84 protein-coding genes and 3 tRNA genes are annotated in these 96459 nt (G+C 38.2%); 34 read left to right on the top strand and 53 right to left on the bottom strand.

Annotated features, from left to right (window positions below):
• From Q0M21_RS04625 to Q0M21_RS04555, 16 genes are all read right to left on the bottom strand, one after another.
• The coding region (locus tag Q0M21_RS04625; protein ID WP_295335154.1) for an endonuclease/exonuclease/phosphatase family protein at nucleotides 1–764 on the bottom strand (764 nt) is incomplete at its 3' end.
• A complete protein-coding gene (locus Q0M21_RS04620; protein ID WP_295335152.1) occupies nucleotides 765–1409 on the bottom strand; it encodes a hypothetical protein in 645 nt (214 codons plus the stop codon). It abuts the gene before it with no gap.
• 4 nt (nucleotides 1410–1413) lie between these two features.
• Nucleotides 1414–1707 carry a DUF6804 family protein gene (locus Q0M21_RS04615; RefSeq protein WP_295335150.1) on the bottom strand — a complete coding sequence of 98 codons (294 nt, stop codon included), beginning with the start codon at nucleotides 1705–1707 and terminating at the stop codon, nucleotides 1414–1416.
• Between the two features lie 4 nt (nucleotides 1708–1711).
• On the bottom strand, nucleotides 1712–2221 hold the full coding sequence (locus Q0M21_RS04610) for a hypothetical protein (protein WP_295335149.1): 510 nt from the start codon (nucleotides 2219–2221) through the stop codon (nucleotides 1712–1714).
• 1 nt (nucleotide 2222) lies between these two features.
• A complete protein-coding gene (locus tag Q0M21_RS04605) occupies nucleotides 2223–3968 on the bottom strand; it encodes an energy-coupling factor transporter transmembrane component T (protein ID WP_295335147.1) in 1746 nt (581 codons plus the stop codon).
• Complete coding sequence (locus Q0M21_RS04600) at nucleotides 3969–5516, bottom strand: DUF4407 domain-containing protein (RefSeq protein WP_295335145.1); 1548 nt, start codon at nucleotides 5514–5516, stop codon at nucleotides 3969–3971.
• Nucleotides 5516–6745, bottom strand: a complete 1230-nt coding sequence (locus tag Q0M21_RS04595; RefSeq protein WP_295335143.1) for a DUF4407 domain-containing protein — start codon at nucleotides 6743–6745, stop codon at nucleotides 5516–5518. Before Q0M21_RS04595 ends, Q0M21_RS04600 begins: the two co-directional genes overlap by 1 nt.
• 532 nt (nucleotides 6746–7277) lie before the next feature.
• Nucleotides 7278–7868 (bottom strand): SH3 domain-containing protein, encoded by a 591-nt coding sequence (locus Q0M21_RS04590; protein ID WP_295335141.1) that lies wholly within the window; start codon nucleotides 7866–7868, stop codon nucleotides 7278–7280.
• 177 nt (nucleotides 7869–8045) lie between these two features.
• Nucleotides 8046–8348: an HNH endonuclease signature motif containing protein gene (locus tag Q0M21_RS04585; protein ID WP_295335139.1), complete on the bottom strand. Its 303-nt coding sequence runs from the start codon at nucleotides 8346–8348 to the stop codon at nucleotides 8046–8048.
• 3 nt (nucleotides 8349–8351) lie between these two features.
• Entirely contained in the window at nucleotides 8352–9152 is an 801-nt protein-coding gene (locus tag Q0M21_RS04580) for a hypothetical protein (protein WP_295335137.1), read from the bottom strand.
• Between the two features lie 120 nt (nucleotides 9153–9272).
• Nucleotides 9273–10304 carry a PorP/SprF family type IX secretion system membrane protein gene (locus Q0M21_RS04575; RefSeq protein WP_295335135.1) on the bottom strand — a complete coding sequence of 344 codons (1032 nt, stop codon included), beginning with the start codon at nucleotides 10302–10304 and terminating at the stop codon, nucleotides 9273–9275.
• 12 nt (nucleotides 10305–10316) lie between these two features.
• Nucleotides 10317–16970, bottom strand: coding sequence for a PKD-like domain-containing protein (locus Q0M21_RS04570; RefSeq protein WP_295335133.1), 6654 nt, complete (start codon nucleotides 16968–16970; stop codon nucleotides 10317–10319).
• 108 nt (nucleotides 16971–17078) lie between these two features.
• On the bottom strand, nucleotides 17079–17294 hold the full coding sequence (locus Q0M21_RS12350) for an HTH domain-containing protein (protein ID WP_367273707.1): 216 nt from the start codon (nucleotides 17292–17294) through the stop codon (nucleotides 17079–17081).
• A 116-nt stretch (nucleotides 17295–17410) separates the two neighbouring features.
• Nucleotides 17411–18079 carry a response regulator gene (locus Q0M21_RS04565; RefSeq protein ID WP_295335131.1) on the bottom strand — a complete coding sequence of 223 codons (669 nt, stop codon included), beginning with the start codon at nucleotides 18077–18079 and terminating at the stop codon, nucleotides 17411–17413.
• Nucleotides 18080–18082: 3 nt separating this feature from the next.
• Nucleotides 18083–19651 carry a hypothetical protein gene (locus tag Q0M21_RS04560; protein ID WP_295335129.1) on the bottom strand — a complete coding sequence of 523 codons (1569 nt, stop codon included), beginning with the start codon at nucleotides 19649–19651 and terminating at the stop codon, nucleotides 18083–18085.
• Nucleotides 19652–19778: 127 nt separating this feature from the next.
• Nucleotides 19779–19940 carry a hypothetical protein gene (locus Q0M21_RS04555; protein ID WP_295335127.1) on the bottom strand — a complete coding sequence of 54 codons (162 nt, stop codon included), beginning with the start codon at nucleotides 19938–19940 and terminating at the stop codon, nucleotides 19779–19781.
• A gap of 336 nt (nucleotides 19941–20276) precedes the next feature.
• Here Q0M21_RS04555 and Q0M21_RS04550 point away from each other — a divergent pair, with 336 nt between their 5' ends.
• From Q0M21_RS04550 to Q0M21_RS04525, 6 genes are all read left to right on the top strand, one after another.
• Complete coding sequence (locus Q0M21_RS04550; protein ID WP_295335125.1) at nucleotides 20277–21113, top strand: hypothetical protein; 837 nt, start codon at nucleotides 20277–20279, stop codon at nucleotides 21111–21113.
• 526 nt (nucleotides 21114–21639) lie between these two features.
• On the top strand, nucleotides 21640–22689 hold the full coding sequence (locus tag Q0M21_RS04545) for an endonuclease (protein WP_295335123.1): 1050 nt from the start codon (nucleotides 21640–21642) through the stop codon (nucleotides 22687–22689).
• Between the two features lie 204 nt (nucleotides 22690–22893).
• A complete protein-coding gene (locus tag Q0M21_RS04540) occupies nucleotides 22894–23640 on the top strand; it encodes a LytTR family transcriptional regulator DNA-binding domain-containing protein (protein WP_295335121.1) in 747 nt (248 codons plus the stop codon).
• A 112-nt stretch (nucleotides 23641–23752) separates the two neighbouring features.
• Nucleotides 23753–24631, top strand: a complete 879-nt coding sequence (locus tag Q0M21_RS04535; RefSeq protein ID WP_295335118.1) for a viperin family antiviral radical SAM protein — start codon at nucleotides 23753–23755, stop codon at nucleotides 24629–24631.
• A 51-nt stretch (nucleotides 24632–24682) separates the two neighbouring features.
• Complete coding sequence (locus tag Q0M21_RS04530) at nucleotides 24683–24826, top strand: hypothetical protein (protein WP_295335116.1); 144 nt, start codon at nucleotides 24683–24685, stop codon at nucleotides 24824–24826.
• Nucleotides 24827–24846: 20 nt separating this feature from the next.
• Complete coding sequence (locus Q0M21_RS04525) at nucleotides 24847–25533, top strand: hypothetical protein (protein ID WP_295335114.1); 687 nt, start codon at nucleotides 24847–24849, stop codon at nucleotides 25531–25533.
• A gap of 76 nt (nucleotides 25534–25609) precedes the next feature.
• Here the strand turns inward: Q0M21_RS04525 and Q0M21_RS04520 are convergent, their stop codons facing one another.
• From Q0M21_RS04520 to Q0M21_RS04505, 4 genes are read right to left on the bottom strand one after another with little or no spacing between them, the layout of a single operon-like run.
• The gene (locus tag Q0M21_RS04520; RefSeq protein WP_295335112.1) at nucleotides 25610–27052 is read right to left on the bottom strand and encodes an efflux transporter outer membrane subunit; all 1443 of its coding nucleotides are present in this window, start codon (nucleotides 27050–27052) and stop codon (nucleotides 25610–25612) included.
• Nucleotides 27036–30155 carry an efflux RND transporter permease subunit gene (locus Q0M21_RS04515; RefSeq protein ID WP_295335110.1) on the bottom strand — a complete coding sequence of 1040 codons (3120 nt, stop codon included), beginning with the start codon at nucleotides 30153–30155 and terminating at the stop codon, nucleotides 27036–27038. Before Q0M21_RS04515 ends, Q0M21_RS04520 begins: the two co-directional genes overlap by 17 nt.
• A gap of 5 nt (nucleotides 30156–30160) precedes the next feature.
• On the bottom strand, nucleotides 30161–31258 hold the full coding sequence (locus tag Q0M21_RS04510; protein ID WP_295335108.1) for an efflux RND transporter periplasmic adaptor subunit: 1098 nt from the start codon (nucleotides 31256–31258) through the stop codon (nucleotides 30161–30163).
• Nucleotides 31259–31311: 53 nt separating this feature from the next.
• Nucleotides 31312–31611 (bottom strand): hypothetical protein, encoded by a 300-nt coding sequence (locus Q0M21_RS04505; RefSeq protein ID WP_295335106.1) that lies wholly within the window; start codon nucleotides 31609–31611, stop codon nucleotides 31312–31314.
• Nucleotides 31612–31765: 154 nt separating this feature from the next.
• Here Q0M21_RS04505 and Q0M21_RS04500 point away from each other — a divergent pair, with 154 nt between their 5' ends.
• Together Q0M21_RS04500 and Q0M21_RS04495 are read left to right on the top strand one after the other, a co-directional pair.
• The gene (locus tag Q0M21_RS04500; RefSeq protein ID WP_295335104.1) at nucleotides 31766–32329 is read left to right on the top strand and encodes a hypothetical protein; all 564 of its coding nucleotides are present in this window, start codon (nucleotides 31766–31768) and stop codon (nucleotides 32327–32329) included.
• A gap of 284 nt (nucleotides 32330–32613) precedes the next feature.
• On the top strand, nucleotides 32614–33231 hold the full coding sequence (locus Q0M21_RS04495) for a WG repeat-containing protein (protein WP_295335103.1): 618 nt from the start codon (nucleotides 32614–32616) through the stop codon (nucleotides 33229–33231).
• Between the two features lie 472 nt (nucleotides 33232–33703).
• Here the strand turns inward: Q0M21_RS04495 and Q0M21_RS04490 are convergent, their stop codons facing one another.
• Nucleotides 33704–36178, bottom strand: a complete 2475-nt coding sequence (locus Q0M21_RS04490; protein ID WP_295335101.1) for a cation-translocating P-type ATPase — start codon at nucleotides 36176–36178, stop codon at nucleotides 33704–33706.
• Between the two features lie 612 nt (nucleotides 36179–36790).
• Here Q0M21_RS04490 and Q0M21_RS04485 point away from each other — a divergent pair.
• From Q0M21_RS04485 to uraH, 9 genes are all read left to right on the top strand, one after another.
• Nucleotides 36791–37336 carry an inorganic diphosphatase gene (locus tag Q0M21_RS04485; RefSeq protein ID WP_295335099.1) on the top strand — a complete coding sequence of 182 codons (546 nt, stop codon included), beginning with the start codon at nucleotides 36791–36793 and terminating at the stop codon, nucleotides 37334–37336.
• Between the two features lie 250 nt (nucleotides 37337–37586).
• On the top strand, nucleotides 37587–38171 hold the full coding sequence (locus tag Q0M21_RS04480) for a cytochrome b/b6 domain-containing protein (protein ID WP_295335096.1): 585 nt from the start codon (nucleotides 37587–37589) through the stop codon (nucleotides 38169–38171).
• Nucleotides 38172–38238: 67 nt separating this feature from the next.
• Entirely contained in the window at nucleotides 38239–38868 is a 630-nt protein-coding gene (locus Q0M21_RS04475) for a T9SS type A sorting domain-containing protein (RefSeq protein WP_295335094.1), read from the top strand.
• A gap of 143 nt (nucleotides 38869–39011) precedes the next feature.
• Nucleotides 39012–39656, top strand: coding sequence for a hypothetical protein (locus Q0M21_RS04470; RefSeq protein ID WP_295335092.1), 645 nt, complete (start codon nucleotides 39012–39014; stop codon nucleotides 39654–39656).
• A gap of 120 nt (nucleotides 39657–39776) precedes the next feature.
• Complete coding sequence (locus Q0M21_RS04465) at nucleotides 39777–40928, top strand: hypothetical protein (RefSeq protein ID WP_295335090.1); 1152 nt, start codon at nucleotides 39777–39779, stop codon at nucleotides 40926–40928.
• 4 nt (nucleotides 40929–40932) lie between these two features.
• A complete protein-coding gene (locus tag Q0M21_RS04460; RefSeq protein ID WP_295335088.1) occupies nucleotides 40933–42051 on the top strand; it encodes a hypothetical protein in 1119 nt (372 codons plus the stop codon).
• 104 nt (nucleotides 42052–42155) lie between these two features.
• Nucleotides 42156–42725 (top strand): Crp/Fnr family transcriptional regulator, encoded by a 570-nt coding sequence (locus Q0M21_RS04455; RefSeq protein WP_295335086.1) that lies wholly within the window; start codon nucleotides 42156–42158, stop codon nucleotides 42723–42725.
• Between the two features lie 62 nt (nucleotides 42726–42787).
• Entirely contained in the window at nucleotides 42788–43300 is a 513-nt protein-coding gene (locus tag Q0M21_RS04450; protein WP_295335084.1) for a heme-binding protein, read from the top strand.
• A 15-nt stretch (nucleotides 43301–43315) separates the two neighbouring features.
• Entirely contained in the window at nucleotides 43316–43723 is a 408-nt protein-coding gene (uraH, locus tag Q0M21_RS04445) for a hydroxyisourate hydrolase (protein ID WP_295335082.1), read from the top strand.
• A 52-nt stretch (nucleotides 43724–43775) separates the two neighbouring features.
• Here the strand turns inward: uraH and Q0M21_RS04440 are convergent, their stop codons facing one another.
• Genes Q0M21_RS04440 through Q0M21_RS04425 form a run of 4 tightly spaced genes read right to left on the bottom strand, consistent with a single transcriptional unit; the run spans nucleotide 43776 to nucleotide 50929 of the window.
• Nucleotides 43776–44165, bottom strand: a complete 390-nt coding sequence (locus tag Q0M21_RS04440; protein ID WP_295335080.1) for a response regulator — start codon at nucleotides 44163–44165, stop codon at nucleotides 43776–43778.
• A gap of 4 nt (nucleotides 44166–44169) precedes the next feature.
• On the bottom strand, nucleotides 44170–45174 hold the full coding sequence (locus tag Q0M21_RS04435) for a response regulator (RefSeq protein ID WP_295335078.1): 1005 nt from the start codon (nucleotides 45172–45174) through the stop codon (nucleotides 44170–44172).
• 59 nt (nucleotides 45175–45233) lie between these two features.
• Entirely contained in the window at nucleotides 45234–45671 is a 438-nt protein-coding gene (locus tag Q0M21_RS04430; protein WP_295335076.1) for a response regulator, read from the bottom strand.
• Nucleotides 45672–45676: 5 nt separating this feature from the next.
• Nucleotides 45677–50929, bottom strand: a complete 5253-nt coding sequence (locus Q0M21_RS04425) for a PAS domain S-box protein (RefSeq protein ID WP_295335074.1) — start codon at nucleotides 50927–50929, stop codon at nucleotides 45677–45679.
• Between the two features lie 554 nt (nucleotides 50930–51483).
• Between Q0M21_RS04425 and Q0M21_RS04420 the strand changes: the two genes are divergently transcribed.
• Nucleotides 51484–52344, top strand: coding sequence for a GNAT family N-acetyltransferase (locus Q0M21_RS04420; RefSeq protein ID WP_295335073.1), 861 nt, complete (start codon nucleotides 51484–51486; stop codon nucleotides 52342–52344).
• Here the strand turns inward: Q0M21_RS04420 and ribB are convergent.
• From ribB to tpx, 6 genes are read right to left on the bottom strand one after another with little or no spacing between them, the layout of a single operon-like run.
• Nucleotides 52322–53458 (bottom strand): 3,4-dihydroxy-2-butanone-4-phosphate synthase, encoded by a 1137-nt coding sequence (gene ribB / locus Q0M21_RS04415; RefSeq protein WP_295335072.1) that lies wholly within the window; start codon nucleotides 53456–53458, stop codon nucleotides 52322–52324. The genes Q0M21_RS04420 and ribB overlap by 23 nt on opposite strands.
• A 7-nt stretch (nucleotides 53459–53465) precedes the next feature.
• A complete protein-coding gene (locus tag Q0M21_RS04410) occupies nucleotides 53466–55322 on the bottom strand; it encodes an LptF/LptG family permease (protein ID WP_367273706.1) in 1857 nt (618 codons plus the stop codon).
• A gap of 6 nt (nucleotides 55323–55328) precedes the next feature.
• Nucleotides 55329–55970 (bottom strand): outer membrane lipoprotein carrier protein LolA, encoded by a 642-nt coding sequence (locus tag Q0M21_RS04405; RefSeq protein WP_295335071.1) that lies wholly within the window; start codon nucleotides 55968–55970, stop codon nucleotides 55329–55331.
• 1 nt (nucleotide 55971) lies between these two features.
• The gene (locus tag Q0M21_RS04400) at nucleotides 55972–58458 is read right to left on the bottom strand and encodes a DNA translocase FtsK (RefSeq protein WP_295335069.1); all 2487 of its coding nucleotides are present in this window, start codon (nucleotides 58456–58458) and stop codon (nucleotides 55972–55974) included.
• A gap of 43 nt (nucleotides 58459–58501) precedes the next feature.
• Nucleotides 58502–58876, bottom strand: coding sequence for a diacylglycerol kinase (locus Q0M21_RS04395; protein ID WP_295335067.1), 375 nt, complete (start codon nucleotides 58874–58876; stop codon nucleotides 58502–58504).
• Nucleotide 58877: 1 nt separating this feature from the next.
• The gene (gene tpx, locus Q0M21_RS04390) at nucleotides 58878–59375 is read right to left on the bottom strand and encodes a thiol peroxidase (protein ID WP_295335064.1); all 498 of its coding nucleotides are present in this window, start codon (nucleotides 59373–59375) and stop codon (nucleotides 58878–58880) included.
• Between the two features lie 166 nt (nucleotides 59376–59541).
• Here tpx and Q0M21_RS04385 point away from each other — a divergent pair, with 166 nt between their 5' ends.
• The 6 genes from Q0M21_RS04385 (at nucleotide 59542) to Q0M21_RS04360 (ending at nucleotide 63682) form a co-directional block, all read left to right on the top strand.
• Nucleotides 59542–59865 carry a helix-turn-helix transcriptional regulator gene (locus tag Q0M21_RS04385; RefSeq protein ID WP_295335062.1) on the top strand — a complete coding sequence of 108 codons (324 nt, stop codon included), beginning with the start codon at nucleotides 59542–59544 and terminating at the stop codon, nucleotides 59863–59865.
• A 74-nt stretch (nucleotides 59866–59939) separates the two neighbouring features.
• Nucleotides 59940–60416 carry a DUF6428 family protein gene (locus tag Q0M21_RS04380; RefSeq protein WP_295335061.1) on the top strand — a complete coding sequence of 159 codons (477 nt, stop codon included), beginning with the start codon at nucleotides 59940–59942 and terminating at the stop codon, nucleotides 60414–60416.
• 27 nt (nucleotides 60417–60443) lie between these two features.
• Nucleotides 60444–61571: a chromate efflux transporter gene (gene chrA, locus Q0M21_RS04375; RefSeq protein WP_295335059.1), complete on the top strand. Its 1128-nt coding sequence runs from the start codon at nucleotides 60444–60446 to the stop codon at nucleotides 61569–61571.
• Between the two features lie 27 nt (nucleotides 61572–61598).
• Complete coding sequence (arsB, locus tag Q0M21_RS04370; RefSeq protein ID WP_295335057.1) at nucleotides 61599–62639, top strand: ACR3 family arsenite efflux transporter; 1041 nt, start codon at nucleotides 61599–61601, stop codon at nucleotides 62637–62639.
• A 5-nt stretch (nucleotides 62640–62644) separates the two neighbouring features.
• Nucleotides 62645–63256: a trans-aconitate 2-methyltransferase gene (locus Q0M21_RS04365; RefSeq protein ID WP_295335055.1), complete on the top strand. Its 612-nt coding sequence runs from the start codon at nucleotides 62645–62647 to the stop codon at nucleotides 63254–63256.
• Between the two features lie 3 nt (nucleotides 63257–63259).
• Complete coding sequence (locus tag Q0M21_RS04360; protein ID WP_295335053.1) at nucleotides 63260–63682, top strand: arsenate reductase ArsC; 423 nt, start codon at nucleotides 63260–63262, stop codon at nucleotides 63680–63682.
• A 62-nt stretch (nucleotides 63683–63744) separates the two neighbouring features.
• Here Q0M21_RS04360 and lpdA read toward each other — a convergent pair whose 3' ends face one another.
• Both lpdA and Q0M21_RS04350 read right to left on the bottom strand, forming a co-directional pair.
• Complete coding sequence (lpdA, locus tag Q0M21_RS04355) at nucleotides 63745–65148, bottom strand: dihydrolipoyl dehydrogenase (RefSeq protein WP_295335156.1); 1404 nt, start codon at nucleotides 65146–65148, stop codon at nucleotides 63745–63747.
• Nucleotides 65149–65248: 100 nt separating this feature from the next.
• The gene (locus Q0M21_RS04350; protein WP_295335051.1) at nucleotides 65249–65701 is read right to left on the bottom strand and encodes an Lrp/AsnC family transcriptional regulator; all 453 of its coding nucleotides are present in this window, start codon (nucleotides 65699–65701) and stop codon (nucleotides 65249–65251) included.
• A gap of 173 nt (nucleotides 65702–65874) precedes the next feature.
• On the opposite strand from Q0M21_RS04350, the gene Q0M21_RS04345 reads away from it, so the two are divergent.
• The 3 genes from Q0M21_RS04345 (at nucleotide 65875) to Q0M21_RS04335 (ending at nucleotide 69772) form a co-directional block, all read left to right on the top strand.
• A complete protein-coding gene (locus Q0M21_RS04345; protein ID WP_295335049.1) occupies nucleotides 65875–67125 on the top strand; it encodes an aminotransferase class I/II-fold pyridoxal phosphate-dependent enzyme in 1251 nt (416 codons plus the stop codon).
• A 119-nt stretch (nucleotides 67126–67244) separates the two neighbouring features.
• The gene (locus Q0M21_RS04340; RefSeq protein ID WP_295335047.1) at nucleotides 67245–68417 is read left to right on the top strand and encodes a T9SS type A sorting domain-containing protein; all 1173 of its coding nucleotides are present in this window, start codon (nucleotides 67245–67247) and stop codon (nucleotides 68415–68417) included.
• A gap of 5 nt (nucleotides 68418–68422) precedes the next feature.
• Complete coding sequence (locus tag Q0M21_RS04335) at nucleotides 68423–69772, top strand: M28 family metallopeptidase (RefSeq protein WP_295335045.1); 1350 nt, start codon at nucleotides 68423–68425, stop codon at nucleotides 69770–69772.
• Here Q0M21_RS04335 and Q0M21_RS04330 read toward each other — a convergent pair whose 3' ends face one another.
• Nucleotides 69773–70801: a hypothetical protein gene (locus tag Q0M21_RS04330; RefSeq protein ID WP_295335044.1), complete on the bottom strand. Its 1029-nt coding sequence runs from the start codon at nucleotides 70799–70801 to the stop codon at nucleotides 69773–69775.
• A 228-nt stretch (nucleotides 70802–71029) separates the two neighbouring features.
• On the opposite strand from Q0M21_RS04330, the gene Q0M21_RS04325 reads away from it, so the two are divergent.
• The gene (locus Q0M21_RS04325) at nucleotides 71030–71302 is read left to right on the top strand and encodes a DUF4242 domain-containing protein (RefSeq protein ID WP_295335043.1); all 273 of its coding nucleotides are present in this window, start codon (nucleotides 71030–71032) and stop codon (nucleotides 71300–71302) included.
• Nucleotides 71303–71418: 116 nt separating this feature from the next.
• A complete protein-coding gene (locus Q0M21_RS04320; RefSeq protein WP_295335042.1) occupies nucleotides 71419–72519 on the top strand; it encodes a VIT1/CCC1 transporter family protein in 1101 nt (366 codons plus the stop codon).
• A 185-nt stretch (nucleotides 72520–72704) separates the two neighbouring features.
• Here Q0M21_RS04320 and Q0M21_RS04315 read toward each other — a convergent pair whose 3' ends face one another.
• From Q0M21_RS04315 to Q0M21_RS04250, 14 genes are all read right to left on the bottom strand, one after another.
• Nucleotides 72705–73454, bottom strand: a complete 750-nt coding sequence (locus Q0M21_RS04315) for an Asp/Glu racemase (protein ID WP_295335040.1) — start codon at nucleotides 73452–73454, stop codon at nucleotides 72705–72707.
• Between the two features lie 264 nt (nucleotides 73455–73718).
• On the bottom strand, nucleotides 73719–74633 hold the full coding sequence (locus Q0M21_RS04310) for a fumarylacetoacetate hydrolase family protein (protein WP_295335038.1): 915 nt from the start codon (nucleotides 74631–74633) through the stop codon (nucleotides 73719–73721).
• A gap of 95 nt (nucleotides 74634–74728) precedes the next feature.
• On the bottom strand, nucleotides 74729–75841 hold the full coding sequence (locus Q0M21_RS04305; protein ID WP_295335036.1) for a cupin domain-containing protein: 1113 nt from the start codon (nucleotides 75839–75841) through the stop codon (nucleotides 74729–74731).
• Between the two features lies 1 nt (nucleotide 75842).
• Nucleotides 75843–76823 carry a carbon-nitrogen hydrolase family protein gene (locus Q0M21_RS04300; RefSeq protein ID WP_295335034.1) on the bottom strand — a complete coding sequence of 327 codons (981 nt, stop codon included), beginning with the start codon at nucleotides 76821–76823 and terminating at the stop codon, nucleotides 75843–75845.
• 31 nt (nucleotides 76824–76854) lie between these two features.
• Nucleotides 76855–77280: a thioesterase family protein gene (locus Q0M21_RS04295; RefSeq protein ID WP_295335032.1), complete on the bottom strand. Its 426-nt coding sequence runs from the start codon at nucleotides 77278–77280 to the stop codon at nucleotides 76855–76857.
• 242 nt (nucleotides 77281–77522) lie between these two features.
• On the bottom strand, nucleotides 77523–79103 hold the full coding sequence (locus Q0M21_RS04290) for a glutamate synthase-related protein (RefSeq protein ID WP_295335030.1): 1581 nt from the start codon (nucleotides 79101–79103) through the stop codon (nucleotides 77523–77525).
• 1 nt (nucleotide 79104) lies between these two features.
• A complete protein-coding gene (locus Q0M21_RS04285; protein ID WP_295335028.1) occupies nucleotides 79105–80694 on the bottom strand; it encodes an AMP-binding protein in 1590 nt (529 codons plus the stop codon).
• A gap of 42 nt (nucleotides 80695–80736) precedes the next feature.
• A complete protein-coding gene (locus Q0M21_RS04280) occupies nucleotides 80737–83055 on the bottom strand; it encodes a bifunctional salicylyl-CoA 5-hydroxylase/oxidoreductase (RefSeq protein ID WP_295335026.1) in 2319 nt (772 codons plus the stop codon).
• Between the two features lie 50 nt (nucleotides 83056–83105).
• The gene (locus Q0M21_RS04275; protein WP_295335024.1) at nucleotides 83106–83663 is read right to left on the bottom strand and encodes a flavin reductase family protein; all 558 of its coding nucleotides are present in this window, start codon (nucleotides 83661–83663) and stop codon (nucleotides 83106–83108) included.
• 219 nt (nucleotides 83664–83882) lie between these two features.
• Entirely contained in the window at nucleotides 83883–84539 is a 657-nt protein-coding gene (locus Q0M21_RS04270) for a DUF2238 domain-containing protein (RefSeq protein ID WP_295335022.1), read from the bottom strand.
• Nucleotides 84540–84657: 118 nt separating this feature from the next.
• The gene (locus tag Q0M21_RS04265) at nucleotides 84658–85749 is read right to left on the bottom strand and encodes a PAS domain-containing sensor histidine kinase (RefSeq protein ID WP_295335020.1); all 1092 of its coding nucleotides are present in this window, start codon (nucleotides 85747–85749) and stop codon (nucleotides 84658–84660) included.
• Between the two features lie 191 nt (nucleotides 85750–85940).
• Entirely contained in the window at nucleotides 85941–86360 is a 420-nt protein-coding gene (locus Q0M21_RS04260) for a nucleoside-diphosphate kinase (RefSeq protein ID WP_295335018.1), read from the bottom strand.
• 65 nt (nucleotides 86361–86425) lie between these two features.
• Complete coding sequence (gene bshC, locus Q0M21_RS04255; protein ID WP_295335016.1) at nucleotides 86426–88018, bottom strand: bacillithiol biosynthesis cysteine-adding enzyme BshC; 1593 nt, start codon at nucleotides 88016–88018, stop codon at nucleotides 86426–86428.
• A 60-nt stretch (nucleotides 88019–88078) separates the two neighbouring features.
• Nucleotides 88079–89029 carry a hypothetical protein gene (locus Q0M21_RS04250; RefSeq protein ID WP_295335015.1) on the bottom strand — a complete coding sequence of 317 codons (951 nt, stop codon included), beginning with the start codon at nucleotides 89027–89029 and terminating at the stop codon, nucleotides 88079–88081.
• A 90-nt stretch (nucleotides 89030–89119) separates the two neighbouring features.
• Here Q0M21_RS04250 and Q0M21_RS04245 point away from each other — a divergent pair, with 90 nt between their 5' ends.
• Both Q0M21_RS04245 and Q0M21_RS04240 read left to right on the top strand, forming a co-directional pair.
• A complete protein-coding gene (locus tag Q0M21_RS04245) occupies nucleotides 89120–90241 on the top strand; it encodes a cysteine desulfurase family protein (protein ID WP_295335013.1) in 1122 nt (373 codons plus the stop codon).
• Nucleotides 90242–90282: 41 nt separating this feature from the next.
• A complete protein-coding gene (locus Q0M21_RS04240; protein WP_295335011.1) occupies nucleotides 90283–90900 on the top strand; it encodes a porin family protein in 618 nt (205 codons plus the stop codon).
• A 52-nt stretch (nucleotides 90901–90952) separates the two neighbouring features.
• Here the strand turns inward: Q0M21_RS04240 and Q0M21_RS04235 are convergent, their stop codons facing one another.
• The 5 genes from Q0M21_RS04235 to Q0M21_RS04215 form a co-directional block, all read right to left on the bottom strand.
• Nucleotides 90953–91936 carry an MlaD family protein gene (locus tag Q0M21_RS04235; RefSeq protein ID WP_295335010.1) on the bottom strand — a complete coding sequence of 328 codons (984 nt, stop codon included), beginning with the start codon at nucleotides 91934–91936 and terminating at the stop codon, nucleotides 90953–90955.
• A gap of 9 nt (nucleotides 91937–91945) precedes the next feature.
• Complete coding sequence (locus Q0M21_RS04230) at nucleotides 91946–92683, bottom strand: ABC transporter ATP-binding protein (RefSeq protein ID WP_295335008.1); 738 nt, start codon at nucleotides 92681–92683, stop codon at nucleotides 91946–91948.
• 3 nt (nucleotides 92684–92686) lie between these two features.
• Entirely contained in the window at nucleotides 92687–93466 is a 780-nt protein-coding gene (locus Q0M21_RS04225; RefSeq protein ID WP_295335007.1) for an ABC transporter permease, read from the bottom strand.
• Nucleotides 93467–93567: 101 nt separating this feature from the next.
• Complete coding sequence (locus Q0M21_RS04220; RefSeq protein WP_295335005.1) at nucleotides 93568–94329, bottom strand: C40 family peptidase; 762 nt, start codon at nucleotides 94327–94329, stop codon at nucleotides 93568–93570.
• 73 nt (nucleotides 94330–94402) lie between these two features.
• Complete coding sequence (locus Q0M21_RS04215; RefSeq protein WP_295335003.1) at nucleotides 94403–95581, bottom strand: acetyl-CoA C-acyltransferase; 1179 nt, start codon at nucleotides 95579–95581, stop codon at nucleotides 94403–94405.
• Nucleotides 95582–95903: 322 nt separating this feature from the next.
• Here Q0M21_RS04215 and Q0M21_RS04210 point away from each other — a divergent pair.
• The 3 genes from Q0M21_RS04210 to Q0M21_RS04200 all read left to right on the top strand — a co-directional run bounded on the left by Q0M21_RS04210 (nucleotide 95904) and on the right by Q0M21_RS04200 (nucleotide 96210).
• Nucleotides 95904–95987 (top strand) — tRNA-Ser (locus Q0M21_RS04210).
• Nucleotides 95988–95991: 4 nt separating this feature from the next.
• Nucleotides 95992–96066: transfer RNA gene (locus Q0M21_RS04205), tRNA-Pro, on the top strand.
• Between the two features lie 67 nt (nucleotides 96067–96133).
• A tRNA-Arg gene (locus Q0M21_RS04200) sits at nucleotides 96134–96210 on the top strand.
• Nucleotides 96211–96459 lie beyond the last annotated feature (249 nt).

Here is a 96459-nt window from a genome sequence, read left to right as displayed (position 1 = left end):
GATACTTCTTTGGCTTTGGCAAAATCCTCAAAATCTTGGTAGAATAAAATCGCATCGGGACTGGTTATGATAAATTTATAGCTATCAAACCATATATTATCAAATTCATTGGAAAGGCAATTGTTTTCTAAACAAGTCTTTTTAAGCGATGTTTTTTGATTGATAAAAGCCGGTTTGTATCCCATTTTTTTCAGAGGATTAAAAACAGTATGGGTTTGCGGACAATTAAAATCACCCAAAAAGATAAGGTTTAAGTTTGGATATTCTCCGGGTAGGTTTTTGAAATGTTTTATCTCGGTTTCAGGCTGTTTGCTTTTGGTGATGGCGTGGAAGTTGGCCAGGGTGAATTGCTTTTTATTGTATTCAAACGTGGCGTAATACGGTTCTCTATCAATTAATAATCCGTACTTCTTCTCCAACCAAGGTTTATTGACCAATCTGACTCTGGCGGTTTTCCAAAGGAAAGCATAACGCTCCGTTTTGTAAGCGGAACTACTGGTTGGATCGCTGATGACATAGTCCCATTGGGCTCCTTTGCGGTTGAGTTGGTCTGCTAGTTTTGCAACTGCTTGTGCGCCTCCATCACCGGCAACTACTTCTTGCAGGGCTACTATATCATAGGCTTTGACTGTGTTAGCTATGTAGGTGATGATGCTGTCTGATTTTGAGTTACCAAGGTTTTCGACGTTCCAGGTTAGGATTTTGACTTGGGCGGTTCCAATTGAGAAAATTAGAAAAACAATAAAAGTTGAAAGTAGTTTCATTTAGTTGTCTGTACTATCATAATTTTCCTTTCGTCTCATAAGTTCTGAAAAAACAAAAACAGGGTCATCTCCGGTTTCTATTAATTTGGTAAAGGACCATAAACAATCTTTTGTAATGGCAAAATGGGTATCAGTATCGGATCTTATTTCTCCGGAAAATAAGGAATAGGTTAATAAATCTCTGGTATATATAAACTCAACATAATTATATTTAACACTTACTTTAACAACTCCAAAATTTAGCAAAGCATTAAAATGTGAAGCAAGTACCATTATATCATTAGTACGTTCTTCCTCAAAGTTTTGAAGTATAATCGATCTAAATATTAAACTATGATTGTTAACCAAATAATTAAAGTTCAAAAAACTATTTTCTTCGATTTCAAAAGTGCATTCGATTAACTTATCTGCTTCAAATTGTCCAAATTTCCATCCTGACGCTTTGTGGAATTTAATCAAATCCTTCCATACATAATGTGAGCACCTTCTAAAATTAATAAGTCTGTAGATTCTTTTGATTAGAAATTTTGTTTTAATAGGTACCTTTTTTAACTCTTTGATAAAGTTGAGAGTTTTTAAGTGCGAGATGAGCATTTGAAACACAACCAGCATGAAAATGAATACTATTAATTTAATTATAATCACCGGGTTAATTTTGATTTTTTGAACTTACTAGAGATAGTATAAGACCAATGCCAACAATAACATCTACTATATTCCAAATAGTTCTTCCTAAAGCTACCTTAATGAAAGGTTGAAATAGTAAAGCAAGTCCAATGTAAATTAACATTTCTGTCTGTTTTCCTTGTTGTCTTGAGTTATTTGCTAAAATTGCAAAGCCGATTAGTCCGGCTAATCGCACGAATTGGTAATATCCGTAGGGCATGTTGGCTAGGCAAATAAAAAGTAATAATGATAATGATAACTTTATTAAATTTTCCATACATCTAATGAAAGAATGGCGTGTTAACAACTGGTGCAAACCATCGAAGAAAATGTTCAAATATTGTGATCAAAGAAAATACTAAAAGTAATAAAATGGATCCTTTCATAATAAAATACCCTTTATTTTCTCTTTCAATCTCAATACTATCAACTTTGTTTCCAAAAGTAATTTTGGTTATTGCATTCACCACATAATATGATAAGAATGTAAAAAAGAATGTAAAACCAATGAAAATAACAATCTTTTGCATAACTTCAATAAAAGTATTATCTATGGTTTTAGAATAAATGATTACCTCTATTGCATTTTCAGTTTGCTCTAATGCAACTTTCAAAAACATAAAAAAAGTAATAAAAATAGAAGTTGACCAAATAGCATAGGATGTATTTATTTTGTCTTCAACTTCAGGTTTAATATTTAGTTTTTTAGTTAAAAACTGTAATGCCATTATCATTAACGCAATGGCTACAATCGCTACCAAACTGGTAAAAAACAAGCTTTGTTTATTCATTTTATTTTGATTTTAAGGATATTCTCCAGTTATTTATATTTGACATTCCATCAGATATTTTACCAGGTTTTGCATTTTTCTCAGTAGTCTCCCAAAGTACATATCTTTGGTTATCGTATGTGTATGCAAAACCATTTAAAGGTAAGTTAATACCTAAAATAGAATGACCATAATATTCACTACTTAATAATGCTACGTCATAATTGTAATGTGAAAATATTGTATACAATAACAATGTACGTGTATCACAATCCCCATTTAAATTAGCTAAAAATTCTACAGGAGTATTTATGCCAAATTTTTGATTCCCATCACATTTTGAATTTGGATTAGATAAGTATTTCCTTGTGAAGCTATCATTGTAAAGATTTGGATTACAGTCATTGTCTAATATCAATACATACGGTATATCTTGTACAAAAGATACAATCATTTCTGCAAATTTTATTTTATCAAGTTTATTGACTTTAGCAATACTATCAAATAAAGGATAGACTCTGTCCAATTTGTTTTTGTCAAATTCCTTAATTCTATATACAACTTCGTCGTAAGCATTATAATTATTAGAACTAATAATCAAACTATTTTTATAAATAGCTGATTTATCCCAGTCACTCTTTTTTAGTTCATAATATCCCTCATAAATTTTACCATTATAATCTTTCCAAACTCTATATCTCTTTATCCAGGAATCATTATGATCAGTATCAACTGGATTTACTACATTGTTTGAGTTGCTATCAACAATTGGTGTAACAACAGTTGATGATTCTCTATTAGTGTCTTGAAAAGGAATTGGATCAAAATGACTTTTACTGTTACATGTTTTAAACAATGACCCAATAAATAAAACCAACAATATCAACCCTAATGCTCTGAATATCCATTTAAAATATGGGCCTAAGAGACCAATTAAATAAAGTATTACTAAGAGACCAATTAAATAAAGTAATCCAGGTAAAACCGCAATCAAAAATGCTATGAATAGCACTAAACCAATTATAGCTAATAATTCACTTAAGCAACCTTTCGATTCGATGTAATCTTTAGAACCGGTTACTTTTTGCCAAGGTCCCCAAACGGTATCAGAATGATGCTTACAAAAGTATTCATATTTAATGTAACCTTTCTTCTCTAAAAATCCCCCTGTTTTTATACCATTAGATTTACATAAATTTTGTAGAGGTGAATCCTTTACTATTACATCACCTGTGTGTGATTCTACCTCAACTATTTCTTCAATTTCTTCTCTTTCATAATCAAATACATAGCCTGTTAGATAAGCTTTGAAAGTCCCGAAAACTTCATCACCTTCAATTTGATGCTCTTTTCTATTTATTTTGAACTCGAATAATTGTGGCTCTAACACGTTAATCCCAAACGTTTTGTCATCTGTTGAAATTAGTACGGGTAAAGTTTGTGGAAGCTTTTCTTTTGGAAAAATGGATCCTTTAATTTTATTACAATTGGTAATATTTTTAAAATCATGTGGAAAAGTAAATGGTTTATTCTTACAGAAATCATCGACCGAATTACATATCACTTCTGCCTCATAGATTTCGAAATCAAATAAGACAGATTTATCACTTTCATCAGGTATTTTATCACCGCGGTATTTGCCAGAGATTATTCCTTTTAAATAAGTTTTTCTTGGCGTCAAGATTTCTTTGGTAACTCTTATATAGTCCAAATCATCTTCACCGACAAAAGGTTCCTCTTTAATGATATTTACAATTTTTTCTGTCATTTAGTTTTCCTCTGTCAGTTCCTTTTTATCTCTATTATATACAAAATCAAGAAGCCCGACTTCAGTGTTTTTTATTTTAACCGTCTGTGCTTTTTTGGTTCGAAAAGGCATATCTAACCAATGCTCATATTTTACTATTACTTCATCTTTTAATTCATTATCTATCAATTCCAGATATTCATTGTAACGCTTAGGATTTACTGTACTCAGTTTATGTAATAAGGGATTTAGCCTAGTTCTTATAGTCTTATTATATCGCTTAACATTATCAGTAAGTATTTTGGAGAATTGATGTTTTGTTTGTTTGTATTCTAGAATGATAGTCTTGTGTTCAATTATCATCCTCATGAAGTAATAATCTGAGGTTTTAATTTGATTGACATTAATTAACATTATTTTGCTTTCAAGCCAATTGAAATCAGTAGTGTGTATTAGTTCATTTCTTAATTTCACTATCTCTGGTTTATGATTTTCCAATTGAAATATCTCTGTGGAAATATCCCGAGCTTTATATTTAAAATAGATTGGAAACAAAAAAACCAAACAAACCAAAATTGTCATAAACCATGACATGGGATTTTCCACTAATAAAATTTGAATAGTCTTTATATAGAAGTTACTTTTATCAAGCAAATCGTTTAGCTTATTATAGTTTTCCTTTTTTTGATTAATTAATGATGACATACTCGACTTAAAGTTGTCATAATCGCTTTTAAAATATCCAGAAACTACAATTGAGTTAAGATCGTTTATAAAATAGTAATCAGAAGCTAATTCAATATTTAATTCTTTATTTAAATGACTGATAATGTTTTCTTTTTCTAATTTTTCAGAATCTGATAAAAATATGTGATTTTCAATTTTGTCTAATTTCACCAACTTTTTGGAGGCATCAATTATAAATAGTGAATCTCTAGTAATTTTATTATTAATTAAATGTAATTGTACTTTGATTTGTAAAATATCATTTGGATTGAGTTTATTAAGAATCTTTTGATTTAGTTCTTTTTGATTTTCTAATTCCGACTGGATTAAATGTTTATTAGTTATAGCATAAAGTTTAACTCTTTCATGAGTTTTGTGTAGTTCTATCTCAGTATCTACAGATTCTCCTAGAAATCCATAATTTAAAGGCTGAGCTATAATTATTGCTAGAAGCATCATAAAACCAATACGTAAAAACATAGAAAAAGATAAAAACCGATTTTGTTTTTCGATGTTTTCAACTTCCTTGTTATTTTTCTTCTTCTTTCTTGAGACAGCTGAAATAATTGGTGGTGAAATGGTATGTAATAAAAGTAAATACATATTTATTACCATTGCTCCCCAAAAGACCCCAACAAAAAGACTTATAAATGATGCATCTTGAAATAATGAAACAAAAAATAATGTAGCACTCAAAAAACAACCTGCGAAAATTAATAACACAAAGAAGCCTATTAGTGCAAACCGTTTTTGAATGCCCCAATTACATCTTTTTAAGATATAGTTATCTTCGCCTGAACAAGTAAAAAGAAAAAGGCGTATGTCACTCAGCGCTTTGTTCATTATCCGTCAAGACCTTTAATGTAGTCATCCAAGTTATCATCAATTCTTTTCTTCTCCCTATCTTTATATTTTGTAATAGCATATTTGGTTAGTTCCTTTTGAATATTGGTAACCATTTTCTTTTCAAAAATGATTCGCTCAGCTTCATGGTTTATGGTTAGATGCCTTTCAATTCCTTCTTTATCTTTGTATTTGTCATATTGGACCTCAATTCCATAGTCAGCTTTTAATAATTCATCTCTATTTTCAGCTAAATAATCATAAGTTGTTTTTGTGAGCATTAGTTTGAAAAATATTGGAGTTAACTCAATCGCCATAAATAGAAGAGTAATAAAAAGAGAAATCCAAAAGCCCGCTACTTCATGAGCTATTTTTATTCTTTCTAACAAACCGTCTAAACCATTTGCAATTTTTTCATTGTTCCCTCTTTCACTTTCTTTAGCGATACGTAACTGATCTTTTCTTTTATTCAATTCAACTAAATCTTTTCCATTTTGCTCATCAAAATCATCTAATTGTCGTTCTAAATCCCCTAATTGAGATTTTAAAGCTTTTGATAATGGTCCATTTCCACCAGGAATCCCGTTAGCCTTACCCATCAAATTATCGGTGTAAGCTTGTTCAGCAGCTTTAATTCTACTAATTAATTCCTTCCTTTGTTCAGCTATCGAACCAAATTCTTTATCTAGCAATTTTTCTCTATCTGCAAAAGTTTTATCAACTTTCGCTTGATACTCTGCCTGTTGTTCTAACTGCTTTTCCCTTAATTTAATATCAATCTCTGTTTTAAACATTCTTATTTCAACAGGTTTAGATATAGTAAGTGCTATTATCATTCCCATCAAAATTCTTGGCAATGCACTTTTCAATTCTCCGACTGTTATGGCCTCAGTTCCATCTCCTTTTCCCGTACTTGTTACGATAAACCGGTCAATATTAAAAATCATCAGCCCCCAGATGATACCAAACAAAAGTGCCATGAAAACAGTTCCTAAATCAATAGGGTTATCAATAGCTGACCCCCTTTTTTCAAAAATTGTGTAAAAAGCATATCCTCCTGCAAGACCCGCCATTGCTCCAGTTGCAAATACTATCCCTCCAAGACACATGTATTTAATTTGATCTGAATAGGTTGCACGTTCTAATAAATATCTATCTCCTCCGGCGCATTTCCATAAAAACCGCATTATGCCGCTGGATTTTGGTAATTTGTAATAATCTCGTGTCATATAAATTCGTTTTGATTAAAAGTTTTGTTTGATATTTTTATGTTTGGTTGTATTACTGTTATACTTTTAGTTGTAAGCATAGGTGTCTTTATATTACATTGAATGTTGGAATGAACTAGTTTAGGAATACTCCATTCTTCTAATTTCAAATTCAAATTTGAAATAGATGTTTTAAACCTTGAATTGTCAAGTGTTAGATCTGGTTCAAATCTTAATTTGTAGCTTTTTTTACGAAATAATCCATGAACCACAAAATCGATCTCTTTATCACAGTTTTTAATGTCAAAAACTTTAATATGCTTTTCTAATGTTTTGGAAACACCAAACTGATAGTAAAGAGCATTTCTGTATCGATAATTTATTATGATATAACTATTTTCAAAGAGATGTTCTGTTCTATAATTAAGAAATAATTGCTCAATCTCTTTTTTGCGTCTAAATAGAATTTTAAAAAAACGCGCAATGACCACTAGTATGAAGTGAAACTTGTCAAGAAAGTATGTAAGTTGGTTGGTAAACAATGTAAATACTTTTATCTGTAACTTGTTCTAATAAAAAATTGCCATGAATAAGCTTGACCGCTTCTCAAACTTTCATTTCCGATATAAGGAATTACACCAGGAGCTGAAGCTCTAAAATCATACTCACCCGGACTAATTGAAATGTTTTTTGTTTCATATGGAGAAAAATAAAACAACTTTGAATTCATTTTTAAAGTCAGTGTTTTACTGGTATTATTGAATATTTTCAATTCTGATTCATAAGAGGATGTACTTCCGTTTGGAGTAAAAATACTTTGATTACTTCTTGTAACTAACTTTCCAACTTTAACATAAGACTTATGAACGTATCCCTCTTCATTTGTAGCAATATTTATTATGCTGTAAAAGTCATTTTCTGTTTCTAAAGATGAAATGAAAATTTGTGTTCCTGGTTTTAATGGACTAATTATTTGATAGCTACTTCCTGGTCCTTCTCTGAAATTTACTTGTTTTGTAATTGTACCAATGTAGGATTGGCTAAAAATAGAATTTGAAACTAAAAAAAGTAAAATGAGTAGTTTTTTACTTTTATTTTCCAACTCCTCATATAATAGCGTTAAATATTTTGAACTTGTACCCATATGAAAATTATTGACTGATAGTTAAATAGTTAAATGAATAACTAAACAATTTTAACATTCCTCTCTGCAACCAAATTGCAGTGTTTTTGTTTTTATTAACAAACCTTAACCTCAAGCATTTGCAACCGAAGTAGTCGTATGCATAACTACTCCGGCGCAAATACCACCACAATTATATTATTTGGGACAGTTCCATGTTAGGCTGTCACCTTTTTGGGCATTGTTTTTCCAATTGAGCGGTTGGAGGTTTCTTGGGTTATCATTGCCGCCTTTAGCCACCGGATAAATATGATCGATTTCCCAGCCGTACATGGAGTCTCTATTTCCAAAATCGGTATATCGGATGGCAAATCCGCAACAATCTCTTCTCCACAAGTTAGATGGACGCCCCGAAATAGGTTGGGCTTTGTACCAAATTTCCAGTTTAGTTATTTCCGTCCATTCGGAACCATTGGCATCAGTATTGTGTTTTCTCGGCATTATTTAGTATTTCCAGGTGTCTGCTTGTGTTTTGGTATAAATTATATAAAACTTGTTTGGGGCAATTTCTTTGAAAACATCAATTGTTCCGCCGCCTTTTTGATTACAGAAAGCATTTTTTTCCTGTTTAAACGCATCACTTGAAGCTATGTTTGTTATACCTGATACATAAAAGTCATTTTTTACTTTGTTGATTTTATCTCCAATTTTATAGGATATGGAATTGTAAAATTTCAAGGGAGAGTTTTCTTTATTAAAAGATTTTTGGCTGACTTGTTTAGACGATGGAAATCTTAATAAATCACAATCTCTGAATATGGTTTCGTTAATATTGAATTCGGAAATCGATTTGGTAGTTTTTGATGGAATGGCAATTACTTTAGCTTCAGTTATTTCTAAACCCTTTGATTGATGAGAAGTAACAGTTTTTGAATTTAATGAAGTATAAGAAAGCCTTCCCAATAAAGAATATCCTGAAGTATTTGAGCTTACAGTAGCGGAATTCGATGAGCTTATGAATACTCTGTTTTGATAATAATCATAGGCATTGCCGTTGATTACATAAAAGCTTTGGTCAAGTTGAAGGTAAATTACTTCTTCGGTTTTATTGTAAAATGAAAATCCTGCATTTCCATTTTCTGACCATAAATTGTAACTGATTATACAGTTAGCATCTTCAAAGAAAATTGAATTCCCTGATGATTTGACTGTTTCTGACTCAGTGTTGTAAACCTGATAATACGTCTTAACTGTATTACAGGAACATAATAAAGCTAAGACACAAATTGAAATTGCTTTTTTCATTGGTTTTGGTTTTTGAATTAATATTCAAACTTACTTTCAATGAAAATGTAATCCTTACGGAAAACCGTAAAGGCATAAAAAAAACACCTGTATGAGGTGTTTTTTATAGGGGAGGAGAGGTTACATTTTTTGATATCCTGCTTCACCGTTTCGTTTTAATTTAACTTTATAGTTGTCGCAACGATCACAGCGGTAACTGGATTGCCAAGTAAGGGATAATTCATGCACGCCTTGTGTTCTGCCTATCTTAGAAGTATTCCAATCGTAGGAATATCCAAAAGTAAACTCGCTGGATTTGAATGTTAACACCGGATTGATGGAAGTTAAAAAATGACTATTGGGCGCACGTCTTTCCGGGTTAGTGGCCGCTACTAACCCAAAACTAAATCGGCTGTAGTCCATTACTGCTCCAATATCCAAACGGTTGTATTGGCCTTGGCGCATGTAGTTGGCGGTTAGCATTAGGTTGGTTCCTTCCGGTATTAGACTCGTTGGTGAGTTCAAAAACTCGAAAAAATATCCTCCATGCACTGTTAGAAATAAATCCAGAGGAACATTAGCATTTTCACGGAAAGAAATATCGGGTCTGTTTAAGTGCTTAACAGCAACTCCAAACCAAGCATTTTCTTGGTCGAGTACGAACCCGGCTGCAAAGTCTAGGAAGTTGATTTTATTGCTATAGTCTAAAACTCCGGGGTCAACACTACCCGGACTGATAGCACCGGTATTGCTGTTGATTTGGTCTTCCAACAATAAGTTGTTGAAATTAAAATCTTTTCTACCTAAACCTGCTTCGAGTCCTAAACGGAGTCGCCAATCGTAATCCAAATCAACCCGATAGGCAAAAGCCCCATTAAACTTAAAATAGTTGTATCCTGTAAAGACCTCGCTGTGGTTTAATACTGTAACACCCACACCAATTTCATCGCTGATTAAATTATTGGCAAAGCCGAATTGGGTATCCATTTTGCGATTCCCGTCCGGCCATTGTCGCCTGTGCATCAATCCGGCATTCCATGTATTGGATATACCGGTAAAAGCAGGATTCAAGGTCTCGGGGACCAAATAAAACTGAGTGAATATAGGGTCTTGAGCACTACTAATAGTGGTTACCAAGGTAAATGCAGCTATAAAAAGGAATTTAATTTTCATCGATAACAACATTTACTTGATTAATACAAAAGTTTGATTTTCATTGACTATAGTGCCGTAAAAAGTTTCAGCAGTGACTTTGCTGTAATAGTTTCCGTTTTCGGCATTAAACCCTTTGATTTTGCCATCCCATCCAAGCAGTACATCTCCGGTCTCAGTGTAAACTAAAGAACCCCAGGTATCATAGATGTCCAACCTAATATTTTTCAATCGTTTAGAAACCGGTCTGTAGGTATCGTTTAGCGAATCATTATTTGGCGTAAAAGCAGTTGGAACTACTAATAAATAGCCTTTTTCTACTACTAAAGTTATGGTGTGCACATAAACGCATCCAAAAGGATAAGTAACCGTTTGGGTAATCACATAATCTCGTGGAATTAAATAAGTGTGGATTGGATTGAGTTCGGTTGAAAAAGTACCATCTCCGAAATCCCATGATACAGAAACGTAATCACCGGTGATGTCGCTTGTGAATTGAATTGGATCTCCAATCGAGTATATACCATAAGTTGAATAGCCAAACGAAGTTGTGTCAAACGATGAATAACCAATTACCGGGTTGTCTACATCAACGGTGTAAGTAGCAGTACATCCTACGCCATCAGTTACAGTGAGTATTACTGTGCCGTTAACATCAGAACTCATGATTTCACCGTTTACCCCAGTCACATTGCCGCTTGACCATTGGTACTGGTAAGGCGGAACACCTCCGGAGGCTTGGGCAACAAAACTTTGTGTCACCTCATGGGCTGCACAATCAAAATCGGTTTGTGTAGTAACATTAATTTGAATTGGAGCCGGTCGGGTTAAACTGTATTGGCCGGTAACGGAACAATTGTTAGCATCGGTAACCGTAACACTGTAATTACCGACAACAAGATTATTCAAATCCTCAGTGGTAGCACCATTTGACCAACTATAAGTAAACGGAGGTGTACCACCTGAAACTATCAAGTTAATTGCTCCGTTATTGGTAATTGTACAGTCTAATGGATTTGTAGTGTTAGCCGAAATTACCAAGGGTTGAGGTTGAATTATAGTAAAGGTTCTTACAATGTAACAAGGCGTACCATCAGAAATAGTTGCTGTGTAAGTTCCCGGCGGCAGATTGTTTCTGATTAAGCCGGAAGTACTGCCATCACTCCAAGTTAGCGTCACCGGAGCTATTCCGCCTGTTAAATTTAAATTGATACTACCGTTGTTGGCACCAAAACATGATACATTAGAAACTATAGGGTTAATGGTAAATACCGGTGCCTCAGGGATGACTATGTTTTCTGTTTTTATACAGCCTACATTATCTGTAACGGTTATGATATAAGTCCCAGCCGACAAATTGGTTTGGGTTAAGCTGGTAGCTAAATTATTCCATTGGTATTGGTATGGCCCATTGCCTCCGGATATGGTAGCGGTTAGAGAAGCATTATTAGCGCCATAACAAGTTATTGGTGTGGTAGTGTAATTAATTACTATTTCAGTAGATTGCGTAATGGTTACTGAAAGATTTTTAACGCATCCTTGATTGTCGGTTACCGCTAAATCATAAACTCCCGCGAACAAATTATTCAAATTTTGAGCGGTACTGGTAAATCCGTTTGGACCTGTCCATGAATAAGTATAGTCTGCCGAAATTGGATTTGGCGTACCACCTGAAACATTTACTGTTATGGCTCCTGTTGCGGCTCCGTAACACAAAACGTTAGTTTGACCGGCTAAGCTCACCACTAAAAGTGGAGGCTGGGTTATAGTGAACGTTGCTGTTTTAGGACCACAATTATTGGCATCAGTAACTGTTACTACATAAGTACCCGGACTTAGGTTTGCAATATCTTCGGCAGTGGAGTGAAAGCCACCGTTTCGAGTCCAATTGTACGAGTAATTTCCTGTTCCGCCTGTTACTGTAATGTTGATGCTACCATTATCCGCATTAAAACAAGTAATATCATTTTCACTATCTATAGTAATGACAATATCAGTAGGTTCGGTTATAGTGTATGAACCTGAAAACGGACAACCGCCTGCATCATTTATGGTTACTTGATATGAACCGGGTTCTATGTTTGCAATGGATGAGTTGGTTGAGTTAAAACCGTTTGGTCCTGTCCAGTTTAATTGGTAAGGAGTGCCACTTGAAAATGGTATTCCACCGGTTATATTGGTGGTAATTGAGGCTGTGTTTACTCCAAAACAGGCATTGTTATTAACCACAACATTCGGATTAATAGCCGGATTAACAGTTACTGTTACCGTAAAACTGTTACCAACACAAATACCGGAAGTAGGCGTTACTGTATAAATAACAGTAGCCGGACTGGTAGTCGTGTTGATTAAATTTTGACCTATAACAGTTTGTGGTGTAATTTCAGCAGTAGCTCCAGTTATGGCTCCTGCCGGTGTAATAGAAGGAGCGGACCAAGTGTAAGTTGTTCCCGGTGGAATTATATTGCCTCCTGATGTTGTGGGTGCAATTGTAAAATTGTTACCACTACAAATCGTTACACTTTCAGGGGCGATAACCGGATTAGGATTAATGATTACTTCAGTGGTATTGGTTGTAATAATTGAGCAGCCTCCGGTAATTGCCGGAAATGAAACCACACAATAATAGTAGGTTGTTCCCGGGGTATTAGATGGTGGCGTATAGGTAGCTGTTGTAGCACCACTGATTGCTGTTCCTCCGGTAGCCGAATTAACCGTATTGGAATACCATTGGTAATTAGGCGTGCCTACACCATTTACTACAGTAAAAGTTAATAGTGTTGGTGTTTGGCCTAAACAGATATTACTTCCTGTTGGTTGTGTGGTAAAATCAGGTGCCAGATTAACAATTACAGTAGCTACTGAACTAGTTGCATTACATCCGTTACCTGAATTTTGCGTTACGATACAATAGTAATAAAATGTACCGGCTGCATTAGTTGGAGGTGTAAATGTGTTGTTGGTTTCCCCAACGATAACAGTACCTGCGGTATTACTGTTTGTTGTTGACACATACCATTGATAAGAATAAGCTGTTCCAATTCCACCACTTGCTTGCACTTCTAAAGCGGTAGCCGGTGTGTTTTGACAAACGGTTTGTTGGGTCAAGGGCTGAGTTGTTAAAGTCGGGTCGGGGACTACTATAACTTCGGCGACATTACTTGTTATATTGCCACAACCAGCACCATTCAAAGTTATGGTTACATAATAGTAAAATGTTCCACTGGCATTGAAGGCTGGAGGAGTGTAATTCGCAGCATTAGTACCAACAGGTGTGCCACCTATGGTTGTATTGTTAGTATTGCTATACCATTGGTAAGTTGGTGTTCCAACACCTCCTGTATAAGAAACCGTTAAAGCCGGTATTGTACCGCCTACACAAATACTTTGAGTACTCAAAGGCTGACTATCAATTGTTGGTAAAGGGTTAATGGTAATAACAGCAGAGTTTGATGTTATATTGGTACATCCTCCTGATGAAAAGGTGATTACACAATAATAGCTGTTGGAGGAAGTGTTACTTGGTGTATAAGTTGCCGATGTGGCGCCTGATATAGGTCCGTTTGAGTCAAACCATTGGTAAGTAGCTGTTCCGGTACCGTTTGTATAAGCCACTGTTAATGGCGATACTGTTGAACCCTCGCACACAGTTGCTGATTGAGGCTGTGTAGTTATAGACGGAGCAGGAACTACAGTTACTGCAGCTGTTGCGCTGGTTACACTACATCCAACACCTGATTGGCTTACAACACAATAATAATAAGTTGTTCCGGTTGAAGTTGTTGAAGGGACAAAAGAGTTGCCAATTTGTGCCGGAATTAAAACACCGTTTGTATTACTGTTGGTTGTATTGCTGAACCATTGATAAGTGTATGTACCTATTCCACCACTAGCTGTAACTGTTAAAGCAGTAGCCGGTGTATTTTGACACTGTGTTTGCGTTGCTAATGGTTGAGCCGTAATTATCGGATCGGCAACCACAATTACTTCAGCAGTATTACTGTTTAGGGTACCACAGTCATTTCCGTTTAGGGTAATTACAACATAATAATAGTAGGAACCTATGGTATTGAAAACGGGAGGTGTGTAAGATGCTGCTGTTGCACCGGCAATTGGGGTACCGCCGGTATTGCTGTTAGTGGTGTTACTAAACCATTGATAATTTGGAGTACCTGTACCTCCGGCAAAGGATACCGACAACGGATTTATCGTGGCACCAACACAAACATTTTGAGAGGGTAAAGGTTGGGTGTTGATGGTTGGTAACGGATTAACAGTAACGGATGCAACCGCAGATGTCAAACCGGAACATCCTCCTGATGCTAAACTGATGACAGCATAATAATAAATAGTACCAACGGTACTTGTCGGCGGTGAGTAACTTGAATTGGTAGCTCCCGGAATCAGCGTTCCGCCCGTATTACTATTAGAGCTATTTGAGTACCATTGGTAAGTTGGCGTAACGGCTGAACTATTTAAGCTTACGGTCATGGTAGTAGCTGTACCTCCCAAACAAACTGAACTGGATGCCGGTTGCGTTGTTATGGATGGAGCAGGATTGACATTGATTATATAATTGAATGGGCTACCGACACAGCCGTTAAACGTTGGTGTAATCACATAAGTAACTGTACCCGGATTTGTATTGGTTGTAACAATAGTTTGCGCCGGAATTGTTGCACTTGAACCAGAAGCTGCAAAACCGGTTATGCCGGCGGTTGCGGTTGCGGTCCAAGTGAAAGTTGTTCCGGTAGGATTGGCTGTTAAGTTAACCGGAGTAGTTTGTGAGCCCGAACAAATAGTTTGACTTGTCACGGTATTGGTAATTACCGGGGCAACATTCACCGTAAAGCTTTGATTGGCGGTATTGGAAACACCACATTCGTTTGTAGCTGTAAAAGAGACAGTGTAAGGTCCTCCGGTGGGATAACTAACAGTACCCGGATTTAAAGCAGTAGACGACGATGGTGTTCCGCCGGGGAAACTCCAAGCATAAGTTAAAGTCCCACCTGTTGGGGCACAATTCGTAACGGTTCCGACGGGTGTAATATTAGCACTTCCACAGGCATTATTTATTGGCGCAACAGCTACTGTCGGTGGTTTTTTGACGGTTACCGTTTGAGTGGTATTGGTGGTTCCGCAAGCATTAGTTACAGATAATTTTATGGTGTAGGTTCCGGATTGAGTAAAATTAAATGTAGCATTGGCAGTAGTTTGGTTAGGTATCGGAGTTATACTAGTACCACAAAACGCGGGAGAGTATGTTACTTCCCACAGGTAGGTTGGTGTTGAACATTGATTGGCTAAATTGGTTGAATTGGTTGCGTTTACCGTTAAAGGGGCACAGCCAGCGGTGGTATTTAGGGTGAATTGGGGAGTTAAGGTTGATTGTACACAGATAGTTTTTGTCTCAGTATCAATTCCACATTTATTACCTGTTTTGATTGTTATAGTGTATGTTCCAGGTGTAGTGAATGTAATACAAAGATTATCAGATCCGGAAAGCCACAAACTAAAATCGTTTGATGAAAAATCGTTACCTAATGAACTGCCTGCTGCAATATTAAAACCTGTCGAAGGTGTAATCGACCAAACAATAGATGGAGTAGAACATATGTTACTTATAACCTGGTTTCCTTGTGATGTGTTGGTAAGGCAGACTTGGTTATTAACACATGCTGTTTGAGGAGAATTAAAATTTGCTTGTGGGTTCGCTGATACATATATAGGTACCACACCAACAGACGAGGTACTACATGGATTTGTTGCGACAATATTCGCTGAAAATGAATTTGGATAAGAGTTACTTCCATCAGAGCTTGTCGTACCACAAGAAGAAGTAGTAAATGTATGTGTTACACTTGAAGGTGGAGGATGATTAAAAACTTGCGGAGCGGATCCATCGTTGAATGATACAGTATATGTAGTTCCAGGCGGATTATTAGAAGTTCCAGTAATTGGAAAGGTTAGAGAGTTTGCATTACAAATATCTGTATTACCTGGATTTCCTAATGATACTGCAGGGTTTGACCCTACAAAAACAACAAAAGTTCTAGAAATTGAACAACCGTTATTTCCATTGATAGTGTAAGTCAAATACCAAAGTCCAATTTGATAAGTATGCGTTAAACTTGTCCATGAATTACCAGTAAAATTAGGAGTTGAATCCCCCCAGTCAATGGTGTAGCTTGTATTAGTACTGGTTGTCGTTGAGGTATTAGTAAATGTAAATTGAGACGAAGTATTACTACAAACTCTAAATGCTGCAAAACCTCCAAAAGTTGAACCAGACCCTGTTCCACCCATATTAGCATTGGGTTGAGGATTAACCGTTATTGTCACACTTCCCGATACATTGACTGGATTGGGTGGTGCTTGAGAATCTTCAACACTCACAAGAGTATAGGTAAATACACCCGCAACGCTTGTATTTGCCGATACGTTAACGGAGTTGTTATTTCCATTTGTAGTAACAGTTAAATCAGCTCCATTGTTAATTTTATAAGTAAACGTATAAGGCGCCGTTCCACCACTACCCGTAAAAGTGATCACCGGACTGGCTGAATTTTGACAAACAGTAGTTGTTCCTGAAATGGTAGCTGAAGGAGCCAGCAATTTTGTTTTCTCTGTTGCAAACCCAAACTGACAAAGAATAAATAAGATAGAGACAATGTAATTTTGTTTCATAAATTTTATGAGTATTCGTTTTTTAAAAGCTTTGGGGGAGCAATATTAGATAGTGAACTGGTTTTAATACAACTAGTTGGACAAAAATAATCAAATTTTCCTATCGGATTATCCTTTGAAATTTAATTCACAAGTTCTTTCGTATCCATATTTTTTCCTTTGATGATTGTAGCCGATTGGTGCGTTTAATTCTGTTTTCATAAAGGTTAAATAGTTGTAGACTGTTCGAACAGATATCCCTAATTTAAGAGCAATCTCTTTGGAATTTCCGGCACGATTCGATTCTAGAAGCTCGTGTATTTTTATGATTATTCTGATATCCACATTACAATTTTAAGAAGTCGGGCTGCAACCTGAATGCAGACTAGATATTTCTCAAAATTAGAGGTCACGAAAATGGATTCCTTACGGAAAACCGTAAAGCAATGAAAATTCTTTGGCTAAGCAATTCCCATATCCTTAGCTATGGCAATTAAATGAACAGTATTATTGGCTCTGAAGTGGTCTTTGAGTTTGCTCAATCGTTTTTCGATGGCACTTTTACTGTTGGGGGTAATGCCTAACTCTTTGAAGCGTTGTTCCAATGCGTCTTGGGTAACGCCGATGGACAATTGTTTAATGAGCTCTACATCAAAATCATCTATCTCTCGAGTCGATTTGTCTCTTAAAACATGTTTTACAGTAGGGGATAAGTAAACCTCATTACTTTGACTAAGTTGCAGTATGGCTTCATTGAGTTGTGTTATGCTGTTTCGTCCTTTTTGCACATAAGCATTAACTTTATATTTCTCCAATAAAGTTTTGATTTTAAAACCTTTGTCTTCAATAGAATAAACGATAATTTTTAACTCCGGTTGTAATGATCGAATGTGACTGATGGCTTCATCGCCTGAGGTAAGGATGACTTCTCGATGATCGGGTTCAAAAGACAAATCGGTTATAAATAGGTCATACGGTTCGCCCGAATTCAAAGCCTTTTTAATTTTCAATAGGGCATCATCACAATATTTGACATGGTCTATGTGTGCGACTTTCAAATGATTCATTGCTTGAATCACAGCGATATTAATACTGTCAATATCCTCGGCGACTAATACTTTTTTAAACATGCTTTACTTAGGAATTTGAATAATGACTTTAAAACCTTTATCGGTTTCATTATCAAAAGTAAGAGTTCCTTTTAAGGCAAGAATACGGTTTTCCGCATTTTGCAATCCTTTTTTAGTGAAATCATTGCTTGCGATTCCTTTTCCGTTGTCGGAATACTTGATTTCAATTCCTTTGGAGGAGCTCGAAAAGGCTAATAACACTAAGTTGGCATCGCTGTGTTTTTTCATGTTCACCATTAATTCTTGCAACACCCTGTAGATGGCATTCTTGGCTGAAGCATTGACTTTATTCCAATCCAGCGGCGGGCTGTTCTTGAGGATAATGTTAACCGTTTCACTATTAAAACTATTGATTAAATCCTGAAGAATACTCTCAAATCTTTCATCGGTAGGTATGGCACTGTTGCTTCGGGAAATGTCTCTGGCTTTACCATAGATAGCATCTAAATTTTCCAATAGCTCCTCTTTTTTCCCAGGTTTTTCTAAGTCTTGCGTTTCGGCAAACGTCATGGTTTTAAAAACATCGTTTGCCAATTCATCGTGAATTTTTTTGGCAATACGGTTTTCCGTGTCTTGTACGGAATGCCGGAGTCGTTTTTGATTTCGCTTTCGAATCAATATAATTAACATCATAAATACCAGCACCAGTAATATAGCAATAGTCAAAGTCCATTCTTTTTGTCTTTTGTATCGTTCTTTTTCTTCCAGTGCTTTTTGGGAGTCGTATTTGATTTTGGCGAATTGATTCTTGGCCGTTTGTCTGGCTTTTTTCAGACTGTCTGATAAGGTGATTTGTTGCAATGCCAAACTTTTAATTTCTTGAGGTTTGCCACTTGAAATCATAAACTTTAGCGCTTCCAAACGATCGTCCGGACTTTTAACGGATTTTGCAACCTCGTAAGCTTTTTGCGCATAATCAAAAGATAGCTTGGCATCAGAGTTTTGATAGTATTCAGAGAGATGCATGTAGGATGCGGTTAAGTCTCGAGGATTATTTAAACTATCTCTCAAGACAAGCGCTTGGTTTAAGTATTTTAAGGCGTTGCTATTATCGGATTTAAAATAGGCGTAACCCAAATTATCCAATACTCGGGCATAATGGTTTACTTCTTTTTGCAGTACATTATTGTTGGCTATTTCGGATAATATTTCAATAGCTTTTTTGAAATCGTTTTTAACCAAATGAACTACCGCAATGTTATTTTTTATAATGCTTTTGTCAATTTCATTTAAAGTATCACTATAGCATTTATTGTAGTATTTAATGGCCTCGTCATAATTGTATAGTTCTTGGTATACTATGCCTAATGTATTATAGATATGCGGTAAATATTTAGGTGTGTCACAATTCTTATAGGCTTCAGTGGCAGTGGCTTCAGCTCCCGAAAAATCACAAAAAACTCTTTGGATTTCTGCCATCTGATAAAGTGCATATACTTTTTGCTCCTTACTTGAAGCTACTCGATTGGCTTTCTCATAGTAGTAAAATGCACTGTCATACTTCTGCCCATTCAAATAATCATAGGCCTTATGAGTATAACCAGCATAATCCTCACTATTGTTGTCATTCATTTGATTTCCTTGATTACAAGAAAACAACATCAGACAAAATAGAAATATCGGGGAAATAAACCTTTTGAGTATCATTCCCCGAAATTATCAATTTAATTCAGATGTTTAGAACTTCTGCAAAAAAAAATTAAGGTTTTGGCGGTGGAGGAGGAGTTAATCCACTGGTTTGTCCACCGGTATCATTTGCATTGATTTCAGTTGCATTTTGGTCTGTAATCGGGTCAGTAGTACATGATGTCACAGCAAATGATGACAACATAAAAAGAGAGAATATGAATAACTTTTTCATGATTTAAAAATTTAAAAATTGGACATAGGTGTGGCTGTTCGGGTACTGCCCGAAGCTGTTGCAAAGACAAAAGCCATTGCGAAATCGTAGTATTTGGAATACTGTTTTGGGAAGTGAAGTGCGCTGCTACAGTACCGTCTGTTTATACTTCCCGAATAAATTTTCGGAACTGCATAGCGTCACTTTGTAAGAACTAGTTTTGTACATTTGTTCTTATCGCGAAATAGAACAAGAACTAATTCTAAGGCAAAGGAATGGGGTTTTTGTTGCAGTGTTTATAAGGAATTCCGGTATTTCCGGTATTTCCTGATGTTTCCTGAAAAATCCTGACCCAATATGAAACAAGATGACTTTGAAGATTACAAAAAGGCTGTAAAGCAATATTATGAAAAGGAAAAGGAAGGCAACTTTTCTAGTTTTTTATTGCAACCCAGTAGGGCTAATTTGAGAAAGTTATGTGTCGAGCGTTTTAAAGAAAATACCAATTCGGATGACTTGAATACTTTCGCAATTTTTATGGGATTTGAGTTTAAACCGGAACACAGAAACAGGCTTAAAGAAAGTACCGATCGATTTAGAACCATTGAAAATTTTTTAAAAGGAACTACTGATAGTAACGATCTCGAAACTATAAATTTGACCGCTATTTTAGTTGATTTTCCATCCAGACCTTTTTTAAAATTTGTAAAGCATCAAAACGGTCAAAAATATGTTCCAACTGATTTTAAATTAGGAGAGGAAGTAAATAAGCATGAGACAATACAACCAAAACAGATAGAAAAGCGGGCTAGTAAAAGAAATAAATTGATTTTAGGGCTATTGGGTTTTATAGCCTTGTTTTCAATAGGGTATACCGCGAAGAGTTTAGTGCTGCCTCATAAAGAATGTATGCAATGGCAGGAGGATAGGTATGTTGAAGTAGATTGTCAAAGTGAAACGTCTAATTTGTATTCGTCATCCTCTGTAATTCCTTATGACGATAACATCTCAAAGTTGAAAAAATTGACAGTAACGGACACCACAACTTTTTTTAATGGCGATAAAGCGATAATCTGGTACAGTAAAGTAAATGGTTATCCTGAGTTTTTCAATGGTCCGGGATTTCATCCTGCAACCGGTAAAGGCCTGAGACCTGTGACGGATTATATTATAGATAAGTATGTAAAAAAGTAGATTCTTATTCTGCTGATTTCCGCATTCGTTTAATAGTTCAAAACATGAAACAAAATAATGTTTCATATGTTTTGTTTTTAAAAACAATTCCCAAGAAAGTTATAATTATTTTATTCTTGCATTATATCGTTTTTAATCTCCAAAAAACCTCTTTTTGGCGAGATTGATTTTTAAAAAAACAACTCTTATTAAAAAAACAAGGTTTATTGAAAACACAATCATTATTAAAAACATCGCAACAAAAATTTAAATTCTGCTATTAATTTTCGTGTGTTTACATTGTATATTTGGTTGTGTTAAAACCTGAGTGACCTATAGTTTTACCCAAGAAAATGCTTGCACTGTCAACTCTTGTAAATACTGATATTCTATAAAGGGTTCACAAACCTCTATTTCGTTGAAAAAAAACTTCAAGGAAACTTGAAGGTTTTTTTATTCCTCACAGTGCAATTAATGTTTTCTCTCTTAAATTTTATCCCACATCAAGAAGCATTTCATTACTTTTACATTTCTAATGGTTACTCTCATGAAAAGATTGTTGCTACTGCTATTGCTTCTTCCGTACCTCAGTCCGGCACAAATACCCGAATACTATTCCTCCATTGATTTTACCCAAACCGGAAACAACCTAAAGAACCAATTAACAACTTTAATCACTAATACTCATACAACTTTTTTACCCTATACAGCATCAGGAACTATAGATACTTGGGACGCCTTATCGCTTACAGATTTAAACCCAAACAATACTAATAATGTCCTGTTAATATATGGTTGGAATGACTCCGATACCGATCTGACAAACGATTATTCTCGTGATAAAAACTTATCCTGTCACAACTCTTCTTGCAGTGGCTTGTGGTCAAGAGAACATGTGTTTCCCCGTTCATTGGGCACTCCGAATTTAGGCTTTGAATTCGCAGGTTCTGATGCTCACAACCTTAGGGCAATAGATGCATATAGAAACGAGACAAGAAGTAATCTTATGTACGAGGCAGCACCAAGCAATGTTATGTCCTATGTAACGCCATACGGCAATTGGTACCCCGGTGATGAGTGGCGTGGCGATGTAGCACGAATAATAATGTATATGTATGTTCGTTATACAACACAATGTGCACCCAATGTTGTTGGAGCAGGGATTAATACCTATTCTACAGATATGCCGGACGTGTTTTTGCTTTGGAACAGTCAAGATCCGGTATCGCAATATGAAATCAACCGAAACAATATTCTAAATGACTTACAAGGGAACCGAAATCCTTTTATAGATAATCCTTATTTGGCTACCATTATTTGGAATGGTCCGCAAGCGACAAATACCTGGGAAGAACTTTCTATTAATAACAATACGTTTTCAAACCTTGTTTTATACCCTACAGTTACACAAGGCATAATTCACCTCTCAAGTAACAATCCCAATTACACTTACCAAGTATATAATACCGTTGGTCAATTGGTAAAGTCTAGTAACACTTCTGAAACCATAGACATTTCAAACAATCCAAAAGGAGTATACTTTATCAAGGTTCAAGCTGACGACCTCAGTAAAACCTATAAGATTATCTTGAATTAGTAGTCGGCTATTGTATTAATCGTTCAAGAAACTGCGTTTTAAGAAGGTTTTAAATGTTTTAATTTAATCAACAGCTTTCTAATTCATCATGGGATTAGATAAGGAGAGATTTCTTTTTTTTATTCAGATAGTATTATCTTAGACGTTTTAATTGGAGATAAAACAGTAAATTGGTTTTAAAATTAATACGCTTTATTTAATAGCATGAAAATCGCCCTTTTAGACGACAACCTCGAACAATTAGAAAAAAATCAAAAGTTTTTGCAGACTCTGCCTGTAGAAATTGTGACGGCGTCAACCACGGCTAAAGGATTTTTACAAGAAGTGAGAGCCTCTAAACCTGATGTATTGGTATTGGATTTGAATTTAGGTGATTCGTACATGACCGGAATGGAGGTGGCTTTTGAGTTAAAATTGCCGGTACTCTTTGCCAGTAGTAACACTCCCGAATATGTTAGGGATATGGAACGTTTGAAGCGTGAGGAACTGTTGTGTGTAGATCATATTACCAAGCCTTTTACGGAAATTGAGTTTCAAAAGACTTTTGCCCGTTTTTTGCAAGAGATAAAGTTCTTTGGGAATCAAAATCATGTAATGCTTGATTTAGGGCAGCAGAAACGCTCCAAAATAGCTGTTGATTCGATAGTGTTTTTAGCCGCTGACAAGGCCAGTGGTGCCGAATCGAACAACAAACAAATTTATTTTAACAACAGAAAATCGGAGATTTTAATTGATTTTTCTTTTACTAAAATGGAAGAGAAAGGTTTGTTGAAATCTCATTTTATTACCATTCACAAATCGTTTAGGGTGAATGTTAATCATATTAAACACTACAATAAAAAAGAAGAGCATGTTGAGGTAGATGTATATCATGCATCCGGTAAAACCGAAACTAAAAGGTTGCCGGTTTCTGAAAATTACCAGTCGGTTTTAAAATCGTTGATTAAATAACCGCTCTTATTGCTCAAAATACCGCTTTTGTTCTTACCAATTAGCTGATATGATTCCGGATTATATCAGCTTTTTTTTTCTCTTGACTTTTGGTTTGTAATTTAAAAATCAAATGATACCAACAGTCAATTTTCACTTATGGGAACCGTGTAACATGCGTTGCCACTTTTGTTTCGCCACTTTTCAGGACGTTAAACAAACTATTTTACCAAAAGGGCACCTGCCCAAAGAACAAGCTATTGCAGTAGTTGTTGCTCTTGCCCAATCCGGTTTTAAAAAAATCACTTTTGCCGGTGGAGAACCCACTCTTTGTCCGTGGCTTTTTGATTTACTAGTTACGGCTAAAAAGGCCGGAATGACGACCATGATTGTGACTAACGGTACCAATCTTACTGATGCTTTTCTCGAAATTAACAAACCGTACTTGGATTGGATAACGTTGAGTATTGACAGTTTGAATACTGCAACTAATATAAAAACCGGACGAGCTAAATCGGGTAAAAAAGCGATTGAATCCACAGCATATTATGAGCTTGTTGACAAGATTAAGGCTTATGGTTATCGATTAAAAATCAATACTGTAGTAAGCGCTGAAAATAGCCGTGAAATACTGATTGATTTTATTGAATACGCGCAACCAAGTCGTTGGAAAATCTTTCAGGTATTGCCTATAGTCGGACAAAATGATATAAAAGTTGATGCGTTTCTGATTTCATCAGACGACTTTAATCAATTTCTCGAGAATAACCGCACTAAGACGGATAACAAAATAGTGTCGGTCCCTGAGACAAATTCTCAAATGAAGGGCAGTTATGTTATGGTTGACCCGGCGGGTAGATTTTTTAATAACGCAACAGGAAAGCATTATTACAGTCATCCTATTCTTGAAGTCGGTTGTAAAAATGCTTTGGAACAAATGTCGTATGATGCCTTAAAATTTGAAGAACGTGGTGGTTTTTATGATTGGGAGACCAACCCAAAAGTAGCATAAAACGCGGAAGCCGAAAAGCGAACAGAGTAGGTAAATTAAAACTAACAAAAAATGAGTAAATCAAAATCAAATTTGGGAGCCAACAAAGGAAGCAGCTCCAAACCAAGTAGTGCTTCAAGTCCAAAATCTAATCCTAATTATCCCAGTACAACGGGTAACAAGTCAGGTAAGGGAAGAGGCAATACACCTAAGTAATTATTAATTCATCAACCTCAATGGTTTTTGCTGTTGAGATTATAAAAAACTACATTATGAACAAACTTAATATTAAAGCTTTCCGTGTTGAAGGCAAAAGCAAAGAAGCAATTATTAACCTTGTTTCTCAATTTCCCTTCTATGCAGCTGACAAAGAGGTGAATTGCAATAAAAGAAAACGTTGGGTTATAAATCCGGAACAATTATCGGGTGAGCATATCTCCAAACTATTTATCCATGATGAAATGATAGTTGGGTTTGAATTTAGCGACTCTTTTGGTAAAGACTTGCAATTGCATTTTATAACGCGGGAATTGCAATTGGTGGAGGTTTATGAATTTCCGCTTTTAGCAAGTCATAAAACAATACCTTTTATGAAGAAAATAATTAACAAAGAACCTTTGCAGTTTCATTGGAAAAATACCATTCAATTGCACCATAAGTTCGCTCATCCTTTTTTTAGAAATGTGTTGGGATTTAGAAACACTGATTTTTTGATTCGTCCGGAAGATGTAGGATTGACTTTTCCGTATCAACATCCTGAATTTCTCAAGGTTAAGGAACCCGTGTTATTGATTGAAAACTTGTATTTCAAAGGAAGCGATTTGATTGCGTACAAAGTATTTAATCCGATAGCCTATGAATATAAAATGGTTTGGTCTATGGCATTTTATGAGTATTTAAAGAATTTAAAAACAATACATTAAACCGTAATATTTTTAGAATGCATTCAAATACGATAGATTACACGAGTAATAAAAAAGGAGCCTCGGGCTCCTTTTCTTATTCTACCATCCCACCAAGGGCTTTAAACAACAATATGTTATTTCTTGTGTTTTCTTCTTTAAAACGCAAGAAGTCTAAATCGGCTTGGATTTTGTTTTTCCGGGCGTTGATTAATTCAAGGTAATTGGCGTATCCTGTAGCATACAAATCGTTGGATACTTCCACCGCTTTGGTCAAGTGGTTTACTTCTTCACGTTTTAATTGCATCACGCGTTCGTAGATTTCGATTTGTTTGAGCACCGCTTGCAATTCGTTAAAGGCTGTAGTTATTGTTTTTTGGTAATTTAAAAATGCAATTTCCTGTTCCCCATTGGCTATGGCAAACTCTTGTTTTAGTTGTCCTTTATTGAATACAGGCAGTATCAATCCGCCGAGTAATTGTGACGCTAACGACCCGGGCTTGAACAAGGTTTCCGAAGAAAAGGCATTGTAGCCCATGAAGCCATCGATTTGTAATCTTGGATAAAAGGCTGCCTTTGCTGCTTTTGCATCGGCTCTGGAGGCTTCTAACTCGTAATAGTAAGCCATGACATCGGGTCTGGAATTGATAATTTCAGTCGCCGGGATATTTGTATTTAAGATATCGAAGTTGCTGTTTAACAACTCTTTTCCTCTTACGATGTCGCCTTCATAATTGCCGATAAGGGTGCGAAGCGCTTTTTCCACCTCAATAATGTCCACTTTTAAGTGTTCCACTTCGGCTTCGATGTTTTTGTTTTGCGCTTTTAGTTGTTGCACGGCCAACTCGGTCGCTTTTCCTACGGTACGTTGAGCGGCAATAATTTCGTAGGCGCGCAATTGTAAGCGGTAATTTTCTTGATAAATGATTAAGTTGTTGTCTAACTTTACCAATTCGTAATACAACATCGCAATGTTGGTAAACAGCTCTATTTTTAAGAGTTTCACACCTTCGTTAGACGCTAAAAAGCGTTTTTGAGCGGCTATGGATTGGTTTTTCAATCGGCCCCACACGTCGGCTTCCCAACTGCTACGGGCGCCTATCCAATAGTTGGGGGTGAAGCTACGGTTTATTTTTTGGTCTTGGGTAATGTTCTGCGACAGATTCGTGTCGAAGTTCCCCACACCTTCCATGGTATAATCTCCGTAACGAGTACCCGATGCAATAGCGCCTAGTTCCAGTGAAGGTAAGCGGTTTCTTTTGGCACGTTTCAGGATGCTATTGGCCATTTCTACTCGTTGTTGGGCAATCAGATAGTCGGGGTTGGCGGCAACGGCTTGGTCAAACAGCGCTAACAAATGCGGATCGTTGAAATAGGTGCGCAATTGCAGTTTTTGGAATTCCGTTTTATTTTCAGTCGTTACGTTGTTGATTTCCGGGATCGGTTTGGCTTGTTTTAAGTCGGCCACTCTCGGCGTAACGCAAGATACCGCCAGCAATGCCAAAAGCGGCAATACCGTATATTTAGTTATTCGTTTCATTTGATTTTTTGTTTTCTAATTTGGCAAAAAAGATATATAGTCCCGGAATGATGACCAATCCGAAAACCGTACCGATTAACATACCTCCGGCAGCGGCATATCCGATGGATTGGTTACCTACGGCACCCGCACCTGAAGCCAAACACAGCGGAATCAATCCGGCAATGAAGGCAAACGATGTCATTAAGATAGGACGTAAACGCTGTTTGGCTCCTTCGATAGCTGCGGGGATAATCTCAAATCCTTCTTTGTTTCGGGCGATAGCAAATTCTACAATCAGAATGGCATTCTTGGCGAGCAATCCGATGAGCATTACTAAGGCTACTTGGGCGTAAATGTTGTTGGCTAAGCCTACCAAAACGAGGGTAATGTACGAACCGAAAATTCCCGTTGGTAAACTCAATAATACCGGCATTGGTAACAAGAAACTCTCGTATTGTGCGGCTAATAACAAGTAGACGAACAGCAAACACACTAGGAAAATAATGGTGGTTTGATTCCCCGAAAGGATTTCTTCCCGCGTCATACCCGACCATTCTATGTCGAAACCACGAGGAAGGGTTTCCTGTGCTACGCGTTCTACTGCTGCAATGGCGTCTCCCGAACTGTAGCCTTCTGCAGGCTCGCCGTTAATCATGGCCGACATGTACATGTTATAACGCGTCAGTACTTCCGGACCATAGACACGCTCTATGCGGATGAAGGTAGAAAAGGGCACCATTTCGCCGTTCTCGCTCTTGGCGTATAAGTTTAAGATGCTTTCCGGCGTATCGCGGTGTTCCGGACTCGCTTGTACCATTACTTTGTACATCTGACTAAAGCGTATGAAGTTAGTGGCATAATACGACCCTAACATCGTTTGCAATGTCGACATTGCATTGTCTACCGAAACCCCTTTCTTCGCCGCTAAATCGTAATCGATATGGATGAGGTATTGCGGGAAGGTCGCATCAAAACTGGTAAAGTTGTTTTGAAGTTCGGGTGCTTTGTTCAGTTTATCGATAAACGCTTTGGTGATTTTATCGGTGTTTTCGATTTTACCGCCGGTACGGTCTAACAAACGCAATTCGTAACCACTCGTATTTCCGAATCCGGGTACTGTAGGCGGTGCAAACACTTCGATTTGGGCATCAGCAATTTCATTGGTTTTCTCGGTTAATTCGGCTATTAAATCGTCTACCGATTTTGAACGCTCCGACCAGTCGCTCATGTTAATCATCGCCATACCGTAGGACGAACCGGCAATTTCGGTCACGATACTGTAACCCGCCAGCGTGGTTACGTTTTCTACGCCTTCGATTTTTTGTGCCATAGCGGTGATTTCATCCAATACTTTTTCGGTACGCTCTACGGTCGCACCTTGTGGCGTGGTTACACTCACGTATACCATTCCTTGGTCTTCCATTGGGATGAATCCGGTAGGTAATATTCTCGTGGTTAAGAACGTTAGTACGATAAACGCAAATAAAATACCGAAAGTCACTATAGTTTTGGTGGCGAATTTCGATAGGATGCCGGTGTAGCCATTGGTTAACTTCTCAAATCCGTTATTGAATTTACGAAAGAAATTGTCTAAAGCTCCTTTCTTTTTGTGATGATTGTGAGGCTTTAAGATAATGGCACATAAAGCAGGTGTTAAGGTTAAGGCATTAATACCCGAGATGACAATACTAATCGCCAAGGTTAAAGAAAACTGACGGTAGAATACGCCCACAGGTCCACTCAGGAACGCTACCGGAATAAACACGGCCGACATTACAATGGTAATGGCGACTACTGCTCCTGCAATCTCTTTAGTCGCTTCGATGGTGGCTTGAAGGGGAGGGGTACCGTCTTCCATTTTAACATGGACGGCTTCTACCACTACGATGGCATTATCCACCACAATCCCAATGGCTAATACTAAAGCGAATAAGGTTAATAAGTTGATGGAGAAGCCTAACATTTGCATGAAGGCAAACGTACCTACCAAAGCCACAGGTACAGCCAGTACCGGAATGATGGTCGATCGCCAATCCTGGAGGAACAAAAACACTACCAATCCAACCAGAATAAAGGCTTCAAGTAAGGTCATTAAAACTGCACTGATGGAAGCATCTAAGAAACGCGATACATCGTACGCCAAGCTGTAATCCATACCCGGAGGGAAAGAAGTTCCTTTGAGTTCCGCCATTTTGGCTTTTACCTTTTCGATTACTTCCGAAGCATTTGAACCCGGACGTTGTTTCATCATGATGGAGGCCGATGGCTTACCGTTGGTTTTAGAAACCATTCCGTAGTTCATGGCGCCAAATTCTACTTTTGCAATGTCTTTTAAGCGCAGTATGGTTCCTTTTGCATCGGATTTGATGGCAATATCTTCATATTGTTTTGGGTTGAAGAATTTACCGGTGTACTTGATAACGTATTGTAATTGGCTAGACGTTTTGCCCGATGTTTCTCCAACCTTTCCGGGCGCTGCCGAGATGTTTTGTTTTTGGAGGGCTTGGATTACCTCGTCTGCCGAGACGTTGTACGAATGCATGCGTTGTGGATCCAACCAAACACGCATAGAATATTCTTTTTGGCCCATGATTTCAGCACGGCCTACACCATCGATACGCTTTAATTCTTGAAGAATGTTGATATCGGTAAAGTTATAGATGAACTGCTCGTCTTGACTTTCTTCGGTACTGGTGATGTTTAAGTACATCAACATACTGTTTACCTCTTTTTCGGTGGTCACTCCCGCGCGAATTACTTCTTCGGGAAGCTCGTCTAAGATGGTAGTTACCCTGTTTTGCACGTTTACGGCTGCCAAATCGGGATCAGTTCCGACTTCAAAAAAGACTTGGATAAGGGTCAATCCGTCGTTGGACGTTACGGTTGACATGTAAGTCATGCCCGGAACTCCGTTGATGGCACGCTCTAAGGGTAAGGCTACCGCATTGGCAGATACTTCGGCATTGGCACCCGTATATTTAGCAGTTACTGTTACGGATGGTGGTACAATATCCGGGAATTGCGTAATCGGCATTTGGAATACCGCCATCAATCCCAATAACACGAAAAAGATAGAGATCACCAACGAAAGTACCTTTCGTTTTATAAACATTTCTACCATGATGATTAGCGTATTTTGGAGGTTGATTTTACTTTGATAACATCGCCATCACGCAACGATTGAGTGCCTTCTAGCACAATAACATCCCCTAGTTTTAAACCAGAAGTTACAATGTAGGATTCGCGTAGGGTAGAGCCGATTTGAATGTTGGTCATTTTTACTTTTTGGTCTTGACCTACCACAAAGACATAGGTTTTATCTTGGATGGAGAAGGTGGCTTTTTGCGGAATGATAATCGCATTTTCTTCTCTTTCAGAAATGACCAGCTTACCGGAAGTACCGTGTTTGATAAGACGGTCCGGGTTGGGAAACATTACTTTGTAGCGGATAGAACCCGTAGCCGGATCGATTTCACCTTCGGCTGTTTTTAATGTCCCTCTAAAATCGTAGTGTTCTTGGTTGGGCAAAATTAACTCGATTTTTTGGTGCTTGCCTATTTTTTCCTCTGCAATCAACTCGAAATACAAATTCTCCGGAATGGAGAAGTAGGCATATACTTCGTTTAGTTGTGATAGGGTGGTTAATAAGGCGCCGTTTTCGACCAAACTTCCCTCTTTTAAAGGAATCACGTCGATTACTCCATCAAAAGGGGCAACAATGTTGGTAAAGGATATTTTTTGTTGCACGGCTCTTAATTCGGCATCTACATAGGCACGTTTCGCTTTGGCAGACGCTAATTTTGCTTTCGCCATATCCAACTCGTTACTTGCCACGAAATCTTTGGCAAACAAAGCTTTGAGCTGATTTACTTCAATTTCAGCGATGCGAATATCGGCATCGGCTTGTTGTAAACTGGCCATGACTTTGTTTAGTTCCATGCGCAGTTCGGCATCGTTCGTTTTGAACAAACGCTGTCCTTTTTTTACAAATTGTCCTTCGTTGACGAAAATTTGTTCGATAATCCCTGCAGCTCTTGAGCGGATTTCGATGTTCTTTTTGGCTTGAATATCCGCTACAAAGCTGTTTTGGATTAAGGTGTCTTTGTGTTTTATGGTAATGACAGGAACGTTTTTCCCCTGTTTTTCTTTTTTATTTGAGTTGTCGCTACACGACGCGGTTAGTCCCAGCACTATAAGTGCTACAACCTGGTATATCTTTTTCATGTGATAAGAGTTAGTAAAATTTTAAAAAATAAACGCCTTAAAAAGGTTATTTTCTAAAACAATTGCAGCAGGTGCAAGTAGGATTTACGCTTACACGTAAAAGAGAATGATGGTTGCGGTTTTTGCTCATTTCCAACTAGGAATCTTTTTATTGGAATAGCGGTTGAAAGACTCTCGTTTTTAACGACACCTTTGAAGAAGTAGTATTCTTTAACATCGCCACGGGCCACTGCAGAGACATCTTCAAATTTGTCCAATACATTTTTAAAGGAATGATCGGAGCAATCCAAAAGAAGGGATGCAGTAATTAAAAAAGCCAATAATAGGACAAACCTTGACCTTAAAGTTTTCATTAGGGGCGTGCAATTTTGTGGCAAATCTAGTCCGAAGGATTATGTTTCACAACAATACTTAGAAAATTTTAACAGATGTTATTTGTTTTTGAATTGGCGGGCGACCGCTGAAAAAAATCCTTATATTTGAGCAACCCTGTAAATCTACTTTCCCTTGAACAAACTCAAAATAAACTTTTTAGGTACCGGCATAGAAATCAAACGGATTCTATTGCCTGAGGACGTTTTGGAGCAATGGAAAGGGATTTTAAAATCTAAAAGAACAATTACCGAAGCGTTGTTGGATCCTTTCTTTTTTTACGAGTTAAAGGATAAAAAATACATCAGCTTGGAAGATTTACCCGCGGAGCAATGTAACGGTATCATCAACTTGCCTAGAAGCCAGATTGAATTTTGGTTGAATAGGAGAAAAGTGTTTAAAATGAATACGCATGAACTTTTTAACGAGAATTTGTTGTTCCCGCTTTTCAACATTGAACGAATCCCAACATTTACAGAAGCCAAAGGTATTTATGTCTTGCAACACGAAATAGGTACGGTTGGTAATTATGAATTGACTATTGACAAAGAAAAGCTCAATATTGATGATTTTACTTTTGAAATTGGCTCCTGCATACAGTCGACTTTTATCAAAAGTATCAAGTTCCAAAACCAAGATTTCGAGTTGGTGAAAAAGGATACAATGATTACCTATCAGACTGGTTTTGAGGTTTACTGATTGAAAAACAACTTTTCTTCAATCAGGATCCAAAACGCCAAGTACTCTTGGACCGAAAATAGTGATGGAACCGAAGAGCATTGTTATGAATTCAAAAAATAGATTTGTTTGAAGCACCGGCTTTGAGAGTTCAGCTGGCTGCAAAACGTTAATCGACGCGCTTTTATTTTTAGGTTTTCAATTTGTTTTAAGAAAATATTTTATCTTATCGGTAATAAGCGGTTTGACGGTTTCGCATAAAGCACTAGCCCGAAACGTTTGTTGTAATACCAAAAACTTGAGAGATGAGACTTTTATATTTAATTGTATCTATACTTTTTTTTAACTGCTTGTATGCGCAAACCAAATTCAAGGTTAGACAGGATGAAACTGAAACATGGAGAAGTATTTATTCTCTAATCGATGAAAAAGGGAAACAGCTTCGGGTATTGGATTCGTCCAAATACACAATGTCTTTTACCATTGATCATTATGGTTATTTTGCTGTTTTTGGAAAGAAAGGATTTTCCGGATGGGTTGCGATTGATGCCAATGAAAATATACTTTTCGAAGTGTACAATACCAGTCACGGTGAACCAAGTCCTGATTATTTAATTGAAAACAAAATCCGGATAATTGATGCCAATGCAAAAATTGGTTTCGCGAATGAAAAAGGCGAAGTAGTCATCAAACCGCAGTTTGAAATTGTTACATCGTTTCATAATGGGAAAGCAATTATTGGGGAGAAATGCAGAAAAGTTCCTTGGAATGCTCACGCAAATGAAGGTGATTGTCAACATTTCTCAATTGTTTGTGAGCGCTACGGCTACATCAATGACAAAGGCGAAATTTTAAAAATTGGAAATTACTCTTTCGAATATATAATGAATGAAATAGGTTGGAAGCCACACGTTCCCTACTAAAGTACTACAGTCAATTGAGGCAACAAGCATTGCAGGGTTTTATGTTCTTTAGAAAATACTCAGTCCGTTAAAATTCTCTTTTGCTTTGATTTTTCCAGTAAATTGACTTAAAAAAGCGTGTAGTGGCCAAACTTTGTGATAAATATTGCAATGAGGATGAAAAGTGAAATTAAATAAAAAGAAATGAAATTTTCAAGTATACTACAAACTAGTGGCGTAATAATTGGAGTTACAAGCACGGTCTTATTTCTTGTTACAAACGCAATAGAAAATGAATTCCTGTCAAAATTCAACAGTTTATCCAAAGCAATGATGATGTTGGGATTATTGTTTTATCTGACAGGGTTTTATTTTAAGAAAATAACAAAGAATTAGAGCCTATCACAACTTATGTTGTCTTTTATGGGTGTTTTTTATCCTATTACTTTGAGGATTACTAAAAAATCTCTCAAATGCTTTACCAATTAAATTCCTATTTATTTTTTACAACTTGCCTAAAGTATTTTGCCAATTCCAATAACAGCAACATAATTACGGCTCCTACTACTGAAGGAATAAAGTGTGCGAACCCCGGAAACTCAAAGGCAAAAATGTCTTTAAAAAACGGAATGGTGATGGTTAACAGTAATATGACAAAAGCGATTGTTGAAATGACGATTACCGCTATGTTTTTTTCCAATAACACTGAAACAAAATTTCGGGTATCTGATAGCGAGGAGAGGATTAAAAACACATTGCCAATGATTAAAGAAGAAAAAGCAATCGCTCTAATTTCGCCATCGGTGTGGCCTTCCTGAATGGAAATGGCGTAAACGTCTATCACCATGACCAATAACAATACTCCTTTAAACAAGCTGAACAATATTTTCGACCAACCAAAGAAGAGTTCATCTGACTTTCGTGGCGGTCGGTTCATGATTTTCTTTTCCTCTTGTTCTGATTCAAAAGCCACGGCACAAACCGGATCGATAATCAATTCCAGAAAAACAATATGAAGCGGCATAAGTAATATCGGCAACCACGAGAAAAAGGCCGGCATTAAAACCAAGCCGATAATAGGAATGTGGATGGCAATGATGTAGGACATCGCTTTTTGCAAATTGTCGAATATTCTTCGGCCCGAACGGATGGCATGAATGATGGACGTAAAATTATCATCTAACAAAACCAAAGCTGAGGCTTCGCGCGCTACATCGGTTCCCTTTAAGCCCATGGCTACCCCAATGTCAGCAGCTTTCAAGGCCGGAGCGTCGTTGACTCCGTCACCGGTCATGGCTACAATTTCACCATTGGCTTTGAGTGCTTTGACGATTTGTAATTTTTGTTCCGGAACTATGCGGGCAAAAATGTTGGTGTGCTTGATTTTTTGTTTCAATTCGTCCTCACTCATGTTTTGCAAATCGGTTCCGGTTAGGACATTTTCGTCATGCTTTAACCCGATTTGATTCGCAATACTTTTAGCCGTCGCGGGATAATCTCCGGTAATCATAATTACGTTGATTCCGGCCTCGTAACATTCTTTTAAAGCTTGAGGAACTTCGGGTCTGATAGGATCTTCAAAAGCCACAAAACCGGCGAAAGTAAAGTTGAAACCGCTTTGTTGTTCCGGAAGTGAATGGTTAGGGTTACTAGTAGCTGCAGCCAAGACTCTAAACCCTTTTTCGGCCAATTCCAATACTGTTTTAGTGTGAGTTTTGATTTCGGCTTCAGACAATTTACACAACTGATAAATGGCTTCAGGTGCGCCTTTGCAATATGCGGTTAGGGAATTGTCAACTCCTGATTGGAATACACGGGTCATGGCGAATAACTCTTTGCTCAACGGATATTCCTTAACCGGTTTTAAATGGGTTTGGGTTGCGTTTCCTTTTTCGTATTCGGTAGCAATTGCCTTTTCCATCGGGTCAATGGAATTATTAGCCGAGGCAAAGTGCAAGGCTTTTAGCAATTCGTTGGTATCCTTATTGTTGGTGTCGAATTCGCTTCGGAAATAAGTCGTATTGTTCACAAATAGGGCTGTCACTTCCATTTTATTTTGCGTGATGGTTCCGGTTTTGTCGCTACACAACACGGTGGCAGAGCCTAGTGTTTCAATGGCAGAAGTCTTGCGGGTCAACACTTTGTTTTTAGACAAACGCCAAGCGCCTAAGGCTAAGAAAATGGTGAGTACTACCGGAAATTCTTCGGGCAAAAGTGCCATTGCTGTGGCTAATCCGTTTAATAATGCTTTTAAAATATCACCTCTGGTGAAATAGAAAGCCGCTACAACTCCGGAACTGATGATGGCGCCTCCGATGAACAGATTGCGAATGAGTTTTTTCATTTCGCGTTGCAGGCGAGTGCTGTCCTCTTCGATGGCTTGTAGGGATGTACCGATTTTGCCAAATTGCGTTTTTATTCCGGTATGCAACACTTTGGCTAATCCTTTTCCTTGCACTACTAAGGTGCCGCTGTAGGCTTTGTTTTCGGTATTTTCATTTTTCAGCACCGGAACTGACTCACCGGTAAGTAATGATTCATCGATGGTAAGATGATTGCTTTCAAAAATAGCTACATCTGCCGGTACCCGGTCGCCTTCGTTTAAAATAATTACATCCTCGGGCACGACTTCTCTTCCTGAGATTCGGGTTTCTATGCCGTCACGAATAACCAATGCTCTCGGAGCGGAAAGTTGTCTTAAAGCTTCCAAAGATTTCTCCGTTTTTCTGTGCTGATAGAACGTAATGAAGATGATGACGAATACCCAACACAATAAAATGATTCCTTCGGTATAATCGCCCAAAACCAAATAGACTAAACCACAACCCAAGAGTAAGATGAACATAGGTTCTTTGATGACTTCCAAAGCAATTTGCCAAACGCTTTTGGGTTTTGCAGAGGGTAATTCGTTGTAACCGAAAGTTTTTAATTGCTCCGCCGCTTTGGCACTGGTTAATCCGTTTTTCATAGGTAAGGAAAGACTATAATGGAAAGGCGTTTTCAAATTATCGGTGTTATGCCGGTTGATTCAAATGTAGTCATAATTTTTGAACCGGTTTAATTGGAATCATGTTCCGGCTGTAGTTTAATTGTTGAAAAAGGTTTATTTGATTGTTAGTGAAATAGTAAGAATTAAAATATAAATCCAATAATGCTTCTGAAGATTATTTAAAGTATGGTGCCCGATTGTTTTTCTCGCAATCTTATAATGGTAATATAATTGTTTTTATCGAATTTACTACATTGAAGAGTGGGGTATCGGAAATGGAAATTTTTCATATTGAAGAGACTTCACCTGAGAAAATTAGAAGAATATATAAAAAATAGGCTAGCGAATTTTTTAGAAGAAATTACTAAGAGGGAACAATCTTCAAGTTCAAGTAATCCCATAGGATATAAATAAAAACTGCTGATAAACAGCCGTAACCGCTTTAGTCGGAATTTCGGGGTTTCAAGACTATTTTTCACTTAAAAACTTTACCTTTGTCGACTGTTAGCTGTTGGACAGCTTGGCTATAGCTTGATAGCTGTAAAAACGTTAGAACAACCTTATCTGAAAAAAGATTCAATACAAAATAGTATGAAAAATAAATTTAATCCATGGCATGACGTTTCACCAGGAGACAATTTACCTGAAATTGTTAATGGCATAATTGAAATCCCGAAAGGAACAAGAGCAAAATATGAACTTGACAAAGAGAGCGGCCTTTTACTTCTTGACAGAGTACTTTACTCTTCTGTTTACTATCCGGCTAACTATGGATTTATTCCGCAGACTTATTGTGATGACAAAGATCCGCTGGACATTCTTATTTTATCGCAAATTGACGTAGTTCCGATGTGTATTGTTCCCGCTAAAGTAATAGGGGTAATGCGAATGCTTGACAACGGAGAAGCAGACGACAAAATAATTGCTGTGGCTGCAGGTGACCCGAGTGTGAGTCACATCAATGACATTTCAGAACTTCCCTCTCATTTTATTTCGGAGATGAGAAGTTTTTTTGAAGATTATAAAAAACTGGAGAAAAAAACAGTTGTTGTTGAAGATTTTTTAGATAGGGAAACTGCCATTAAAATTCTGAAAGAAAGTTTTACTATGTATAAAGAAAATATGCTAAAATTTTAAATTCGGTACCAACAGAATATAAGCAAATTGAAGGCTATGTCTGGTTTGCCGGGAACCGATATCAATAAAATGACAAATACTAAGATTGGTTATCGGCTACAGCTTGATTTTCTTAAATTCAACTCTATTTTTCGCGTAAAAACTTTACCTTAGCGTTATGTAAGCAGTTCGCCGGTATCCGATATTCGGTAAGCAGCGAAACGTTAAACTTTGTATTGTCATTGATAGTAAAAATATAATAGACTGAATTATGGAACATAAAAGCTACTCCGGAATTTACCGAATCATGCATTGGGCGATTGCCATCAACATGTTGCTATTGCTCGTTACCATCTTTTTAAGATTGACTTGGATGAATAAGGACAATGTAGCTGACATCATTCAAAACTACTTGGCCACAAAAGACCAAACCTTATCACGAGATGAGCTTATTGTTCTAGCCAAACAAATCAGAAAGCCCATGTGGGATTGGCATATCTATCTTGGTTATGTTTTAACCGGATTGTTTTTCTTAAGGCTGATGCTTCCATTTTTTGGATCGATGAAGTTTTCTAATCCTTTCAACAACCAATTGTCAACCAAGGTTAAGTTTCAATATTGGGTTTATTTGGTTTTTTATTTTTGTTTTGCCATATCTTTAATTACCGGTTTGATCATTAAATTTGGTCCGAAAGACATGAAGGATTTCATGGAGGAAATACATGAGTTGTCGCTTTATTACCTCATTCCATTTATTCTTATTCACTTAGCCGGTGTCTTTTATGCTGAATTCACGTCTCAACAAGGACTCATCTCAAAAATTATCAGCGGCAAAAAGAGTCCGAAAGAGCAGTAAGATGCTATACGCCTGTTATCTTCAAAAAAACAAAACGGAAAGTGACATTTGTTAATTTTAAAATATCATGAAAAAACTATTAATCATTATAGTCACTTTTGGTTCGATTTTATTTTCATACAGCCAGAACATTTTGATTACGCAATTAAACGCTACTGCTGTGGTTGGAGGCGTTAATGTAAATGTTAAAGCTATATCAGGAACAGGTTCGGGTTATTTAAGTAACACTTATACTGTGACAGGAAATGTAATCGATTTGACTGTTTGTTATTGGTTCGACAATACGTTGCCAATTCTGAATTTTGACAACAATTTTCTAATTCCACTAACAACAGCAGGCGAGTATACTGTGAATGTTACCATAATGCTCTCCACGTCGCAAACAGCGTGTGATTATTTTGCAACAACAGATAACAAAACCACTACCGTATCCTATTTGACAAACCAAAATTTTGAAAATAACAAAGGGGATTACTTTTTGTATCCAAATCCAACCAAAGGAATACTTGAATACAACGGAAGTCCTTTACCAATAGATCAAATAGATATTTTTGACCAAACCGGTAGGTTAGTTAATCACATCAAAGAAGTAGCCACAAATACCTTGAATTTAGAGGCATTAAATGAAGGGATTTATTTTGTAAGAATTCAAACAGCAACCGGAAACTTAAACCAGAAAATAGTTATAAAAAGATAACTGTTGTAAGTTCTGAACTGTTACAGTCTGATATTCTTACCTCAATCCATTTGACGAAAAACTATTATCTTAGCCTAAATACTCAATTCGCTGCATTCGTTATCATAGGTTTTCGAAGAGGCGTGAGCACCAACACCTAAAATATGACTGGCATTAAACCGCTGTTACTAAGTATTATTTTTTTGACCTTCAGCAAGTATGCTTCTGTAGTTTTTGATTATGAAGCCAAGTATTTGGTAGATAAAAAAACAACGTTGTGGAGTATTTCAACAAAGTATCCCGAAATTATATTTGTTGATAACATCCAAATGAAAAGGAATTTTCTTTACTACAAGGGTAAAATAGCCAATATCGAGTCAAACAAGGCGGTAATTGAATATCAGAATCTCGAGTTTCGTGATGATAAAGGCAAATCAAGAACGAAAATTGAAATTACCAAAGCAGATAAAATGGCGGTAATTGAGGGCTTCAAATGTTCAAAATATCATATTGATTCGAATGGACGAAAGTTTGAGGTTTATATCACTAAAAAAGGGAGAATCAACAACACGGATTACATCAATAGTCTGGTTGGTAATGAAAATGGAAAAGCGATTTCAGCCGGTTTAGTTGTGAGAGTAAATATTTATAATTCTACACAAAAACAATTTAATCCTTTTATGATTTTACAAGAAATAGCAAAAGCCGATAAGAAAGTTGAGGTCGATTTTGGCAAGTTGAATTTGATGCTTGAAAAATCAGCAATGAATAGACAAGATACTAATCATGTAATTGAAGAAAACAAATGATACTAAGCGAGCGTTATTGCGCTTTTATGATTGTTTTAAATCAGTTAAGTGAGGTAAAATCAGTAAGAATTCCAACCTTTTCCCAAAAAAAATGACTCTTAATTGTATAAAGAAATTGTTATGAAAAAAATATTGCTACTATTTCTATTACTCTCGTATAGCTGTTTTGGGCAAAAACAGGTTCATTATCCCGGATTTAACTCGGCCACAAACAACCATGAGATTACCGATTTCCAAGGCAGTTGGAAAATAAACCAACTAATCGTAAATGATAAGATAGACGAGTACATTCTTTATCCTCAAAACATCGGTGAAAATCGTTTTAATTATGGCAATAACATCTCCATAAACCCAGACGGAACCTTTAGAAGTGCTTATTCCGCTCCCTGTGGAAATGATTGTTTTACCAGTTCTACGGGGAAATATAAAATGATTGACAAAAATTACATTTGTTTCTACTTGGAGAAAGTGACTCAAAGTGGCAATTGCTCCGGGAATTCAACACCGAATATAGATTTAGGATTGTATCGGATTTATCAGGAAGAAAGCAAAATAGTACTTCAAAGAAGCAACGGCGACCCACAACAAGACCAAAAAAATCTTCAGTACATCGACATGCTGACCGCAAAGTACAATGAATTTTCGACTTGCTTTAACCTGCAATCATTTCTTAAATGGTCTACTACAAAACAGTTTACAGAAGCCAGTGAGATTGCAGCGTTTTGTATGGCTCAGAACCAAATCGAGGATTATGAAGTTTTGTATGACAGGAGTTTTCAAAGGACTAATTTGATTTTACTGAAAATTGAAAATAAATTCCGCTACGTTTTATACGAAGGTGAAATACGGTATGGGATTAGAGTCGCCTTGTTAGACGATGATTTTTTTGAAAATGCAGACAGCTTGGTTCTCAAAATTGACCAAGACAAATTACTGAAGCCCACAACCATCAAAGATGATTACGATTACTGGAGAAATCCATTGTCTAAAAACACCCTTATCGTTTACAAGAAAAAGGACCAAATTCAAAAAATCATTTACAACATCTACAATCGCGAAAACAAATACTTCAAAGAAACTTTTTATTTCAAAGATAATCAGCCCAACATCATTAAAATTGAACCTCCAACGGGAGAGCACTTTTCTTATTATGTTTTTGATTGGAAAAACATGAGCGGTGCGGTGATGAAGCCAACGGTTCAAAATTGGAGTTTTTCCGGAGTAATGCAATACTATCACCAATTCATGAAACTGGTTGAAAAAATAAAGTAACCGAATGAAAAAACTATTGTATCAGGCCGTTTTATTAATCTCAACTTTCTGTTCGGGACAAATTAATGACCCTACGCCTAATTTTGATTTAGAAAATTCCTTTCAAAATACTGAAAATCCGGGAGATAGATGGTTTTTTTCGAAAAAGCCTTTCAAACAAATCACCAAACGCGGTGATGGCAATCCGACCGTTGATAAATTTGATTCGATAGGGAGACACATTGAGAGAACTGTTTATTGGAATGATTTTACCATAAGTACGATTACTAAATACAAAGGAGATAAGATAGTTGAGTTTACCAGAAAAAAAACGTATAAGCATACTCAGAGCGGAAATACCAAGCTACCCGATGAAATAACATCTACCAAATTGACTCTTGACAGTAAGGGAAACATCTTAAAAGGAATCTCCTATAAATTAGAAAAAGACAGCACCTTAAGGGTAACCGGAAATCAGTATTATGACAAAAAAAACAGATTGGTTTCTACTACAGATGTTACCGGAGCTTACGTCAACCATTTTTACTATTCCGGTGAGAATTTAGTTCGAAATGAACAAATTAGTCAAGCAGATACAAAGACAAAAGTAGTTATTGAGAGGATTTATAAGTACAACAAGGATAACCAAATTGTTTTTTCAGAATCTACTAAAAGCATCTTTGAAAACAATGTGTTGAAAGAGAAAAAATCATATAAATGGGTTGAGCTAGAGTATAAAAACAGACTGTTGATAAAAAAGGTTTTAAAAGACAATAATGAAACCATTGAAAGGAGTTATGCCTACGATAAAGACAAAAATTTAATTACTTTCATTGAAATTAAAAAGAACAATTCCGATGGTATGGTAACCTCTCAAACCAAACGCACTAAAAAATATGAAAACAATCTCTTAAAATATTCTGAGATCCAAGAGGGCTTGAGTAGGCAACAGGGTAATTTTAGTTTTACCTACTATTTTCATTCGGAAAATGATTCGTTGGCAAAAACAGAAACAACAGATGAGAAAGGGAATTTGCAAACGGAATACATTTATAATGAGTATGACCATTTGATCAAGACCATTACAACCTATTCAGGAAAATCGAAACAGAGAGAAGTGGTTTATGAGATTGAGTATTATTAAGATACTATGTCAATAACAAAATTTTAAAATTCTAGTGATGTTCTTTTTATGCCCAAAAAGTGAATATGGTTTTTTACTTTTGTTTTTCAAGTAATTCATAACTGATGTATAAAGTCTTATGGCAATTTATTTTAAGCAAAGCACCAATAGATTCTGTAAGATTAGAAGCTATAGTGTCTCGCTTTACTAAAATCCAAACCAAACGCAATCAAATCCTGATTCAATATGATGATGTGGCTGCCTATTACTATTTTGTAAACAAAGGCGCGGTTAGGTTATTTACCATTACTCCGGATGGGCAGGAGTTGTCTCGTTATTTTGCCTTTGAAAACACTTTTGTTACTGCCTTGCCGAGTTTTATAGATCAGCAACCGGCAAAGGAATACTTGCAAACCCTTGAGCCCTCCGAACTGCTTTGCATAAAAAGGGAAGATTTCTACCATTTGGTTCAAACAGAACCTGCATTTAGTCGCATATACACTGAAATCTTAGAATTAGGATTTATAGTCGCTCAGGAGCGTATATACGGCTTTCAAGGGTATGACGCGCTAAGCAAAGTGCGCTGGGTAATTAAAAACCAGCCTAAATTATTACTTAGAGTTTCCAATAAAATTGCCGCTTCATACCTGGGTATGTCACCTTCCACCCTGAGTAGGATAAAGGCAAAACTGTGAAAACGTTGATATAGATCAACGCTTGTTTTCTCTCGAGGCAATATCTTTGCTTCAAAAAACAGATGAAAAAGATACTCTTCTTATTTTTAAGCGGTACTACTTTATTGATGGCACAAATCGGGCATCAGGGGAGTCAATCCAAATCGGCAACTCCCAGTTACTTAACTCCCAGTAGTAGTTTGAATCAGAAAGGTGCGCTGGCCTTATTATTGAGAGCTAATACGTTAGCCGAGGAATCCGATAAAAAAATAGCTGTGGCTGTTCTGGATTCGGCAGGGAATGTTATACTACTAACATCCGGTGATGGAGTAGGGCCGCACAATGTAAAAGCGGCTCAAAGAAAAGCTTTTACAGCTTTATCCACTAAAACTGCTACGCTGCAATTGTCTCGCAATGTGGCTACTAATCCGGATACATCTTATTTGAGTACTGTATCAGAACTGCTTTTATTGGGAGGAGGAGTACCCATTGTAATCAATAATAATTTAGTGGGGAGTATTGGTATAGCCGGTGGCGGCGGTCCGGAACAGGATGATTTATTAGCCAAACAAACCCTTTCAGTATTAAATAATTAAAATAAATATGTTGTTATGAAAAAGATGCTATTATTTCTTCTTTTGGCCTTAATGTCAAAAAATGTAGTTGCTCAAAAAGGCGAATATCAATTGTCCAGTCACATTCTTGATGTGAGTAAAGGGATGCCGGCTAGCGGTGTTACCATTACTTTGGAGAAAATGGATGAAAAAACAAAGTTATGGCACCAAGTAGATCAGAAAGTAACCGACCAAAATGGGAGAATAACGGATTTTTTGAAACACTCAACATCGAACTTAGGTGTTTACAAACTGAGGTATTTTACCAAAGCCTATTTCGAAAAGAATAAGACTCAAAGTTTTTATCCCTTTATCGAAGTTGTTTTTGAAATTTCAGATGATAGTCACTACCATGTTCCCATAACATTGTCTGCTTACGGCTATGCCACTTATCGGGGAAATTAGTGTATAAGAAACAGCTATTGTAAGAGGTCGCCATTTCTTTTTGTGCATAGTGTTATGAATTTCCGTTTAAGATTTTGTCAAATTTACTAACGGCTACCGGTTTAGATAAAAATTCTTTGATAAACAGTATGTTTTGAGCTTTAGTGATATCAATTTGATCTGTAGATGAGGAAATGATGTAAATGTCGATGTTGCTATTGTGGTGGAAGTTAAGTTTTTCAAACTCATGAATGAATTCCCAGCCGTCAAGGACGGGCATATTCAAATCTAAGAGAAGCACAAAACGTTCCTGCTCAGTATATTTTTGCAACAAAGTTTCAAGACCGATTTTGCCATTCAAACAAGGAAAAACCTCAAGTTTGTTATCCAGTTTTTTTAAGGTTTTACTGGTTATTACTTGATAAATAGTATCGTCATCTATGATTAATACTTTGGTAGTCATTTTGTCATTCCTTAAAATTGATTAGCTGACTTTCGTTCACAATTTCGCGAACTATGGTGTCCATTTCATCGGTTGAAACGCGAAGCTGATGGAGCAAGAATGGCATTTCTTTCGAATCATAAGAGAGCATTTCAATGAGGTTTAAAATACCCAATATTCTGGATATGGGTGCTCTTACGATATGCGATTGTGTCCAAGCAATTTTTTTGAGTTTCATGTTTTGCCCTTCGATGGTTTGCAAGTGATTGAGTTTGTCGGTGATGTCGTTAGACAATACAATTCGTGCTTTTCGACCATTGTACTCCATATCACCACTGTATATTTCTACCTTTATGGTATCTCCAGATTTGAGTTGGTGTGTATAGATACCGGCAAACGCTTGCTCTTTTTCCGCTACAGGCTTTGCTAGTTGTTGGTTTAGGGTATCAATCTCGATTTGGGGTCTGATGTCTTTGATGGTCATTTTTAAAAACTCCTCACGGCTGTAGCCGTATTTGCGCACTGCTGCTTCGTTTACATCCAAAAATGTCAGACATTCGGCATCATACAGCCAGAGTGGCTGCGGCGTAAAATTGAATAGATGTTGGTAGATTTCTTTGGATTTGGTTTGTTCGTACACGAATTTTTTTCTTTCCAAAGCATAAACAATTGATTTGTATAAAATTTCGGCATTAATTTCGTCCTTGATCAGAAAATCAGAAACCCCTTTGGCCAAACTTTCTCTGGCCATTTTGATATCACTGTAACCGGTTAATATGATGATGGGCGCATCTTGCGCTAAGTTTTGTACGTTATCTACCAAATGAATTCCCTCTAAGTCGGGCAAGTTAAAATCGAGTAGTATGATGGAATAAGCGGCATTGGATTTGAACTTATCCAGAACCGACTGATAATCGGTACAATGATCAATGGTAGCATTTTCAAATTTTTCGTGCAGATTTTCTTCAATTAATAAGTAATCTCCGGGATTATCTTCAACAACAAGAATATGTATTTTTAAGTTTTCCATAAGGGTATGACAGGATAAAGTTCAGCGTAACCGGATGTATTTCACACTTCCGGTAATATTTATTTAACATTGTTATTGGGTAGTTTGCATAACTGAAGCCAAAACTCCTCAATTTTCAATATGGTTTTTAAAAAATCATCCATTTCTATTGGTTTTGTAACATAACTGTTAGTGTAGTTTTGATAAGCTTTATCAATATCTTTTTGGTTGCTTGAAGTGGTGAGCATGATCACAGGTATGGTTTTCAAAATGTCATCGCTCTTAATTATTTTTAAGACATCATGGCCGCTGAAAATTGGGATGTTTATGTCCATCAATATCAGGTCCGGTGTTTCCGCGGCATTAAATGCGGCTCTTTTGAATAGGAAATCTAAAGCGTCTTGACCGTTTTTGACTACACTGATATTTGTTTTTACCTTGCTTTCTTCAAAAGCCTCCAAGGTTAAGATAATATCCCCTTCATTGTCTTCTACCAATAGTATGTGAACTGCTTTCATATTAGTTATTTTTTTAAGGTAAAGTAAAATGTACTGCCTTGGTCTAATTGAGATTCTACCCAAATTTTACCACCCCACATTTCAACGTGTTTTTTCGCTATGGCCAATCCGATGCCCGTACCGTCGTATTGGTTTCTGTTGTGGAGTCTTTGAAATATAATAAAAATTTTTTCAAAAAACCTTTCGTCAATTCCGATACCGTTATCTTTGACTTCAAAAATCCATTCGGCTTCGTTTTCATGTACTGCGAAGTTGATTTCAGGTGTAGTTTCCTGTTTGGCATACTTAATTGCATTGTCTAAAAGGGAATGAATGGTTTGGATTAAAGGCGTTTTTTCGGCCATTACTACCGGTAAGTCTCCAAATTTGAATATGGCTTTGGATTCTTGAATGACTTTGCGTCTTAATCTTAAATATTCTTGAAATACTTCGTTCAAATCGACGGACTCTGAAACTTCCGCATAGCGTCCGGCTCTTGAATATTCCAGTAAATCAATGATTATTTTTTTCATTCTCTTGGCACCGTCTGTAGCAAAATAGATGTACTGATGTGCTTTTTCATCGAGTTGGTCTCCGTATTTTCGTTTGAGTAAATCCATAAAACTGGAAATCATTCTCAGCGGTTCCTGTAAGTCGTGAGAGGCCGTAAAAGCAAATTGATCCAATTCTTCGTTGGCTATTTCCAGTTCCTGAGCATATTTTTTTAACGAAATATTCAGTTCAAAGAGTTCTAATTCATAGCGTTTGCGATAAGTAATATCAGTTAAGGCACCAATCATTCGAATGGCGTTGCCTTGTCCATCTCTGATAATTAATCCTTTGTCGATAACATATGCGTAATCACCATTGGCTTTTTTCAGCTGGTATTCCATACCCCATTTTTGGATGTTTTTATCCGTCACTGATTGGTTTATGGAGTCAATAACAGCCTCATAATCCTCAGGGTGTACTAGTGATTCCCACAAATCGATAGTAGGTACCAAATTATCCATATCATAACCAAACAATTTTTTAAAACCTTCTCCCCAATACAAAGTGTTTTCGGAGATGTTCCAATCCCAGATTGCGTCGTTGGTAGCTTCCGATATTTTTTCGAAGCGCTCGTTGGCTTCCAGAATTTTGATATCGGTTTGTTTTCTCAAGGTTATATCTTTGAAATACACCGATAATCCCTCTGCGCTGGGATAGGTTGTAACTTCAAACCATTTATTCAATGTAGTATAAAACTCTTCAAAAGTTACACTTTCACCCGTAATAGCAGCTTTTTGTTGATTGTGATAAAAATTGGTATCAACGGCGTCGGAGTATACTTCCCATAGATTTTTGTTAAGCATTTCCTCTTTTCTTCTCCCTGTTATGTGTTCAGCTTCTTTGTTCCAATAGGTTACTATCCAATTGTTATCAACAGCAAAAAAGGCGTCTCCGATACTCTCCAAAATTTTGTTTTTTTCCTCGTAAGCTTTTTGTAATCGATAGTCAGCCTCTTTTCTCAGGGTAATATCTCTGAAAAAGACGGTGATTCCCTCTCTAGATGGGTAAGCATTTACCTCTAGCCATACGCCGTAAAAATCTTCAAAGGTTATGGGCTCTTTGGTCTCCAGTACTTTGTGGTAATTTACATAAGAAGGTAAATCAACCGCTTCCGGAAAAACAGTCCATAAGTTTTTGCCTACCAAGTTCTCTCTTTTTATTCCCAAAAGTTTTTCAGCGGTATTGTTCCAATAGGTTACGATGAAATCGTTGGTCATGGTGAAAAAGGCATCACCGATACTTTCAATGATATTGATTTTTTCCTCGAAGGCGATTTTTAAATCTTCAGCTGCCTTTTTGCGTTCGTCTATGTTTTTAAAATAAGAGGAAACCCCTCCGTTGGATGGATACGTATTAATTTCATACCATGAATTATTGGCAGGATACCAGTATTCAAAACTTTCCGATACACCTGATTTGGCAACACGTTTGTAAATTTTTTCCAATTCGGTATTTCTGGCCGCTTCGAATTCCTGCCAGATATTTTTCCCGAGCACGTCGTCGCTTTTTTTCTCCAAAAGTTTTTCGGCTTCTTTGTTGAAGAACGTAAAATTCCAATTTTTGTCCACTGCATAAAAGGCATCCGAGATACTGCTGATGATTTCTTGAATTAATAGCGTGTTGGTTTTCATGGAATGGATGTCTTGAATACTGCCGTAGATTTTGGTACAAATACCCTCAAATCTCTCACTTTTGCCAATACACCGCACCCATTTTTCTTTACCGGTTTGGGTCACAACGAGTAATTCTAAGTCGTATTCCGTGCCGTCTTGCATTAACTTTTCGTCGGCATTTTGAATGATAGTTTTATTTTCGTCTTTGTAAAACTCATAACCACCGGTTAATGAGGGATTGTAGTCTTCTTTTACCTCAAGTATTTCTCTTAAGATGGTGGACCAATACATTGTATCGCCATCGGGTTGCTTGATTAGGTCTATTTCCCAACTACCAATTCGAGCCATCTTGGAGACTTCTCTATACAAATTAATTGCTCGTCTTTCTTCGGTAATGTCAAACACCATGGAATTGAATACGATGGTATTATCGGCTAGTCGATAAGGTGTTCCAAATCCTTCGTGCCATCTCACTTCGCCGTCTGGCAGAATGTTTCGCCATTGTGTATGCCATTGACTGAGATGCTCTTTAGCATATTGAATACTTTGCACTACATCATCGTAATCCCCTCCGCGTTTGACTTGATCCCAAATGAGGTTGATATTTTCTTCGCATTCTTGCGGGGACAAATTCCAAATTTTGTGAGAGGCTTTAGACACGGTAAAGATTTGATCTTTTCCATCAGGATATAGATAATACTGGAATGCCACACCCGGGAGATCATCGGTGATGGATTGTAATCGGTGTTCTGTTTTTTTCAAGCTGGAGATGTCTTGAAAACTTCCAAAAAGACGGACACATTTACCGTTATGCATTTCTGATTGTCCAATGGTTCTAACCCATTTTTCTTTTCCTTCAGCACTAATTAATGGGGCATCAAAATCAAAGGATTCTCCGGTTTCCATAGAAGATTCAACGATTTTTTTTACCATTTTTCTGTAATCTTCCTTGTAAAAATTTATTCCGGATTCCAGTTCCGGAATATACTCATCAGGATTGGTATCGTGAATTTTATGGACCTCGTCAGACCAAATCAACTTTCCGTTAATCAAATCTATTTCCCAACCTCCGATATTGGCTAAGTTAGTGGCATCATTTAAAAGTTCTTTGAGCTTTCTTTCGTTGGTTATGTTTTTGGCGGTAGCATAAACAATACCTTCATCAACTAAAGAATTGCTGTGCCAGCTGAGCCAAATAATGTCGCCGGTCTTGGAGATGTACCTATTTTCGAATTTAAAAACAGTTTTTCCCTTTTGAAGGTTTAACATTTGGTCGCTTGTAATATGCTTGTCTGCCGGATGTAAAAGATTATAAAAAGGGGTGCCAATTAATTCGGCTTCAGTGTATCCCAAAAGGTCACAGCCCGCTTTATTTACCTTGATGAATCGACCTTCAAAATCGGTCAAACAAATTAAGTCGGGTAGGGCTTCAAACAGATGGGAAAGTTCTCCTTCCAATCGTTTTCGGTTAATTTCCGAACCGATAAAGGTTTCTAACTTAGAAAGAATAGGATGATGCTGTTTTATGGATGTTATGTTTTCGATAGTGCCAACTACTAAAACCCCCACAACATTATTTTGATGTTTTAAAGGTATGCCCAGTACCGATTTTATTCCGGAGGCTTCAGCTCCTTTTTTTCGCAGAAAAGAAGAGTTTGCTTCAATATCTCCCCAGGCCATTGATTTCTTTTCTTGCCATACTTTACCCGGTAGCCCTTCGTTAATGGGCATTTCAACTAAATTCCCTTCTATGTCATAAAAATTTTGTGCTTCAGGACTACCGAAGTATTTAGAAAATAAACGAATGGTATTTTGATGTGTTGACGGTAACCAAATTTCACATAAACTGAAGTTACCGTAATCAACAATAAGTTTACATAAATGGTGTAATGACGTTTTTAAATCGACACCTTCGTTGAATACATTGCTGATTTTTGCCAGAAGTTCTTTTTGAATTTGTTCCACTTTGACGGTTGTAACTTCTCGTTCAACGGCAACCCAATGGGTATACCTCCCTTTGTCATCGGCTACGGGAGAAACCGAAAAGTTGATCCAAAAAGGCTCTCCGTTTTTCCGGTAGTTAATAGTGGTTATTTCACATGGTTGCCATTCTCGCAAGGCTTTGCCTAAGCGGGCCAACTCTTCTTTATCGGATTTTGGACCTTGTAAAATTCGTGGTGATTTTCCTATCACTTCTTCCGCCTCATAGCCCGTCATTTTTGTAAAAGCATCGTTAACATACAGTATGCGCGGACCGGGCTCATTGAAAGGTTCCGCCTCGGTTATCATGATGGCATCATTGGTATTGGTAACTACGCTTTCCAATAATTTAAGACGTTGTTCTTCTTCTTTTTGTGAAGTAATATCTTGTACGGTTCCTTCAAAAGCTTCCGGTTCACCATTTTTATTAAGCACCAATCTACCACGTTCGTGAACCCATTTGATTTGGCCGTCAGGTAAGATAATTCGATGGATAATATTATGTGTTTTTTCTCCTAAAAAGGATTGATTTTGCTCTTGTTGGAATTCTTTTTTGTCTTCAGGATGAACGGTTTCAATAAAACTCTCGTAGGTGAGGTTAAATGTATTACGGTCTATTCCCCAAATTTTATACACTTCATCAGACCATGTCAGGGTTTTACCGTCTGTTTCAAGTCGCCAATACCCTAAATTGGCAATGGAAGCAGCTGTTTTTAATTTGGCTTCGGAAGCTTTTAACTCTATCAGCTGTTGTTCTCTTTCAGTCACATTGATGGCTGAAACCATTATAGCATTATGACCTTTGAAATTGACTTTATGACCAAAGATATCCACCAGGATAAGATCTCCGTTTTTTTTCTTGTGTTTAAAAAGACCAAAATTGATATTTCCCTCGAGATCTTCAATTTTTTCATGTGCTTTAATCACTTTTGAAATTTCACTTTTTTCTCTTAAATCGAGTATGGTTAAGGCTAAAAATTCCTCTTTGCTGTATCCGTAAAGTGTTATGGCAGATTGATTGACATCGAGTATTTTGTAATTCTCCATGTCATATACCCAATTAGGAATGGGATTGTATAGAAAAAGGGTGCTAAAATCCGCTTCTGTTGGCACTTTGTTGTTATTTAGATTCATACTTAACCATTTAAAATTAAAAGTCAGCTTATTAAATGATTTAAAATCAAAAGCTTACTTAATTGAAATTGTTTATCAAGCTTATTTTAAGTATGCTTAATATGTTGTTTTTGATTATCAAATGAATCATACATCAAAATTGTTATGATTAAAATATTGAATACAGGATTGTTAAAATTGTGACAATCTATAGGTAAATCTATTAACTTTTAAACAAAAAACCTCTAATCTCAAAGATAGCAAACAAAAATTAATTTGTAAGTAAAAAATTCGATTTCTATTCAATTAAGACTCATTTAAAATTGTAAGATAACGGTAGAGCAATTAATTGATTGTTGGTAATGACCCACTTCCGGAATCTTAATCAGTGCTGATTATTAAAAAGTCTACTTTATTTTAAGGCTGTTTTTTTAATCTTACACAATACATTTGCGTACAGTTAAAAGTAAGTTGGAGCAAAAGCTTAATTAAGTTCTAAATATACTGTTTAAACAACATTTAGGATAAAGTGTTTTTTTAAATTTGAAGTCTACTATAGGCTAAAGAAAATTGACATGATTACATTCAAAACCCTCGAGAATACTAATAGTGAAATTATCAGACAAGCCATTAATTTGGGGTTTTCTGATTACAGTATACCATTGCAATTTAGTCCGGAGCATTGGGAGCAAAAGCTACTGGCGGAAAACATTGAATGGAAATTATCCGTCGGGGCTTTTGACGGTGATGTTTTGGTTGGAGTGATTATGCACGGTGAAAAGAGAACCGCAAGCGAGCATTTGATTTATAATGGTGGTACTGCTGTGATACCTTCGCATCGGGGGCATCAAATTACCAGAAAGATGTATGATTTCATTTTGCCAAAACTCAAAGGAAGTACCGCCGATAAACTAATTTTAGAAGTTATTGAGGATAATTTTCCGGCCATAATTTCTTATGAAGCTAGTGGTTTTATAACCAAAAGACATTTAGAGAGTTATAAAGGGCTATTGTCTGATGTTGTGACTAACGAGGCCTACGAAGTAAAACCGCTACTATCCTATGACTGGGCATTACTACAGTCGTTTTGGGATGTTAAGCCTACTTGGCAAAACGATTTTGAGGCGGTTGAGTTGAGTCAAATGTACTTAAACAGCTTGGGGATTTTCAGCGAAAACCGGTTGTTGGGTTACATCATTTATAATCCTAACACTAACAGAATACTCCAATTGGCTGTTTCCAAGCTACACAGAAGACAAAAAATAGCCTCAACCTTACTTAGTAAAGCAATTCAGCATAAAGAAACACCTATAGTAGTAACAAACATAGACAACGCTAAGCATGATACTATTGCTTTTATAAAATCAATAGGTATTCCTAATTTTGTGAATCTTTTTGAAATGGAGTTGCCTATCAATAAGCCACATATTCTGTGATTTCCAGACCATAACCAATCATCCCTACACGTTTGGTTTGCATGGTATTGGAGATTAAGCGGATTTTGGAAATATCAATATCATGCAAAATTTGTGCGCCAATGCCGAAATCTTTAGCATCCATTTTTATTTGTGGTGTTTTCATGATGCCTTCGGCTTGCATTAATTTCAGTTCTGATAAACGGTTGAGTAAATCGCTTGAATCTCGTTCACTATTGATAAAAATTACAGCGCCTTTTTCTTCTTTATTAATAAGTTGAAATACATCGTCCAATTTTTTATCCATACTGTCTGTTAACGAGTTCAGGATATCGTTATTGGATTGGGTAGAGATAACGCGGGTTAAGATAGCTTCTCCCGAGCTCCAACTGCCTTTGGTTAAAGCCAAATGTACTTGCTTGTTGGTGTTTTGAAAGTAAGCTCGCAATCGGAACGAACCAAAACGAGTTTTCATCTCAAAGTCTTCTTTCTTAACAATCAGACTGTCATGTTGCATGCGGTAAGCCACCAAATCTTCTATTGAAACCAATTTTAAGTCGAACTTTTTAGCCACTTCTACCAATTGCGGTAGGCGAGCCATGGTTCCGTCTTCGTTCATGATTTCCACAATTACTCCGGCCGGTTTGAATCCGGCTAAGCGAGCAAAATCTATTGCAGCTTCAGTATGACCTGTTCTTCTTAAAACGCCACCTTGTTTAGCGGTAAGCGGGAAAATATGTCCGGGACGCGCCAATTCGTGCGGTTTGGTTTCGTCGTTTACCAAGGCTAGTATGGTTTTAGCTCTGTCGGAAGCCGAAATTCCAGTGGTAACACCATGACCTTTTAAATCCACAGAAACTGTAAAAGCTGTTTCCATATGGTCGGTGTTGTTTTTTACCATGGAATGCAATTCCAGTTCGTTACAACGTTTTTCGGTCAGCGGAGCACAAATTAAACCACGACCGTGCATGGCCATAAAATTAATCATCTCGGGCGTTACCTTTTCGGCAGCAGCCAAAAAGTCGCCTTCATTTTCTCTGTCTTCATCATCTACCACAATTATGACTTTCCCTTGTCGGATGTCTTCTATGGCTTCTTCTATAGTGTTGAGTTGTATTTTAGTGTTGTGGTCCATTGTAATGTTAGTTGTTTTTTGATTTTATCCAAAGGCTGTTATAACCGTAAAACAAAAAGTAGAACGGAAACCCTGCCAATAGTAAAATGAATAGAGGTATGTCGTAGTAGTTTTGTGTATTTTTTCCGAGTCTTGATAAGCTTTGATGTGTTTTGTGAATGCCAAATAAAAGCAGTATGCCTAGGGCTGAAGCAACACCAATTAGAACCGGCGTATCGGGTTTTCCAAAAAAGAAAATTACAAGTAAAATGATATTGGAAGCCAAAGCAATTAAACTGTAAAGTTGGTATGTTGAAGCCGAAAACACAATGGTTTCTATCGCCTTTCCATCCGGTGGTGAAGCCGTTGTTTTTGGATTATCGGATAACGTATTTAAATACTCATGTACTTCATCTGCGGCAATAGCCAAATCCGGAGTAACCGAAGTTAATGCCGGTTCCACTTTTGTTTTGTCCGGGAAAATTTTATTGAAGAAATTCGTCAGCCAATCAAAATTGAAGCTCAAGCCTTTATCGTCGGTGGCTCTTTTGGTAAGTAAAATGGCGAATGGTGTAAGTATAAATGAAGACATCCAGCAACCCAAGAACGGAGAAAGTTCGCCTTGTTGGGCTACTTTTTTTCCGAAAGTATTGATGAAGTGGAAGATAATAAAAATCATTACTGCAAACACTATCGGTAATCCTAAGCCGCCTTTTCGAATAATAGCACCTAGCGGAGCTCCGATAAAGAACATCAGTAAACAAGCGTAAGCAATGACAAATTTGTCATATAAAGCAATCCAGTGTTGGTTGATGTTTTTCATTCGACTTTTAATCTCGTAAGTCGAAGTCTCCAAAGTAAAGTTGATACCATCTACAGTTCCGGAAGCTACTCTAAGTATATTAGCTTTGTCCGATGGATCAAAATTGTCAAGAATATTTTTTTTGTTGAGTGTTAAAGTCGAATTAAAATTTGGGCCCAGGGTTTGTAACACTACACGTTGGTTGATGTTGTCGGCATAAGATTTAACTTCTTTATCGAAATTTCTTTGTAGCGAATCTAAGGTAAATGAAAGCTCACTAACGTTGAGCATGGTGTTGGTGTTGGTAATGCTTTCCTCATTTATATTAGTATTGTTGAGTTTAGAAAGATCGATGTTAATCACATAGCGCTGAAATTCGCTTTTGGCAAACGGCATTTTCTTGCGGTCTTCAAATTTTTTTGGGATGAGGTCTTCATAGTAGTTGCCGTCTTTCAAAACCAATTGTAAAGTATTCGAATCTTCACTGCTGACAAGTTCGCCTTTTTTGGCTTTGATTACAGTGTTACTGCCAGAACCAACGGCGGCTTTTTTGTGAATGGTGACTCCGCTAAGGTATTTTCCGTTTTCACCCGATTTTTTTTCAACTTTAATACTGTACACACCAACTTCACTAAATTGTCCTTCGGCTATAGCCATGGCGGGTTTTACTTGGGCAATATTTCTTCGGAAGTTGATAAACTTGTATTCGGCAAAAGGAATTACGTTGTTGGCAAAAAAGAAGGCTACGATGCTTAGCAATAAAATAAAAATGGTAAGACTGTGCATGGCTCTTTGCAACGAAATGCCGGAAGATTTCATAGCCGCAAACTCGTAGTTTTCAGCTAAGCTACCGAAGGTCATGATGGAAGCCAGTAATACTGAAAGCGGCAAAACCAATGGGATAATACTTGGCATTTTGTACATCAGGAACTTGACAATCATAATGAAGTCCAAGTCCTTACCTGCCAATTCCGAAATGAACAACCAAACTACTTGTAAAATGAATATAAAAAATAAGATTACAAATACCGTGGTAAATGTAATCAGGAAAGATTTTAGTAAGTAGCGGTCAAGTATTTTCACCCGAGCTTAATCTAATTTATTGATGTAGTAATTTGGATATTTACTCGCCACAAAGGTAAACTGATTTTTTGATAAAGGCTGATTGGTTTTAAAAGAATTAACAGTCAAAGTAGTTTTCGAACCGTTTTTCCCAATTTCAATAACGTTGTAGATGTTTTTAGTTTGCGAATCAATTCCTAAAAACACTTCTTTACGAGGATCTTTAGGGTTAGTCGGTACCAATTTAATGTATTGGATTTTTCGGCCTTTTAAATCCTGGGGGATGTCCCAGTAGTATTTATAACCGCTGTTAAAAAAGGTCAACATTTTGGCCGGAGTTACCGTGTTTTCGTCTTTTTCATTCACACTTGAAATGGTAATTTCTTCGTCTTCCGGAACTATGGTATAGCTTTTTTTACCGTCGTATATTTTGGTTACGCCCAAAAAGTTCAACACATATTTATTGCCTTCCAATAACAAATTGCCTTTACTTTCTTTGTTGATGTTTTCTTTGGTATTGGTCAGCGTATATTTAAAATCGATAGTGATGTTTTGGTACGTTTTAACCTTAGCCGTTACTTGGTCCAGCAAGTCTTTGGCTTTTTTATCTTGTGCATTAGCTGTTAGAGTGGTTATAAGTAACAATGCAATAGATAGTAGCTTGTTCATTTTAAGAATTGTTTTGTTCATTGATAAAAAATTGTTCCAGCGAAGCCAAGTCGGGAATGTTTACACTACGTGCTTTGCTTCCTTCAAACGGACCTACAATTCCGGCAGCTTCCAATTGGTCAATCAATCTTCCGGCGCGGTTGTAACCCAGTTTCAGCTTTCTTTGCAATAATGATGCCGAACCTTGTTGTGCTGTTACAATAATTTCTGCGGCTTCTCTAAACATGCTGTCGCGTTCTGAAATGTCAAATTCCAAATTCACGCTGCTGCCTTCTTCGCCCACGTATTCGGGTAGGAGATAGGCACTGGCATAGGCTTTTTGCGAGCCGATATAATCCACAATTTTTTCTACTTCGGGTGTATCGACAAAGGCACATTGCACACGCACCAAGTCGTTTCCGTTAGAATATAGCAAGTCTCCGCGTCCAATCAACTGGTCGGCACCTTGCGAATCCAAGATGGTTCTTGAGTCGATTTTCGACGTTACTCTGAAGGCAATACGCGCCGGGAAATTCGCTTTGATAATCCCCGTAATTACGTTTACCGACGGACGTTGCGTAGCAATAATCAAGTGAATACCGATAGCACGGGCCAACTGCGCCAAACGAGCGATAGGCGTTTCCACTTCTTTACCGGCTGTCATGATTAAATCGGCAAACTCGTCTACCACCAAAACAATATACGGTAAGAAACGGTGGCCGTTTTCCGGATTTAATTTACGCGATTTGAATTTTTCGTTGTATTCTTTGATGTTGCGCACCATAGCGTCTTTTAACAAAGAATAACGGTTGTCCATTTCCACACAAAGCGAGTTCAAGGTGTTGATTACTTTGGTGTTATCGGTAATGATGGCATCTTCTACATCAGGCAATTTGGCCAAGTAGTGACGTTCGATTTTATTGAACAAAGTCAGCTCTACTTTTTTCGGGTCGACCAACACAAATTTTACTTCTGCCGGGTGTTTTTTGTATAATAAAGACGTTAGCACCGCATTCAATCCTACCGATTTTCCTTGTCCAGTAGCTCCGGCCATCAGCAAGTGCGGCATTTTAGCCAAATCAACTACAAAGGTTTCGTTGGAGATGGTTTTTCCTAAGGCAATCGGCAATTCCATTTCGGCTTCTTGGAATTTGGCTGAAGCAATTACCGTTTTCATTGGTACCATAGTCGGGTTCTTGTTTGGTACCTCGATACCGATGGTTCCTTTGCCCGGAATAGGAGCGATGATACGAATACCGAGAGCAGAAAGAGATAGCGCAATATCGTCTTCCAAGCTTTTAATTTTAGAGATACGAATCCCGGCTTCGGGTACAATTTCGTATAGAGTCACCGATGGTCCGACAGTCGCTTTGATTTGGGCGATGTCGATTTTGTAGTTGCGCAGGGTTTCTACAATACGGTTTTTATTTTCTTCCAATTCCTCCTGATTGATGGTAATGCCTACCGAAGCATATTCTTTCAGCAAATCAATCGTTGGGAATTTGTAATTGGATAATTCTAAAGTTGGGTCAAACAATCCAAAATCGGCTACCAGTTTGGCTGCCAGATTTTCCTCGATTACGTCTTCATCTGCTGCTTTTTCAATCACAAATGCCTCATCGTTGGTTTCGATGATTTCTTTTATCGGTTCCGAAACGATAGGGTCAGTTTGTAGGGTAGGTGTAACCGGTTTGATGGTAGGTTCTAAGTTGATTTCCGAAGCGTGTTCGATAGTAGGTTTTAGCGCTTCTTTGTTAATTTCAAACGAAGAGGTTTTTAACACCGGTTCCGGTATCGGTTCTTCTTCGATGGGCATTACTTCGCGCTCGTTAGTATCGGTTACGGCGTATTCTTCTAAATTATAATCGGTACTTTTATTTTCAGGGATAATGCTGCTGATGTCTTCTTTGATTTCTTTGTGCTTTTTCTCGAAGAACGACTTAATGGCCTCAGGAGAAACCTTAATTTTAAAAATCATATATACTATGATAGAAAACACTAAAACCAATGCTGTTCCTGTTTTTCCGATGTAATCTTGCAGGAACAAATTCATTTCATAGCCAACCGTTCCGCCTAATTCCGGTAAGTTATCGGCGAAGAAACCAAACAGTATTGATAAAATAATCAAAGCAAATAAATCCCAAAACCAAGTGCTTTTTAACTTGCGCATCGGCAAGTCCAAAATGAGAAAGGCTCCACTCAAAAACAATAATTTTACCAGCAAAAAAGCCGCTACACCGAAACCGCGGTAAATGAACAAATCAGCTATGTAAGCGCCAAATTTACCCAGCCAATTTTGGGCACTTTCACTACGGTCAGTCAAAGCTTCAACAGTGCTTTGGTCTACCTTTCCGTGTAAAAAGAAAGAAATAAAAGAAACTAAAAAGGCTATAGATGTGAGTACCAATACAAAACCGAATAGCATTCGGTATTGTTTTTTAGTTTTCAGTATTTTCAATTCCAGATTGGGATCTTTTTCTTTGGTCTCTTTTTTTACTGTTTTTGCCATGAATATAGTATGAAGCTATAAAAATAGAAATTTAATCGGAGGTTTAGCAAAATTTCGGAACATAAATAAGCAAGCCTACAGCTATGGCTGCCAGGGCAGCAAGCATAACCGCACCAGCCGCAATGTCTTTTATGAAACCAATTCTTTCATGGTATTCCGGATGGATAAAATCAGCTATTTTTTCAACAGCAGTATTCAAACTTTCAACGCCCAACACCAGACCGAATGCCAAGATTTGCATCATCCACTCGTAACGGTCGATTTTGAAATAAAATCCGGCAATAATCATCAATACTGCCAAAGATGATTGAACCATGACACTGTGTTCGGTAGTGATGAGTTTGAGGGCACCTTTAACAGCAAAGCCGACACTTTTGAGTCGGCCGCTGAAAAAAGAATTGTCTTTTTCGAATCCCATATTACAAAGCCGCTAGGGCAGCATCGTAGTTAGGTTCATCTGCAATTTCCGCCACTTGTTCGGTATGAACAACAGTACCGTTTTCATCCAAAACAATTACCACACGTGAGTGTAAGCCGGCTAGAGGGCCGTCGGTAATTTCCAAACCGTAGTTTTTCCCGAAAGCACCTGTGTTAAAATCGGATAAATTAATCACATTGTCTAAGCCTTCAGCTCCGCAAAAACGTTTTTGGGCGAAAGGTAAATCTCTGGAAATACACAATACTTTGGTGTTTTCTAAAGTGCTGGCTTTGGCATTGAAAGCTCTTACTGAAGCTGCACAAGTACCGGTATCTATACTAGGGAAGATGTTTAAAACCACTTTACTTCCGGCAAAATCAGCCAGAGAAGCGGTGCTTAAATCAGTTTTAAGTAATTGAAAATCGGGTGCTTTGGTGCCGTTTTTCGGTAAGTCACCGTTGGTGTGAATCGGATTTCCTCCTAAAGTTATTGTAGCCATTTTTTATAATTATTTGATTGCCAAAAGTAGTGAAAATATTGTGAATTTTGAATGACAAATGATGAATTGTAAATTGTGAATGATGAATGAATGTAAAATAAAATTAAAAATATTTGGTTTGTAATATTGTTATATCGTAATATTGCAATATAATAATTATAAAACTATGGGAGCATCTAAAACCGAATCTTTTTCAGACGAGCAAAACGAGTTAGCCTCTTTATTCAAAGCTTTGTCACATCCGGCGCGAATTGCTATTGTGGATTACCTTTTAAAGGTAGACAGTTGCATTTGCGGTGATATAGTGAACGAATTGCCATTGGCGCAACCCACCATCTCTCAACATCTGAAGGAGCTGAAAAACGCTAACATTATCCAAGGTACCATTGAAGGTACAGCCATTTGCTATTGTATCAATCCTGATACTATGGCGAAAATAGAGAGTCATTTTGGGATGATTCGGCAAAAGCTAAAGAATAAATGTTGTTGATTTTCAGAGAAAAGGGAAAAGTTGCGTTTCTAACAATCTAAGTAGTCTAACAATCAAAAAATCTAAAATCTATCATGAAATTATCCGAAATTAAAAACGAATTACAAAAGTTAACCACCATAGCTTTCCAATTGCCGAACGGCGATTTGGTGCCGAGTCATTTTCACGTGACTGAAGTGGGTAAAGTAACCAAACATTTTATCGATTGCGGTGGCACAGTACGTCAGGAAGAAGTAGTGAACTTTCAATTGTGGGAAGCCAACGATTACGATCATCGATTGCATCCCGAAAAGTTAGTACATATTATAGAGCTTTCCGAAAAAGTTTTGGGATTGCCTGATGCCGAAATTGAAGTCGAATACCAAATGAATGACACTATCGGTAAATTCAATTTGGATTTTGACGGCACTCATTTTCTGCTGACCTCTAAGCAAACCGATTGTTTAGCGAAAGATAATTGCGGTATACCAGCAGAAAAACTAAAAACCAAAATAGGCGAGTGGAAACCTAAAGCTACATCATGTTGTACGCCTGATTCCGGTTGTTGCTAATCCATTTTTCGGAGTTAAAAATAAGTCATGGAAACTAAGGTAGCTTTAAAAGATATCGCGAAACTTTTTCTTAAGCTGGGCTTTATTGGCTTTGGCGGTCCGGCTGCGCATATTGCTATGATGCAGCAAGAGTTTGTAGTAAAGCGCCAATGGTTATCGGAACAACACTTTTTGGATTTATTAGGTGCCACTCATTTGATTCCGGGACCAAACAGTACCGAAATGGCCATACATATCGGTCACGAAAAAGCCGGCTGGAAAGGCTTGATAGTAGCCGGAATTTGTTTTATACTTCCGGCGGTTTTTATTACCGGTGCTTTGGCTTGGCTTTATAAGCAATACGGCCAATTACCCGAAGTGCAACCTTTTGTTTACGGGATTAAACCGGCCATCATTGCCATTATTTTGGGAGCCATTTTCCCCATGGCTAAAAAGGCGTTACAATCGACGGAGTTAGTTATTATCGGGGTTTTGGTTTTGCTGTTGTCATTGCTTGATTTTAATGAGATCTACTTGCTATTCGGTGCCGGTTTTTTGGCTTTGTTTTGGCGTGCTTTCCGAAACAAAAACAATCTCACTTTTTTATTTCCTTTGCCTTTTTTACAAATAACACAGTCGCCTTTGCTTACAGCAACCAATGCTAATCTGTTTTGGATTTTCTTAAAAATAGGTGCCGTTTTGTATGGTAGCGGTTATGTCTTATTTGCTTTCCTCGACACCGAATTAGTAGCCACCGGATTATTGTCGCGTCAATCACTTGTTGATGCCATTGCGGTTGGGCAGTTTACGCCGGGACCGGTTTTTTCGGCGGTGACTTTTATAGGCTATCAAATCAACGGATTAACCGGAGCCGTGGTTTCGACCATCGCTATATTTTTACCTTCCTTTGTTTTTGTCGCTTTGCTGAATCCCTTAGTCATGAAAATGCGCAACAATAAACCATTCGCTGTTTTTCTGGACGCTGTGAATGTGGCTTCAGTTTCGGTAATTATTGCTGTTTGTTGCGAAATGGGAAAAGAAACCATAACCGATTGGCGTACTATTCTCATTGCCTTGTTGGGTATGGTAATGGTCTTCAGATTTCAAAAAATGAATAGTGCTTTTGTAGTTGTGGGCGGTGCTCTATCAGGCTATTTGTTGTATTTAATTCCTTAATCAAGACTTTAAAATTCAGACTGTTTTATGAAAAAAAGACTCCGTTTTTTAGACCGATTTTTAACTTTATGGATATTTTTGGCCATGTTATTGGGCGTTGGTATCGGTTACTCTATTCCGAATACAGCCGATTTTATCAACTCCTTTTCTTCGGGAACGACCAATGTGCCTTTGGCGATTGGCTTAATTTTGATGATGTATCCGCCGCTGACGAAAATCGATTTTTCGAAAGTGCCGCAGATGTTCAAACAGCCTAAATTACTAACGGCTTCTTTTTTGATTACTTGGATAGTCGGGCCGTTTTTGATGTTTTTATTGGCGACCTTTTTTCTGAAAGATTATCCCGAGTACATGACGGGACTGATCATTATCGGCATTGCACCTTGTATTGCTATGGTGATTGTATGGAATGAATTGGCCGAAGGCAACCGCGAATTAACCGCCGGTTTGATTGGTATCAACAGTTTGTTACAAGTGTTCTTTTTTAGTTTATATGCGTATTTTTATTTAGAGATTATGCTGCCTTTGTTCGGTATCAAGGGTTTGGCATTGAATGTTACCATTGCGGAAATCGCCCAAACCGTTGGGATTTATTTGGGAATTCCGTTTGTATTGGCGTTGGTGAGCAGGTATGCTATCATGAAGTTTTTGGGAAAACCATTCTTTCATCAGCAGTTTGTTCCGTTTATTTCACCGATTACGCTGGTCGCTTTATTGTTTACCATAGTAATAATGTTCAGTCTCAAAGGGGAAATGATAGTTGATTTACCGCTGGATGTTGTCCGAATTGCAATACCATTGGTTTTGTTTTTTGCGATTATGTTCTTTTTAATGTTTTTTGTTTCGAAGAAAATAGGAGCGAATTATCGAGATGCAACGGCTTTGTCCTTTACGGCTTCGGGGAACAATTTTGAGTTGGCGATTGCGGTTTCCATTGGCGTATTCGGTATCAATAGTGGACAAGCTTTTGCGGGCGTCATTGGTCCGCTGGTAGAAGTACCGGCTTTAATTTTGTTAGTGAATGTAGCCTTTTGGCTCAGAAAAAAATATTTTAGTAAAAACGTTTAAATTTTATGGATATAAAAGCACACTGGGAAAACGTATTTTCGACCAAAACCGAAAAAGAGGTGAGTTGGTACCAAGAATACCCCAAAACCTCCGTCAATTTTATCACGGCTTTACAATTGCCTTTGGATGCAAAAATCATTGACATTGGCGGCGGCGATAGTTATTTGATGGATGCTTTATTGGAATTGGGTTACACTAATTTGACCTTGCTTGATATCTCTGCGAAAGCTATTGAACGAATCAAGAATAGGTTAGGCGATAAGGCTTCAAAAGTAACTTTTATCGTTTCGGATATTTTAGATTTTGAGCCTTCTGAGCGTTATGATTTTTGGCATGACAGGGCTTGTTTTCACTTTTTGACCCAATCTGATGATATTGCAAACTATTCTAAGATTGTTAGTCAGGCTTTAGCCTATGACGGCAAACTTTTTATAGGGACCTTTTCAGATGAAGGTCCGAAAAAATGCAGTGGTTTGGAAATTACCCAATATAATATGGAAAGTTTGCGTTTGGTTTTTGAAAGGGATTTCGAATTAAGCGGCTGTTTCACAGAAGAACACCCAACGCCTTTTGACACTACCCAAAATTTCCTTTTTTGCGGATTTAACAGAAAATAAAAGATGAAAAACATATTAGTACTTTGCACAGGCAACAGTTGCCGCAGCCAAATGGCCCATGGTTACTTGACTCATTTTGCTAATCCTGATAAAGTAAAGGTCTATTCGGCCGGTGTGGAAACCCATGGAGTAAATGCTTTAGCGGTTGCCATCATGAAAGAAGACGGTGTCGATATTTCGAAGCATACTTCCAACAACGTAGACGAGTATTTTGACATTCCGTTTGATTATGTGATTACGGTTTGTGACAATGCCAAGGAACGATGTCCGTTTTTCCCAACGCAAGCCGTTAAGTTCCATCACAATTTCCCCGATCCTTCTAAAGTAAAAGCTTCTACTACAGAGGTTATTGAAGAATTCCGAAGGGTAAGGCAAATGATTAAAGACTATTGCAAAGATTTTGTAGAAAGCCACAAACTAAACTAAAAACGTCCCGATATCATCGGGACGTTTTTATTGTCTAATAATCTAACGGTCTAACAATCTGATTATACGTGCAACGCTCTATTATCCGTAGCGGCTAAAGCGGCTTCTTTCACGGCTTCGGCGAAAGTCGGATGCGCATGTGACATACGTGAAATATCTTCAGCAGAAGCACGGAATTCCATCGCGGTTACGGCTTCGGCGATCAAATCGGCACAACGGGCACCTATCATGTGAACACCCAATACTTCATCGGTTTTGGCATCGGCTAAGATTTTTACAAATCCGTCGATATCACCACCGGCACGAGCTCTACCTAAGGCTTTGAAAGGGAAACTTCCGGCTTTGTAGTTTACACCGTCGGCTTTTAATTGTTCTTCGGTTTTCCCTACAGCCGCAACTTCTGGCCAAGTATATACTACACCCGGAATCAAGTTGTAATCGATATGTGGTTTTTGACCCGCTAAAATTTCGGCTACCATGACACCTTCTTCTTCGGCTTTGTGGGCCAACATCGCACCGCGCACTACATCGCCAATCGCATAAATGTTCGGTACGTTAGTTTGCAAATGGTCATTTACTTCCACCATACCTCTTTCGGTTACTTTCACTCCGGCTTTGTCAGCTGCTAATCCGTCTGTGTAAGGACGACGGCCAACGGCTACCAAACAGTAATCGCCGTCAAAAGTGATGGTGTTGCCTTTGGCGTCATCGGCCAAAACGGTTACATTTTTGCCTTTGCGGGTTACTTCTTTTACTTTGTGAGAAGTATAGAATTTCATGCCTTGTTTTTTCAAGACTTTGGTCAGTTCTTTCGACAAACCGCCATCCATACCCGGAATGATTCGGTCTAAGTACTCGATTACCGATACTTGAGCGCCCAATCGCAAATACACTTGCCCTAATTCGATGCCGATAACGCCGCCACCAATGATGATTAAGTGCTTAGGAACTTCAGGTAATTTCAAGGCTTCGGTAGAGGTAATAATGCGTTCTTTGTCAATTTTGATAAAAGGCAAAGACGATGGTTTAGAACCGGTAGCAATGATGATATTTTTGCCTTCGATTACTTCTTCAGTACCGTCGGCTTTGGTTACTTTCACGTGAGTGGCATCTTCAAAAGATCCTAAGCCTTCGTATACGGTTACTTTGTTTTTGTCCATTAAGAACTTTACGCCGCCACTGGTTTGGTCAACTACCGCTTGTTTGCGAGCAATCATTTTTTCCAAGTTCACTTTTACTTTTCCGGACACTTCGATACCGTGGTCGGCAAAGTGTTGCAATTCTTCATAATGATGAGAAGAAGCCAACAATGCTTTAGAAGGAATGCAACCTACGTTTAAGCAAGTTCCTCCCAAAGTACTGTATTTTTCAATGATAGCGGTTTTGAAACCCAATTGGGCACAACGAATAGCTGAAACATATCCGCCCGGCCCTGAACCTATGATGACAACGTCAAATGAACTCATGATGGTATATAAATTAGTGTGTTTTAATTTTTGTGTCACAAAATTACAGTTTTTATTTTACTAAAAAGCGAAATAATTTGCTTAAAAGCTATAGCTTATTTTATAAGGTAAACGCGGTAGTATTTTTGACTTCGCCTATCATAAAAGTACTGTGTGTACTGCCGATGTGCTGCAGTGTGGTGAGTTTAGTTACCATAAACTCGCGGTAGGCTTCCATGTCTTTGATACAGATTTTCAAAATGTAATCGTAATCGCCACTCACGTGGAAACACTCTAACACTTCTTCTAGTTTTACCACTTGGTGTTCGAATGTAGTTAAGAATTCTTTGGTATGTTGGATGAGTTTGATGTGACAAAACACTACAAAGCTTTTGTCGATTTTAGCCCTATTCAACAAGGCAACATACTTATCAATTATACCTTCTCGCTCCAGTTTTTTGATGCGTTCATATACTGCTGTGACCGAAAGATTGAGTTTTACAGAAAGCTCTTTAGTTGTCTTTTTGGTGTCTTGTTGGAGTAGGGCGAGGAGTTTTTTGTCGGTTGTGTCCATAGGTTTCGGGTTAGAATAGTTTTTAAAACTGAAATTGTTCTTTGTAAGGGTTGAATTTAATAAATTATTCTATTAATTTAATTATTTGTAGTTTAAAAGTCTATATATTTTTATTTGTATTGATTTATTGTCTATTTAAATTGAAATTTGAACTTTAAATGAATCCCAACTTTATGAATCCCAACTCAGAACCTTCAACCTTCAACCCGCAACCTGCAACTAAAACGAGTTTCCATCCTGCAGATAAAATCCAAGACCTGCAATACTTTGGTGAATTTGGTGGTGTGAATCCATCTATATCCGATAGTTCAACTTATACCTTTCTTTCGGCTAAAACCATGTTTGACACCTTTGAAGGCAATGCCGAAGGTTGTTATTTGTATTCGCGTCATTCTTCGCCTATGAATTTATACTTAGGTCAAGCTTTGGCCGCAATGGAAGGTACCGAAAGTGCTAATGTTGCGGCATCCGGTATGGGCGCGATTACCCCTGTTTTGCTCCAATTGTGTGCTGCCGGAGACGAGATAGTCTCCAGTCGTACCATTTATGGCGGAACCTATGCTTTTATGAAAAATATGTTGCCGAAATGGAATATCAAAACCCGTTTTGTCGACATTACTAAGTTAGATCAAGTGGCTGCAGCTATTTCGCCAGATACCAAAGTTTTGTATTGTGAAACTGTCAGTAACCCATTATTGGAAGTCGCCGATATTGAAGCTTTGGCCGTTATTGCTAAAGAAAACAATATTAAATTGGTTGTTGATAATACTTTTTCCCCTTTGTCTGTAGCTCCGGCTAAATTAGGGGCCGATATCGTTATTCACAGTTTGACCAAGTTTGTCAATGGCAGCAGCGATACCGTTGGCGGCGTTGTTTGTGCTTCACAAGATTTCATCAATGATTTGAAAAATGTGAACGATGGTGCCAGTATGCTTTTGGGACCAACGATGGACAGTTTGAGAGCGGCCAGTATTTTGAAAAACTTACGCACGCTTCATATTCGTATGAAACAGCACAGTCATAATGCGATGTACTTGGCACAAAAATTCGAAGCCGATGGTTTAAAAGTAGTGTATCCGGGATTGCCAAGTCACCCAAGTCACGAACTATATGCTAAAATGATTAATCCTGAATACGGTTTTGGAGGTATGATGACCATTGATGTCGGCAGTTTAGACAAGGCTAACGAGTTGATGGAATTAATGCAACACCGCAACTTAGGCTATTTGGCCGTGAGTTTAGGATTTTACAAAACGCTGTTTAGTGCGCCCGGCAGTTCTACTTCGAGCGAGATTCCGCTGGAAGAACAAAAAGCCATGGGCTTAACCGATGGCCTGATTCGTTTCTCTATCGGTTTGGATAATGATATTGAGCGCACTTATCAAATGATGAAACAGTGCATGGCAGCATTGAACGTTTTCTAATTTTATTATAATTTAGTTGTAAAGATCCGTTGGTACGCCATTACCAGCGGATTTTTTTATGCGATGATATGTTGTTGTAATTATTTTCGTAATTTTAAAAAACGTAAAACCTATGATTTATGAAATACAATTACTTGCTTTTGGTTATAATGTTCTTATTTGGCTTATCCTTAAAAGCTCAAATTATTGCTATACCTGATGTGAATTTTAAAAATGCTTTGTTGGCTGCCAATACCACTAACGGAATTGCTCGAGATGGTCAAGGTAATTATATTGTAATTGACGGAAATGGCAATAATGAAATTGAAGTTACTGAAGCGCTTACTGTAAGTGATTTATATGTTGATAATCAGAGTATTGTTTCTTTAGAGGGGATTCAGTATTTTACCAATTTATCGCTTTTGGATTGTTCTTATAACCAGTTAGCTTCATTGGATTTAACTCAAAATGTCAACCTCCAAGACGTATTTGCCAGTCATAATTTAATTACCAATACGATACTTCCCAACTTTACGAATCCCGTTCATATCAATTTTTCACACAATCAATTGTCTCAGATTAATTTGGCGACTATCAATCAGTTGGTTTATCTTTTCTTGAATAACAATAATTTAACAAGCCTTTCTTTTAACAATCCTAATTATACGTATTTAGTTGATGGTGTTATGGATTTATCCAACAATCCGTTAGTTAGTTTGGATATGTCACAACTCCGAAATAGTGATTTAAATTTTGGTGAACCGTTTGATGATATTTATATAAACAATACACTTTTGACTCAGTTGGTTTGTCCTATGGCTTATATAAAATATTATTTCATTAATAATAATCCTAATTTAGAGTTAATCAGTTTTCAAAACCAACTTATGGATAATTTTATAGAAAATGATTTTGATACCGATTTAGAGATTTCTAATAATCCCAATTTAAGTTATATTTGTGTGGATGATATTGATGGAGAATTTATCACCGAGCTTGAGTTTTTTGAAAATTATTTTATAAATAATCCTGATATCACTGTTAGCACCGCAGCCTGTAGTTTGAGCACCGCAGCAAACGAAATGAAGCCGCTGTTTTCAGTATATCCGAATCCGACTCATTCTCAATTGTTTATTCAATATACCGGCAATGCTACAGTGAAAGAAATCCGAATTCACAGTTTACTCGGACAATCATTACTGGAAGTCAATCGCGGACAATTAGTTGATGTTAGTTCCCTTTCATCCGGAACCTATTTCATTACAATTATGACCGACAAAGGAAAATCAACCCAAAGATTTATTAAAAATTAGTATCAATGAAACTCCATTTTACGATTGTAATTTTTTTTATAACCATAAATTTAACTGCTCAAACTGATGCGAGATTGTATGCCATTATTGATGCTGTTTCGGCCCAACGATTGGAGAACGATATTCGCACTCTAGCCAATTTCGGCACCCGGAATACGTTTAGCGATACCCTTTCCAAAACCCGAGGCATCGGTGCTGCCAGACGTTGGATTAAAGCAGAATTTGATAAGATTGATAACAATTGCAACAACTGTCTGGAAGTTTTTTACCAAAAAGATTTGGTTACGCCTAAAGACGGCAATCGCGTTCCTAAAGAAGCCTATGTTGTGAATGTAGTGGCTGTTCAAAAAGGTACCAAATATCCGAATCGCTACATTATCATGACCGGTGATATCGACAGTCGCAATTCCGACACTATGGATTATACCAATGATGCTCCCGGAGCCAATGATAATGCTTCAGGTATGGCGGGCACTATTGAAGCGGCGCGCGTTTTATCTCAGTACCAATTTGAAAACAGCATTGTATATCTCGGTCTTTCCGGCGAAGAGCAAGGCTTGTTCGGCGGCAAGGGTTTTGCTGAATATGCCAAAATGAACAATTGGGAAATCATAGGGGTTCTCAATAATGATATGATTGGCAACATCGAGGGTATTGACGGTGTAATTGATAACCGAACTTTTCGTATTTTCTCCGAACCGACTCCTGTCACCGAAACCGAAAAGGAGCGCAACCAACGTCGTTTCTACGGTGGCGAAGTCGATGGTATTTCCCGTCAATTGGCGCGATACATTCACAAAACAGTGACTGCTTACATGCCCGAAATGAACCCGATGATGGTCTATCGCTTAGACCGTTTTGGTCGAGGTGGTCACCATCGTCCGTTTAACGATTTGGGTTATCCGGGTGTTCGTATTATGGAAGCCCATGAAAATTACAACCGTCAACACCAAAACAACCGAGTGGAAAACGGCATCAAATACGGTGATGTGATTGAAGGGGTCAATTTTGAATACGCCAAAAAGCTAACCGCTGTCAACGCCATAGTATTGGCCAGCTTGGGTTGGTCGTCACCCGAGCCTAAGAATGTCACCATTGGCGGCGTAGTAGAACCCAATACCAAACTCAAATGGGACAAAGTCGCCGATGATGCGGTGATAGGTTATAAAATTTATTGGCGATTGACTACTTCTCCGCAATGGGAATTCAGTCGGTTTGTTGGCAATACTGATAACTTTGAACTCAAAGGAATTGTGATTGATAATTACTATTTTGGTGTATCGAGCGTCCACCAAAACGGACAGGAGAGTGTAGTGGTTTTTCCGTCAGCTGTAATGCGAAGTACAGGTAAGTAATCAGTTTTGATTTAAATAAACTTCTAGTTTTTCTTGAATGTTTTGCAATGGTGTGGCTATGGCATTCACATATTGAAAATTCCCGTCTCGTTTATTGTCAATAGATAACTGAATCGGACAAGCTTCACTTTGAATGGCATTGACTTCAAATTCATACTGCTCCTTATTGTAAACCAAATACGGAGCACCGGAAGAACCAAATCGGAAATACCCTTTAATCAAATACCGCAATCCTTCCAATACATAATTCCCGCCAATGCGTTCCGGGAAAATGGAGAAGTGCTCGGTAAAACCGTCAATTTGGGCTTTGTTCAGTAGTTTGCCGACTTCACTGGTTGGGGAACTTTGCAAACAATAATAACCTTCTTGATTATCGGGCAAAATATTGAAATTCATTTTTACCGCCGGAATAGCGGCTACAATTTCTCTCGGAGTATTTATTATCCGATATAGGGCAATATCATCTCCGTAAAATGCCTCAACTAATGCCACTTCTATCAAAAAAGTATGACGATTAATAGCCGGTTCGGCAAAATGAGTGGTCGCATCAAAATGAGTAGTCAGTTCTTGGTTTTGATAGAAAAGCGGCTCTTTGAATTGTACAATTAAATGCGTCTGGCAGATTTTTTTCTCCAAAAAAGTAACCCAACGGGTATCAAAACGGATTTGTTTCAAGGTATCTACCACAGCAGTGTAGTCATTCGGATTGTTACTGCTCCAATAATACCGTTGTTTCTCAGTATTGAGGTAAAAACTGTTTTCAAACAATTGTCGCTGCGGATTATTTAAATAGGGAAGAATGTCGCGCTCAAATACTTCAGTCGAAATCGATCTGAAAATTTTGGCTTCGGTTTTTAAGTTGTGTGCCACCGTCAAAAAATAGCCTTGGCCAATGTGAAAGGCACAAATGTTATTCTCAAAATGCCGCCGTTGCGAATCTTCAATATTTTGGGTAAACATAATGCGGAATAAAGGCGAGGTTTGTTCATGAGTCAGCTCCAGTTGTTTGAGTAGTTTGTGATTTTTCATAAAATGATTCAATTGCCCAAAATCAAATATACCAAACAAATTCACTTGTCCGATTTTTTTACCGATTATCTTTTAAATAGAGGATTAATAGCTATGATGTGTGTTGTTTTCAAAAATAAATATTAAATTGCTTAAAATCAGAAGGATATAGTGGAGTCCGGAAACCACTATAATCAACGGGGCACAACCGAAAAGCCATACAAGTAGGAATTTTAAAAATCAATACTTATGCCTAAATTCATCATCGAAAGAGATATTCCCGGAGCAGGCGACTTGACTGCCGATCAATTGAAAGGGATATCACAAACTTCTTGTGCAGTTTTGAACAAAATGGGACCGGATATTCAATGGGTCGAAAGTTTTGTAACCGGAGACAAAGTCTATTGTGTGTACATTGCTCCCAATGAAGATTTAATATTAGAACACGCTAAACAAGGTGGATTTCCGGCCAACAAAATTTGCAAGGTGATCAATACTATTAGTCCTGTGACCGCTGAGTAATGATTAAAAAGCAATTTTAATCGGTTTTAAAGTGAATGTTTTTTACGATTATAACTTCATTTAAATTGAATTAACAGAATCTTTCTTTGTAATTTTAGTTCTTAAAATACAATCTCATGGTCAGTCTTAAAAGTATCCAAACGGAAGTCGATGTTTGTTATCTCTATAAAATTTTAGCTGAAAATGAAGAAGATGAAAACGTTGCGACGGTTTTCAAACAGATGAGTGATATAGAGCACGGTCACGCCTTGGCTTTCTTAGCCAAAAACAATTTAGATGAAAGCCATTTGCCGCCACCTTCAGGAAGAGCTAAAACCTTGCATCTAATTGGCAAATGGTTTGGTTATGACTACATCTTAGGAGTTTTATTGGATACCGAAAAAAGCGTATCCTCATCCATACTGAAAGCTCGCAAACAAAGTCAAACGCAAGAATCCTTGTCGGATACAGCCCATGTTACTATACTGAAGAATATCCTCAGCAATAATTCCAAAGTGTCAGGAGCCAATTTGGCCCGATTTGAAAAACGCCATCGCTCTGTTGGTGGTAATGCTTTGCGTGCCTCAGTTTTAGGCGGTAACGACGGTTTGGTGTCCAATTTTAGTTTGGTAATGGGAATAGCCGGTGCCACCAGTGGTCAAGATGAAATTCTGTTGGCCGGATTAGCCGGATTGCTGGCCGGAGCTTTGTCTATGGCTTTGGGCGAATGGATTTCGGTGAAAAGTTCTCAAGAGCTGTACGAAAATCAAATGCAACTCGAATTGGAAGAATTAGAAACCAACCCCGAGGGCGAGCAACAAGAATTGACTTTAATTTACATGGCTAAAGGCATACCTGAAGCGCAAGCCAAAACCATGGCCGCCGATATGATGCAAAACAAAAGCCAGGCACACGACATGCTCATCAAAGAAGAATTGGGTATCAATTCTGAGGATTTGAAAGGTTCGGCTATGGAAGCTGCGCTGACTTCCTTCTTCCTGTTTGCCATTGGAGCTATCATACCGGTATTTCCGTTTTTCTTTTGGAGCGGTATGCAAGCCGTGATTATCAGTACGGTGTTGAGTGCTGCCGGTTTATTTTTGATTGGTGCAGCGATTACTTTATTTACCGGAAAAAGTGTTTGGTATTCGGGTATGCGACAAGTGTTGTTCGGATTAGCAGCAGCGGCTATCACTTTCGGTATCGGAAAACTGATTGGCGTTTCTGTAGTAGGATAAAAAAGGAGGTCTATTGTAGACCTCCCGTTTTGTATGATTTGGATTTATCATAAACCAATACCTCTTGATACTGTTGCTAATTGAATTATCGCTTTGATACCTTCAACTGATAAATCTAAATCATATTCAAAGTTAATTAATAATTGATTATTAATGTGTTAAAAATCAAACTTTAACATTATAATCTAATATTTCCCACTCAGCAATTCGCCCCCTATAGTCGATTTGGCCTCAATGCCCAATTTTTTCATCATTTCGTAAGTGGTACACACGGCTGCCGAAGTCACCGGAATCCCGCATTCCGCCTGAATTAAATCTATAGCTTCCAACGAAGGCATTTGCACACAAGCCGAAGCTACCAATACATCTACATCGTTCAAATCCAATTGCTTGTATATTTCCAATAAGTTCATCGGATTTTGCGCTGCCACTTCCAAGTTATCGGGAATTTCCAGGGCAATGCTTTCTTTTACTTTGATGCCTTGGTGCTCAATATAATCGACTACTTTGTCGGTGAGCGGACGCATATACGGCGTAATAATCGAAATTTGTTTGGCACCCAACACTTTCAAACCGTTAATCAAAGCCCCTGCCGACGTTACGATAGGCGTTGGGAAGTCATTTGCCACTGTTTCCTGATGCAGGTTCACTTCCGAAACGCAGTGATAGCCGCGTCCCATACTCATAATTGCTACCAAGCATGCGTAACCCATCACGTCCACATGGGCGTCTGACAATTCTTGAGCGCATTTCAGACTCATCGCATCCATGGCTTCGAGTTCTTCTTTGGTCACTTTTTTCATTCGCATGCGACTGCTGTGAAACGTAAAACGTTCCGGCAATATGGTTTCTCTGGCCCTGAAAATGGCCGGTATTTCGGTTTCCATCGTCACGTTGGAGGATGGAACGATTTGTCCTATTTTAAATTTTTTCATAATCAAAGTTACTGATCAGCTATGTTACTGAGTTTTTAATTGTTTGTTGGACGTTAACTCGTCTGATGGACGAGGTCGGGCTTTACGTTGCAATCTTTTTAGGATTGTATTTCCCTTCCGCTTTGCTTCAGGGCAATCCTAAAAAGGATTTCCACTTCACACGAGCGAAGCGACTGCCGAAGGAATCCCTAACGCAGCTATTATTTTTACCTGACAGCCACCGGCTGCCCTCCTCTTAATATCAAATCTAACGCAACCTGTTTTTTATCTTGAAATCTCCTTCACCGTATTTATTATCGTACCAATGCCTTCTACAGTCGCTTCCACCACATCACCATCGTGCAACCATTCTTGAGGATCGCGTCCGGCTCCGACACCTGCCGGAGTACCGGTGGCTATAATGTCTCCCGGATCTAAAGTAAATACGATACTCAAATCTTCTATCAAATCGTTAATGTTGAACAATAAGAATTTAGTGTTTGAGTTTTGCTTTTCTATACCGTTTACTTTTAACGATAAATTCAGGTTGTGTGGATTTTCGATTTCGTCTTTGGTAACTAATATTGGTCCCATAGGCGCAAAAGTATCTTGTCCTTTGGAAACTATCCATTGGCCTTCTCGACGACAATCGCGAGCTGAAATATCATTGATTACTGTATAACCAAAAACATAATCCATCGCTTCCGCTTTAGGAACATACTTTCCTTGTTTGCCAATTATGACAGCCAATTCCACTTCCCAATCCAATTGCGAAGTCAGTTTGGTGTTCTTAATGATCTCGGTATTGGTTCCCGTAACCGTTGTTGGCGGTTTTGAAAAGATAATCGGTTTTTGAGGTAATTTGCCTGTAGTGTCTAAGGTTCTTGCGCTTTCCGCTACGTGTTCGGTATAGTTTAATCCAATGCCGATAATATTTTTTCTCGGTTTTTGAATCGGAGCCAAAAGTGTCACCTCTTCCAATTCATAAGCGATTTCTTTAAAGTAATTTTCCGGAGTTTCCGCCACCATTTCGTTCAATTCATCTATGATTTCAATCCCCATGTCAATCAAGTCCAACATATCAGAAGGCAACGGGAAATTTGAAATTTCGCCAAAATCTTCCATATCGATGACTTGATTGTTATGTAGAAATCCTAAACGGGGTTCGGTGTCTTTTGTCTGGTAAGTGAGTAGTTTCATTTTTTAAAAGGTGCTAAGGCGCTGAGGCGCTAAGGTTCTGAGGTTTTAGTTTGTTGTATGTTCTAAGTTAGAATTCATTTTTGTCATTCTCACTGTCATTGTATTTTCTGACGCCCATTGTTTTCGGTGTATTCTCTGCCTTGGAACAAGCCTAAGCCTTCAATGACCGGCAAGTCGTTGAAGTTAAACAAACACGCATCTTCGGTGTCAGAAGCATTGTGGTGTTCGTGCCACGCCCAACTTGGTACGCAGAAAATATCGCGTTCCTTCCAATCAAAGCGTTGCCCGTTGATGATGGAGTAGCCGCTTCCTTTAGCGCATTGGTACACAAATGACCCCGTATGTTTGTGTGCTTTCCCGTGGAAACCGGCTGGTAGCAATTGCATGGCGGCTCCCATCGTTTGCATCACATGACCACCGGTGAGCGGATTAGAGTATTGCATCAAAATACCGTCAAACGGATCCGGATGGTTGACCACTTGCGCGTTTAACAAAGCCGGGTAGACTTTACTCCACGAATATTTAAACAAAGGCGAATACGGTTTGTCCCAAGTCTTGTCAGCCGGAATTAAACCCGCGCAACTGTAGCTCAACGGCAAATGGTTGATGGGTTTTACCAACGGTTGTTTGCCATCATACACGGCATAATCATTGGCTTCTAAAGCATTCACTAACGGAATATCCAAACCGTCTTGCCAAATACAGGTTTGCCCGTCGGCTTCTACACCGTGTTCGTGCCAGGCTGAGTTGGGTGTGATGACAAAGTCGTTGACTTCCAACATGATTTTATTGCCGTCAACTACGGTATAGCCTTTAGAACCTTCCATGATAAAGCGTAGGGCAGAAGCACGATGGCGGTGCGCCGAAGTACTTTCGCCCGGACGGGTAACTTGGATTCCGGTGTACAACCAACCTACGGCGGCAGAAACGTCTTTCCTTTTATCGTTTACCAAATATACGACACGTCTTCCGGCTTGTTCAGGCGTTACGAGTTCGGAAGATTTTAAAACCAAACTGCGCAAGTCGTCGTATTTCCACAACATAGGGACCGAATTCGCTCGGGGTTCCCAAGGTTCAATATCGTTGGCTACTGTCCAAAGTGCTCCGGCTCCTAAGGTTTCTAATTCTTTATAATAGGCTTCGAGTTCAGGGGTGTCTTGTACACGGGCACGCCCGATAACGTCGTCTGAAAAGTTGTTGGTTTCCATATTATTTTTGGTTGAATTCATCGTGGTTATCTACAAAGGTAATCTTTCTGGTTGGAGCGGTATTGACTCTTAAATCAAAAATATCAAATCGGTTGTAATGCCCGAGTATGTCGTGCATTTGTTTCGGTTGGATGCATTTCTCCAAATCGATATCGGCATAAACAATCCCTTCGTCATCAATTAGCGGTGTGCCAATCACAGCGCCATTCGGACCAATAAATCCGGAAAAGGCAGAGCTTTTGCGTGATAATAATTCATCCACATTAGGTACATCAGCGCGTAAGGCATCTTTTATCTCCTGAGAAATGGTTGAGCAGGAAACAATTGTAAACAATTTGCCTTCGAAGGAATGTGCCGCGGCCCGAATTTTAATCGCTTCCGCCATGTCGTAATCGGGTGGTGCTACCGGTAGTGAAATGTAATTGGCGATGTGAACTAATTCGCCTTGCGACAATAGAGTAAAACGGGCTAAGGTATTGGTGTTTTCACCACAAGCTAAAGTGCCAATCGGACCAACTTCAGTATCATACACTTTGAGAGAAGAACCATCGCCGGACGTCCAAGTAAGCTTTTCAGCCCAGGTTGGGACTAATTTGCGGTGTTTGCCGATGACTTTTCCGTGGTTATCAATAATCAGGTTGGTGTTGTAAATTTCGCCATAACTGTCGCCACGCTCGTTGATGCCGATGACGATGTGTATATTGAAATCTTTCGCGGCTTGGTACAAAGGTTGCATGTTTTCGTCCGAAACAGCTACTGAGTTTTTATACAATAGCTCGTACCATTTGCTGCCTTGTACCGGTGTCATGATCCAGTTCCAGTAAGGGTAACCGGCCACGAATACCTCGGGAAAGGCGATGAGTTGCGCTCCGTTATCGGCAGCTTCTTTAACAAAAGCAATCGCTTTGGCTATCGTTTTTTCCACGTTCAGAAAAACCGGTGCTGTTTGTACGGTAGCGGCTTTGAATTTTTTAAAGTCCATAGTTTGAGTATTAAGACAAAAGTATTAAGTATTAAGACAGTTGGTACTTTGTTATTTTGTTTTTCATCTCTTCCGAAAACGGTTCCGCTTTGATGGCGTCTCTGCCGTTGCTGATACCTACGTTAACTAAAATAACTTCGCCTTCCAAACAGGTATTGCCTTGTTCATCTTCAAAACGGAAACCGCAAGTTACGGAAGCACCGCCGAGTTTGATGACCCAAAGTTTTTTGGTTAACAGTTCTCCTATGCGGGCGGCTTTTTTGAATTGTACTTTTAAATCCACGGTTGGAATCCCATTGGTTTCGTGAATTTTGGAGAACGGTCGGTCGAGGGCTTCTTCAAACCAATCTTCGACCAAGTCGTTGAGCATTTCTAAAAAGCGCGGATAGAAAACGATACCGGCGTAATCGACGTGTTTGAAACGTATTTTTTCTGGTTTGGTAAAGGTTTGGTTCATGTTTTATTTTTTTGCTACTGATTAGTTTTTATTTTTTGCCACAGATTAAACAGATTAGCACTGATTTTTTTGTTACGAATTACACCAACTTTTACTAAATTTTAAATTAATCATTTACTCTTGCTGATATGTTTAGCCCCGATAGTAGTGGAAATCCTTTTATTACTTTTCAGAAAATCCCTTCGACAGCGCTTAGGGTGACAAAGTAATAAAAGATTGCAACGGATAGCGGGAAACAGCTCCTAAAAATGTTCGGCACTTGCATTTTTCCAAAATCGAAACATCTCGTTAGGGACTTTGCTGCCATCGAGTAGGCAACCGACTTTAAGTTCGGGATACGTCTCTTCAAAAGTCTTGATTTGGGTACGGTCAATGCGCATACTCACGACGCTTCGGTCTACTTTATCGGGATGATCGATGCCGGCCGAGGCCATGAGTTCCATAGCGCTTTTCACCGTTTCGTGTTGGAAGCGCGCTACGCGTATGCTTTTTTCTTCGGGTACTAAGCCTTTGGTCAGCCGCGGGTCTTGCGTGGCTACTCCCGTCGGGCAAGTATTGGCATGGCATTCGAGCGCCTGAATGCAGCCCAAAGCGAACATCATCCCACGGGCCGAATTGCACAAATCGGCACCAATAGACAAGGTTTTGATGATGTCGAATCCTGTTATGATTTTACCGCTACAGATGATTTTGATGTCTTTTTTCAAATCGAATCCTACCAGACAATCGTATACAAAAGCCAAGGCGTCTCGCAACGGCATGCCCACGTGGTCTGAGTATTCCTGCGGAGCAGCACCGGTTCCGCCTTCGCCACCATCGACGGTGATAAAATCGAAAGTTGTCTTGGTTTGCACCATGGCTTTACAGATGGCGATGAATTCGGATTTGTTGCCAATGCAGATTTTCATCCCGATGGGTTTGCCACCGGAGCCTTTTCGCAATAGTTTTACGAATTCCATTAATTCCAGTGGTGTTTTGAAAGCTGAATGTGTTGGCGGTGAAATGATGTCGTGTCCTTTGTCAACTAGGCGAATGGCTGCAATTTCATCAGTAACTTTCTCTTTGGGTAAAATACCGCCATGTCCGGGTTTGGCGCCTTGAGAGAATTTGATTTCAATCATTTTTACGTTGTCTAAGGTCGCTCTTTTGACAAATTCGTCATAAGAGAAATTACCGTTTTTGTCGCGACAGCTGAAGTAGCCAGTTCCGATATTCCAAACTACATCACCACCCTGCAAATGGTAAGGTGATAAGCCGCCTTCTCCGGTATTGTGGTAAAATCCACCTTGTTTGGCACCGTTGTTTAAAGCCAAAACAGCATTCTTACTTAATGAACCGTAGCTCATTGCACTGATGTTGAATAAACTGGCTTCATAAGGTTTTTCGCATTGTGACGAACCAATTTTTACTCTCGGATTGCTGTTGACTTGTGAAAATGGAATGGCTTTGATGCTGTGGTTGATCCATTGGTAACCAATTTCGTAAAGGTCTAATTGCGTACCGAACGGATTGGAATCGGTTTCTTTTTTGCTACGTTGGTATACTAAACTGCGTTGTAGGCGGTTGAACGGTTTGCCGTCGGTATCACTTTCAATAAAATATTGTCGGGCGCCGGGACCCAATGCTTCTAACAAGTAGCGCATTCTTCCCAACAAAGGAAAGTTTCTGCGGATGGTTCTTTTGGATTGGAACATATCGTAAAATCCCATTAGGATTAACGGTATAAAAATTAACCCCAAGAAACTAAACTTCCAGTTGACATAGGTTAATACGCCCATGATGGCCAGTGTCGTAATCGCAAAAACTAAAAATGCTTTTCTCATCTTACTTTAATTTAAACCGTTGAATTTTACCGGTCTCTGTTTTAGGCAAAGTTTCAGTAAAATAAATCACTCTCGGATATTTATACGGAGCAGCTACTTCTTTGAACCAGTGTTGAATATGGTTCTTCATGTTATCGGTAGCTTTACTGCAATCTTTTAGTACAATGTGCGCACAAACTAACATGCCGCGTTCTTCATCTGGCAATCCTACTACGGCGCATTCGAGGATTTCTTCGTGCGTTAACAATACGCTTTCCACTTCGATGGCCGCAATGTTGTAGCCGGACGATATAATCATATCATCGCCGCGCGCCACAAACCAAAAATAGCCGTCTTCATCCTTGCGGAAAATATCGCCCGTAAAGTTCCAACCGTTTTGCACGTACTCGCGTTGTTTGTCTTCGCGATTCAAATATTTACAGCCGGTGATGCCACGTACCATGAGTTTGCCGGGTTCGTTTACGGCGACCTCATTTCCTGCAGCATCTACTACTTTGGCTTCGTAACCGGTAATGGCTACGCCTGTGGCGCCGGGTTTCATATTATCTTCATTAGAAGATATAAAGATATGCAACATTTCGGTAGCACCAATCCCGTCGATGATTTTTAGGTCGGTGGCGTCGTACCAATCTTGCCAAACTTTCAGCGGCAGCGTTTCTCCGGCTGACACGCATTTGCGAAGGCTTGATATGTCGAAATCTTTGACTTTGGTGGTAATGATGCGCCAAGCCGTAGGCGCGGTGAAGCAAATCGTGATTTTGTAGTCCTGTATGGCTTGTAACAGCATATCAGGTGTTGGTTTCTCTATTAAGAAAGTGGAAGCACCAAAATACAGCGGAAACAATACCAATCCACCCAAGCCAAAGGTAAATCCTAGTGGCGGACTACCGGTAAAGATATCATCTTGAGTTGGCTGTAAGGAATACTGCGGAAACGCTTCACAGATATTGACAATATCTTTGTGGAAGTGCGCTGTCATTTTAGGCAAACCCGTGGTGCCTGAAGTAAATCCGATCAAAGCGATGCTGTCCGATTTGCTGTGGTAGTTGTTGAATGTCTTAGGTTTGTGTTGCATTAATGCTTCCAAACTCGAATTGCTGTAAAAACAAACTTTTTGCAAATGGTCGGATTTGACCAAATGCATTTCATCGGCTAGACTATGGTCGCAGATGGCGTGTGAGATTTCGGCACAGTCGATTATCGTGCTTAATTCTTTGGCCCGCAACAAGGGCATAGTGGCTACTACGATACCCCCGGCTTTTAATACGGCAAACCAAACGGCAACCATCATTGGATTGTTGGCTGAACGAATTAATACACGATTACCCGATTTCAGTCCCAAATCTTCCACCAAAACATGGGCAATTTGGTTGGCCTTTTCATACAATTCCTGATAGGTCCAAGTGTATTCAAAAGTGCGTAGGCAAGGTGCGTTTCCATGACCGTTATGAATGTGTTTGTCTAATAGCTTCTCCACACAATTCAGCATTTCCGGTTGCCGGAATTGCGGCAAGTCCAAGAAAACATAGTCCGGTTGTAAATCGGGACTAGGTAAATTATCGTGGGCGAAATTATCTTGGTAATGTTTCATGAGATAAGTACTAAGGTCGTGAGAATCTAAGGTTCTGAGGTTTTAATCTTTCTTATTACTCTTTGGTTTCAATGCTTTTTTCATACTTTCGGTTTGTTTTCTTTCGGCGGCTTTTAGCGGATAAAGATGAGAACTTCCGGCTTTGTAGGGATTGGGAATGTCTGCAGCTTCAAATTGTTCGTAGGCTTGCGTATTTCTCACAAAATTAGCATCGGCTAGTAACGGTCGGCCCAGCGCCACTAAATCGGCTCTACCGTTGAGAAGTATGGTGTTGATTTGATCAATATCTTGGATGTAACCCGCTGTGATGGTTGGGATGTGAACGGTGTTTCGAACGGCATCGGAGAAAGGTGTTTGCCACATACGGCCGATTTGCGGTTTTTGATGCGCTACGGTATTTCCGGTTGAAACGTTGATGATATCGGCTCCGGCATTTTTGAAGGCTGTTGCTATGATAATAACTTCTTCTTCAGTGATTCCGTTTTCGGCCCAATCGGAAGCGGAAATTCGAACTGACATGGGTTTGTGTGGAGGGAATGCTTTTCGCATTTCGGTGAAAACCCTTAATGGAAACTTCAAACGGTTTTCGATACTGCCGCCAAATTCGTCGGCTCTGATATTGGTTAAAGGCGACAGGAACGAAGCCAATAAGAATCCGTGATGCGCTTGGAGTTCGATTAGATCGAAACCGGCTTTGTCGGCATTATGAGTGGCTAGCACAAATTGGTCGGTTATCAAATCCATATCTTCCAAAGTCATTTCTTTGGGAATCGGCATCTTCTCATTGAAAGCGATAGGCGAGGCCGATAGCAAATCCCATGGTAGCTCGATAGGTTCATTAGTACCTTCCCACGGTTTTTTCACAGCGCCTTTTCGACCGGAATGTCCTAGTTGAATTCCTATTTTAGCTTGGGTGTTTTGATGGATAAAATCGGTTATCTTTTTCCAGTCAACTAATTGTTCTTGAGTGTAAATTCCGGCACAACCTAAAGTGATGCGTCCGGTTTCGGATACCGCTGTCATTTCGCTAATAATGAGTCCGACACCACCGGTGGCTCTACTACCGTAGTGTACCAAATGCCAATCGGAAACTTTGCCGTCGGTGGCCGAGTACTGACCCATGGCTGACATGACGATGCGGTTTTGCAGTTCTAAATCGCGTAGTCGGAATTTGGTGAATGCAGCCGGTTCCTCGACTGCGCTCGGGATGACTGCACTCGGGATGACTGCGTTCTGATGAAATTCAGCCAATACTTTATCTGTAAACGATTTATCGCGTAACCTTAAATTTTCAAAAGTGACTTTTTTGGAACGCGTCATACAACCGAAGGCAAATTGGTAAAACGGATGCTGCATGTGTCGGTCCATGTGTTCAAACCAATCGAGGGAAACCAAGGCAGCGTATTGAATCATTTCTACCGTATTGCGACGGGTTTTTTCGTATTGCTCGAAAGCCGCTTGTACGTTATTCGGATTGGCAATTACGGCATCGGATAAACCGATAGCGCAATCCATCGCCAGTTTAGTTCCCGAGCCGATTGAATAATGGGCTGTGGCTTTGGCATCGCCTAACAAAACGATGTTGTTATGGTACCATTTTTCGTTGGTTACATGCGGGAATTGACGCCAATGCGATTTGTTGGAAATAAGCGAATGTCCGTCGAGTTCTGCTGCGAATATTTCGGCTATTTTGGCTATGGTATCGGCTTCGTTGGTGACTTCAAAACCGTGCTTTTGCCAGGTTTCGTCACTGCATTCAAAAATCCAAGTACTCATGCCGGCTTCGTATTGGTACGTATGGGCTACGATAGTGCCATGAGGCGTACTTCGGAAGAAGTAGGTAAAGGCATCCAATGGTTTGGTCGAGCCTAGCCATACAAAGCGATTTTTCTTAAGCGAGATTTTGGTGCCGAATTCCTTTTCATATTGCGTTCGGATGCCACTGCTAATTCCGTCGGAAGCCAAAATGATATCGGCGTCTTGGTACTGACTGATATCATCTATATTTTGTTCGAAATGCAAGATAACGCCTTCTTCGCGACAACGTTGGTGTAATAATTTAAGCAATGTTTTTCGGGAGCAACCGCAGAATCCATTTCCGGCGATGCTGACTTCCTGACCATCTCGTGCTACAATGATATCGTCCCAATAGGCAAATTGACTTCGAATTAATTCATACGATTGCATATCGCGTTTAAGGAATTCGCCTAAAGTTTCATCGGAGAATACTACCCCAAAACCAAAACTGTCGTCGGGTTTGTTGCGTTCGTACACGTCAATTTGGCAATGCGGCATTGCTTTTTTGGTTAGGATGGAGAAGTAGAGTCCGCCCGGACCACCGCCTATAACTGCTATTTTCATATTTTAAAGTTTCTGAGTGACTGAGTAACTGAGTTGCTGAGTCTTTTAGTTTAGCCTCGTTTGATGGAGAAAAGTTCTCCCAATTTGGCGTAATTGGAGCCTGCTAATCGCGAAATCGGCTTATAGGTTTCTAAATTGATTTTGTAATTGTCTAATAGCACTGCGTCGTCAAAATGCATCATCACGATTCGGCCTATAATGATACACGATCCGCCGTTTTTATGATCTTCGAGAAAGTAATGATGGACCAGTTCACATTCCAATTGTACCGGACTTTCCGCTACGCGCATGGGTTTTATTTTTACGGAGGGAATAGGCGTAACACCGGCTAAGACAAATTCGTCTACTTCAGCCGGAACCGATTGCGCTGTAGAATTCATTTGTTCCACCGTGTTTTCGGTCACCATGTTTACCACAAACTGACCGTTCGCCAGTATGTTGTTTAAAGTATCTTTATTGGTGTGGTTGGCTCTGTTTACGGAAAACATGATGTGCGGCGGATCTTCCCCGGCAGCATTGAAATAGGAAAACGGAGCGAGGTTGTTAATTCCGTCTTCGCTTACGGTGGCAATCCATCCGATAGGTCTGGGAATGATGGCACCAGTCATTAATTTGTAGACTGTCGATGACTCAAGCAGGTTAGGATCAAATAGCATAGAGTTGTTTGTTTACTACAAATTAAAGCTATTTTTTGATAATTTTTATCAGATTTACATTTTTAGGAATGAAAATATGGTAATGTTTTACGTTTATCCCTAAACTACTGTAAAGAGGTTAAATTGTCTCGATTTGAGTTGCAGTATGACAGGTGGAAGTTTTGTTGGTTTTTACAGCGTTTTCCCTTCATGCACTTTAAAAGCTTTTTTGACCAATGACACTGTAGTGGTTGCTAAGATGGCTCCTAAAAATGCTAAGAAAATATCTTTCTGTGCATCCCAAATATCGCCTTGAGTTCCTAAATAAGCGTCGCCTTGTGCCGGGAAAAACAAATCGGCCACAGCCCATTCGATCAACTCATAAAATGCACTAACAGACAATGTAATTTCGATGGGTAAAATCCAAGCCACCATGGTAGGGTATTTGAACCATTTTAAGAACAATTCCCGCATAGGGTAAGCCAGTAAAAATCCAAAACTAAAGTGTACTATTCTGTCATAATGATTGCGTTCCCAACTCATATAGTCTTTTAACCAATAGCCAAAAGGATTTTCAGCATAAGTATATTTAGAACCATATACATGTAAACATAAATAAACGGTAATCAGCAGATAGGAGAGGTCGCTAAATTGGTATTTTTTGTAACTCAACATTAAAAACAGAAAGAACAATATTGTTAAAGTATTTTCCAGCAACCAATTGTTGATATCGTTAGTACCTAGAAAGGTACTTATCCAAACGGTCAGAAATCCCATTAGGAAAAGCCATAACCAAGGGTTTTGTTTGAATTTGGTTCGGTAAGATGAAATAGCTAAGGAAAATGTCATAAAGAACTAATTATGGATAACGAATATAGTCATTTTTTAATATGACAAAGAGTGTTGTTTTTTGAGATTCAAACAAAAACGTTTTTCCTTGGCTCTTAGCTCAGTTTTACTTTGCTTTTTAGATTTTATAATTCTTAAAAGTTATTGTAAAAGTAGTGCCTTCTCCGACTCGGCTACTTACCTCTATTTGCCCTCCCATATCCGTTACATGAGTGTAAACTAAATATAAACCTATACCATGACTGTCTTTGTGTTCGTGAAATTTTTGGTTGAGACCGAATATTTTATTTTTTACTTTTTCGGTGTCAAATCCGCAACCGTTATCAGCTATAATTAATTGATATAAACCATTTTGTATCTGAGTTTTTAGCATAATGATAGGTAAAACTCCGGGTTGGGTGTATTTGATGGCGTTGGTGATTAAATTAATGAAGATACTTTCTAAGTAAACTTTATTGAATGTTATGCTGTCAAAGGCGCTAAAATCCATTTCTATACGGACCTTTGCTTCCTTAATTTGCGTTTGAATGGATTGAATTACTTTTTCAACTACCTCAGTAATCGAGAGTTCTTCCATCATGATATTCAAATGTTCCTGATGGCTTATATTATCAACATAACTATTTAATGTTTCTTTTAAATTGGTGGTGGTAAACTTTAGTATTTCAATAAGTTCAATCGTTTCTGGGTCTTCAATTTTACTAACATCGAGGAGTTCAAAAACCGATAACAAGTTATTGACCGGAGAACGCAAATCGTGCGAAGCAGTGTAAGTGATTTTCTTTAAATCCTGATTAATTTTCTTGATAGTGGTAAGTAGATTGTTTCGCTCTTCCTCAAGTTTTTTTCTATAAGTTACTTCTTTAGCAATAGCATACACTAAGCCGTTTTCAAAATGAGGCATAGAAGTCCAAGACAGCCAAACAACGTTACCATTTTTGGTAAGATAGCGGTTTTCAAAGTTTAATAAGGGCTCTCCGTTTTTGACCAATTCCCGACTATTAATGGTTCTTTCAAGATCATCGGGATGCACAAAACTATTAATGGGTTTTGCTAATAATTCACTTTCACTATACTCTAGCAATTTACACACAGCAGGATTTACTTTTTTAAAATAGCCGTCATATCCGGCTATAAAAAATAAATCTGCAGAGATATCAAAAAATACGTCAGTGCGATAATTATCGGTCAAGGCTTGATAATCAGTCATTTTTTTTGATTCAGGGCAGTAAAGATAATTAATAGTTTTTTATTTGGAGGTCAAATATCAAAAAAATCGCACCTATTATGAGTAAGTCGAAGTTTGTTATTTGTACATTGTTGGTTGTCCTTCATCAACGCAATAAAAAAATCCCGCTTCCTAAGAAACGGGACTTTATATTTTGGCAGGATTACTATCTACTAAAATTGCTCTCTTCCTGCAAAGTGGAAAGCACCTTCGATAGCTGCGTTTTCGTCAGAGTCTGAACCGTGAACGGCGTTTTCTCCAATAGAGGTAGCATATTTTTTGCGGATTGTTCCTTCTGCAGCTTCAGCAGGATTCGTAGCACCAATTAAGGTTCTGAAATCTTCAACAGCGTTTTCTTTTTCAAGGATCGCTGCTACAATCGGACCGCGAGTCATGAACTCAACTAGTTCGCCAAAAAACGGACGAGCCGAGTGTACCGCGTAAAATTTCTGAGCATCTGCTACAGTTAATTGTGTTAATTTCATAGCTACAATTCTGAAACCGGCTTCAGTAATCATATTTAAGATACCACCGATGTGACCGTTTTCTACAGCATCGGGTTTAATCATGGTAAAAGTTCTGTTTGTTGCCATTTTGATAGGAATGATTTTAAATTCGGGTGCAAAAGTAAGTTTTTTTAAGCTATTTGCAAGCAATTTTATAAAACTAAAATTGTAAAGTTTGGCTGTAACGGTTTCAAATCGGTATACAGTTTTTGAATACAGTCAATACCAAATTCCAAATAAAACTCTGAGAAGTTATTGCGTCTTTCTTGTAAAGATTGGTTAGGAAAGAGTTCGTTTTGCAGTTGAATGATGCGTTCCAATTCATCGGCGTGTTGGCGTTTCTCTGCTTTGAGCAAGCGCTTTTCCAGGTTTTCCAATCCTTTAAGCTGTTTGGCTTCTTGTGCTTTTACTGCTCTGCCAAAGGATGTATCAGTGTGCATTGCCATTTCTTGTAACTTGGCAAACTGTTTTTTAAGGTGTTCTTTTGTCTCGGTAAAGTCTAAGTTAAGATTTGATAACTCTTCTGTTTTTCTATTAAATAGGGCTTGTTGGTTACTAAATAAATCGGCCCAACTCAAATTGAGTTTCTCGGCTTTTTGCCATTGTTTTTGACTAACCATTAAAGCCGAATTGCGCACCAGGAGTATAGGGAAAGTTACATTGTTAGTTTCAAAATTAGATTTCAACTGTAACCAGTAGGCAATTTCACCGCCGCCGCCGATGTAACAAAGATTGGGTAAAATAACTTCTTGGTACAATGGTCGCAAAATAACATTCGGACTGAACTTTTCCGGATGAGACGCTAAAAGTGATAAGATTTCGGTCTCGGTAAAAACCAAATCAGTATGGTTTACTTTGTAAACTTTGTTCTCTAATATTATGCGCTCTCGGATATTGTCTTCTATATAAAATAAATTAATCTCGCGAGGATTAACTTGTATAGTGTATTCTTGTAAAATTTGGTTGGTTTGACTGACTTTCTCAAAAGCCTTTTGGTGCAACAATTCTTGCTTTGCATAAGGTATGAACAAGTGTTTTAAGGCAATGTCATCACCGTCTAAAATCACCAACCCTTTGTTGCCAAACAGTTCATTGGCTAAGTATCGGGTTGCCTCGGCCAAATTAGAATGCTTTAAATAACTGTTGTCAAACAATGATTTTAAATAAGCGGCATTGTCACCTAAGCCTAATTCTTTGGCAAACACTTCATAAACTTCTTCTAAACCGGCAGTGGATAAGCGTCCGACCGGTCCATTACTTTTGCGATTCCATTGGATTTTGGCGTGTTTGAAATGGAAGTAATTAATTTCTTCAAAATCGTGGTCTTCTGTAGCCATCCAGTATATCGGCACAAAATTATAGTCCGGATAAGCCTGTTTTAGTTCTGTACAAAGGTTGATGGTGGATACAATTTTATACAAAAAGTACAAAGGTCCGGTAAACAAATTGAGTTGATGTCCGGTAGTAACGGTAAACGTGTTAGTATTGGATAAAAGAGTAATATTAGACTTTGTTGCTTCCGAAATTGTAAAGCCTTGGTATTGTTTTTCTAAAGCGGCTACTAAAGTGTTTCTATTGCCATTGCTATTAAATTCTTGTTTCTTTTCGGCTAACTGCAATCGAAAGTTTTCTATGGTAGGAAATCTGTTGTACAACGCTTTCAATTCGGGCTTTTGCTCTAAATAATCAACAATGAGTTTAGAGAAATATCCTGAATTTTGATAGCTGATACAGTCGCTTGGCATGATCTAATTTTTCGTAAAAATAGGGAAATCCGAAATGGAAAAAAAAGGTTTAACGTACAATTAAGGAGTGATTAGAGCACCGTACAAGTAGTCATCACCCAAATAAAAATTCGTATTACCCTTAGTCATGGTAACCTTTTTTAAACGGATAGTATGTTGAAAACCGGTTCCGAAGGTGGTTGTGCTTACTTCGATAATGCCACTAACATTGGCAACACCATCGTTAGCAGTCCATTCTTGAGAAAGTAAAGGAGTGACAGGTGTAGTAGTTGCGCAGAAATAAGCATCGTTAACCGTACCGTTGAATAGGCGATAAGTCACTTTATTTGAAGCGCTAATTAAAGCCGTTCTTGGCGTGGTGGTAACTTCATTTTGAAACAAAGTGCTGTAATCGGCTAAGTCTAATACAAAAGATTCACTACCACTGAAATTGAAAATGCGATTGTCGCAAGTACTTTTTTCGGCTTCTTGGTCAAAACCAAAAGCCAACGGTGAAACATTGGTAGTGTAATTTCCAAAAGTGTACGTTTCGTAAACTTGTGTTCCGTTTGGCTTTTGGAACGTGATGTTTTTGAATACAATAAAATGTTTGTAACCTGTAATTTGAGTAATTCCGGTAGTAGGGTTTACGGTTTTTACAGCTGTAGTAGTAATTTGAACTGTTCCGGCCGTCGCATTCCATTCTTCCAATAAATTGGGCGTGGCAGATGGTATCGTTGGACAAATATTATCAGAACTTGCTCCACCGCTATATTGACGATAAATGACTTCTATATTCGAACCAATACTAACTTCAATAGGATTGCCTTCAGTAGTTTCATCGTTGGTAAAAGTACTAGCCGGTATAGCTAGAATGAGCATCTCAGAGTCTTTTACTTTGTAGATAACGTCTCTGCTAGTGCATTTTTGCGCGTTAACTTCACTAAAATCGATAGTGTCTACAGTTAAGTCACCATCGTCACAAGCTGTGGTTAAAAGTAAGGCTGTAAATATCCCTAATAGTCGTTTCATGGAAAGAAAAATTTTAGCAAAAATAACTTTTTTACCCTATAAAATGTATCTTTTATCATTTAATTAGGATAGTCGTTTTATATTTGCACCATGCAAAAAGTATATCTTGATAACGCCGCAACCACAGCCATTCGCCAGGAAGTTATAGCTGAGATGGTCCGTGTTATGCAAACTGAATTTGGTAATCCTTCCTCAACCCATAGTTCAGGACGAAGTGCTAAAGCTGTGATTGAAACTTCGCGTAAAACCATTGCTAAGTTGTTGCATTGTGTCGCTACGGAAATTGTATTCACTTCTAGTGCAACCGAAGCCACGAATTGGATTTTAAGAAGCGCTGTGAAAGATTTCGGAGTGAAAAGAATCATTACATCTAAAGTAGAACATCACGCCACATTGTACACGGTCAAAGCTTTGCAGGAAGAGTTTGGGATAGCTGTTGCTTATGTGAAAATTAATCCCGATGGTAGTTTAGATTATGCTCAATTACAAGCATTGTTGCAAGACGAAGTTAAAACATTGGTTTCTCTCTTGCATGTGAATAACGAAACCGGTGTGATACATGATATAGTTCGAATTGCATCGCTTTGCCAACAGCATCACGCTTTGTTTCATTGTGATACCGTGCAATCTGTGGGAAAAGCAGTGATTGATTTGCAACAAATTCCGATTGACTTTTTGGTGTCGAGTGCGCACAAATTCCACGGACCGAAAGGGATTGGCTTTGCCTTTGTGAGAAAGAATTTGGTCTTGCAGCCATTACTTTTTGGCGGCGAGCAAGAAAAAGGTTGGCGAGCCGGTACCGAAGCCGTACATCAAATAGCCGGCATGGCTAAAGCAATGGAATTGGCTTATGAACATTTGGAAGTCGAAACCAACTATATTGCTGATTTGAAAGCCTATTGTCTGAACCAATTGCAAGCCGCTTTTCCCGAAGTGAAGGTTAACGGATCCAACACATTTTATAATATTTTGAACGTAGCCATGCCATTTTCACCCGAAAAAACGGCTATGATTTTATTTAACTTAGACATGAAAGGCATTGCCGTTTCTCGAGGTAGCGCCTGTCAAAGCGGAAGTATAAAACCTTCGCATGTGTTGGCGGAAATGCTTTCTGAAGCTGATTTGACTAAGCCGAGTTTGCGAATTTCTTTCAGTCATTACAATACCAAAGCTGATATCGATTATTTAATACAAGTGCTACAAGAAGTGTAAGCTCATTTTTTATTACCTTTGGTTATCAAAACTTTAGGGATATGAAAAGATTACTTTTAGCTGTGGGTTTGACTTTAGGTTTAACGGTTTCCACTTTCTCTCAAAAAAAAGGTGACGTTGAGTTTGGTTTGAACGTTGGCTTTAACAATTCTACTATTTCTAATTCAGATATTTCAGCCGATACCGCATTCGGATTTAATGTTGGCGGTTCTATGGATTATTATTTTTCAAATCGTTGGAGCATGAAGCTTAAGTTGGTTTACGACCAAAAAGGTTGGGACAACGGTTTTATTGAAGACAGTAATGGGTTTGATTACATAACCGACTTTAATATTAATTATTTGACGGTTCCGGTAATGGCGAATTGGCACTTCGGAAGCAAGCGAAATTGGTTTTTAGAGTTTGGTCCGTATATGGGTTTTTTGATGAATGCTGAAGATGTTCGTTTTGGCACTGATGTAACGGATTCTTTTAATACAACTGATTTTGGTTTGGCTTTAGGGATTGGTGTGAAAATTCCGGTATCCGATAAGCTTAAACTGTTTTTTGAGTATGAAGGACAAAGCGGTGTGAGTGATATTTTTAAAGTGAATGAGTTTTCCAGAGTTACCAATAGTCGCTCGAGTTTTAATATTGGAATTAACTTTTTGATGCAGTAGCCGGTATTACATTGTAAAATAAAAAAATCTGCTCGAGGGCAGATTTTTTTGTTTATGATTTTCCGGAAGTCGCTTTCTTTTTAGCTTTGGCTTGCTTATTGAAATAGCCGCGAAACAAAAAATTACTTTTTAAAGCTTCTAAATTTTCATTTAGTTTTTGGCTCGCTTGGTTGATGTTGGTCATAGTGGAGTCGATTTGTTTCACCAATTTAGGGTTATTGGACAAATAGTTAATTGCGCCTTTTCCGTCTTTTACGTTGGAAATCGTGGCATTCAAATTGGCTACCACCTTAGTGATTTCTTGGCTGGACGAATCTAAGTTGGTTACAATGTGTCTGATTTTATTGCCAACCATAGTATCTTTTAAAACACCAATGACATTGTCTTTGTGGTCTAAACTCGCTATTTGTCGGTTCAGATTATCCATGGTTTGACTGGTTTTTTCGCTGGTAATTTTCAGGTTGTGAATGGTAGCTTTTAAATCGTTAGCCATAGCTGAGTCGCGAAGCAAAACGCCAATTGTCCCGTTTCCGTTGTGAATATCGTTGGTGATTTTTAGTAAGTCGGCTGTTAGTTGAGCGGCATTTTCGTTAGTAACATTTAAAGTGCTCAACATGTCATCGGTGCGTACTCGGTTATTGGATTTGATAAAATCGCCGGGTTGTACCGGAAGCGCATCGCCTTTGCCCGGTATGATATTAATGATTACGCTACCTACTAATCCATCGGAACCAATGGTAGCCACTGCATTTTTTTTGATGTGTGGAAAAACAGTCTTGTCAATTTGCATTTCAACATTAATAGTTGAATCGTTCACAATTTCAATACCGCGAACTGTGCCGACGTTGATGCCTGAATAGCGTACATTATTGCCCAATTGTAATCCGGCCACGTTATTGAAAACGGCAGTGAGTTGTTCTGTTTTGCCAAACATTTGTTGCTTGCTGCCAATAAAATAAATGGTCAAGACAAACAAGATTAGACCAATAATAACGAACAAACCGAGTCGTATTTTTTGAGAGGCTGTTTTTTCCATAGGACTAAGTTACTTAAAAAAGGCTTTGATTTTAGGATCTTCTGAGGTTGATAGTGTTTCGAAAGTTCCTTCGGCGTAATTGATACTGTCTATCAATAGGATCATTCGGTTGGCTATCACCCGCGCACAATCAACATCATGGGTAATGATGATGGAAGAGGTGTTGTATTTTTTTTGAATCGACATCATTAATAAAATAATTTCTTTGGAGGTTATCGGGTCTAACCCGGTTGTAGGTTCATCATACAAAATGATTTTCGGCTGTAAGATTAAGGTCCGTGCTAAGGCAATACGACGTTTCATCCCGCCCGATAGCTCACTCGGCATTAAATCGATGGCGTGTGCTAAGCCTACATTCTCCAGAGCTTCCATAACCATGGGTGTGGTGTCTTCAATGATGCCGAATTTTTTGGTGTGACGGCGAAGCGGAAATTCTAAATTTTCTCGAACCGACATGGAATCGTATAAAGCACTGCCTTGGAACAAGAACCCGATTTCGGTACGAAGTTCATCGAGTTCACCTTGCTCTAATTGGTTGATGTTTTTTCCCATTACGGTTATCGAACCGCTGTCGGGTTCTTCCAAACCAATCAGACATTTAATCATTACCGATTTTCCCGAACCCGATTTTCCCATGATTACGAGGTTTTCGCCTTCGTATAAATTCATGTTGAAGCCATTTAGGACGATATTATCGCCAAAGCTTTTTCGCAGTTCTTTAATTTCTATGATGGGTTTTTGCTGCATGAGTTAATCATAAAAAATATTGGTTACAAATACGGCTATAAAGTCTATGATGAACAGCAGCATTGAAGTGTACACTACTGCAGAGTTGGCGGCCAAACCCACACCGGCAGTTCCTTTCTTACAGTTGTATCCTTTGTAACAGCCAACCAATCCGATGGCAAAGCCAAAAAAGAAGGTTTTGAAAGTGGTTGGAATGACATCGCTGAATTGTAAACTATCGAATACGTTATTGAAATAGAGTAGGAATGAGACGTTACCTTTAATATTTTCTACTAATGCAGAACCGAGAATGGCAATAGCATCGCCAAAGAAAACTAATATGGGCAACATGACGGTAGTGGCTAAAATTCGAGTCACCACTAAATATTTATACGGATTAGTACCGGAAACTTCCATGGCGTCAATTTGTTCGGTAACGCGCATCGAACCTAATTCGGCGCCAATACCCGAACCAATTCTTCCGGCACAAATTAAGGCAGTGATAATCGGTCCGATTTCTCTAATTATAGAAATGCTTACCATTGAAGGCATCCAGGAAACAGCGCCAAATTCTTCTAAAGTTGGTCGGGATTGCAGTGTAAAAACCAATCCGATGATAAATCCTGTGACGCTTACCAGCAACAAAGAGCGATTGCCCATGTTGTAACATTGGCGCCAAAATTCTTTGAGTTCGAAAGGCGGATTGAACAACTCTTTGAAGAAACGACCCGTGAAATAGGAGAGTTCTCCTGTTTCAATTAAAAAGTTTTTAAACGAGGTTACCACTTTGGAATCGGTTTCCATAGATTGAGATTAAGTAAATATCCTTCTCAAATATAGGGAATAACCGTTATAATTGAATAAAAAGTCAGTAAAAAGAAAACCGTCAAGTTTTACCTGACGGTTTATATTATTTTCTTGATGACTCTGAGTCGGTGTGTATGCCTGTTTTGTTCAGCGTTATAAATTCCTAAATGGTCTAAGCGGTCAATTCTGACTTTACCGCTGGCGTGAATGATGTAATTGTTCTCCATCATGATGCCTACGTGGATGATTTTGCCTTCATCATTGTCGAAGAAAGCCAAATCTCCGGGTTCACTTTCTTCGATAAAACTCAGGGCATCGCCTTGACCGGCTTGTTGAGAAGCATCGCGTAGCAAATGATAACCATTGAGTTTGTATACCATTTGCGTAAAACCGGAACAATCTATTCCGAAAGGTGTTTTACCACCCCAAAGATAAGGGGCATTTAAGTATTGGTAAGCCGTTGCAATTAAATCGGATTTGGGTTTGATACCGCTGGTTTTTAATCCCTCAAATTGAAAACCTTCTGTATTGATTTCGCTATGGTTTAAAAATGATAACGAAGCACCGAGTGGAATAGGCAAGAGCATGTTTTTGGCATTGGTTACGTATTCCACCAAATCAGCATTTAAAATGATGGCTTCTTTGGATAAGTCGTTAAAATTCTTCTCTGAAATAATTTGGTATTGTTTGGAATCAACCCAACCTTCATAATCGTCGTACTGCAACTTGATTTTGGCCCATTGGTTTTGTTTTTCCAAGATTTCAAAATGCTCACCAAACAACACTTGCGAAACGATTTCGCTTCGATCACTAGGCTCGGCTCGTAGAGGAATTATGGCAAGGTTACAAATGGCAAACATCTTAATCAATTAGGAATTATAAATTACGAATTATGAATTGTTTGGTAATTCATAATTCGTAATTCGTAATCTTTTAAGCTCTTTCGATAACAATAGCTGAAGCGCCTCCGCCACCATTACAGATAGCTGCTGCACCAATTTTAGCATTATTTTGCTCTAATACATTAATCAATGTTACAATGATTCTGGCTCCTGAACAGCCTAGCGGATGTCCTAAAGAAACAGCACCACCGTTTACATTGACTTTATTGTTGTCTAAACCTAAGATTTTGGCATTGGCTAAACCAACGACAGCAAAGGCTTCGTTGAATTCGAAATAATCTACATCGGCTAACGAGATTCCGGCTTTGTCTAAGGCTTTTGGTAAGGCTTTGGCCGGAGCAGTGGTAAACCATTTCGGCTCTTGAGCCGCATCGGCGTAGGATTTGATATAAGCCAATGGTTTTAGTCCTAATGCTTGTGCTTTTTCTTCGCTCATTAAAACTAAAGCAGCCGCTCCGTCATTAATGGTAGAAGCATTGGCAGCGGTTACCGTTCCGTCTTTAGTAAATACAGGGTTTAAGGCCGGAATTTTATCTAATTTCACGTTGGTGAATTCTTCGTCTTTAGCAAATAAAATCGGCTCGCCTCGACGTTGCGGAATTTCTACCGGAACCACTTCATTGTCAAATTTACCTTCCGCCCAAGCTTTGGCAGAACGCTCGTAAGATTGGATAGCAAAAGCGTCTTGCTCTTCTCGGGTAATCCCATATTCTGAAGCACACAAATCGGCACAAACACCCATGGCATTGTTGTCGTAAGCATCGGTTAATCCGTCTTTTTGCATACCGTCAACCATGGTGGTTGGACCGAATTTTACGCCGTTTCTTAAATGTACATAATGTGGAATCAAACTCATGTTTTCCATACCACCGGCCACTACGATTTCCGCATCACCGGTCATGATGGTTTGCGCACCTTGCATTACGGCTTTCATACCGGAAGCACATACTTTGTTCACAGTAGTAGTGGGCACTGTATTAGGTAAACCGGCAAAGATAGCGGCTTGAGTGGCAGGAGCTTGACCAACACCGGCTTGTACTACGTTACCCATTAATACTTCGTCTACTAAATTCGGGTCTAAATTGATTTTATTTAAAGCGCCTTTGATGGCAGCGGCACCTAATTGCGTTGCAGTAACAGTAGATAAACTTCCCATAAAACTTCCGATGGGTGTTCTCACAGCTGATACAATAACTACTTTTTTACTCATGATGTTTAGTTGTTTGTTAATGTATTAACATTGAGTATTAAGTTTATTTTGCCGAATGTCCACCGGACATTCTCCTCTTAATATCAAATGCCTTGCAAAGCTAAACTTTTATTGTAAAATAATGAATTGAAAGCCCAATAAATCTTTATTGTATGGCTATTGCTAAAAATCTTGTGCTTGTAGTATATTGATAGTGAACTTATTTACGAATAATTTGGTTTAAATGCTAAAAAAAGAAATGAAATAGTTGTAAATTATAGAATGATAAATTACATTTGCAACCGCTTAAAGAAAATGTTCTTTTACAAGATTGAAAATTATAGGAGAGGTGCCGGAGTGGTAACGGAGCAGATTGCTAATCTGTCGACGGGTAACCGTCGCCAGGGTTCGAGTCCCTGTCTCTCCGCTCTCGGGGTGTAGCGTAGCCCGGTTATCGCGCCTGGTTTGGGACCAGGAGGTCGCAGGTTCGAATCCTGCCACCCCGACTTTCGGAGGTCGTCTCGTCTGAAGACGAGACCAACCCCGACAATTTTCAAGACATTTTCTTTGCAGGGTCTCATAGCTCAGCTGGATAGAGCAACTGCCTTCTAAGCAGTAGGTCGAAGGTTCGAATCCTTCTGAGATCACCATGTGGGACAAGTCTAATTTTTTAGATTTGTCCCATTTTTTTATCCCTCGGTAAGCCTTATTAATACTTGCAATTTCATTCAAAATAGGATTTACATCAGCGGTTCGAACTTTTTTATTTTCAAAGTGGATTTTATTTGGAAATATCGAACCAAGTAATAATCTTTTACCTTCTATATCAGTGTTATTGTATTGTTTTCCAATAGTTTCCATTTTATTTATGGCCTTTTGATACAATTCAATAATACCTT

Source organism: Flavobacterium sp., from assembly GCF_024710485.1.
Classification (GTDB): domain Bacteria; phylum Bacteroidota; class Bacteroidia; order Flavobacteriales; family Flavobacteriaceae; genus Flavobacterium.
The sequence above is the reverse complement of the archived record's forward strand: the minus strand, read 5'-3'. Positions and strand labels throughout refer to the sequence as shown.

Coding starts and splice junctions, on each gene's coding strand:
- Q0M21_RS04615 (WP_295335150.1), bottom strand. CDS start 1,707: ATGGAAAATTTAATAAAGTTATCATTATCATTATTACTTTTTATTTGC.
- Q0M21_RS04610 (WP_295335149.1), bottom strand. CDS start 2,221: ATGAATAAACAAAGCTTGTTTTTTACCAGTTTGGTAGCGATTGTAGCC.
- Q0M21_RS04605 (WP_295335147.1), bottom strand. CDS start 3,968: ATGACAGAAAAAATTGTAAATATCATTAAAGAGGAACCTTTTGTCGGT.
- Q0M21_RS04600 (WP_295335145.1), bottom strand. CDS start 5,516: ATGAACAAAGCGCTGAGTGACATACGCCTTTTTCTTTTTACTTGTTCA.
- Q0M21_RS04595 (WP_295335143.1), bottom strand. CDS start 6,745: ATGACACGAGATTATTACAAATTACCAAAATCCAGCGGCATAATGCGG.
- Q0M21_RS04590 (WP_295335141.1), bottom strand. CDS start 7,868: ATGGGTACAAGTTCAAAATATTTAACGCTATTATATGAGGAGTTGGAA.
- Q0M21_RS04585 (WP_295335139.1), bottom strand. CDS start 8,348: ATGCCGAGAAAACACAATACTGATGCCAATGGTTCCGAATGGACGGAA.
- Q0M21_RS04580 (WP_295335137.1), bottom strand. CDS start 9,152: ATGAAAAAAGCAATTTCAATTTGTGTCTTAGCTTTATTATGTTCCTGT.
- Q0M21_RS04575 (WP_295335135.1), bottom strand. CDS start 10,304: ATGAAAATTAAATTCCTTTTTATAGCTGCATTTACCTTGGTAACCACT.
- Q0M21_RS04570 (WP_295335133.1), bottom strand. CDS start 16,970: ATGAAACAAAATTACATTGTCTCTATCTTATTTATTCTTTGTCAGTTT.
- Q0M21_RS04565 (WP_295335131.1), bottom strand. CDS start 18,079: ATGTTTAAAAAAGTATTAGTCGCCGAGGATATTGACAGTATTAATATC.
- Q0M21_RS04560 (WP_295335129.1), bottom strand. CDS start 19,651: ATGAATGACAACAATAGTGAGGATTATGCTGGTTATACTCATAAGGCC.
- Q0M21_RS04555 (WP_295335127.1), bottom strand. CDS start 19,940: ATGAAAAAGTTATTCATATTCTCTCTTTTTATGTTGTCATCATTTGCT.
- Q0M21_RS04550 (WP_295335125.1), top strand. CDS start 20,277: ATGAAACAAGATGACTTTGAAGATTACAAAAAGGCTGTAAAGCAATAT.
- Q0M21_RS04545 (WP_295335123.1), top strand. CDS start 21,640: ATGAAAAGATTGTTGCTACTGCTATTGCTTCTTCCGTACCTCAGTCCG.
- Q0M21_RS04540 (WP_295335121.1), top strand. CDS start 22,894: ATGAAAATCGCCCTTTTAGACGACAACCTCGAACAATTAGAAAAAAAT.
- Q0M21_RS04535 (WP_295335118.1), top strand. CDS start 23,753: ATGATACCAACAGTCAATTTTCACTTATGGGAACCGTGTAACATGCGT.
- Q0M21_RS04530 (WP_295335116.1), top strand. CDS start 24,683: ATGAGTAAATCAAAATCAAATTTGGGAGCCAACAAAGGAAGCAGCTCC.
- Q0M21_RS04525 (WP_295335114.1), top strand. CDS start 24,847: ATGGTTTTTGCTGTTGAGATTATAAAAAACTACATTATGAACAAACTT.
- Q0M21_RS04520 (WP_295335112.1), bottom strand. CDS start 27,052: ATGAAACGAATAACTAAATATACGGTATTGCCGCTTTTGGCATTGCTG.
- Q0M21_RS04515 (WP_295335110.1), bottom strand. CDS start 30,155: ATGGTAGAAATGTTTATAAAACGAAAGGTACTTTCGTTGGTGATCTCT.
- Q0M21_RS04510 (WP_295335108.1), bottom strand. CDS start 31,258: ATGAAAAAGATATACCAGGTTGTAGCACTTATAGTGCTGGGACTAACC.
- Q0M21_RS04505 (WP_295335106.1), bottom strand. CDS start 31,611: ATGAAAACTTTAAGGTCAAGGTTTGTCCTATTATTGGCTTTTTTAATT.
- Q0M21_RS04495 (WP_295335103.1), top strand. CDS start 32,614: ATGAGACTTTTATATTTAATTGTATCTATACTTTTTTTTAACTGCTTG.
- Q0M21_RS04490 (WP_295335101.1), bottom strand. CDS start 36,178: ATGAAAAACGGATTAACCAGTGCCAAAGCGGCGGAGCAATTAAAAACT.
- Q0M21_RS04485 (WP_295335099.1), top strand. CDS start 36,791: ATGAAAAATAAATTTAATCCATGGCATGACGTTTCACCAGGAGACAAT.
- Q0M21_RS04480 (WP_295335096.1), top strand. CDS start 37,587: ATGGAACATAAAAGCTACTCCGGAATTTACCGAATCATGCATTGGGCG.
- Q0M21_RS04475 (WP_295335094.1), top strand. CDS start 38,239: ATGAAAAAACTATTAATCATTATAGTCACTTTTGGTTCGATTTTATTT.
- Q0M21_RS04470 (WP_295335092.1), top strand. CDS start 39,012: ATGACTGGCATTAAACCGCTGTTACTAAGTATTATTTTTTTGACCTTC.
- Q0M21_RS04465 (WP_295335090.1), top strand. CDS start 39,777: ATGAAAAAAATATTGCTACTATTTCTATTACTCTCGTATAGCTGTTTT.
- Q0M21_RS04460 (WP_295335088.1), top strand. CDS start 40,933: ATGAAAAAACTATTGTATCAGGCCGTTTTATTAATCTCAACTTTCTGT.
- Q0M21_RS04455 (WP_295335086.1), top strand. CDS start 42,156: ATGTATAAAGTCTTATGGCAATTTATTTTAAGCAAAGCACCAATAGAT.
- Q0M21_RS04450 (WP_295335084.1), top strand. CDS start 42,788: ATGAAAAAGATACTCTTCTTATTTTTAAGCGGTACTACTTTATTGATG.
- uraH (WP_295335082.1), top strand. CDS start 43,316: ATGAAAAAGATGCTATTATTTCTTCTTTTGGCCTTAATGTCAAAAAAT.
- Q0M21_RS04440 (WP_295335080.1), bottom strand. CDS start 44,165: ATGACTACCAAAGTATTAATCATAGATGACGATACTATTTATCAAGTA.
- Q0M21_RS04435 (WP_295335078.1), bottom strand. CDS start 45,174: ATGGAAAACTTAAAAATACATATTCTTGTTGTTGAAGATAATCCCGGA.
- Q0M21_RS04430 (WP_295335076.1), bottom strand. CDS start 45,671: ATGAAAGCAGTTCACATACTATTGGTAGAAGACAATGAAGGGGATATT.
- Q0M21_RS04425 (WP_295335074.1), bottom strand. CDS start 50,929: ATGAATCTAAATAACAACAAAGTGCCAACAGAAGCGGATTTTAGCACC.
- Q0M21_RS04420 (WP_295335073.1), top strand. CDS start 51,484: ATGATTACATTCAAAACCCTCGAGAATACTAATAGTGAAATTATCAGA.
- ribB (WP_295335072.1), bottom strand. CDS start 53,458: ATGGACCACAACACTAAAATACAACTCAACACTATAGAAGAAGCCATA.
- Q0M21_RS04405 (WP_295335071.1), bottom strand. CDS start 55,970: ATGAACAAGCTACTATCTATTGCATTGTTACTTATAACCACTCTAACA.
- Q0M21_RS04400 (WP_295335069.1), bottom strand. CDS start 58,458: ATGGCAAAAACAGTAAAAAAAGAGACCAAAGAAAAAGATCCCAATCTG.
- Q0M21_RS04395 (WP_295335067.1), bottom strand. CDS start 58,876: ATGGGATTCGAAAAAGACAATTCTTTTTTCAGCGGCCGACTCAAAAGT.
- tpx (WP_295335064.1), bottom strand. CDS start 59,375: ATGGCTACAATAACTTTAGGAGGAAATCCGATTCACACCAACGGTGAC.
- Q0M21_RS04385 (WP_295335062.1), top strand. CDS start 59,542: ATGGGAGCATCTAAAACCGAATCTTTTTCAGACGAGCAAAACGAGTTA.
- Q0M21_RS04380 (WP_295335061.1), top strand. CDS start 59,940: ATGAAATTATCCGAAATTAAAAACGAATTACAAAAGTTAACCACCATA.
- chrA (WP_295335059.1), top strand. CDS start 60,444: ATGGAAACTAAGGTAGCTTTAAAAGATATCGCGAAACTTTTTCTTAAG.
- arsB (WP_295335057.1), top strand. CDS start 61,599: ATGAAAAAAAGACTCCGTTTTTTAGACCGATTTTTAACTTTATGGATA.
- Q0M21_RS04365 (WP_295335055.1), top strand. CDS start 62,645: ATGGATATAAAAGCACACTGGGAAAACGTATTTTCGACCAAAACCGAA.
- Q0M21_RS04360 (WP_295335053.1), top strand. CDS start 63,260: ATGAAAAACATATTAGTACTTTGCACAGGCAACAGTTGCCGCAGCCAA.
- lpdA (WP_295335156.1), bottom strand. CDS start 65,148: ATGAGTTCATTTGACGTTGTCATCATAGGTTCAGGGCCGGGCGGATAT.
- Q0M21_RS04350 (WP_295335051.1), bottom strand. CDS start 65,701: ATGGACACAACCGACAAAAAACTCCTCGCCCTACTCCAACAAGACACC.
- Q0M21_RS04345 (WP_295335049.1), top strand. CDS start 65,875: ATGAATCCCAACTCAGAACCTTCAACCTTCAACCCGCAACCTGCAACT.
- Q0M21_RS04340 (WP_295335047.1), top strand. CDS start 67,245: ATGAAATACAATTACTTGCTTTTGGTTATAATGTTCTTATTTGGCTTA.
- Q0M21_RS04335 (WP_295335045.1), top strand. CDS start 68,423: ATGAAACTCCATTTTACGATTGTAATTTTTTTTATAACCATAAATTTA.
- Q0M21_RS04330 (WP_295335044.1), bottom strand. CDS start 70,801: ATGAAAAATCACAAACTACTCAAACAACTGGAGCTGACTCATGAACAA.
- Q0M21_RS04325 (WP_295335043.1), top strand. CDS start 71,030: ATGCCTAAATTCATCATCGAAAGAGATATTCCCGGAGCAGGCGACTTG.
- Q0M21_RS04320 (WP_295335042.1), top strand. CDS start 71,419: ATGGTCAGTCTTAAAAGTATCCAAACGGAAGTCGATGTTTGTTATCTC.
- Q0M21_RS04315 (WP_295335040.1), bottom strand. CDS start 73,454: ATGAAAAAATTTAAAATAGGACAAATCGTTCCATCCTCCAACGTGACG.
- Q0M21_RS04310 (WP_295335038.1), bottom strand. CDS start 74,633: ATGAAACTACTCACTTACCAGACAAAAGACACCGAACCCCGTTTAGGA.
- Q0M21_RS04305 (WP_295335036.1), bottom strand. CDS start 75,841: ATGGAAACCAACAACTTTTCAGACGACGTTATCGGGCGTGCCCGTGTA.
- Q0M21_RS04300 (WP_295335034.1), bottom strand. CDS start 76,823: ATGGACTTTAAAAAATTCAAAGCCGCTACCGTACAAACAGCACCGGTT.
- Q0M21_RS04295 (WP_295335032.1), bottom strand. CDS start 77,280: ATGAACCAAACCTTTACCAAACCAGAAAAAATACGTTTCAAACACGTC.
- Q0M21_RS04290 (WP_295335030.1), bottom strand. CDS start 79,103: ATGAGAAAAGCATTTTTAGTTTTTGCGATTACGACACTGGCCATCATG.
- Q0M21_RS04285 (WP_295335028.1), bottom strand. CDS start 80,694: ATGAAACATTACCAAGATAATTTCGCCCACGATAATTTACCTAGTCCC.
- Q0M21_RS04280 (WP_295335026.1), bottom strand. CDS start 83,055: ATGAAAATAGCAGTTATAGGCGGTGGTCCGGGCGGACTCTACTTCTCC.
- Q0M21_RS04275 (WP_295335024.1), bottom strand. CDS start 83,663: ATGACTGGTGCCATCATTCCCAGACCTATCGGATGGATTGCCACCGTA.
- Q0M21_RS04270 (WP_295335022.1), bottom strand. CDS start 84,539: ATGACATTTTCCTTAGCTATTTCATCTTACCGAACCAAATTCAAACAA.
- Q0M21_RS04265 (WP_295335020.1), bottom strand. CDS start 85,749: ATGACTGATTATCAAGCCTTGACCGATAATTATCGCACTGACGTATTT.
- Q0M21_RS04260 (WP_295335018.1), bottom strand. CDS start 86,360: ATGGCAACAAACAGAACTTTTACCATGATTAAACCCGATGCTGTAGAA.
- bshC (WP_295335016.1), bottom strand. CDS start 88,018: ATGCCAAGCGACTGTATCAGCTATCAAAATTCAGGATATTTCTCTAAA.
- Q0M21_RS04250 (WP_295335015.1), bottom strand. CDS start 89,029: ATGAAACGACTATTAGGGATATTTACAGCCTTACTTTTAACCACAGCT.
- Q0M21_RS04245 (WP_295335013.1), top strand. CDS start 89,120: ATGCAAAAAGTATATCTTGATAACGCCGCAACCACAGCCATTCGCCAG.
- Q0M21_RS04240 (WP_295335011.1), top strand. CDS start 90,283: ATGAAAAGATTACTTTTAGCTGTGGGTTTGACTTTAGGTTTAACGGTT.
- Q0M21_RS04235 (WP_295335010.1), bottom strand. CDS start 91,936: ATGGAAAAAACAGCCTCTCAAAAAATACGACTCGGTTTGTTCGTTATT.
- Q0M21_RS04230 (WP_295335008.1), bottom strand. CDS start 92,683: ATGCAGCAAAAACCCATCATAGAAATTAAAGAACTGCGAAAAAGCTTT.
- Q0M21_RS04225 (WP_295335007.1), bottom strand. CDS start 93,466: ATGGAAACCGATTCCAAAGTGGTAACCTCGTTTAAAAACTTTTTAATT.
- Q0M21_RS04220 (WP_295335005.1), bottom strand. CDS start 94,329: ATGTTTGCCATTTGTAACCTTGCCATAATTCCTCTACGAGCCGAGCCT.
- Q0M21_RS04215 (WP_295335003.1), bottom strand. CDS start 95,581: ATGAGTAAAAAAGTAGTTATTGTATCAGCTGTGAGAACACCCATCGGA.